Origin of the sequence: Lactobacillus delbrueckii subsp. bulgaricus (assembly GCF_046938665.1) — a bacterium.
Lineage (GTDB): Bacteria > Bacillota > Bacilli > Lactobacillales > Lactobacillaceae > Lactobacillus > Lactobacillus delbrueckii_C.
Genome location: NZ_JBKZCD010000002.1, coordinates 112717 through 228059, shown reverse-complemented (window position 1 = coordinate 228059; position 115343 = coordinate 112717). Strand labels below are relative to the sequence as shown.

Sequence of the window (115343 nt, the reverse complement as noted above, 5' to 3'; positions counted from 1 at the left end):
CCCGGAACGGGCGGTCGAAGCCCTCTTGGGCAACACCGATGGCTTGCGCTTGTTTAAGTCAATTTTGGACCACGCGGAGGTAAAAGCGTAATGATGCAGGAAATGACTCCAGAAGAAATCAAAGAAAAGAAGCCTTATCTCGATTGGAGCTTGTCTGAAGAAGAATACGACTACATCTGTGACAAGCTTTTGCACCGCTTGCCAAACTACACTGAAACCGGCCTTTTCTCAGCCATGTGGAGCGAACACTGCTCATACAAGAAGTCTAAGCCAGTTCTCCGTCTCTTCCCAACCAAGGGTCCCCGCATTTTGCAAGGGCCTGGTGAAGGGGCAGGGGTTGTTGACATCGGTGACGGCCAAGCTGTCGTTTTCAAGGCGGAAAGCCACAACCACCCAACTGCTGTTGAACCTTACCAAGGGGCAGCTACTGGTGTCGGCGGGATCCTGCGTGACGTCTTCAGCATGGGGGCCCGGCCAGTTGCCACTTTGGACTCTCTGCACTTTGGTGAATTAGATGACGCCCACACCCGCTGGCTTTTAAATGAAACTGTCGCCGGCATCGGCGGCTACGGCAACTGTATGGGGATCCCAACTGTTGGCGGTGAACTCACTTTTGACGACATCTACAAGGGTAACCCAGTCATGAACGCCATGAGCGTCGGCCTGCTGGACGTCAAGGATATGCAAAAGGGCCTGGCCCAAGGTGAAGGCAATGCCGTAATGTACGTCGGGGCCAAGACTGGCCGTGACGGGATCCACGGGGCAACCTTTGCTTCTCACTCCTTTGACTCAGAACACGAAAGCCAACGCTCAGCTGTCCAAGTTGGTGACCCCTTCATGGAAAAGCTGCTGCTTGAAGCCTGCCTGGAATTGACCCAAAAGCACGCTGACTGGCTGGTCGGCATCCAGGACATGGGGGCAGCCGGGATCGTTTCCTCAAGTTCAGAAATGGCTTCAGAAGGCAAGTCCGGCATGGAACTGAACCTGGACCTGGTACCGCAAAGAGAAAGCGGGATGTCAGCCTACGAAATCATGCTGAGCGAATCCCAGGAAAGAATGCTGCTCTGCGTTAAGAAGGGCCACGAAGAAGACGTCAAGAAGATTTTCGACTTCTACGACCTTGACGCCGTTGTTATCGGCCGGATTACTAGCGGCCACAACTACGTTTTGCGCCACCACGGCGAAGTTGTCTGCGACATCCCGGTAACCAGCCTGACGGAAGACGTCTTAGAAGAGCCAAGCGAAGAAAAGCAGCCGCAGCACATGATCGATGACGCGGCTAAGCCGGCCTGGGAACCTGAGATTGCTGATTTGGCAAAGACCTACAAGCAGATGCTGGCCCAGCCAACCATCGCTTCTAAGGAAATGTTCACCCAGACCTACGACTCCATGGTCAGAACCAGCACGGTTGTCGGGCCTGGTGAAGACAGCGGCGTTTTGCGGGTTCGCGGCACCCACAAGGGGATTGCCATGACCACTGACGGTAACGGCCGCTTTATCTACCTGGACCCGGAAATCGGGGGCAAGCGGGCCGTTGTTGAAGCAGCTGGCAACATCATCGCCAGCGGGGCAGAACCTCTGGCCATCACTGACTGCTTGAACTTCGGTAACCCGAATGAACCAGAAGTCTTCTGGGAACTCCACCACTCAGTCATGGGGATCGCCAAGGCCTGTGAAGTCTTGGAAACCCCAGTTGTTTCCGGTAACGTTTCCCTTTACAACGAAACTGACGACAAGTCCATTTACCCAACCCCAATGGTCGGCATGGTTGGTCTGGTCAAGAACCTGGACCACCTGATCAGAGACAGCTTCCAAGAAGCAGGTGACGACCTTTACTTGGTCGGCCAAACCGGGGCAGACTACGCCGGCTCAGAACTGCAAAAGATGCTGACCGGGGAAATCTCCGGGTCCTTGAACGATTTGGACTTAGACCACATTAAGGACTACCAGAAGCGCCTCTTGGCCCAAATGGAAGCCGGCCACGTGGCCAGCGCCCACGACTTAAGCGAGGGCGGCCTGGCTGTAAGTCTGGCTGAAAGCAGCTTTGGCCACGGGATCGGGGCAGAAGTTGCCTGCGACTTGACCAGTGCCGAACTCTTCAGCGAAACTCCAGGCCGCTTCCTGGTCAGCGTGCCAAGCGAATACTCAGCTGAATTTGCTGCAGCTTTAGCCGGCGACGCGGTCAAGATCGGCCAAACGGCTGGCGATAGCCTGAAGCTGACCTTGAAGGACCAAGCAGCCGACTTGCCGGTAGCGGAATTGAAGCAAATTTGGGAGGAAGCCCTGCCATGCCTTATGAAATCAAAGGATTAAATGAAGAATGCGGCGTTTTCGGGATCTACAATGTCCCTGACGCGGCCAACGTGACCTACTTTGGTCTCCATGCCCTCCAGCACCGGGGCCAGCAGGGGGCCGGGATCGTGGCTAGCGATGGCCAGAAGCTCCGCCAGTTCCGTGACCGGGGTCTCTTGTCAGAAGTCTTCTCCAACCCGGCTGACCTGGACTTTTTAAAAGGGAACATGGCTATCGGCCACGTTCGCTACGGTACTGCCGGTTCAGACTCCCTGGCCAATGTCCAGCCCTTCCTCTTCCACTTCCAGGACGGGGAAATCGCCCTTTGCCACAACGGGAATTTGACCAATGCCAAGACGCTGAAAAAGCGCCTGGAAGATTCCGGGTCAGTCTTTCAGTCAAGCTCAGACACGGAAGTCTTGATCCACTTGATCCGCCGCAAGGTCCGCATGCCTTTTATCGAAGCTTTAAAAGCCAGCTTGAACGAAGTCAAAGGGGGCTTTGCCTTCCTCTTGATGACCAATGACACCCTCTATGCCGCCCTTGATCCTAATGGCTTCCGACCCCTGGTTTTAGGGCAAATGGACAACGGCAGCTATGTCGTGGCCAGTGAATCCTGCGCCCTTGACGCGGTACACGCCAAGCTGGTCCGGGATGTGCAGCCAGGTGAACTCATCATCATCAACAAAGACGGGATCAAGATTGACCACTACACGACTGAAACCCAGCTGGCCGTCTGCTCAATGGAATACATCTACTTTGCCCGGCCAGACTCCATTATCCACGGGGTTAACATCCACACCGCCAGAAAGCGGATGGGGATGCTGCTGGCTAAGGAACAGCCAGCTCCAGAAGATGCGGATATGGTCATCGGGGTGCCGAACTCCTCACTGTCAGCCGCGACTGGTTATGCTGAAGCAGCTGGCCTGCCTTACGAAATGGGCTTGATCAAGAACCAATATATTGCCCGGACCTTCATCGAGCCGACCCAGGCTCTGCGTGAGCAGGGGGTTAAAATGAAGCTGGCTCCTGTCCGCGGGGTGGTCAGCGGCAAAAATATCGTGGTCGTTGACGATTCAATCGTCCGCGGGACGACTTCCCGGCAGATCGTGCAGATGCTGAAAGAAGCCGGGGCCAAGTCCGTTCACATGCGGATTGCTTCTCCGCCTTTCAAATACCCGCACTTCTACGGGATTGATATTTCTGAAAGAAAAGACTTGATGGCGGCCAAGTACAGCGTCAGCGACATGTGCAAGCTGATCGGGGCCGACAGCCTGGCCTTTTTGAGCATTCCAAGCCTGATCAAGGCAGTCGACATGCCAGACGCCGGTGACGCGCCAAACGGGGGCCTTACGGTTGCTTACTTTGACGGCAAGTATCCGACTCCTTTGTACGACTACGAAGAACAAATCAAGGAACCGCTGAATGTGGAACCGGTTGAAGAAATTTTAAAGAAGCAAAACAGAGGTGAATGATCGTGAATCGCTATAAGGATGCAGGCGTTGATGTTAATGCCGGCTATGAACTGGTGCGCCGGATCAAGGGGGCGGTAGCCTCAACCAAGCGGCCAGGCTACGTGGGCAATATTGGCGGCTTTGGCGGCCTGTTTGACCTTGATTCCCTGGGCTATGACCACCCGGTCCTGGTTTCCGGGACTGACGGGGTCGGCACCAAGCTGATGATCGCCCAAAAGATGGACAAGAATGACACCGTTGGGATCGATGTAGTGGCCATGTGCGTTAACGACGTCCTGGCTCAAGGGGCTGAACCGCTCTTTTTCCTGGACTACATTGCCTGCGGGCACAACGATCCAGCCCTCCTGGCTTCAGTTGTCCAAGGCGTGGCTGAAGGCTGCAAGCAGGCCGGGGCCAGCTTGATCGGCGGGGAAACCGCGGAAATGCCAGACATGTACGCCCCAGACGAATACGACTTGGCCGGCTTTACAGTTGGGGTAGCGGAAAAAGACCGCCTTTTGTCAGTTGACACTCCGCAAGCTGGTGACGTTCTCTTGGGCCTGGCTTCAAGCGGGGTCCACTCCAATGGCTTTTCATTGGTCCGCAAGATCCTCTTTAAGGACCATGATGTCAAGCTGACTGACAAGCCAGCTGAACTGAAGGGCAAGAGCGTGAGCGAAAGCCTGCTGGCTCCAACCAGAATCTACATCAAGTCTGTTCTGCCTTTGATCAAGCAAGGGCTGATTCACGGCGTGGCCCACATTACCGGGGGTGGCCTTATCGAAAACGTGCCGCGGATGTTCAATGACGGCCTGCGGGCAGAAATTGCCGCTGGCAGCTGGGAAGTCCCGGACATCTTCAACTACCTCAAGCAAGTCGGCAATTTGTCAGATGATGACTGCTGGCGGACCTTCAACATGGGTCTGGGGATGATCCTGGCAGTACCAGCTGACAAGAAGGAAGAAGCCAAGCAGCTGCTTTTGGCGAGTGGTGAAAAGGTCTTTGAGGTTGGCCACTTGAATGAGAGAACTGACGGCGAGAAGATCATTATCAAATAGGTAGAATAATGAAAGTAGCAATTTTTGCATCCGGCAACGGAACTAACTATGAAGTTCTGGCCGAACATTTTCAAAAGGGCGACCTGCCCGGCGACCTTGCCCTGCTTTTTTGTGATCACCCGGACGCTCCGGTGATCAAGCGGGCAGAAAAATTTCACACACCGGTAGTGACTTTTACGGTTAAGTCCTGCGGCGGCAAGCAAAAGTACGAAGAAAAGATCCTTCAGGTCTTAAAGGACTACCAAATCGACTTTATTGCCCTGGCTGGCTACATGCGGGTGATCGGGCCAACGATTTTGAATGAATATGAAGGCAGAATCGTCAACCTTCACCCGGCTTATTTGCCGGCTTACCCAGGCCTGCACTCAATTGAACGGGCCTTTGCCGACCACCCGGCTGAAACCGGGGTAACGGTTCACTATATTGACTCTGGCCTGGACTCTGGTCCGGCCATTGCCCAAAAGCACGTGCCGATCTATGACGACGACACGGTTGATACTCTGGAAGCAAGAATTCACGAATGTGAACACCACCTGTATCCGGAAGCCTTGAGAAAAGCTTTGCTGAAATTTGAAGAGGAGAACAAATAAATGAAGCGTGCACTTGTAAGTGTTTCAGACAAGACCAACTTGGTTCCTTTCGTCAAGGGCCTGGTGGCCAATGATTACGAAATCGTGTCAACTGGCGGTACCAAGCGCGTTTTGGACGAAGCCGGCATCCCAACTATTTCAGTTGAAGATGTGACTGGCTTCCCGGAAATCCTTGACGGCCGGGTCAAAACCTTGAACCCCTACATCCATGGCGGCCTCCTGGCCCGGCGGGAATTGCCGGAACACGTGGCAACCTTGAAGGAACACAAGATTACGCCAATCGACCTGGTTTGCGTTAACCTCTACCCATTCAAGCAGACTATTGAAAAGCCTGACGTGACCCTGGCTGAAGCCATCGAAAACATTGACATCGGCGGCCCAAGCATGGTACGGTCAGCTTCCAAGAACTACCGCGATGTAACGATCGTGGTTGACCAGGCTGACTACGACCAGGTTTTGGCTGAAATTGAAAAAGACGGCTCGACCAGCCTGGAAACCCGTGCTAAGTTAGCGGCTAAGGCCTTCCGCCTGACGGCTTCATACGATGCCTTGATTTCCCAATACCTAACTGAAAAGGCCGGCGAAACTGCTCCGGAAAAGCTGACTTTGACTTACGACTTAAAGGAAGCCATGCGCTACGGGGAAAACAGCCACCAAAAGGCCTGGCTCTACGAAGACGCCCTGCCAAAGGCCTTCTCAGTTTTGCAGGCTGAACAATTAAACGGCAAGCAGCTGTCCTACAACAATATCAAGGATGCTGACGAAGCCTTGAGATGCGTCCGCGAATTCAGCAAGCCAACTGTCGTGGCCATGAAGCACATGAACCCATGCGGGATCGGCCAAGGGGATACTTTGGAAGAAGCCTGGGACCGGGCTTACGCAGCTGACCCTGTATCAATTTTTGGCGGGGTAATTGCCTTGAACCGGAAGGTTGACCTGGCAACTGCTGAAAAGATGCACAAGATCTTCCTGGAAATTATCATCGCGCCAGACTACGATGAAGATGCTTTGGCTGCCTTGAAGACCAAGAAGAAGAACCTCCGGATCCTCAAGCTGGACTTCAGCAAGAAGGACGAAGCAAGCAGCAAGGAAACTGTATCCGTCATGGGCGGCTTGCTGGTGCAAGACCAGGATGTTCTGGACGAAGACTTCGCTGACTGGGAATGCGTAACTGAAGCCAAGCCAACGCAAGAGCAGCTGGAAACTCTCCTCTTTGCCTGGAAGGCAGTCAAGCACACCAAGTCCAACGCGATTGTTGTCGCTAACAATGAACGCACCCTGGGCGTTGGGGCCGGCCAGCCAAACCGGATCGACTCTGAAAAGATTGCCATCGACCACGCGGCAGAAGCCCTGGACGACCGGGCAGTTATCGCCAGCGATGCCTTCTTCCCGTTCAGCGACTGCGTTGAATACGCCGGCAAGCACGGCATCAAGGCTATTGTGCAGCCAGGCGGGTCTGTCCGTGACCAGGAATCCATCGACATGGCCAACAAGTACGGCATTGCCATGGTCTTCACTGGCGTCCGTCACTTTAGACACTAAAAGGGCTGATAAAAAATGAAAAACAAGCTGAAAATTTTAGTAGTTGGGTCTGGCGGCCGGGAATTCGCCGTCGCCCGCGCTTTGAAGAAGAGCCCGCACGTTGCTGAAGTCTTCTGCGCGCCGGGCAACTCCGGCATGGCCGCGATCGGCGTTAAAGCTACCGGCATTGCGGAAGACGACTTCAAGGCCTTGAAGGACTTTGCTATTAAAGAAGATATTGCCTGGACCTTTGTGGGTCCAGAAGATGCCTTGGTAGCCGGGATTGTTGACTACTTCCACGCTTTTGACTTGAAGATCTTCGGGCCAAATGCCAGAGCAGCCCAATTGGAAGGGTCAAAAGACTATGCTCTGCAGTTCATGGAAAAATACCAGGTGCCGCACCCGCGTTATGAAACCTTCCAGAGTGCAGAAACTGCCATTACTGCCTTGTCAGACTTTGGCCTGCCAGTCGTTTTGAAAGAAGACGGCCTGGCCGGCGGGAAAGGCGTGGTCATCGCTGAAGACCAGGAAACGGCGGAAAGTACTTTGACGGAAATGTTTGCCAAGGGGCAAAAGCAGGTAGTTCTTGAAGAATTCCTGACTGGCCCGGAATACTCCGTCTTTGCCGTTATGCAGGGGGGCAATTACCGCCTCCTGCCTCTGGCTCAGGACCACAAGCGGGCCTATGACGGTGACAAGGGGCCGAACACCGGCGGGATGGGGTCATACAGCCCGGTTCCGCAATTGAGCCAGGCTGAATACCAGGAAATCGTTGACCAGTTGGTTGAACCGACGGCCAAGGGGCTTCTCGCTGGCGGCTATGACTACCACGGCGTTTTGTACCTGGGACTCATGATGACTAAGCAGGGGCCGAAAATGATCGAATACAATGTCCGCCTGGGTGACCCGGAAACGGAAGTTGTTTTGCCGCGCTTGAAGAGCGACTTTGCGGAACTGGTTGCTGCCTGCGTAAACGATGAGGAAATGCCAGCCGTTGAAGAAAAGGATGAGGCAGTCCTCGGCGTCATTTTGGCCGCTGAAGGCTATCCGAAGAAGCCGCTTAAGGGGCAAAAACTGGGCCAATTGCCAGCTGAAGACGGTATTTTCGTTGACTATGCCAACGTAACCGGCCCGGCTGATGATTTAGCCGGCAGCGGCGGCCGGATCTTGATGGTCCGGGCTGAGGCAGCTGACTTAAAAGAAGCCCAAGAACACGTTTATGCCTACCTGGCCAAGCGGGATATCCCGCAGACTTTCTACCGGCGCGATATCGGCTACCGGGCAACCGGCAAGCGCTTTTAAACTGGAAAAAAGGAGCCAATCGCTCCTTTTTCTTTTGCCCAAAATAAAAATTAAACAAAAATGATAAATGAGCTTGACATTAAGGAGAAAGTTAAATAAAATAAAAGCAACTTAAAATTAAAAGGAGCTGAGAATTATGAAATGCCAAATGTGTCAACAAATGAATAATGCCATGCTGTTCTCAGCTGCCGTCATTACTCTCTTGCAAATTATGTAGAGCTCTGAGTGAGCTCTTCTTCGTCTGCATTTGTGAGTGAGCTCAATGATCCGGATTAAGAGTCTTCACTCACTGGATGAGTGAAGGCTTTTTAATTTAGGTTTAAGCGTTAAAAACAGAAGTTGAAGTCTAATGTATTTAATTGAAATGGGGAAAACCATCATGAATTTTAAGAAAGCTTTCGGCGTAGCCGCCGCAACTATGATGTCCGCCGCAGCCCTGACTGGCTGTGCAACCGCCAAGACCAGCTCAACTGCTGGCAACAAGTCCAGCGACAATACGATCAGAATCGGGGTTAACCTGGAACTTTCCGGTGCAGTTGCCAGCTACGGTCAGCAAGAAAAGAAGGGTGTCGTATTAGCCGCCCAGGAAATCAACAAGAAGGGCGTGAAGATCGGCGGCAAGACTTATAAGGTTAAGCTGTATATCAGCGACAACAAGTCATCCACTTCAACCGCAGCTTCAGTAGCCGCTCAAATGGCCAACAGCGACAAGATCGTTGCCCAAGTCGGCCCGGCAGCTACGGCTTACGCGACTGCTTCAATCGCCAACCTGACCAAGGCGGGCGTGCCAATGGTTGGTCCATCAGCAACCGCTGCTGAATTCACCCAAACCAAGAGCGGACAAACGCAAAAGTACGCTTTCCGTGCTTGCTTCATCGACCCATTCCAAGGTAAGAAGGCAGCGGACTTTATGTACAACACTTTAAAGAAGAAGAGCGTGGCCATCATGGCTGACAACTCAACTGACTACGGTACTGGTCTGACCAAGTCCTTCACCAAGGAATTCAAGAAGCTGGGCGGTAAGGTCGTTACTACTCAATACTTCCAGTCAGGTGACAAGGACTTCAACTCAACCCTGACCACGATCAAGGGCAAGAAGCCAGACGCCCTCTACCTGCCAGGCTACTACACTGAAATCGGTCTGGTCCTCAAGCAGGCCCGGGAAATGGGCTTAAACGTTCCAGTTGTTGGGGCTGACGGGATGGGCTCACCAAAGCTTGCTCAAATCGCTGGCAACAAGAACGCAACCAACGTTTACTACACTACCCACTTCTCAACCAAGTCCAAGGAACCAGAAGTTGTCAAGTTCCTGAAGGCCTACAAGGCTAAGTACGGTGAAGAACCAGCAACCTTCAGCTCCCTGGCATACGACTCAGTTTACATGATTGTCGACGCAGCCAAGAACGAAGGCGAAGTATCTTCAAGCGCTATCCAAAAGGGTCTGGCAAACCTGAAGAACTTCAAGGGCGTAACTGGGAACATCACCATGGACTCCAAGCACAACCCACAAAAGTCAGTCGTTGTTGAACAAATGACTAACGGCAAGATCAACAAGGCTTACACGGTTAAGTAATTAATTCAGCCGGTAATGCCACAGGCAAGTCAAGGAGGTTTTAAACTTGCAAACATTTTTCCAGCAATTGATAAATGGGCTCTCCCTCGGCAGCATTTATGCTTTGCTGGCTTTGGGATACATGATCGTTTACGGGATCTCAAAGCTGCTTAACTTCGCCCACGGGGACGTCTACATGCTAGGTGCTTACTGGGGTTACTATACGATCAACTACCTGCACTTTGGCTTTATCACCGCCTTGATCACGGCTATGATTGTCTGTGGCCTGGCCGGCGTGATTATTGAAGCAGTTGCCTACCGGCCTTTGAGAAACGCACCCCGGGTGGCAGCCTTGATTACGGCCATCGGCGTGTCCTTTTTCCTTGAAAACGGGATGTCCTACCTGGTTACTTCAGACACGCGGAACTTCCCGCAGGTTATCAAGCGGAAGACTTTTGACCTGGGCGGGGTGACGATTTCCAACATCCAGCTGATCATCCTGGTTACGACCTTGATCTTGATGCTGGGCTTGATGTACATCATCAACTACACCAAGACCGGGCGGGCCATGCGGTCAGTTTCAACTGACTACGACGCAGCCAGCTTGATGGGGATCAACATCAACCACACGGTTTCAATTACTTTCGCCCTGGGCAGTGCCCTGGCTGGGGCAGCCGGCGTTTTGATTGGCTTGTACTACAACTCAATCGACCCATTGATGGGGATGACGCCAGGGATCAAGGCCTTCGTTGCCGCCGTGCTCGGCGGGATCGGGTCCATCCCAGGCGCGGCTGTCGGCGGCTTCTTGATCGGTCTTCTGGAAACGGCCGTCCAGGCCATGGGCTTCTCAGCCTTCAGAGACGCGGCCGTCTACATCGTTTTGATTGTTATCTTGCTTGTTCTGCCGGGCGGTCTGTTTGGCAAGAAGCAAGTTGAAAAGGTTTAGGAGGAAGAAGTCAGATGAAGAAAAACTGGAAATACAATCTTTGCTGGCTGCTCCTCATGGTGGCAGGCTTTTACCTGATCAACACCTTGATGCTGACTGGCGTGATCAATACCTTCATTGAAAACATGCTGGTAACGATTGGGATCAACATCATTTTGGCTGTCGGGCTGAACCTGGTCATCGGCTTTTCAGGACAATTCTCTTTGGGCCACGCCGGCTTCATGGCCCTGGGGGCATACGCTACCGGGATTATGACCCAGACGATGAACACGGCAGGGGGCTTTTACCTGTCAATATTGGTCGGGGTGGTCATTTCAATTATCGTAGCCTTGCTAGTCGGTATTCCAACCCTGCGCCTGCATGGTGACTACTTCGCCATCGCGACGATGGGGGCAGCGGAAATCATCAGAATCGTGATCAACAACATGAAGATCACCAACGGGGCAGCTGGTTTGTTCAACATTCCCCAGTTCGCGACCTGGGATGTGGTTTACATCTTTGTTTGCTTGACCACGATCGTGACTGTCAACTTCATTCACAGCCGGGACGGCCGGGCGGTTATCTCCATCCGGGAAAACGAAATCGCGGCTGAAGCCATGGGGGTCAACACGACTAAGTGGAAGTTGTCAGCCTTCGTTTTAGGCGCGGCAACGGCAGCCATCGCCGGCTCCCTGTACGCTTCTTACCTACAGACGATCGTGCCATCCAGCTTCGGGATCATGGAATCAATCAATATCTTGATCTTCGTGGTTCTTGGCGGCTTGGGCAGCATTACCGGGACCTTCGTGGCCACGACCCTCTTGGGCGTTTTGGACGCGGCCCTGCAAAGCCTGGGCGTTTTGCGGATGGTCTTCTACGCGGTTGCCTTGATCATCATCATGATCTTCAAGCCAGGCGGTCTGTTTGGCAAGTGGGAATTCTCTTTCAAGCGCCTGTTGACGAAAAAGCAAGACGGCGACATGAAAGAAGCCGGAAAAGAAAGCAAGTAGTGAGGAGGAACTGAAATGACAGATGCTTTAAACGCGGACCACATCACCAAAGTCTTTGGCGGTTTGACCGCGGTCGACGATGTTTCTCTGCACGTGGGCGAAAAAGAACTGGTTGCCTTGATCGGTCCTAACGGGGCCGGGAAGACCACCTTCTTCAACTGCCTTACCGGGGTGGCACCAGCTACCACCGGGACGGTGAAGATCGGCGGCCAGGAAGTCAAGAAAAATACCAAGGCCTACAAGGTGGCCCAGATGGGGATTTCCAGAACCTTCCAGAACATCCGCCTCTTCGGCCAGTTGTCCGTTTTGGAAAATGTCTTGATCGCCTTGACCAATCATTATAAGGAAAACTTCCTGACGGCAGTTCTCCGCCTTCCTGCTTACTATAAGACGGAAGAAGCCATGGAAGAGCGGGCCAAGGAACTTTTGAAGGACTTTGACCTGGAAGATGTCATGTACTTCCCGGCCGGCAGTCTCCCATACGGGACCCAGCGGCGGGTGGAAATCGTCCGGGCCCTGGCTACGGAGCCCAAGATCATCTGCTTGGATGAACCAGCCGCGGGGATGAACCCGGAAGAAACGGCTGACTTGACCAGATTGATCAAGCGCCTGCAGACTGAATACGGGATTGCCGTTCTCTTGATTGAACACGACATGTCCCTGGTCATGAACCTGGCGGAAAGAATCTATGTGTTAGCCGAAGGCAAGCTGCTGGCTAAGGGGACGCCAAGTGAAATCCAAAATGACGAAGCCGTTATCAACGCTTACCTCGGAGGTGGAGCAGATGTCTAAAGAAATTTTGAAAGTCGACCAGCTCTCAGTCAATTACGGGGCAATCAAGGCGGTCCGCGATGTCAGCTTCAACATTAAAGAGGGCGAAATCGTCACCTTGATCGGGGCCAACGGGGCCGGCAAATCGACTATTTTGAAGACTATCTCCGGTCTTTTGAAGCCGGCTAATGGCGAAATCGTCTTTCTGGGCCAATCCCTGGCTAAGTTGACCGCGCCTAAGATCGTGGCTGCCGGGGTTTCCCAGGTACCAGAAGGCCGGCGGATTTTTGCCGGGATGACGGTTAAGGAAAACCTGCAGCTGGGTGCCTACCTCAGAAGAGACAAGGACGGGGTGGAAAAGGACATGGAAGCCATGTTCAAACGCTTCCCGATCTTGAAGGAACGGCAAAAGCAAGACGCCGCCACTCTTTCCGGCGGGGAACAGCAGATGCTGGCCATGGCCCGGGCCTTGATGGCGCGGCCGAAGCTGCTCTTGCTGGATGAACCATCTATGGGTTTGGCGCCGATCTACATCCAGGAAATTTTTGACATTATTAAAAGCATCAATAAGGAAGGCATGACTGTCCTCTTGATTGAACAAAACGCCCGGCAGGCCCTCAGCATTGCCAACCGGGGCTATGTTTTGGCCTCTGGCGAAGTCAAGATGACAGGCAGCGGGCAGGACCTGCTCAGCGACCCGGCCGTGCAAAAGGCCTACCTTGGTGGTTAAAAAGAATAACCTTCGAAATTGGGAAACTAATTTCGAAGGTTATTTTTCTTCATTTTTTCCCTGCTAGGAAAAGGCTGATCCTTCGGGTATAATTAGTTTTAGATTAAGAAAATCGTTAATAATGAAATGAGATTTAATACAAATAGGAGGAAAAAGATGGCGGGATTCAACACTCGGCTGGTCCACCAGCCCCGGCAAGACGACAATCAAACCGGGGCTGTTGCCGTGCCGGTTTACAAGGCGACCACTTTTGCCTACCCAAAAATCGGGGCGCAAGTAAAGTATGACTACTCTCGGTCAGGCAACCCGACCAGAAATGCCGTTGAAGAACAGCTGGCCAGCTTAGAGGGCGGCGACCGGGCCTTTGTTTTTGCCAGCGGGATGGCGGCGATTCACGCGGCTTTGGCAATTTTTACAGCTGGGGACCATATTGTCATCGGTGACCAAATTTATGGGGGCACCTTCCGAATCGTCTACCAGTACTTCAAAGACCGGGGCCTGGAATTTACGGCAGTTGACACCCGGGATTTGGCGGCAGTAGAAAAAGCCATCCAGGCTAATACCAAGGCAATCTATTTTGAGCCGGTGACTAATCCGCTCTTGCAGGTGACCCCAGTTTCCGGGATTGCCCAATTAGCCCATGAGCACGGCATCTTGGCTATTACCGACAACACCTTCCTCAGCCCCTATCTTTTGCGGCCGCTTGAATACGGGGCAGACCTGGTCGTTCACAGCGCCACCAAGTACCTGGCCGGCCATTCGGATGTCAGTGCCGGGGCCGTCATTGCCAAGGGAGAGGAGCTGGCTGACCGGGTCTACTTTGTGCAAAATGCCATTGGAGGGATTTTGTCGCCGGAAGATTCCAATGAGCTGGCCCGGGGGATCAAGACCTTGTCGCTGCGCTTAGACCGGCAGATGGAAAATGTTGAAGCGATTATCGGATTTTTGAAAAAACAGGCTGGGATCACCAAGATTTACTATCCAGGTGATCCGGACCTAGCCGGCTATGATGACCTGCGCAAAGAGGCCAAGGGGGCGGGCGGGGTCTTCTCCTGTGAACTGGACAACGATATTTATGACCCGGTAGTTTTTGTCAACAGTCTGAATCTGTTCAGCCTGGCAGTAAGCTTAGGGGCGGTTGAAAGCCTGGTCGAACTGCCAAGCAAGATGAGCCATGCCGAACTGTCAGAAGAAGAACAGCTGGCCGCCGGCATCAAGCCGGGCCTTATCCGCTTTGCCGTGGGCATTGAAGACGCGGCGGACTTAATCACTGACATTGACCAGGCCCTGGCCAAAGCTAAAAGATAATGGATTTGAGGAAATGGAGAAAAAGATGACAGAAAAAGATACCCGGTCTTTTGAGACCATCGTGGCGGAAGCCGGCAGCATTAAAGACGGAGCCAATCCGGTTGCCCAGCCCCTGTACTTGTCGGCCTGTTACCGCCACCCGGACTTAGACCAGGCGGTCAACTTTGACCGCTTGCAGGGCTTCACCTATTCCCGGGTGGAAACCCCCAACCGGAAAACCGTGGAAGAGACCCTGGCCAAGCTGGAAGAAGGCTATCAAGGCTTTGCTGTAGCCAGCGGGATGGCTGCTGTCCAGCTGGTCTTGAGCGTTTTGAAGACCGGGGATGAAGTGGTCAGCTTAGACGACCTTTACGGTGGCGACTTCCGCTACTTCCGCCACCTGGAAGACCACTTCCAGATCAAGTTCAAGCTCTGGAACGGGGAAAGTTTGGATAATTTGCAGGGACTTTTGACGCCAAAGACCAAGCTGGTTTGGCTGGAAACCCCGTCCAACCCGATGATGAAGAGCGTGGACATCCAGGCCGTGGCTGATGCCGTTCATGACTACAATCCTGAGATCCTGGTGGCCGTTGACAATACTTTTTACACGCCATATTACCAAAAGCCGCTGACCCAAGGGGCAGACGTGGTCATTCACTCAGCCACCAAGTACCTGGGCGGGCACAACGACATTTTAGGCGGGATCGTGGTGGTCAAGGATCCGGTTTTGGCCGACTTTTACTTCCAGTACACCATTACTGTTGGCGACACTATGTCCGCCTTTGACAGCTGGCTTTTGACCAGAAGCTTGAAGACTCTTCCTTTAAGAATGCAGCAGCACACGGCTAGCGCGAAAAAGATCGTTTCCTTCCTGGAGCAGGCACCGCACGTGGAAAAAGTCCTCTATCCGGGCAAGGCGGGGATGATCTCCTTTTATTTAGACAGCGACGAAGAAGTCGACCGGGTTCTCAAGAGCGTCAAGCTGATTACTTTCGCGGAAAGCTTGGGCGGGGCAGAAAGCCTCTTGACCATTCCTTACTACCAGACCCATGACGATGTTGCAGAAGACCAGCGCCTCAGGCTGGGAATTACGCCGCGGCTTTTGCGGCTCTCAGTGGGCCTGGAAAACGCGGACGACTTGATTGCCGACCTGGCCCAGGCCTTGGGGGAATAAGATAAATAAAAACAAGTTCCAGAAGTCGGAACTTGTTTTTGCTTATTTCCAGGTCTGCTCGTAGACCTCTTCTTTAAAGCCGCAGGTTAAGTGCTGGTCATCAACGACCAGGGGGCGCTTGATCAGCTTGCCGTCTTTAGACAAGAGATCAGCGGCTTCTTCTATAGTCATGTCTGGCAACTTGTCTTTCAGGCCCATTTGCCGGTAGTGCTGGCCGCTGGTGTTGAAAAAGTAGCGCAGGCCGCGGTCCTGGTACTTGGTCAGCCAGGACAAGAGCAGGTCTTTTTCCGGCGGAGTTTCCACCAGGTCCTGGAAATCATAGCTGATTCCTTGGTCGTCAAACCACTTCTGGGCCTTCCGGGAAGTGGAGCAGCGTTTGTATCCATAGAATTTTGGCATGTTTTTCCCTCGATTTCTTCCTTACTAAATTATCTCTTTTGAGTTTAACGCAAAAAATCTGGCAAAAACAGGAATTTGCCTGGCAAAAGACTTGAGCAAGGCGGGCAAAGCGTGCTATACTAACAGAGTTGCAATTTGAGTGATACCTCGATTCTGCAACCGCGCAGATAAGGTTGACAAGCCTGCTTTGGGCAGCACCTTTGATGGCGAGTCTAAGTAATTTTATACGGAGGTGTACTAATGTACGCAGTTATTAAGACCGGTGGCAAGCAATACAAGGTTGCCGAAGGCGAAAGTATCTTCGTTGAAAAGCTTGACGTACAAGCTGGCGAAGAAGTTGTTTTTGACCAAGTTATCCTGGTAGCTAATGGTGACGACGTTAAGGTTGGTACTCCATTAGTTGAAGGTGCTAAGGTAGTTGCTAGTGTTGACAAGCAAGGCAAGGAAAAGAAGGTTGTAACTTTCAAGTACAAGCCAAAGAAGCACTCACATTCTAAGTACGGTCACCGTCAACCTTACACCAAGGTTACTGTTAAGAGCATCGAAGCTTAGTAAGAGGTGAACACTATGATGATGAACATTCTTTCAAACGCAAAGTTACTCGCCCACCACAAGGGTGGTGGTTCAACTGCCAACGGTCGTAACTCAGCTGGTCGTCGTTTGGGCGCAAAGCGTGCCGACGGTCAAGAAGTACACGCTGGCTCAATCATCTACCGTCAACGTGGTACTAAGATCCACCCAGGCAAGAACGTTGGCCGCGGTGGCGACGACACTTTGTTCGCATTGACTAACGGTGTTGTTAAGTTCGAACGTCTTGGCAAGTACAAGAAGCAAGTTTCTGTTTTGCCAGTAGAAGACGCTGAATAATCAAGCCGGCAAAGGAGCAGACAGCCCAGCTGCCTGCTTTTTTCTTGCCCTTTTTCCAGGGAAAGCATGTTTAAATCCTTGATCTTTTGTATAATAAAAGCATCATGAACAAAAGCTTAAAAGCTGCAGAAAAGGATGGTGCTTATGAGCAAGAACAATGAATTGTTAAGTCTGTTGACCAGACGGATCAAGGAAACTGCTGACTTGATCAAGGACAAGGACGCGGATGCCCTCTTGGTTTTCAACCGGGCAAATTACCGCTACTTGACCAATTTTACTGGTGAAGAAGCCCAGCTGATCATTACTAAAAACGGGGACCGGGTGCTCCTGTCAGACTCCCGCTTTGCCCCGCAAATCGAAGCCCAGGCATTGGGTGAACTGAAGGTAGTCATGAAGCATGGCCACGAAGCAGCCGAAATCGCGGCAGAAGTCAAGAAGCTGGGGGTCAGGAAACTCTTAGTCGAAGCAGAATTTGTTTCTGCTTATGAATATGACGCGATCAAATCCCAGTTGCCAGATGTTGACCTGGTGATGGCCGCTGAAATCGTTGAACGGGTCCGCAATGTCAAGGATGACCTGGAACTGGCCACTCTTAAAAAGGCTGTTGAAATCTCAGAAAGAGCCTTTGAAGAAGTTCTGCCAATGCTTAAGCCAGGTGCCAAGGAAAGAGACGTGGGCGCCAAGCTCGACTACCTCTTCAAGCTCTACGGCGGCGACGGCCCGGGCTATGACTCAATTATCGCTTCTGGTCCCCGTTCTTCCTGGGCCCACGGGGTGGCCAGCGACCGCTTGATGCAAGAGCACGAACTGGTCGTAATTGACGCGGCCGCTTCATATAACGGCTACACCGCCGACATTACCAGAACCTACGCTTTGGGCAGCGTGGAAGACGAACTGGAGAAGATCTACAAGATCGTTCTGGAAGCGCAAAAGCGGGGGATTGCCGCCGCTGTTGCCGGGGCAACTGGCAAGGACGTTGACCAGGCAGCCCGGGGCTACATCAATGACGCCGGCTACGGGCAATACTTCGGCCATGGGATTGGCCACGGGATCGGCCTAGAAATCCATGAAATGTGCCAGCCGGAATTTTTGTTCAGCCAGACGACCCTGGAAAACGGGATCGTGCACACGGTTGAACCAGGCATCTACCTGCCGCAAGGCGGGGTCCGGATCGAAGATGACATTCTGGTTAATGGCGACACTCCGGAAGTTTTGTCCACTTTGCCAAAGGACGAACTCATTCACCTGTAAGATTATTTTTATGGTAAAATTTAGTGTTTATTGGTACAATTTAAGATGTAGAAATGGGGGATTTACCAGATGACAATGATTTCTGTTAATGAATTCAAGAACGGCCTCACGATCGAATACAACAACGACCTGTGGCGTATCGTTGAATTCCAGCACGTTAAGCCAGGTAAGGGCAGTGCCTTCGTTCGTTCAAAGCTGAAGAGCTTGCGGACTGGCGCCGTTCAAGAATACACTTTCCGTTCAACTGCCAAGGTTGAAACGGCTGACATTCAAACCCGGCAAATGCAATACCTTTACAACGACGGTTCAAGCTATGTCTTCATGGACACGGCAACTTACGAGCAATTGGAAGTGCCGAACGCTCAGATCGACCAGGAAGCCAAGTACCTGAAGGAAAACATGATTGTGAACATTATTTCCCACAATGGTGAAACCTTGGGTCTGGACCTGCCAAACACGGTTGACCTGGAAGTCGTTGAAACCGAACCAGGCATCCGCGGCGATACCTCATCAGGTGGTGGTAAGCCAGCTACGATGGAAACCGGTTTGGTTGTCACTGTGCCATTCTTTATCAATGTTGGTGACGTGCTGACGATCAATACTAGTGACGGTTCATACGTATCACGTTCTAAGTAGTAATTTTCGAGGTGGAAAAATGGCTGATAATTCAACAATCGTTTTAAGCGGCAATGATGAGGGCGATCAAATCAAGATCGACCTGCAGGTACTCGAAGTCATTCTGGGCATTTCAGCTCAGAAGGTTGACGGCGTTGCCGGGATGCGCGGTGGCTTGAAGTCAGGCTTGAGCCGTGTCTTTGGCCGCGAGGATCGGGGCAAGGGAGTTGCCGTCTCAGTTGATGAAGACGGCGAACTGACGGCTGACGTTTACGTATATCTCAAGTACGGCGTCAACGTGCCAGCTGTTGCGGGCAAGATTCAAGAAGCTCTGAAGCAGCAACTGACTCAGATGACGGATATGAATTTGAAGTCCATTGATGTTCATGTCGTTGGTCTCGTCTTCCCTGAAGATGAAAAGAACTTTGAAGATGCTGATCAACCATTATTCCCCGATCAAGAAGAAGATAAGTAATGAATCAACACGATAGTCGAAGAATTGCACTGCAAGCCATTTATCTGTACAACCAGGATCCCAGCTTGACGGCCAGTGAATTGGAAAACAATGTCAAGTCCGCTTTGGACTTGGATACTTTGCCGGCCTACAGCCAGGAACTGGTCAGCGGCGTGATCGACAAGCAGGCTGAACTGCGTGACAAGCTTTCCGCCAACTTGAAGCAAGGCTGGCGCTTGGAGCGGCTGAGCAAGACCAGCTTGGCGATTTTGGAAGTAGCCCTGTATGAAATGCTGTACAGCCCGGTTATTGAAGACCGGTCAGCCATCAACGAGGCTTTGAACTTGTGTGACGAGTTTGATGATCCGAAGTCAAAGGCCTTCATCAATGGCATATTGGCAAACTTTGTGCAAGAATAATCTTTAAGCCGGCGTTTCGCCGGCTTTTTTTCTTAAGGAGGCAGTTTTGGGAGAAATTTTAGACGGGAAGAAGCTGGCCCGGGAATTAGGGGAAAAGTTAGGCAGTGAAGTGGCTTCCTTAAAAGAGCATGGGGTCAGTCCCAAGCTCTGCGTCATCAATATTGGCGATGATCCGGCCAGCAAGGTCTATGTCGCCTCCAAGAAGCGGAAGGCTGAGAAGCTGGGCATCAAGCAGGTAGTTTATCAATTGCCGGCTGATGAAAGCGAAGAGGATGTCTTAAAGTTGATCGACAGCTTGAACGCGGACCCGGAAGTTTCCAGCCTGATGGTCCAGTTGCCGGTTCCCCCGCAGATCAATGCTGACCGGATTATTGAAAGAATCGATCCGGAGAAGGACGTTGACTGCCTGACTCCGGCCAATATCGGCCGCCTCTGGCAGGGCAAGCACTTCGTCGAACCAGCCACGGCTGCCGGCATCATTGCCCTTTTGGACCACTACCAAATCGACTTGACTGGCAAGAATGCCGTGATCGTCGGCCGGTCAAACATTGTTGGCAAGCCCCTGGCCGCCTTGATGCTGGAAAGAAACGCTTCTGTCTCAATCCTGCACTCCCGCAGCCGGAACTTGGCTGACTTGACCAAGCGGGCCGACATCCTGGTCTGCGCGGTCGGCAAGGCGGAAATGATCAAGGCAGACATGGTTAAAGAAGGGGCGGTCGTGATCGATGTAGGCATCAACCGGGTGGACGGCTGCTTGGTCGGTGACGTTGATTTTGCCCCCGTTAAAGAAAAGGCCAGCTGGATCACGCCTGTGCCCGGCGGGGTTGGTCCTTTGACGGTAGAGTTTTTAATGGAAGAAGTCATTAAATTGACGAGGAGACAGCATGGACTCGATTAAGGGGACGGACGAAAAGTACCTGACTGTCAGTGAATTAAATTGGTACGTTAAGCAGAAATTTGACCGGGATCCCTACCTGCGGCAAATTTTTCTCCAAGGGGAATTGTCGAATTTCCGCTTCCGGAGAGGTGGTCACCAGTACTTTTCTTTAAAAGACGACAAGTCTAAAATCAATGTGGTGATGTTCCGCGGAGACTTTGACAAGGTCAAGTTCGAGCCGGAAGAAGGAATGAAGGTCTACGTGACCGGCCGCCTGTCAACTTATGAAGCCCAGGGCAGCTACCAATTTTATGCCAAAAGCATGGAACCGGCCGGCCTTGGTGCCTTGTATGAACGCTTTAGGCAGCTGCAGGAGAAGCTGGCTAAAGAAGGCCTCTTTGCCCAAGAGCACAAGCGCCCTCTGCCCCTTTTTCCAGATAAGATCGCGGTTGTGACTTCAGCCTCCGGGGCGGTCATCCACGACATCATGGTAACGGCTAACCGCCGCTTCCCGCACGCTGAAATTGACCTTTTCCCGGCCCAGGTGCAAGGGGAAAGCGCGGCTGGCAGCTTGGTTTCTGCTATGCAGCAGATCCAAGCCCGGGCAGATGAATATGACGTGCTCATTATCGGCCGGGGGGGCGGGTCTTTAGAAGACCTGTGGCCTTTTAACGAAGAAGAAGTGGTCCGGCAGGTTTATGCCATGAAGATGCCGGTGATTTCATCAGTTGGTCACGAAACAGACACCACCCTCTGTGACCTGGCAGCTGACTGCCGGGCGGCTACGCCAACGGCAGCCGCTGAAATGGCGACGCCGGCCCTGACCCAGGTCCTGGCTGAAATTGGCCAGCTGCAGACCCGGCTTTTGACCGACATCCGGGCCGTGATCCAGGTCCGGGCCCAGGCCCTGGCCCAGCTGGAGAATTCTTTTATCATGAAAGAGCCCCAGCGCCTCTATGAGCAGAAGATGCAGCAGGTCGACCAATTGTCCCAGCAGCTGAGCCGGATGATGGAAGTAATTGTCAAAGACCAGGGACAAAAGCTCAGCCTTTTGACCCAGCGTCTCCAGCACCAGGCCCCAGACCGGAGAATCAAGCAGCTTAAGCAGGAAAACAGCTACCTGGCCAAGAGCCTGGAAATGGGGATCAAGCGGATTCTGGAACAAAAGCAGGCTGCCTGCCGGCAGGCCGTCCAGCAGCTGGACGACTACAGTCCTTTAAAGACCCTGGCCCGGGGCTACAGCTACACGACTGACGCGAGCGGCAACGTGGTCAAGTCAGTTCAGCAATTGGCTCCAGGCGACCAGGTTCGCCTGCACTTAAAGGATGGCCAGGCCATCGGCCGGATTGAAGAGATTAAGGAAGAAAAAAATGACTGAGAAGAATAATTTTGAAAGCCAGCTCAAGGAGCTGCAGGAAATCGTTGGCCAGCTGGAAAATGGCCAGTTGTCACTGGAAGAATCATTGGCCCAGTTCCAGACCGGGGTCAAGCTGAGCCGGGAATTGAAGCAGGAATTGACCAAGGCGGAAAACACCGTGGCCAAGTTGATCGAGTCTGATGGCAGCGAGAAGGAACTTGATCCAACCGATGCCTCAGCACCAAAGGAATAAAGCCATGACAACTTTTAAAGAATTTCAAGCTAAGTACACGCCAATCATCAATGATTTTTTAGCAGGGCAACTGGCAAAAGAAAGCGATGACCCCCGTTTTGCTGAAATCATGGCTTATTCAGTCATGGCTGGGGGTAAGCGCCTGCGGCCTTTGCTCTTTTTGGCAACTTTAGACGCCTTGGGCATTGAGATCACCGAAAAAGAAGTCCAGGCCGCCTGCGGGATTGAATTGATCCATACCTATTCTTTGATCCACGATGACCTGCCGGCCATGGACAATGACGATTACCGGCGGGGGGAATTGACCAGCCACAAGAAATGGGGCGAAGCTGAAGCTATTTTGGCCGGGGATGCCCTCCAGCCTTTAGGTATCCAGTGGATTGCCCAGGCTGAACACAACTGGAAACTGGTCGAGATCATTACTGAAGCTGTGGGTCCAAAGGGGATGGTAGCTGGCCAATACTTAGACATCGACACCACCAACAATGAAGACAGCAGTGAAGAAGTGATTGACCACATGGAATGGCTGAAGACCGGCTGCTTGATTTTGGCCAGCGTTCAGATGGCCACGGCATTAGCTGCTTGCCCTGACCAGCAGGCCCAAAAGTACCTGGCCTTTGCCAAGCACTTTGGCCGCTCTTACCAGCTCTATGACGACCTGGTAGACATCGTTGAAAGCCAGGAAGAAGCGGGCAAGGCGACCCACAAGGACCAGGAAGTGGGCAAGAACAACAGCTTGACCATGCTGGGAGCAGAGGCAACCAGAAATGAACTCAAGCAGCTGATTGAAAAGGGCAAGGCTGACCTGGCCGGGGAAAAGGCGGAAGTTTTGCTGGGCTTTTTGGATTTGTATCAGAAGGTACTGTAATGGCAAGTAAAGAACGCGCGGACGTATTATTGGCCGCCAAGGGAATTTTTAACTCCAGAACTCAGGCCCAAAGAGCCATCATGGCGGGTCTTGTAACTGACCACAACCACCAGCGGATCGATAAGGCCGGGGAGAAGTTTCCCGTTGACGAGGAGTTTTTCATAAAAAAAGACAAGCTCAAGTATGTTTCCCGGGGCGGTTTCAAATTGGAAAAGGCGGTCAAGGTCTGGAACATTGACTTAAAAGACAAGGTCTGCTTGGATATCGGAGCTTCAACTGGCGGCTTTACCGACGTGGCCCTGCAAAACGGGGCCAAGCTGGTCTATGCCTTGGACGTGGGCTATAACCAACTGGCCTGGCAGCTGCGGGATGACCCCCGGGTGGTGGTGATGGAGCGGCAGAACTTCCGCTACTCGGTTCCCGCCGACTTTACCGAAGGCCTGCCGGACTTCGCCATGACCGACGTGTCTTTTATTTCCCTGGACTTGATCATGCCGCCGATGTATGAAATCTTGAAAGACCAGGGGGATGCCGTCTGCTTGATCAAGCCCCAGTTTGAGGCTGGTCCGGAAAATGTCGGCAAGCACGGGATCGTCCGGGACCACGCCGTCCACCAGGCCGTGATCGAGCACACCATGGCCAAGGCCCTGGAAATTGGCTTTTCCATTTTGGGCGTTGACTATTCGCCAATTAAGGGCGGCAAGGGGAATATTGAATTTTTGCTTCACTTGAAGAAGGACCAGGCAAATCCAGGGCAGAATCTCTGGTCCGGCTCAGTCAGCGAGCTGGTTGACCGGGCTGCCCAGGGTCTGTAGAAAGGATGCTGTGGGACGCTTATGCTTGTGGAATTGGATATCCAGAATTTTGCTATCATTAAGAGTCTGAAAATCAAGTTTCAGCCGCAAATGACGGTCCTGATCGGGGAAACCGGGGCTGGCAAGTCCATCTTGATCGATGCTTTGTCACTTTTGCTGGGCCACCGGGCCCAAAAAGAAATGGTCCGGTCTGGCCAGAGCAAGGCAGTGGTGACGGGCCTTTTTACCCTGCAAGATGATGAAATGCGGGAAGTTGAACAAATCGCGGCTGACTACGGCCTGCCGATGGACGGCGATGACCTGATCATCAGCCGGGAGATTTCCAGCAAGGGCCGGAACGTCATCCGGATCAACGGGCAACTGACCACCATCACTGCTTTGGCAAAAATTGGTGAGTACCTGGTCGACATCCATGGCCAAAACGACCAGCAGATGCTGATGGACCAAAGCCGGCAGATTGACCTGGTCGATGAATACGCGGGCAAGGATTTTAAGCCCCTTTTAGCCAAGTACCAGGCTGAATACCAGACCTGGCAGAGCCTTAACCAGCGCCTGGAGCACCTGCGCCGGGACAGCCGGGAACTGGCCCAGCGCCAGGACATCCTCCAGTTCCAGGTCGAAGAGTTGACCCAAGCGGATTTGACGGATGAGCAGGAAGACCAGAACTTGGAAGACGAGTTCAACAAGCTGAACAATTACCAGAAGATTGCTGAATCCGCCAACTTCATGATCCAGCTTTTTGACGACGATGAGCATGGCTTAACCAGCCTGCTGGGGGATGCCCAAGGAACGGCAGAAGATTTGGCCGACCTGGACAAGGACTTCAAGAATGTGGCCCAGTCCATTACTGACGGGGTGTATTCGCTGAGCGATGCCCGTTCAGAACTGGGCGACATCATGGACAGCCTGGAATTTGATGAAGAACGCTACCAGTATGTGCAAAACCGCCTGGACCTCTTGAACAACTTGAAGAAGAAGTACGGCCCAAGCCTGGCAGACGTTTTTGACTTCTATGCAAAAGTTTCCAAGGAACTCAGCCAGTTTGAAACTGGTGGCCTTGACGAAGAAGAACTGGTCAAGCAGATCGCGGCAGTTGAGGAAAAAATGTCAGTCATGGCGGCTGACCTCCACCAGGCCAGAGAATCCACCGCCTTGAAGCTGGAAGAAGCGATCAAGCATGAACTGGCTGACCTGTACATGGACAAGGCCCGCTTCTCCATCCGCTTTGCCAAGACTGATAATTTCACGGTCAAGGGGACTGATGACCTGGCCTTCTACATCGCGCCAAACCCAGGCGAAGAGCTGATGCCGATGGTCAAGATCGTTTCCGGCGGGGAACAATCCCGGCTGATCCTGGCCCTAAAGGCTATCTTCTCCCGGGTTGAGCCGGTTGGCACCATGGTCTTTGACGAAATTGACACCGGGGTTTCCGGCCGGGTGGCGGCAGCCATCGGTAAGAAGATGCACGCGATTGCTGGCCAAAAGCAGGTTATCGCCATCACCCACTCCCCGCAGGTAGCGGCCAGCGCCGACCACCGCTTTGCCATCGCCAAGCAGGTTGCAGCCGGTGAGACCTTTACCCAGGTCAAGGAACTTGATGAAGACAGCAGCATCAAGATGATCGCCCAGATGATGGCCGGAGCTAATGTCAGCGAAGCTGCTGAGCAAAACGCGGCCGACCTGATTGCCAGTCAGCGGAAACAAGATTAGAAAATAATTATCAAAAAATAACTCTCTTGCCAAAAGGCAGGAGAGTTTTTTGCATGCTAATCAAGAGAAAAGCTGATTTTTATAGGCAATTACAAGTAAAAAACGTTGACAATGGATAATTGGTATTTTAATATAAATTTAAACATACTCCCAGAAAATATAATGTATTTCTGGACCAGTGTAAAAATCTGCAAGAAAGAGAGGACGAAAAAATGAGACCCATTAAGAATAAAGCGCCGCTGGCTCTGGCGGCCTTGTCAATGATTATGCTGACGGCTTGCGGCAAATCCGATAGCCAGGCCAGCAAGAAGCAGGAATTTTCCTGGTCGACTTCAGCTGAAATTTCGACCATTGACATGTCCAAGGCCAGCGATACTGTCAGCTTCGACCAATTGCGGAACACAATGGAAGGCTTGTACCGGACCGGGAAAAACGGCAAGTTGATGCCGGCCCTGGCCACCAGCAGCACGGTTTCCAAGGACGGCAAGACCTATACCTTTACTTTGCGCAAGTCCAAGTGGAGTGACGGCAGTCCGGTCACGGCCAAGGACTTTGTCTATTCCTGGCGAAGAACGGTCAACCCCAAGACGGCTTCAGAATATGCCTACTTGTTTGAAGGCATCAAGAATACCACGGCAATTACTGCTGGCAAGAAGCCTTTATCCAGCCTGGGCGTGAAAGCAGAAGGCGACTACAAGCTGGTCGTGACTTTGGACCGGCGGATTCCTTACTTCAAGAACTTGATGGCTTTCGCCCTCTTCTTCCCGCAGGCGGAAAAGGCGGTTAAGAAGTACGGGTCCAACTACGGGACAGCTTCTAAGTACATGCTTTATAACGGGCCGTATGTGCAAAAGGGCTGGACGGGGTCCAACCTGTCTTGGAAGATGGTCAAGAACAAGTACTACTGGGACAAGAAGAATGTCAAGATCCAGCAGATTGACTGGAGCGTGCAGAAGACGCCGTCAACTGCCTACAACCTCTACCAGTCAAACAAGCTGGACGCCCTCAGCCTGGACTCTTCCCAGACCAAGCAATTGGCTAAAAAGCCAGGTTTCCAGCTGATCAACAATGGTGGGACGGCCTACCTGCAATACAACTTGCAAAAGGACCAGAACCTGGCCAACGTCAACATCCGCCGGGCCATCTCCATGGCTATTGACCGGTCTGGCCTCTGCAGCACTTTGGGCGGCAACAACCAGCCAGCCAAGACCTTCACGGCCAAGGGCGTCATGTATGCCGGTGACAGTGAATACACCAGCGGTGTTGCCAAGACTTCAGAAGCTTATAACAAGTACAGCAAGACTGAAGCCAAGAAGCTCTTTAATGAAGGCCTGGCGGAATTAGGCAAGTCATCCATCACGATTTCCATCATGGCTGATGACACTGACTCTGGCAAGAAGACAGTAGAAGCCCTGCAGAGCGAATTGACCCAGACCCTGGGCAAGATCAAGGTCGAAACCACGACCGTGCCGTTTAAGACCCGGATGGCCCGCCGGGAGGAAGGAAAGTTCGATGTCATGGTTTCCACCTGGATCGCTGACTTCAATGACGCTATTTCTTTCCTGGACCTTCTGACCAGCAACAACAGCAGAAACTACGGTAAGTGGAGCAATAGTGAATACGACCGCTTGATCGCGGACTCCAAGGTGACTGCTTCTAGCAGCCAGCGGGTAAGCGACCTGCAAAAGGCCGAAGCCATTCTGCTGGAAGATGAAGGGATCACCCCAATCTACTACATCTCAACTGCTTACTTGATCAGACCGGAAATCAAGAATGTCTACAACGACAACCTCGGCGGCTGGCAGTTCAAGTACGCCAGCGTGAAATAACGAAAAGCGTAAGAGAACATAAGTGCAAAAAGAGTCTGGAAAAGCCAGGCTCTTTTTTGCTTTAAGGCAGTTCAACTGTTAAAATGTCATTAATGTCAAGCAGGTAAAAAATCTTGTTGTCGGCATCCCGGAAAACGAAGCGGCTGGGTGAAATCCGCTTGGTGATCTTGCCGACCCGCCAGCTGCCGTCATTCAAGGTGACCAGGAGATACTGCCTCTTCAAGAAGGCCAGCTGCAATTTAGCTAAGTTAACCGCCAGGCTGTCGCCGCGGAGGGTGAGCCGGTCTTCGTCATAAGCAAAGAGATAGTGAAAGGCCTTCTTAAGGGGCTGTGCGGCTTGGTTGGCAAGGTTTTGAAATTTGGACATGGTGAAGACTCCTTTAAGTAAATCATTTTCGAACGCCTGTTTGTAAACTAATTATACGAACGAATATTCGAAAAAGCAAGCCCCTTTTTTAAAAAAGCTTTTTTCGGCCTTAAGACTTGATCAGAAGGCGCTTATGGTCCAAAATAGAATTACTAGTCAAAAAAAGGAGCTATCATGGCAGATAAAGGATTACTGTTGGTTTTGTCCGGCCCGTCCGGGGTGGGCAAGGGAACCGTCAAAAGCGCAATTGTTGAACACAAGGTCTTCCCCTTCGAATACTCAGTCTCAATGACTACCCGCAAGCCCCGTGAAGGTGAAGTGAACGGGAAAGACTACTACTTCGTGACCAGGGAAGAATTCAAGCAGGCGATTGCTGATAATCAGCTGCTGGAATACAACGAATACGTCGGCAACCTTTACGGGACACCTTTGGGCCCGGTCAAGGAAATGCTGGCTGCCGGCAAGGACGTCTTGCTGGAAATCGATGTCAACGGGGCCAGAACGGTTCGCCAACAAATGCCAGATGGCGTCTTTATTTTCTTGACGCCGCCTGACCTGCACACTTTAAGAGACCGGCTGGAACACCGGGGCACGGAATCCGAAGACGTGATCCGGGGCAGAATTGCCCAAGCGCGCAAGGAAATTCTGGTGATGCAGGACTATGACTACGCGGTAGTCAACGACACTGTCGCCAACGCCGTCAACCACATTAAAGCAATCGTTGACGCTGAACACGTCAGCGTCAAGCGCGTGATCGACGATTATCGGAAAATGGTTAAGGAGGACTAAGATGAGAATTACCTACCCATCAATTGACAAGCTGCTAGACGAAGTTGATTCAAGATACTCACTGTCAGTTCTGGCTGCCAAGCGGGCTCATGAACTGGAAGCCGGCAAGCCGGGCGCTTTGGACAACTACCACAACTTGAAGCCGGTCGGCCAGGCATTGGAAGAAATTGCTGCCGGCAAGGTAACGATTGACGCTGACCCTCACGGTGAAGCCGACGAATAATCCTTGAAGAGGAGCGGACCAGAAGCCCGCTCCTCTTTTAGCGTAAAGGAAGGGAGAAGGACTTGATCGCAGAAGTTATTGTCGATGTGGCCGCCCACCAGACTGACCGCGTTTTTGAATACCAGATCCCTGATGACCTGGAAGTTGAAATTGGCAGCCGGGTAGTGGTGCCTTTTGGCCGCCGCAAGGTTCAGGGCTTTGTCGTCGCCGTGAAAAAAAGCAGCGACTTTACCGGCCAGTTAAAGGACCTGCTCTTAGTGGTCGATGAAATGCCGCCTTTAACACCGGAGCTGGTCGCCCTGTCCAGCGACCTGGCCCGGCAGATTTTTGCCTACCGGATCAGTATCCTTAAGACCATGCTGCCGGGTGTAATGCGGGCCAACTACCGGAAAATTCTCCTGCCAAACAGCCCGCGGGCAGAGCAAATGCCTCTTTTTGCCGGAGACCCGGTGGATTTGGCCAACTTAGAAGAGCCGCGCATGATCAAGCTGGTCAAGCAGCTCCTGAATAAGGGGGAGGCCAGGATAGAATACCTGGTTGAAAATAAGGCGAAAAAGAAGCTGGTTTCAGTCTACTATCCGCTTCTGTCAGCCCATGATTACCAGAAGATTTTTGCAGAAACTAGAAAAACGGCCAGCCAGCAAAGAAAATTGCTGGCAGATTTAGCCGGGGATTTTGCGGCTTATCCTAAAAGCCGGGAAGAATTGACCAGCCTGGGCATCAGTTCAGCAACTTTAAAAACGGCGGTCAGCAAGAAATGGCTGCAGGAAAAAGACCAGGAAAAATACCGGCGGCCAACCAAGCCGGTTGCTCCCAGCCGGCCACTAGACCTGAATGACGAGCAGGCCGCGGCCTTGAGCCGGGTCAGCCAGGACATCAAGGGCCGGGTCAGCCAGACCTTTCTTTTAGAAGGAGTGACAGGGTCCGGGAAAACCGAAGTTTACCTGCAAGCGATCAGCCAGGCCCTGGCCTTGGGCCGGACAGCCTTGATGCTGGTGCCGGAAATTTCCCTAACCCCCCAGATGGTTAAGCAGGTCCAGGCCCGCTTTGGCCAGCAGGTGGCGGTTTTACACTCGGCCTTGTCGGAAGGGGAGCGCTATGACGAATGGCGCAGGATCCGCCGGGGTCAGGCCCAGGTGGTCGTAGGTGCCAGAAGCGCGGTTTTTGCCCCCTTGGACAATTTAGGCCTCATCATTATCGATGAAGAGCATGAAGGCTCCTACAAGCAGGACAACAATCCCCGCTACCATGCCCGGGACGTGGCAATTTGGCGGTCCCGCTACCACCACTGCCCCTTGATTTTGGGCAGCGCGACGCCGTCTTTGGCCAGCCGGGCTCGGGCCCAAAAGGGGGTCTACCAGCTTTTGCGCTTAAAAAAGCGGGCCAAGAGCCAGCCTTTGCCGCGAGTCGACTTGCTTGACTTAAAACATGTCCAGTTTGCCGGCAGCCAGTTTGACATCTCCTGTCCATTGGCTGAGGCGATTCAAAAGCGGCTTGAGAAAAAAGAGCAGGTAATCCTGCTTTTAAACCGGCGGGGTTTTGCCAACTTCATGCTCTGCCGCAATTGCGGCTTTGTCTTAAAGTGCCCTAACTGCGACTTGTCCTTGACCATGCATAAGGACACCTGGACGATGCAGTGCCACTATTGTGGCTACCAAGAAGCTGTCCCAGAAATTTGTCCCAACTGCCGGGACCGGCAGATCCGCTTTATGGGGACGGGGACGCAGAAGGTGCAAGAAGAGCTGGCTGAGCTTTTTCCGCAAGCTAAAATCCTCCGCATGGACGTGGACACGACCCGGAGGAAGGGCAGCTATGACAAGATTTTGACCAGTTTTGGCCAAGGAGAAGCCAACATCTTGCTGGGCACGCAGATGATCGCCAAGGGCCTGGACTTCCCTAATGTAACTTTGGTTGGGGTAATCAATGCCGACACTGGTTTATGGCTGCCCGACTACAACGCTTCTGAGCGGACTTTTGAGCTGCTCACGCAAGTAGCTGGCCGGGCAGGGCGGGCCGACAAGGAAGGGCAGGTCATGATCCAGACTTATAATCCGGACCACTACGCTATCCGCCTGGCGCAAAAGCAGGACTATGAGCTTTTTTACGCTAAAGAAATGCAGGTCCGCCATGCCGGCGACTACCCGCCTTACTTTTACACGGTCCTGGTCTCCGTTTCAGCCAAAAATGAGCAAAACGCGGCCCGGGAGGCTTTTAAAATCAAACGGCAATTGCAGAGGGAATTGCGGGCGCCGACTATTATCTTAGGGCCGGCTCCGGCAACGATCAGCCGCTTAAAGAGCCAGTATTATTACCAAATACTGGTAAAATATAAAAGAGAAAAACACTTAAATGAGCTCCTGCACCAGATCCAGGACCAGGCCCAGGAAGTGAAAAAGTACGGCCTGACTGTCGAGATCGATTCAGAGCCAGAGAGAATTATGTAAAGGAACAAAAACGTGAATTCAGTAATCTTTTTAGGAACGCCGCAATTCGGCGCTACAGTTTTGGAAGGCCTGATCAAGGCCGGTTATCATATTTTGGCCGTGGTTACCCAGCCGGACAAAAAGGTTGGCCGCAAGCAAAAGGTCGTTTACTCCCCGGTCAAGGAAGTGGCTTTGGCCAACGACTTGCCTTTATACCAGCCAGTCCGCCTGTCCAAGTCAGCTGAACTTGACGAATTGCTGCAGCTTGACGCCGATTTCATCATCACCGCGGCCTTTGGCCAGTTTTTGCCGACTAAATTCTTGAAGTCCGCTAAGATCGCGGCTGTTAACGTGCACGGGTCCCTTTTGCCGAAATACCGGGGCGGGGCACCGATCCAGTATGCGGTCAGAAACGGGGATGCGGAAACCGGGGTCACAATCATGGAAATGGTCAAGGAAATGGACGCCGGCGACATGTATGCCCAGGCCAGCCTGCCGATCAGACCAGATGAGACCAGCGGGGAAGTCTTTGAAGAACTGGCTCCGCTTGGCCGGGACCTGCTTTTGGAAACTCTGCCAAAGATTGCCAGTGGCGAAATTGTCAAAAAGCCGCAGGATCCAAGCCAGGTAGTCTTTTCCCCAACCATCAGCAAGGCTGAAGAAAGAATTTCCCTGAAATTGACGGCTAAGGAAGCCAAGGACCTGATCCGGGCCCTCAATCCGGACCCAGGCGCCTACCTGGTCATCAAGGGCCAGCGCCTGAAGGTCTGGAAGGCAGAAGTGGCTGATGACAATACCAGTCTGCCAGCAGGCCACCTTTTGACCAACCAGGGCCGCTTTGCTATCAGCTTTGCCGGCAACACGGTCTTGAACCTGCTTGAAGTCCAGCCAAATGGCAAGAAGGCCATGGCCATCAAGGACTTTTTGAACGGGCAGGGGAAGAAGTTTGCAGCAGGAGAAAAGATCGTAGATGAAGACTAACGCCCGCACCGTGGCCCTGGACACCTTGATGAAGGTGATCAACCAGGGCTCATATTCAAATATCAGCTTAAACCACGCGTTAAAGGCGGCTAAGCTGCCAGGTGAAGAGAGCCGGCTGGCCACCAACCTAGTCTATGGGACCATCCAATACCAGCTTTACCTGGAATACCAGCTCAAGGACCTGGTCAAGGCCCGGCTGAGAGAGCCATATATTAAGCCTCTTTTATTGCTGTCGGCCTACCAGATCTTCTTTTTAGACAAGGTGCCAAACCGGGCAGTTTTAGACGAGGCCAACAAGCTGGCTAAGGCCTATGGCCGGCCAAAATCCAGCGGCTACCGCCTGGTTAACGGGATTTTGCGCTCGCTTCTGCGGCGGGGAGAGGTCCTGCCGGAAAAAGACGCGCCAGACTATCTCAGCGTCAAGTGCAGCATGCCCCTTTGGCTGAGCGACTATTTCGTAGCCAACTGGGGCAAGAGCCGGGCAGAAAAAATCATGGCCAGCTTCAACAGCAAGGCGAAAAACGAAATCCGGATTTCGGCTTTGGCTGATGAAAAGCGGGTCGTCCGGGACCTGGACCGGGCCCATTTTGCCCCTCAGGAGTCGCCTTTGGCCAGCCGCAGCTATGCCTTAAGCCGGGGCGGGATCGTGATGACCGACTTTTTCAAAGATGGTGAAGTGACGGTGCAAGACGAAGCAGCCAGCCTGGTGGCGGAAGCCTTTGACTTTAAGGGAAATGAGCAGGCCCTTGATGCCTGCAGCGCCCCAGGCGGCAAGACCATCCAAATAGCTGAGCAATTGCCTGACGGGCAAGTGACTGCTCTGGATATCCATGAAAAGAAATTGCGTCTGGTCAAGGAAAATGCCGCCAGAATGCGGGTTGCTGACCGGGTCAAGGTCAAAGCTTTGGACGCGCGGAAGGCAAGGGAGTATTTTTCCGGGCAAGAATTTGATAAGATATTGATAGACGCACCATGTTCCGGTCTGGGACTGCTGCGCCGCAAGCCGGAAATCCGCTACACGAAAACAGCGGAAGACATCAGCCATTTGGCTGAAATCCAACTGGACATTTTGAACGAAGTATCCGGCTTGCTGAAAAAGGGCGGGGAGTTAGTCTACTCCACCTGCTCAATCTCTGTAGAAGAAAACGAAGAAAACGTGCGGAAATTTTTAGCCGCGCATCCAGATTTTGCATTGAAACCATTTGAAACGGCCAAGATCTCCGCGCCCAAGGGGATGCTGAAGATCCTGCCCGACAGCTACAACAGTGATGGATTTTTCATTGCCAAGTTTACGACAAGAGGTTAGTACTTGTGATTAAAACGGCATTTGCTTCAAGCATTGGTAGAGTTAGAGAGAGCAATCAAGACTTCGTGCAGATTTTTCAAAATCGCGTTGGGGTAACCATGGCCATCGTCTGCGATGGGATGGGTGGCCACCAGGGCGGCGACGTTGCTTCCACGATGGCAGTCAGCCACCTGGGCCACAATTTCGCAAGCACCGACCTGCACGACAAGAATCTGGCCAGAAAATGGCTGGACGTCCAGCTGCGCTCAGAAAACGAAACGATTCTGAAGGCCGCAGACCGCTTCCCGGACTTGAACGGGATGGGCACGACGATTGTCCTGGCCATGTTCTTTGACCAAGAAGTCTTGCTTGCCCACCTGGGTGACTCCCGGGCCTACAGCTACTCTGAAGGGAATTTCCGCCAGATCACTGAAGACCACTCTTTAGTCAATGAACTGGTCAAGATGGGGCAGATCACCAAAGAACAGGCGAAGACCCACCCGCAGAAAAATATCATTACGCAAGCCTTAGGCGTTTCAAGCACTATTGATCCGGAATATAATGAACTTGAAATGAAGACTGACGACGTGTTCCTTCTCTGCACTGACGGCTTGACCAATTCCCTATCGGATCCTTTGATTCAACAGGTTTTGGCGACCAAGGGCCTGAACCTGCAGGAGAGGTGCAACAAGTTGGTCAATGAAGCCAATCGTCTGGGCGGCGGTGACAATATTACCGTCTGCCTGGCCGTAAATGAGGAGGATGGCGCGAGTGATCAATAAAGGTTATTTGCTTGGAGACCGTTACCGGATCGTCGACACCCTGGGTGAAGGCGGGATGGCCAACGTCTACCTGGCTGATGACATAATTTTGAAGAGACAGGTCGCCGTTAAAATTATTCGCCTTGACTTGCAGAAGGACTCCCAGGTTCTGGCCCGCTTTCAAAGAGAGGCCCTGGCCACCAGTGAACTGAGCCACCCTAATATTGTCTCCGTTTTTGACGTGGGGACCGACCATGGCCTGCCATATATGGTCATGGAGTACGTAAAGGGGCCCGACCTAAAGGACTATATCCGGGAAAACAGCCCGATTCCCCTCCCGCAAGTCGTCAAGATCATGGACCAGATTTTGTCAGCGATGGAACTGGCCCACAAGCATAACGTGATTCACCGCGATTTGAAGCCGCAGAATATTTTGATGGACGAAAAAGGCAACATCAAAATTGCCGACTTTGGCATCGCGGTTGCCTTGAACCAAAGCGCGATCACCCAGACCAATTCGGTCCTGGGTTCGGTGCACTACATGTCTCCTGAGCAGACCCGGGGCGGGATGGTCACCAAGCAGTCTGACATCTATTCTTTGGGGATCATCCTGTATGAGGCCTTGACCGGCCATGTGCCTTTTAACGGGGAAACACCGGTGGCAATTGCCCTTAAGCATGCGGAAGACGATATTCCGTCCCTTAGAAAGCAAAACAAGGCTATTCCCCAGGCCATGGAAAACGTCGTTTTAAAGGCGACGGCCAAGGACCCACGGGACCGGTATGCTTCCGTGGCTGAAATGAAGGCTGACCTGGACACCAGTCTGGATCCCAGCCGGGCTGGTGAAGCAGTTTACCGGCCAAGCCACGGCAATAATGATGAAACTAAGATCCTGCCAGCCTTGAACGGCAAGGTCATGCAGGCTGAAAAGGCCAAGGAAGGCAAGGCTGAAGAGCCAAAGAAGCGGTCTTTCTGGGCAAGTATCAAGAAATACAAGTGGTGGTGGATCGGGTCATTATTCCCGGTTTTCGCCATCTTGCTCTTCATGTTTTTGGCAGTTGGCCACAACAATGTCCGGGTGCCGGACGTCGTGAACATGACGGAGAAGGCTGCCAAGACTTCTTTAAAGAGCTCGGGCCTGGCAGTAGGGGCTGTGAAGCGGACTTACTCCAGCGATGTTAAAAAGGGCAAGGTGATTTCGACCACGCCGAAGGCCAACAGCCCCGTTGACAAGGGGCGGAAGGTCAGCCTGCTGGTGTCCAAGGGGCCAAATTTGACCAAGGTTCCCGATGTTGAGGGCCTTTATTTGTCGACCGCCAAAAAGAAGCTGAACAAGCTGGGCTTCAAGGTTAGGAGCCGGGAGGCACCATCAAATGAGTACCTGCCTGGCTTGATCATTTCCCAGAGCGTCAAGGCCGGCCGGAAGGTGGATGCCTCTAAGACGACGATCACTTTGGTGGTGGCCGTTGCTTTAGAAGACCAGCCTAAGCCTTCAAGCTCCTCCAGCAGCAAGAAGGCAACTTTTAAACTGGCCGATCTGAAGGGCAAGAGCCTGGAAGATGCCCAGTCTTACGCGAAAAGCAAGAAGCTGAACGTCAAGGTTGAGAAGGACTACTCTGACAGCGTGGACAGCGGAGACGTGATTTCCACGGATCCTGCCGCCGGCAGCGAGGTCTCTGAGGGTGACACTTTGACGATTACGGTCTCCAAGGGGGCTGAGAAGAAAGAGGTCAAGAAGACCTTCACGGTTGACTACCAGGCTGCAGAGAGCTCATCAAGCTCAAGCGAGTCAAGTGATGAATCCAGTGAGTCAAGCTCCAGCTCTTCCTCCAGCCAGGGCAACCATGTCCGGATTTATATCCAGGACGACGACCACAGTCTCGGCAATATTTACCGGGACCTTTACATCACCAAGGACACGGACTTTACGATCACTTTTTCTGTTACTAAGGGTGACGGTAAGATCAAGATTGTCCGTGATGGCCAAACTGTAGTTGATGAGACGATTTCGGCAGATGATAGTGAAAGCGGGAATTAAATGGCAGAAATAGTACAAGGAACGGTAGTTTCTTTGATTGCCGGCTACTACGACGTGCAAACGCCGGCAGGAGTCGTGCGGACCAGGGCCCGGGGCGTTTTCCGCAAGAACCGGGAGAAGCCCCAGGTCGGTGACAGCGTGCAGGTCAAGCTGGATGAACAGGGCTTGGCTTATTTGGTGAAGATTCTGCCCCGGAAGAACCGGATCGGCCGGCCGGCGGTGGCTAATGTCGATCACGTGCTTTTGGTCATTTCGGCAGTTGAACCAGATTTCTCCACCGCTCTCCTGGACCGCTTCCTGGTCTTTTTTGCCTGGCAGGGAGTAGAGGTAACAATCTACCTGTCAAAGAGCGACCTGCTGGAAAAGGAAAAATTGGCAGTAATTGAAAGCCAGCTGGCTTACTACCAAAAGATCGGCTACCGGGTTTACCTGGACAGGGAAAGCCTGGCAGCAGAACTTCCTAAGCAGATCGGGGAAAGCGAGATCTGGACTCTGGCTGGCCAGTCAGGGGCGGGGAAGTCAACCCTGCTGAACTTTATCAAGGAAGACGCGGGCCAGGCGACGGGCGCGATCTCAACCAGCTTGAACCGGGGAAAACATACAACCCGGACGGTTACCCTTTTCAAATTAGGGGAAGGTTTTTTAGCAGACACGCCAGGCTTTTCGGCAATTGATCTGACGCCGATCAAGCTGAATGAACTGTGTACGTATTTTAAAGAATTTAAGGCCTTGAGTACGGGCTGCAAGTTCCGGGGCTGCCAGCACCTGCATGAACCGAAGTGCGCGGTCAAGGACCAGCTGGCTTTGGGTGAAATCGCGGCTTTCCGCTATGATGACTATTTGGCCATGCGAACGGAAATCGAGGAAGGCCGGATGCCGGAATATTTGAAGTGATGAAATAAGTTAGGGTAGGGTGTTTTGTGATGGACGCGGCAGTGTTGCTTGGCGGGCCAAAGGAAGAATGGCCGGCCGATTTGAAAGACCAGCTGAAGCAGGCTCAAGAAAAGGGAGACCTTTTAATCGGGGTCGACCGGGGAGCCCTGCTTTTGCTGGAATTAGGCTTTAGGCCGGATTTGGCAATCGGGGATTTTGACTCGCTGAAGGCTGATGAACTGGCCTGGGTAGAAGGGACGGTCGCGGATATCCGCTATTCGGTGCCCAAGAAGGACTGGACCGATTCTGAATTGATGCTGGGGATTGCTTTTGGCGATTATAAGATTGACCAGCTAAAGGTTTATGGGGCTACTGGCGGCCGGCTTGACCACGCGGCGATCAATGCTTTTGGCATTTTGAACCCGGACCTGCGCAAGTATGCCAACCAGCTGACCTTGATTGACAAGCAGAATCTGATTTTTTACCGGCAAGCTGGCAGCTACGAGATTAAGCAGCAGGACTATACTTATTTTGGGGTAACCTGCCTGATGCCAGTAGAAGACTTGACGATCGAGGGAGCTCTATATGACCTGCCTCCGTATAGCGGTGACTACTTGCGGTCTTTTACTTCCAATGAGTTTTTGCCAGATAAGGATAGCTGCCGGTTATCCTTAAAGAAAGGCTTAGTAGCGGTTGTTTATTCTAAAGATTTAGACCGCTACCAAAAGGCTTGATTTACAAAAGATAGTATAATTAATATTAGAAAAAAGTCTCGCTGAAAAGCGGGACTTTTTTGCGCCTTTGACGTGATTTTACAAAGAAATGCAAATATCCCCCCGTGAAAGCGCTTGTCAATGAATGACTTATTTGTATAATAAAAGTTAAGGGATGTTATCTCGAACTATTGTGTGTTTATAGAGGCAAATCATATGGAAAATAAAGCAAAGAAAGATTTACGGAAAATTGCTGTTGTCGCGACTGCCGGGATCGGCGTGGTCGGTGTAGGCGCGGTTAGTCAAGGCAGCGTCAAGGCTGAAGTGACAACCCAGGCGGCTCAAGCGGATACGGTTGAAAGCGCCAAGACCGCGGTCAGTGAGGCAGAAAAGAGCCAGCAAAGCGCGGCCGATCAAGCGGGTGCCACCCAAAAGGCAGAAGAGGCAGCTAAGAGCGCGGTTGGCCAAGCCCAAACGGCTTATGACCAGGCAAGCAAGCAGCAAGCCGCTGCCCAAAAAGCAGCTGATCAAGCTAAAGCAGAGCAGCCAGCTGCAGAAGAAGAAGTGAGTCAAGCCAAGCTGGACTATGTGCAAGCTAACAACCGGGCAGATGCTGCCAGCCAGCAAGCTGAAAGCGCAAAGGCCGCGGCAGCTGACCAGGCAGGCAAGGCCGCGCAAGCTGAAGAAGCGCAGAAAAAGGCGCAAGATGATTTAAGCAAGCTTGGCGTAAGTGACGCGGAAGCTGCTGCTAAGGCAGCCGCTGACAAGAAGGCCCAAGCTGATGAAGCAGCTAAGAGCGCGGCAGACCAAGCCCAAAAGAGCGAGGAAGACTTGGCAAGCGCGCAAGAAGCAGAAAAGGCCGCTGAAGATGAAGCAAGCGCGGCTGAAACGACGGCAGACTCAGCCAGTCAAAAGGCGCAAGCAGCCAAAACGGCTAATGATGAAGCACAGGCGGCTAAGGCTGAGCAAGAAGGCAAGGTAAGCCAAGCTCAAGGTAAGGTTGATGAAGCGCAAAAGGCAGTAGATGATTTGGGCTTGCCAAAACTGGCCGAAGATTTGGAAAATGCCAAGGCCGCAAACTCCAGCGCGCAAAAGAATTTGACTGATGCCAAGTCAGCAGATCAAGCTGCAGCAGAAAACTTGGAAAAGGCAAACAGTGACCAGGCGGCTAAGGCTAAAGAAGTAGCTGAAGCCCAAAATGCAGTCGACCAGGTAAACGGCCAGGTTAAGGAACTGACTGACGCGGATGATGAGGCTAAGGCTGCCAGCGACGATGCAAATAAAGAGTTAGCTGCCAAGAAGGCAGCCGAAAGCGAAGCTGAGCAGGAATACCAGGCTTTGCCTAAGGTAGTGGCCAATGACACTTTGAAGCAGGCAACGCTGGCATTTGCGAACGTCAAAAAGCAGTATAACAATGAAGAAATTGATGAAGCCACCTACCAGCAAGCGATTAAAACTTGGGCAGATGCCATGGCTGCCGGCATGAACTTGAACACCTACTACGGCTTAGACAATGATAAGAATGTCAACGTTGACTTAAACAACTTGACTCAAGACCAGCAAGAGGAATTAAACGCATATCTGGTACAGTTGCTTAACTCTGCCCGGACTGCTTTGGGTACTGCTGATCTTGCCGGGAATGTGGTTGGATCAGTTGGGGCAAATGCAGCTGCTAGCGAAATCGCGGTAGGCTACCGCAATGACCGCTGGAACAGTTTTGTAAATCACCACGACAATGTGGCAGTCAACAGCGTTGCTAAGAAATATGGCTTGGCGGTACCTGAGAATTCTAGTGGACAGCTAATTGAAAATTTACATACTTTGGCGACGGAAAAGTTTGCAGACCAAGATCATATTAATATGTATGATGCTAAAAAGAGTGTATATGAGGGCGTCATCGGCATGCTTTTCGACGACTACAAGAATGGTAATAAAATGGGGCATGCTGTCAGCTTATTGGGCTTAAATGTATTGAACTACGATAAAACCAATTCGAATTTGACCACTTATATTGGTGTTTCGTCCGATGGTACAGATGTTGCCGAAGGCTATCACCTTCAACAGTATCACTTTATTGTAGTGCCAAACCTTACTGATCAAGTAACGACGACTACCACAACCGATGACAACGGTACGTCCACAACTGTGACAATTTTGCCAGGTAGAATCAGTGATGCAACTACTTGGGAAAAGGCTAGTGGTACGGCTACTCTGGCAAATCCATATGACGAAGCATCCGTTAAGGAAAAATTGACTAAGGCGCAAGAAGCAACTTCTGCCGCGCAAAAGACAGCTGATGAAAAGGCTGACGCTCTCAAGGCAGCTGACGCTAAGCTTGCTCAAGCAAAGCAAGAACTCGCAAACGCTGAAAGTAACCTGGCTGCTAAGCAAGCAGCTTTGACTACAGCAAATGAAACTCTTGTTGCAGCTAAGCAGGCAAAGGCTGAAAGCAGCGACAAGCTGACTGCGGCTGAAGCAGCGGTAACTAAGGCTGCTGAGGCCTTGACTAGTGCTCAGACTGCATACGACCAAACTGCCGCGGTTTACCAAACTAAGCAAGCTGAATTGACTGCCGCGCAAGCTGCTCTGGCCGCAGAAAAAGAAAAATTGACTCCTTTGGCAACTGATGCTCAAGCTAAGCAAGCAACCCTTGACGAAGCAAATAAAGCTCTTAGCCAAGCTCAAACTGATCTCGCGGCTGCTAAGGCAAAGCTTTTGTCAGCTAAGGAAAAGACTGCTGATGCCCAAAAGGCATTGGAAGCTGATAAAGAAGCTTCTGCTGATGCCCAAAAAGCCGCAGAAGAAGCTTCTGCCGCAGACAAGGCAGCACAAAGCAAGCTGGCTAGCGTAAACAAGGAAGCCGCGGAAAAGGCTGCTGTTTTGGCTGAAGCAGAAAAGAATACTGCCAGCGAAAAGACCAAGTTGGCAGAACTTGAAGCTGTCGCAGGTGAAGCTGCTCAAGCCGCAGAGAAGGCCCGTGCTGCCGTACAAACCGCACAAGACAAGCAAGCTGCTGCAGAAAAGAAGCTTGCTGACTTGCAGGCTGTTCAAGCTGAGCTGCAAGCCGCTAATGATGCAGTTGAAGCAGCTAAGAAGGCTTTGGCTGAAGCGCAAGCCAACTTGGCAAGCAAGCAGGCTGATTCAGCTGCCGCGGCTAAGGCCAAGGCAGCAGCGGATTTGGCACTTACTGAGGCTAAGAAGCACCTGGCTATTTTGGAAGCCTTGGAAGAAGCAAACAAGCCGAGCGAAACTCCAAGCACTCCAAGTGACAACAAGCCGAGTGAAACACCGACTACTCCAAGCGATAATAAGCCGAGTGAAACTCCAACTACTCCAAGCGATAACAAGCCGAGTGAAACTCCAACTACTCCAAGCGACAACAAGCCGAGCGAAACACCGACTACTCCAAGCGACAACAAGCCAAGTGAAACACCGACTACTCCAAGCGACAACAAGCCGAGCGAAACACCGACTACTCCAAGCGACAACAAGCCGAGTGAAACTCCAACTACTCCAAGCGACAACAAGCCGAGCGAAACTCCAAGCACTCCAAGCGATAACAAGCCGAGTGAAACTCCAAGCACTCCAAGTGATAACAAGCCGAGCGAAACTCCAACTACTCCAAGTGACAACAAACCGAGCGAAACTCCAACTACTCCAAGTGAGAACAAGCCGAGCGAAACTCCAGCTACTCCGAGTGAGAACAAGCCGAGTGAAACTCCAGCTACTCCAAGTGATAACAAGCCGAGTGAAACTCCAGCTACTCCAAGCGATAACAAACCGAGTGAAACTCCAAGCACTCCAAGTGATAACAAGCCGAGCGAAACACCGACTACTCCAAGTGATAACAAGCCGAGCGAAACACCGACTACTCCAAGCGACAATAAGCCGAGTGAAACTCCAACGACTCCAAGCGAAGACGAACCAGCTGAAACTCCAGCAGAAGACGAACCAAGTGAAAGTCCAGCTGACTCCGGGGAAACCGAAACTATCGTAATTCCGGCAGGCAAGACTGACACCAAGGCAACTGGCAAAAAGCAAGCCGCTCCAGCCAGCCCTGTTCAAAAGACTGCACCAGCAACTTCTGTTGCTAAGGCTCCGGCAGGATCAAGTGCTACTTTGCCGCAAACCGGCGAAAGCCAGAATAAGTCCGCCTTCCTGGCAGGGATTGTGGCACTGCTGGCTAGTGTAAGTCTCTTCGCCTTTGGCAAGCGCAAGAAGAACGAAAAGTAATTGTATAAACAATAAAAGTATTGGAAAAGCGACTCTATTTCAGAGCCGCTTTTTGTATACAACTTTTTTAAAAAATTAGAACCGCATATTTACATTTTAATTTTTCAGTAGTATTATTTTAAGCAGATTTGGAAATACTTTATTATTTACGAGGAGGAGAGAAATGACGTTAAAATATGCCAGCAAGTGGAAGCTGCTGGTCTTTGCGGTCTTCGCGGCCGCCAAGGCACTGCAGGCGGTTTTTATCGCTTATGTCTTCCAAGAATTCATTAATTTTGCCGGAAATCCTAAGGGGAGTTTATTACAATTAACCATTAAAGCAGTTGTGGGGATTGTCCTTTTTGCCTGCCTGGCCTTAATTTACCAAATTATGCAGGCAAATATCATCAAGGACGTTAACCTGAAGATCAAGGAGCAGTCAACGAAGTATCTTTTGTATTCAGATAATTCTGATCCCAAATTTGACCTATCCTTTATGACTAATGACTTGAAGCAGGTCGAAAGCCACCGGGTAGAAGCTGAGCTGGATATAATTTTTAATGGTTTGCAGTTTATTGCGGCTTTTGCGGCAGCCATGCTATCTTCCTGGGCTCTGTCCTTGATTTTCCTGGTCGCCTCCCTGGCACCAGGTCTTTTGCAGAATATTTTCGGGCCAAAAATTGAAGCTGCCTCTTCTGCTTGGGAAGAGGAGAACAGCCAATATACTGAAGCCATGACCGACACCATCAATTTTGCGGCCTTCGCCAGACTCTATGACGCGGAAGACAGCATTTTTTCCAGAATGCTCCACTACAGCCAGAGAATGGAAACGGCCCTGGCTAAGATGAAGAAGGCTGAAATGGTGACAACTGAAGTCATCACTTCCTTTGCCTACGTCTGCAGCATGATCATTCCTTTTAGCCTGGGGATCTACTTTGTGACTCAGGGGCAGATTACTTTGGGGACCTTCGTGATGATTTCCCAGCTGGCCACCAACTTCATCAATCCGATTGTCGGTATCTTTTCATCCGTTAATGACATTAAAACCAGCAACCCGATCTGGGAAAAGTTTGCTGCCGTGGCAGATTTTGCAGCAAAAGTAAATGCTGCTGACCGGGAAGAGTTTAAGGAACTTTCTTTAGACGATGCAAGTGTGCAAAGAGGGGACCGGAAGCTTTTGAACGATCTTGATTTAACTGTTAAAAATGGTGAAAAAGTCTTGCTGGAAGCACCGTCTGGCTGGGGCAAGTCAACCTTGCTTAACGTCTTGGTTGGCCAGATCCGTCTGGCAGATGGGAATTATAAAATCAACGGTGATGACGCGAATGGTGACTGGAGAAAGGATCACGAGTACTTTTCCTTTGTCCAGCAGAAACCATATATTCTTGACGATACTATCGAGTATAATATTACTTTGGGCAGAAAGGTTAGAAACGAAGACCTGCTGGCAGTTTGCCAAAAAGCTGGCTTAAGCGGTCTAGTTGAAGAAAAGGGCCTGGACTACCAAGTCGGCAAAGAAGGCAAAAATCTCTCCGGCGGCCAGGGCCAGCGGCTGGAAATTGCCAGAGCCCTCTTGGCCAAGCGGCCAGTATTATTGGCCGATGAAGCAACATCCGCTTTGGATCCGCAACTTTCTAAGCAGATTCACCAGACAATTCTGCAGAATTTACCTGGCACTGTGATCGAAGTCGCCCACAAGATTTCAGATGAAGAAATAGCCATGTTTGACCGGGTGATCAATTTGGCCGAGAAGTAACAAAACAGGCAGCTCAATGAGCCGCCTGTTTTTGCTGCTGCTGATTTTTTGCCAAAAATAAAACCCGTCAGATCATTGATCTGACGGGCTCGTTTCGTCACTAGACACGGGTAACTTTACCAGACTTCAAAGTCTTGGTTGAAACCCAAACGCGCTTAGGCTTGCCGTTTACAAGAATGCGAACTTTTTGAAGGTTTGGCTTCCAAGAACGACGTGATGAGTTCAAAGCGTGTGAACGCGTGTTACCAAAAGTGGTCTTCTTACCGGTTACGAAATCTTTTGCCATGCTGCTAAACCCCCTTTACATGTCATGTCATACTATTAGACTTTACCATAAAGTTTGACCTTTTTCAATTATTATTTTGAAAAGTATTTTCCAGAAAATAAAGTCGGAACTGTTAGCTTTTGATCTCGTTATGATAAAATAAGGGTGTATATTGGAAATAAGACGGAGGATAAACATGGCTGTTAAAATCAAGACAAAGTATGGTTTGATTGATATTTCAAACGGTGTAATTGCAACTGTTGTTGGTGGTGCAGCTACGTCTAACTATGGCGTTGTCGGTATGGCATCCAAGAATGCCATCAGAGACGGAGTCGACAGCATTTTGAGCCGGGCAAACTACAAGCGCGGCGTCGTTGTTAAGTCTGACGAAAATCAAGTAACTGTTGATGTCTATATTATTGTTGGCTACGGCTTGAAAATTTCTGAAGTAAGTCGTAATGTACAAGACAGTGTCAAATATAACTTAAGAAGCCAGCTGGGGATCGACACCAAGGCGGTCAACGTCGTTGTTCAAGGTGTAAAGGTTCTCGACGACTAGATAAGTGGAGGATTCAATATTGGTTTTAAGTGAAATTAGCAGTAAAGAATTTAGAGACATGGTGCGGATTGCCTCTCACCGGATGAGCAAGAACGTGCAATTCGTCAATGATCTAAATGTTTTCCCAGTTCCTGACGGCGACACTGGCACGAATATGAATCTCACGATGGAAAGCGGGGCTAAGGCCGTTTCCGAAAACGCAAGCAGCAGTGTCGGCGACTTGACTGAAAGCCTGGCCAAGGGGATGCTGATGGGCGCGCGCGGCAACAGTGGGGTTATCACCTCCCAGCTCTTCCGCGGCTTCTACAAGGCAACTCAAGGCAAGACCACTTTGAACGCCCAGGAATTGGCAAATGCCTTTAGCAATGGTGTAGCTACTGCCTACAAGGCTGTGATGAAGCCGGTTGAAGGGACCATCTTGACTGTGGCCCGGGTCGGCGCTCAAGCAGGTGCTAACAAGGCAAATGAAAGCGATGATGTAGAAGAAGTAATGCAGGCGATCGTTGAAGGCGCCAAGGAAGCTTTGAAGAGCACTCCTGACCTGCTGCCAGTTCTTAAGCAAGTCGGCGTGGTTGACTCCGGCGGCCAAGGTCTGGTCTTCATCTACGAAGGCTTCCTGGAAGGCCTTTTGGGTGAAAACTTCGATGACAAGTACGTGCCAGATGCTGACGACATGAATTCCTTGATCAACGCTACCCACCACCAGGCAGTGCAAGGGCAACTGGCAACTTCCGACATTGCCAACGGCTACTGTACTGAAATCATGGTTGACCTCAAGGCTGACGTGCCAAACAAGAAGCCATTCGACTTGGAAGAATTCAGAAGCTACCTGTCAGAACTGGGTGACTCCCTCTTAGCAGTTTCTGACGGCGAAATCGCCAAGGTTCACGTACACACTGAATACCCAGGCAAGGTCTTCCTTTACGGGTCACAATTCGGCCAATTAGGCAAGATCAAGATCGACAACATGCGGATTCAGCACGAAACGATCGTTGACAATGAACAAGAACAACAAGAAAGCGTTGACTTTGCAGTGATCGCGGTTGCTTCCGGCAACGGTGTCCGCAAGCTCTTTGAAAGCGAAGGGGTTAACCGGATCATCTCCGGCGGGCAAACCATGAACCCTTCAACGCAAGACATCATGGACGCCATCACCAAGTCTGGCGCCAAGCAGGCGATCATCCTGCCAAACAACGGCAACATCATCATGTCCGCCAAGCAGGCTGCTGAAGTTGCTGAAATCCCGGTCGGCATCGTGCCTTCCAAGACGATCCAGCAAGGTTTGACTGCTATGCTGGCCTTCAACCCGGAAGCCAGTGTTGACGCGAACGTTGAAGCCATGACTGATGAACTTGGCTCTGTCAAGTCCGGTGAAGTAACCCGGGCAACCCGTGACACTGAAATCAACGGCGTTGAAATCCACAAGGGCAACTTCATTGGTATCGTTGACGGCACCATCGTGGTTGACGATGTTGACCCAATTGCCGCAACTGTCGCTATGACGGAGAAGATGCTGGATGAAGACTCTGAAATCGTGACCGTGATGTACGGCAGCGACGCTACTGAAGAAGAAGCCCAGGCAGTTGTTGACCGCCTGGAAGCAGCTCATGAAGATGATGACTGCGAATTCGAAATTCACGACGGTGGCCAGCCAGTTTACAACTTCTTGATTTCTGTAGAATAATGACTTTAAACGAAGCTATTTTCAGACCGGTGACGGCCTTGAAGGGCGTGGGGGCTAAGACGGCAGAAGCTTTGCAGTCGCTGGGCATTTACAGCATCTACGACTTGCTCTTCTACTTTCCCTACCGCTATGACGAACTGGAGAACCTGCCGCTGGACCAGCTGGAGGACGGACAGAAGGTCATGCTGAAGGGGATCGTGGCTACCAACCCCTACCAGAATTATTTTGGCTACCACAAGAGCCGGGTCAGCTTCAAACTGCGAATTGATCATGATATTATCATGGTCAATTTTTTTAACCAGCCATGGCTGACCAAGCAGCTGAGCGTGGGCCAGGAAATCGCCGTCTATGGCAAATATGACTTGAGAAAGCAGAGCCTGTCGGCTTATAAGCTTTTAGCCAATAAAAACAGTGATGACGGGATGGCGCCGATTTATTCGGTCAACCGGCAGATCAAGCAAAAGAAGCTGCAGACCATGATCGACCTGGCGATTGCCGAAAGCATGGATGAGATGGGCAATGCCGTGCCAGAGGACTTGCGCAAGCACTACCGGCTCATGGCCGATCAGGACCTGGTCATCGCCATGCACCACCCTAAAGACCTAGCTGAGGCCAAGGAGGCCCGCCGAAGCGCTGTTTTCCGGGAATTCTTCCTCTTTCAAATGCAGCTGGCCTTGATGTCCAGCCAGAATAAGAGCCACAGTGGTTATGCCAAGCATTACGACCTGGAAGAAATCGGCAAGCTGACCAAGTCCCTGCCTTTTGACCTGTCTCCTGACCAGAAAAAGGTAATTAATGAGATTTTTGCCGATATGTTTGTTGACCGGCAGATACAGCGCCTTCTTCAAGGGGATGTTGGGTCCGGGAAAACCGTAGTGGCCGTGTTTGCCATTTACGGGGCAGTGACAGCTGGCTACCAGGCCGCCTTGATGGTGCCAACTGAAATTCTGGCCAATCAGCACTATCACAAAATTTCCGCTATGCTGGAAGATTTCGGCGTCCGGGTGGCCCTCTTAACGGGATCAACTAAAACAATGGAGCGGCGGGAAATCTACAAGGAGCTGGCTGATGGCAGCATCAATGTGGTGATCGGCACCCACGCTTTAATCCAAGAGCAAGTGGCCTTTAAGAAACTGGGCCTGGTGATTATCGACGAGCAGCACCGTTTTGGCGTTGCCCAGCGCCTGGCCTTGATCAACAAGGGGGACCGGCCGGATATCCTGGCCATGACGGCGACCCCGATTCCCCGGTCATTGGCCTTGACTGTTTATGGCGACACCGCCTTGTCAGAAATCAGACACCTGCCAGCCGGCCGCAAGCCGATTAAATCCTACTGGAAGACCAGCAGCCAGCTAGATGAGGTGTATTCATTGATGCGCCAGCAATTGGCGGAAGGCTTCCAGATTTATGCGGTTACGCCCTTGATCAGTGAGTCGGAAACGATTGACCTGGAAAATGCTGAAGCCCTGCACGACAGGCTGGCCGGCGAATTTCCAGACCAGGAAGTTGTCCTTTTGCATGGGAAAATGGCCGCAGCTGACAAAGAGGAGATCATGGACCGCTTTGCGGCAGGGGAGGTCGATATCCTGGTTACAACTAGCGTGATTGAAGTCGGCGTTGACGTCGCCAATGCCAACTTGATGGTCATCTTTGACGCAGACCGCTTTGGCTTAAGCCAGCTCCACCAGCTGCGTGGCCGGATCGGCCGGGGGCAGACACAAAGCTACTGCGTCTTTTTAGCTGACCCGAAGACAGAAGCCGGCAAGCAGCGGATGAAGATCGTGGCTGAAACTAACGACGGCTTTAAGCTCGCCGAGGAAGACCTCAAGATGCGGGGCGAGGGTGACCTCTTTGGCAAGGCTCAGTCAGGCCTGCCGGAATTCAGGACAGGCAGCGTTGTCAGCGACTACCAGGTCATGGTGGTAGCCAGGGATGAGGCCAAGCGGATCGTCCAGGCTGATCCGGACCTGAAAGCAGAAAAGTTGGCAGACCTGCAAGCTGTGATAAAATATAAGAAAATCGTACAAGCGAGAGCTTAGTCCAAATAGAAAAAGAGATTATTGATGAGAAAAATCGCGATTGACGCCATGGGCGGGGAAAACGCTCCTGAGGCGATTGTAGAAGCAGTTTTAAAGGCCAAGCCAGAACTGCCGGAAGACAAGTTTATCTTCTTCGGCGATGAAGGCAAGCTGAAAGAGCTGCTGCCAGCAGGCGATGACCAGATCGAAATCGTGGCCACCACGGAGGTTATTCTTGATGAAGATGAGCCAGTCAAGGCCATGCGGACCAAGAAGGACTCGTCCATGGTCGTGGCAGCTAATTGGGTCAAGGAGGGTAAGGCAGACGCTTTGCTGTCACTAGGCAATACCGGGGCCCTATTAACCTGCGGGATCTTCATTGTCGGCCGGATCAAGGGCGTGGCCCGGCCAGGCCTCATGCCGACCATGCCAGTTGAATCTTCAGATGACGGCTTCAACATCATTGACGTTGGCGCTAACGCTACTAGCAAGCCGGAATACCTGCTGCAATGGGCGGAAATGGCTTCCTACTATGCGGAAAAGGTCCGCGGCGTTTCCAAGCCAAGAGTAGCTCTTTTAAACAATGGGGCTGAATTTGACAAGGGCGACGACCTGCACAAGGAAGTCTACCAGCTCTTGCAGGACAGTTCTTTAAACTTCACCGGCAACATTGAAGGGCACGAACTCTTGCAAGGGAAGGCCGACGTTGTGGTCACAGACGGTTTTACCGGCAACGCGGTCTTAAAGAGCATCGAAGGAACGGCCAGCGTCATCATCCACATGCTGAAAGATGGCCTTTTGAACAATGGCGTTAAGGCCAAGCTGGGAGCCCTGCTGGCTAAAGATGCCTTGAAGTCGGTAGCCAGCCGCTTTGACACGGCCAAGTATGGCGGGGCGGTTTTGCTCGGCTTAAACTCACCAGTCGTTAAGCAGCATGGCCGGTCAGACGCCCGGGCCGTCTACTACGCGGTTAAGCAGATCGACAAGATTTTGGCTGAAGACTTAACAAATACCTTTAAGCAAGAATTCAGCAAGTAAGGATAAGAAAAAGAAAATACCCCAAGCAAGCGGGCAGTTAGAAATTATAGGAGAAAGAATAATGACTGAAGCAGAAATTTTTGATAAGATTGCCACTTTGATCGCTGACAACTTCCAGCTGGACAAGGACAAGATCACCATGGACACTAACTTTACCAAGGATCTGGACGCTGACTCCATCGACTTGGTAGAATTCATCATGCAGTTGGAAGACGAATTTGGCGCTGAAATTCCTGATGAAGACGCTGCTAAGATTATCACAGTCGCTGACGCGGTAGCTTACATCAAGAGCCACCAAGGCTAAAGTGCATTGAAAGCGAAATGAAAACAACTAATATTTAATTAGCATTTGCCAAAGAAAGATCTGCGGCAAATGCTTTTTTTGTGGTCTTTTTCCAGGAAATGCCGGTAAATATGGCAAAAAGCGAACGATAATTTAATGATTATGATATGGATTGGCAAAAATGATGAAGAAATAAGCAAAAAACACTAGAAAATAATTAAGAAACTGTTGCAAAAGATTTGAGAAAAGTTAAAATTTACTAGTGTGATATTTATTTACTAACTAATAATTATTTTGAAGGAGAAAAAAGTTGGATAATCAGCAAAACGTTTTACTAGACGTCGAAAAGCTTCATACCGGCTACCGCCTGCAGGGCGAGTTCTATGACGCGGCTGATGGCATCGATTTTACTCTCAAGCGCAACGAAGTTTTGGCTATTGTCGGCGAAAGCGGCTGCGGCAAGAGTACGATTGCCTCCAGCATCGTTGGCCTGTATGACCGGAAAAACACCCGGGTCGAAGGAGAAATTAAGTACAAGAACCTAAACTTGGTCAATTTGAGTGAGGATTTGTTTAACCAAGTTCGCGGCAACAATATTGGCATGATTTTCCAAGACCCGATGGCCAGTTTAAACCCCTTGATGAAGGTTGGGGACCAGGTAGCGGAAGCCCTGCTTTACCACACGGATATGAACAAGCAGCAGCGCCGCGACCGGGTGATTGAACTCTTCAATCAAGTAGGGATGCCAAAGCCGGAAGCCATGTATGACATGTACCCACATGAACTTTCCGGTGGTTTGCGGCAAAGAGTCGTCATCGCAATGGCGGTGGCCTGCAAGCCGGAAATTATCATTGCTGACGAACCAACGACTGCTTTGGACGTGACCATTCAAGCCCAGATCCTGGACCTGCTCAAGAAGATCCAGAAAGAATCAAATTCTGGCATCATTTTGATCACCCACGACTTAGGCGTTGTGGCAGAAACGGCTGACGAAGTTGCCGTAATGTATGCGGGGCAAATTGTAGAAAAAGCTGATGTGAAAACTTTGTTTACTCATCCTTTGCACCCGTACACCCGGTCACTGTTAAATTCCATGCCGCAGTCAGATGATGACAAGGATGACCTGCATGTAATCCAGGGAACTGTTCCTTCACTGAAAAACATGCCGCGGACCGGCGACCGCTTCGCGGCTAGAATTCCTTGGATTCCAGCTGAAGCGCATGAAGCAGACCCGCAGCTACACGAAGTTGAGCCAAATCACTTTGTCCGCTGCACCTGCTGGAAGACTTTCCACTTTCAAGATGAAGGATAGGTAGCAAGTATGGCAGAAGAAATTATCCAAGTTAAAGATCTGAAAGTCCACTACCCAATCCGGTCGGGCTTTTGGAACAGAATTACTGATTATGTCCGGGCAGTTGACGGGGTTTCTTTTTCAATCAAGGAAGGGGAAACTTATGGCTTGATCGGTGAATCAGGCTCCGGCAAGTCCACGACTGGCAAGGCAATCGTTGGCGTGGAGAAGGTGACCAGCGGGCAGATTCTCTACAAGGGTGAAGACATTACCAAGGAATCCGTCCGCCGGAAGATGAACTACAACAAGGACGTGCAGATGATCTTCCAGGACTCCATGTCCAGTCTTAACCCCCGCAAGCGGATTGAAGACATTATCGCAGAACCGATCCGGAACTTTGAAAACTTGACTACTGACCAGGAACGTGACCGGGTCCAGGAACTGCTGGACATCGTCGGGATGCCAAGTGACGCGATTTACAAGTTTCCTCATGAATTTTCCGGTGGTCAGCGGCAGAGAATCGGGATTGCCCGGGCAGTTGCCACTAATCCGAAATTAATCGTGGCCGATGAGCCAACGAGTGCTTTGGACTTGTCAGTTCAAGCCCAGGTTTTGAACTTCATGAAGCACATCCAGCAGCAGTACAATATTGCCTTCTTATTCATTTCCCATGACCTGGGCGTGGTCAAGCACATGTCAGAAAACCTGGCAATCATGCACCGGGGCCGGTTGGTGGAAGTGGGCAGCCAGGAAGAAATTTACAAGAATCCGGTGCACATTTACACCAAGCGCCTCTTGTCCGCGATTCCGAAGGTTGATGTTGAACACCGGGCAGAACACGCGGCCAGACGGCGGGAAATCGAACGGGAATTTTTGCAGGACCAGGCAAACTGGTATGATGCAGATGGCCGGGTCTACCCATTGACTGAGGTTGGTCCCAACCACCAGGTAGCCCTGCCTAAAGAGCAGATCAAGGGAGGAGAATAGCAAATGTGGAAAACAGTCTTAAGACGGGTTTTGATCATGATCCCGCAATTGATCCTGCTTAGCATTATTGTCTTCATGCTGGCGAAAATGATGCCTGGGGATCCCTTTACCGGCTTGATCAACCCTAACTCAAGTCCTAAGGAAATTGCCCGCTTAAAGCAGGCATATGGTTTGAATGACCCGGTACCGGTGCAATACGTACGCTGGATTAAGAACCTCTTGCATGGTGATTTGGGGCAAAGCTACATCCAGCACGTCCCAGTAGCATCTTTGATTGCCGACCGGGCCCAGAACACTTTCTGGCTCTCGCTTTTGTCAACCATCTTGCTTTACGGCATTGCTATCCCGATGGGGATCAGCGCCGGCAAGCATGAAGGTGAATGGCAGGACCGGGCAATCTCAGTTTTTAACTACGTGACTTATGCTATCCCAGGCTTTGTCTTCTACCTGCTGGGCCTTTGGCTTTTCGGCTTTACTCTGGGCTGGTTCCCGATCAGCGGGACGGTTTCCGCCAATGCCAGCGGCTTCTGGGGGGTATTCTTCAGCCGCCTGCAGCACATGATTTTGCCGGCAATTCTCTATGCGATCATCGCGACGACTGGGACAGTGCAATACCTGCGGACCGGGATCATTGACAACAAGGTGGAAGACTATGTTAAGACCGCCCGCAGCAAGGGCGTGCCGGAAAAAGTCGTCTTCAACAAGCACATCTTGCGGAATTCTTTCCTCCCGATCGCTGCCTTTATGGGGAACACCATCACCGGTCTGCTTGGCGGGTCAATGATCATTGAAACGGTCTTCTCCTTCCCGGGGATGGGGAAGCTTTTCCTTGACTCAATCAGCCAGCGTGACTATACCACTTTGACGGCTTTGATTATGATTTACGGGACCTTGACCCTGCTGGGCAACCTGCTGTCTGACATTATCATGAGTCTGGTTGACCCGAGAATTCGCGTGAAGTAGAGGTGAAATGATGGCTTTATTTACTGTTGGTAAAAAGAAGCAGGATGACCGGGCCCAAATTCCACCATCCGCTTTAAAGATTGCTTTTAGAGAAATTTTTAAAAGCAAGGCTGCGACTGTGGCCTTTTGCACCATCGTCGTTATTTTGCTGCTTACCTTTGGCGGTTCTTTATTCCTTGACAGCAGCAAGGTTACTGAAATGCACATTTTGGAATCCTATGCCGGCTGGGGACAAAACGGCCACTTGCTGGGAACTGATGACGGTGGTCGGGATATTTTGAATCTGTTGATCATGGGCGGGCGCAACTCGATTATGATTGGTCTCTTGGTCACTCTTTTCTGTGAACTGGTTGGCTTAATAGTCGGCCTTGTAGCCGGCTACTATGGCGGCACTATTGACTCCATCATCATGAGAATTGTTGACTTCGTGCAGATTTTGCCGCAAATGCCAATTTTGATCGTTTTGGTAACGGTTCTGCCAAACTATAATTCCATGACTTTGGTTCTGCTGATTTCGATGTTTGGTTGGACGGTTGAAGCTAGATACTACCGGTCTTTCATTCTGTCACAAAGAGAAAGAGACTATGTTCTGGCGTCTAAGACTTCAGGGTCTTCAAATACCAAGATCATGTTCCGGGAGATTCTGCCAAATATTGCATCAATGATCATCATCGATGTCGTTTTGAGCGTTTCTGGCAACATCGGGATTGAAACTGTCCTGTCCTTCATCGGCTATGGTTTGCCAACCAAGATTCCGTCTTTGGGGACCTTGATCGGTTTTGCCAATGACCCGGTTAACATTATTGACCGGCCGTGGCTCTGGCTGCCGGCAACTGTCTTGCTTTTGGTGATCTGCTTGAGCATCAACTATGTCGGCCAGGCCCTGCAAAAGGCTGGCGATGCACGGCAAAGAGAAAATTAAAATTAATTTTAGATTAATTTTTTATTGACTTTCAAAATCAAAATGATAAAGTAAGAAGCATGAAAAGAGTTATGAATCACTTGGTTTATAACAATTCACAAACTGTGTGTTTAATCAATTAAATATTAATATGTGGAGGTAAAAGCACATGAAGAGAAGAACGCTCGGAACATTTGGAGTGCTTCTGGCCGGGGCAGCTTTGCTGGCCGGTTGCGGCAAGAGCAGCTCCAGCGACAGCAACAGCGGGGCTAAGGATGCCAAGAAATTCCCGGAAGCTACGGCAACTGGTGTAGCCAAGAAGGGCGGCAGCCTCACTATCGCTGAAGAATCTGACACTCCTGTCAAGGGTGTTTTCTTGAACGAACTTTCTGACAGCCAATACGACTCAGACTTTATGTCCTTTGGTAACGAAACACTGTTTGCAACTGATGACCAGTATAAGATCACTAACAAGGGTGCCGCTACCTTCAATATGGACCGGAAGGCCAAGACGGTCACTATTGAAGTTAAGAAGGGGGTCAAGTGGTCTGACGGCAAGCAGGTAACTGCCAAGGATGTTGAATACTCATACGAAATCATCGCCAACAAGGCCAGCCAGTCATCCCGCTACACCAGCTCACTTGCCGACATCGTCGGCTTGGCAGAATACCACGAAGGCAAGTCCAAGAAGATCTCCGGGATCGAAATGCCTGATGGTGAAAACGGACGCAAGGTGGTTCTGCACTTTAAGGAAATGAAGCCAGGCATGACCCAGTCCGGTAACGGCTTCTTCTGGGAATCTGCCGCCCCTTACCACTACTTGAAGGATGTGCCGTTCAGCAAGCTGCAATCCAGTGACAAGGTCCGGAAGAATCCACTCTTCTTTGGTGCATATAAGCTCTCCAAGCTGGTCCGGGGCCAATCAGCTACTTGGGTAAGAAACCCTTACTACTACCGTGGCAAGGCCAAGCTGGACAAGATCACCATCTCAGTAATCTCACCAAACTCTGCTTCCCAGTCAATCAAGTCCAAGAAGTTTGACATCATCGACGTTGTTAACTCCCAATGGAAGGAAGTTAAGGGGACCAAGGGCTATAACTTCGTTGCCCAAATTCCATTGTCATACTCATACATGGGCTTCAAGGTCGGCAAGTGGGACAAGAAGACCGGCTCAGTCAAGATGAACAAGAACTCTAAGATGAGCAACCGCTACCTCCGTCAAGCCATGGGTTATGCCATGAACGTTGATGAAGTAAACCAGCACTACACCCAAGGCTTGTCTTTCAGAGTTAAGACTTTGGTGCCAGAAGCCTTCGGTGACTTTTATGACAAGAGCGTGAAGGGCTTCCCACTGAACATCAAGAAGGCCAACGCTTTGCTGGACAAGGCCGGCTACAAGAAGAAGAAGGGTGAAACCTACCGCCGGGATCCAAATGGCAAGAAGCTGACCATCCACCTGGCAGCCATGAGCGGGTCTCCAAACCAGGAAGCAATCGTGCAAAACTACATCCAGCAATGGAAGAAGATCGGCCTGCACGTAACTTTGACCACTGGCCGTTTGATCGAATTCAACTCCTTCTATGACAAGGTACAAAACGATGACCCATCAGTAGACGTCTTCATGGCCGCATGGTCCCTGTCCAGTGAACCTACTCAAGATGACCTCTACAGTGCTAAGGCTCCTTACAACTTTACCCGTTTCGCAACTAGTGAAAACACTAAGCTGCTGAAGGAAATGGGCAGTGAAAAGTCCTTCAACCACAGCTACCGGGTACAAAAGTTCCACGAATGGCAACAGTACATGCAAAAGGAAGCCTTTGTAATTCCTTTGAACAACTCTTACAGCATCAAGGCAGTTGACAGTAAGTTGATCAATCTCTCATTGAAGCCATCTCAGATGAATAATGGTTTCCCATTATGGTACAAAGTTGGCTTTAAGAAGTAAAAGATAATAAATAATTTCTCAAAAGAGGAGGTTTTCCCTCCTCTTTTTTCTGTTCTCCCGGCTTAGGGCCCGGTCTTGCCGCTTTTGTTATGGTAAACTAAATTGTGTAGCAATTTAGCAAAAGGACTCTTAATTGATGAAAAGACTAACGAAAATAGCGCTTTGCCTGCTGGCGGCCCTAAGTCTGGCGGCCTGCGGGCAAAAGACAGAGAAAAGCAAGCAAAATGGCAACAGCGGGGCAGAAGATGCTATGCAGTTCCCAGTGGCTACCAGCTTTGCCAAGACGAAAAAGGGCGGCAGTATCAAGGTAGCCTTGGAAACTGATACTCCTTTCACGGGGATTTTTTCTGATGAACTGGCTGATTCAACAACTGATGCCACTTTAGCTCAGTTTGGCTCTGAATCCTTGTTTGACACGGACAACAGCTACAATATCACAGACAGCGGGGCAGCAAGCTTCAGCCTGGACCGGCAGGCCAAGCAGATCACCATTAATATTAAAAAAGGGGTCAAGTGGTCTGACGGCAAGCAGGTCGTGGCAAAGGACGTGGAATATGCTTACGAAGTAATTGCCAACAAGGCTACAAACAGTTCTCACTATACTTCTTCCCTGCAGGACGTGGTGGGTTTGAAGGAATACCATGACGGGAAAGCCAAGACGATCAGCGGGATCGAAATGCCGGATGGGGAAAATGGCCGCAAGGTCGTGATTCACTTTAAAGAAATGCACCCGGGGATGCTGAAGTCCGGCAACGGCTACTTCTGGGAATCAGCCCTGCCATATCACTACCTTAAAGATGTGCCTTTCAGTAAGCTGAGAACCTGCATCGAAATCCGTAAAAAGCCCCTCTACTTTGGCCCTTACAAGGTCCAGAGCATTGAAGCGGGGCAGAAGGTGGTTTGGACCCGCAATGAATACTACTGGCGGGGGACGCCGAGCTTGAGCAAGATCACCATCTCCATTATTTCGCCAAAGTCGGTCTCCACGGCCATTAAAGAAAAAACTTACGACTTTATTGAGGTGGTCAACTCCCAATGGCAGCAGATCAAGACTACCAAAAACTACAGGTTTGTGGCCACGATTCCTTTAAGCTACAACTATCTGGGCTTCAAGCTAGGCAAGTGGGACGAGAAGACCAACTCAGTCAAGATGAACAAGAATTCCAAGATGGCCAATAAGTCTCTGAGACAGGCCATTGGCTACGCGATGAACGTCACCCAGATCCAGCGCAAGTACACGTCCGGCTTGACTTTCCGCATCAAGAGCCTAATCCCGTCGCAATTTGGTGACTACTACGATGACAAGAGCAAGGGCTACCCTTATGATCCGGCTAAGGCGAAAAAGCTTTTGGACAAGGCAGGCTACAAGCTCCGGTCGGGGGAAAAATACCGGCGGGACCCACAGGGGCATAAGCTGGTAATCCACTTGGCCGCCATGACCGGTGATTCCAGCCAAAGCAAGATCATCAACAACTACATTAAGAAGTGGAAAGAAATTGGCTTAAACGTTAAGCTGACCACTGGCCACCTGCTGGAATTCAATACTTTTTACAACCTGCTCTTCCAAGATGACGGCCAGGTCGACATGTTCATCGCCGGCTGGACTTTAAACAATGAGCCTTCCCAAAATGGCATCTACGGGGCGGGGACCCAGTACAACCTGGAACGCTTCGCTACCAAGACCAATACCCGGCTGTTGGAAGCAATGGACTCAGATGCCGCCTTTAACATCAACTACCGGATCAAGGTCTTCAAAGAGTGGCAAAGATACATGCAAGAGCAAGCCTTTGTAATTCCTTTAACCAGTTCCTACAAGATTACAGCCATCAACAAGCAGCTGGTCAACCTCTCTTATGAACCGGCAGAAATGAACAACAGCCATCCACTGTGGTATAAGATCGGCTATAAAAAATAATCTGCGACTCTGTTTTGTCCATTTGCCGGACAAGGCAGAGTTTTTTCTTGGATTTAGGTAAAAAAGCCGCCCTTATGGCGGGCTTTTGATATAATTTTTAGTGTTATGAAAGGATGAATAGTTCATGGTCTCAACTAAATTTATTAAAATGCTGGATGAAAAATACGGGATTCGCTTCAAGGATGCCCGCTTGCTGGAGGAAGCCTTTACCCATTCCTCCTATGTCAATGAAAATCCCGGCAAAACTTTGGGGAATTATGAAAAGTTGGAATTTCTGGGGGACGCGGTATTGGAATTCACAGTCTCTGACTACCTTTACCGCCACTTCCAGCACTTAAATGAAGGGGAACTGACCAGACTGAGATCAAATATCGTCCGCACCGAAGGCTTCTCGAAAGTGGCCCTGGATTGCGGCTTTAAAGAAGAAATCAACCTGGGCGTCGGCGAGGAAAAAGCTGGCGGCCGGAAGCGCAAGGCCCTTTTGGAAGATGTTTTCGAAGCCTTCAACGGTGCCTTGTTCTTAGACCAGGGGATTGACGCTGTCGAAAAGTTCCTTAGCCAGACCGTTTATCCTTTAATCGCGGCTGGTTACTTTACCCCGTCGCGGGACTTTAAGACGGACCTGCAGGAACTTTTGCAGCAAAACGGCAGCGTGACCATCGAATACCGGGTGTTAAATGAGAGCCAGCAGCCGCCCCACTTTGAAGTTGAAGTTCTGGTTGACGGCAAGAAGCTGGCCAGTGGGGAAGGACGCAACAAGAAGAAGGCTGAGCAGGACGCGGCCAGCCATGCCTTGGAGCACTTGAATGGAGGAAAATAGTGCCTTTAACTAGTTTGATTTTGGAAGGCTTCAAGTCTTTTGCTGACAAGACGGTGATTGACTTTACTAAAGGGATTACCGGCATTGTCGGCCCTAACGGGTCAGGCAAGAGCAACATTACTGAAGCCATTCGCTGGGTCATGGGGGAAGGCAGTGCCAAATCCCTGCGTGGCCGCAACATGAAAGATGTGATTTTTGCCGGGAGCCAGTTCCGCAAGCCCTTAAACCGGGCCGAGGTCACCATGGTCTTCGACAACCGGGACAAGGAACTGGATTTTCCAGCTGATCAAGTCACAATTACCAGGCGGATCTTAAAGTCCGGCGACAATGAATACTTGATCAACCAGCAGCCTGTCCGTCTGCGGGATGTTCGGGCTCTCTTTCTGGACTCCGGCATTTCCCAAAACAGCCTGGCCATTATTTCCCAGGGGCGGGTGGACCAGATTCTTAATTCCCAGGCCCGGGAAAGACGGGGGATTTTCGAAGAAGCAGCCGGGGTGCTCCATTTTAAGCAGCAAAAGCAGCAGGCGCAAGGGCAGCTGGAGACGACCAATGACAACCTGATCCGGATCAACGACCTGGTCAATGAACTGGAGAAGCGGCTGGAGCCTTTGCATGAACAGAGCTCCTTGGCCCAGGAATACCAATTCCAAAAAGCCGCCCTTGATGAGGACTTAAAGACCCTGCTGGCCTTTGAAATCGCCGACTTGGACCAGGAAGAAAAGGAAGTTTCCCAGAAACTGGCCAAGAGCCAGGAACTTTTAAGCCGGCTGGACGCGGAAGTCAAGCAGTCCCAGGCCAAGCTGGCAGCCAAGCGGCAGGAATTCCAGCTGGAAAGCCAAAAGCGGGACCAGGTGCAAGCGGAAGTCCTTAAATTGACCAACCGGCTCTCAGAAATCAACACTTCCTTGCAGGTTTCCCAGCAATCCCGGCAGTTTGACCAGGCAACCAGGCTGGAATACCAAAGACAGCTGGCTGATTTAAAGGAAAACCTGGCGGCTACGGATGCGGAAATCAGCAAATTGGCTGACCAGGAAGCTGAATATGCCGGGCAATTGGATCAGCTAAAAGGCAAAAGGCAAAAGCTGGCTGACCAGCTGAAAGAAGATCCGGCCAGCCTCAAGTTGAAAGTTGAAGACCTGCGCTCGCAATACATTCAGACCTTGCAGGACCAAACCAGCGCCAACAACCAGCTGGTTTACCTGGAAGGGGAAATCAAGCGGGCCAAAGAGAGCAAGGACCAGCGCTATGAAGATACCTCCAGCCAATTGGCCAAGAGCCAGGAAGAACTGGAAGGCTTGCGGTCGAAAGGGCAAAAGCTGCGGGCAGAAAATGACCAGCTGCAGGCGGAATTAAAGGAAGCCAGCGACCAATTAGGAAAATTAGCTGCCGACCAGCAGCTTGCCCAAAAGCAGCTGCAGGCAGATTTGACCAACCTCCAGCGCCTGACTGCCCGCCGGGATGCCCTGGTCAATATCCAGAAGCGGCATGACGGCTACTATGCCGGGGTCAAACAGGTTTTAAACCAGCCAGACCGCTTCCCGGGCATTATCGGGGCAATTGGGGAACTTTTAACCTTCCCGGCCGACCTGGAAGCAGCCATGACGACTGCCCTTGGCGGCAGCGTTCAAAGCCTGGTAGCTAAAGACCGGATGGCGGCTAAAGATGCCATCCAGCAGTTGAAGGTCAGAAGACTGGGCCGGGCAACTTTTTTGCCCCTGGATGCATTAAGATACCGGGCAATTCCCGCTTCAACCCGGCAGGCCCTGGAACGCTTTGCCGGCTTCCAAGGCCTGGCCAGCGAATTGGTTGAGGCTAAAGGCGATACTGACATTTCAGAAGCTATCCAGTACCTGCTGGGCAGCATCATTATCGTTGACAATATGGACACGGCCCTGGCTGTTTCAAGGCAGATCGGCCACTACCGGGTCGTTACCCTGGACGGGGATGTCATCAGTCCTGGCGGGGCCATGACTGGCGGGGCCCGCAACCAGCGGAATAATTCCCCTTTGCAGACAACGGCTGAAATCAACAAGACGACGGCCATGCTGGAGGAATTAGAAGGGCAGTTCCATATTAAAGAAGAAAAGCTGGCCGGCTTAGACAAGCAAGTGAAAGACAAGCAGGAGACCCGGGACCAAATCAGCCGGGACCTGCAAAGCCTGCAGCAGGACTTGAGCGCGGCAGTCTTGACCTTCCAAAGCCAGGAAAAAGAAGTCAAGCGCCTGGAAAGCGCCGTTCAGCTCTACCAGGCCCAGCAGGCTGAACAAGCTGCCTACCTGGCAGATTTGACTGACAAAGAAAAGGCCCAAAAGACCAAGAAAGAAGAGCTGGCGGCTTTGGCCGACCAGCAAAAACGCGACCTGGCCAGCTTGCAAGAGACCATTCAGAACTACACTGATTTAAACCAGGGCGTGCAAGAAAAATTGGCTGAGCTTGACCCGCAATTGGCGGTTTTGGCCAACAAGCAGGAGAACCTGCAAACCAGAAAGGCTGAGCGCGGCCGGCAAAAGGCGGCTAGCCAGAAGCAGATCGGGCAGCTGGAAGAAAAACTTGCTGCTTTGGACAATTCCAGTCAAATGTCAGCCAGCAAGAAAGAGGAGCTGGGCCTGGAGAAAGACCGGCTCCTGGCTGAGCAAAAAGACAAGCAGGCTGACCTGGATGCAGCCAGCCAGCTTTTGGGTCAGCTGAACGGGCAGATCAACCAGCTGGAAGCCGTGGCGACCAGAAACTATGACTTGCGAAAAGACGCGGCTAGTGAACAAGAAGAGTTCTCAGTCAAGCTGGCCACGGTTAAAGGCCAGCTTAAGCAGCACCTGGACAGTTTAAGAGAAGACTACTCCTTGACTTATGAAGCCGCGCTTTCTCAGGCCAAGCTGGAAAATACAGAAGAAAACCAGCAGAACCTGCGCCGCAGCGTCAAGCTGCACCGGATGTCTTTGGAAGACATCGGCCCAGTGAACTTGGGCGCGATTGACGAATATAAAGAAGTCAAGGACCGCTATGACTTTTTGAACGGGCAGCAAAACGACCTGCTGGAAGCAAGAAGCAACCTGCAGCAGTCGATGGATGAACTGGACCAGGAAGTTAAGGACCGCTTCAGCCAGACCTTCCAGCAAATTTCGGCTTCCTTCAGCCGCCTTTTCCCGGTGGTCTTTGGCGGGGGCAATGCCCGCTTGACCTTGACGGATCCGGACGATTTGCTGGAGAGCGGGGTGGAAATCATCGCCCAGCCGCCTGGCAAGAAGCTGCAGCGCTTGAGCCTTCTGTCTGGCGGGGAGCGGTCGCTGACGGCGATCACCTTGCTTTTTGCCATGCTGGAAGTCAACCCAGTGCCATTCTGCGTGCTGGATGAAGTGGAAGCAGCCCTGGACGATGCCAATGTCGTCCGCTTTGCCCGCTTCCTGCGCCAGTACGACAGCCAGACCCAGTTTATCGTGATTACGCACCGGCGGGGGACCATGGAACAAGCCGACCAGCTCTACGGGGTGGTCATGCAGGAATCCGGGGTATCCCAGATTTTGTCGGTCTCCTTGAAAGATTTAAAAGATGAGGTATAACCGTGGGATTATTTGATCGAATCAAAAAGAGCCTGTTCGGCCAAAAAGACGAAGAAAAGCCAGAAGAAGTCAAGGCTGACCAGGAAGAAGCCGCAGAAGAAAGTACTGAGACAGAAAATGAGGCAGTTGCAGAGACTACTGAAACTTCTGAAGAAGCGGTAGCAGAAAAGGCTGAAGAGCAAGAAGAAACTGCTGATGAAGAAAAAACTGAAGTAGTTGAAGAAGTCGCTACAGAAGAAACAGAAGAATCTACTGAAGCTACAGAAACTGTAGAAGAAGAAAAAACAGAAACTACTGAGGAAGCAGAAGAAGAATCTACAGAAGAAACTACCGAAGAAACTGAAGCTACTGAAGAAGCTGAAGAAGAGACCGCTGAACCAACAGAAGAAAGTACAGAAGAAAAGACAACTGAGCTCTATGAAAAGGGGCTGGAGAAGTCCAACAAGGGCTTTGGTGCCCGCCTCAACGCCTTTTTGGCCAAGTTCAGAACGGTTGACGAAGACTTCTTTGACGACTTGGAAGAATTGCTGATTGAATCCGACGTTGGCTATGAAACCAGTGAAGAACTGACCGACCAGCTCAGAGAAGAAGCCAAGCTGCAAAAGGCCAAGAGCCGGGATGACTTAAAGCGGGTCATCGTGCAAAAGCTGGTGGAAGTCTATGATGAAAATGCCAACAGCGAAAATGAAAAGCTGGCTTATGATCCTAATGCCAAGCCAAATGTCTACCTTTTCGTCGGCGTCAACGGGGCCGGCAAGACCACTACGGTCGGTAAATTGGCCAAGCGTTTCCACGACCAGGGCAAGAAGGTCCTGTTAGTCGCTGCCGACACTTTCAGAGCCGGCGCGGTTGAGCAGCTGGTTGAATGGGGCAAGCGGACCGGTGTTCCAGTTGTAACTGGCCCGGACAAGGCTGACCCGGCTGCCGTGGTCTACGACGGCCTAGAGCGGGCGATCGCGGAAGAAGCAGACTACCTCTTGGTTGACACGGCCGGCCGTTTGCAAAACAAGGTCAACTTGATGAACGAGTTAGAAAAAATCCAGCGAACCATCAAGAAGCGCCTGCCAGATCAGCCGGCTGAAACCCTCCTGGTTCTGGACGGGTCAACTGGGCAAAACGCCCTCCTGCAGGCCAAGGACTTTGACAAGACGACCAAGCTGTCTGGCTTAGTCTTAACCAAGCTGGACGGGTCCTCCAAGGGTGGGGTGGTTCTGTCCATCCGCCATGAAATGAAGCTGCCAGTCAAATTGGTTGGCCTGGGCGAAAAGGCGGAAGACCTGGCCGACTTTGACGCGGCCAACTACGCCGTTGGCCTCTTCCACGACCTGCTGTAGTTTTAAAAAAGAAGAGTAAAGTTAGATTAGAAGGTTAAAAAAGAAAAATGAAAGATGATGCATGTACTTCGATTTTAGTCGGCAAAAAAGCGGCCATGGATGGCAATAACCTGATTGCCCGCAATGACGACACCTTTTCTCCCTTAAACCAGCAAAAGTTTGTCGTTAACCCGGCAGTTCACGGGGAAAAGGGGCGCAAGATCAAGTCCTGGCTGAACAAGTTTGAAATGGACTTGCCGGAAGACGCCTACTGCTACCCGGCTGTGCCTAATGTCGACTACAAGAAGTACGGCTACTATGAAGAAAGCGGCATCAACGAAAAGAACGTGGCCATGTCGGCTACTGAGTCAACTTACGGCAATGAACGCACTCTGGCCTTTGACCCCTTAGTGGTTGACGGTTTAGACGAGGATTGCATGGTCAATGTCGTCTTGCCTTATATCGACTCTGCCAGAGGCGGGGTTAAACGCCTGGGCGCCTTGATCGCCAAGTACGGGTCAGCTGCCGGGAACTCAGTCCTTTTTTCTGACAAGGATGAAATCTGGTACATGGAAATCGTGACCGGCCACCACTGGGTCGCGCAAAGAATTCCCGACGATGCATATGCCATCGCCGCCAACCGGGTCTCTATCCAGGAAGTTGACTTTACTAGTGATGACTTCATGTGGAGTGCAGGGATCCAGGACTTTGTTGCCAAAAACAAGCTCAACCCTGACCTGGCAGGCTGGAACTTCCGCCATATCTTCGGCACCTTCACTGAACAGGACCGCCACTACAACACTTCCCGTGTCTGGTATGGGCAAAAGATCTTGAACCCAAGCATCGACCAGGACCCGGAAGACCCTGACCTGCCATTCATCCGCCGGGCAGAAAAGAAGATCAGCAAGGAAGACATCGAATACATCTTGGGTTCTCACTACCAGGACACGGTCTACGATCCATTTGCCGTCAAGGGCAGCGATGAAGAACACCACCGCTACCGGCCGATCGGCCTTAACCGGACGCAAAACGCCCATATTCTGGAAATCAGAAGTGACCAAGCAGCTGGCGTTGCCGGGATCATGTGGCTCTGCATCGGCGGACCGACTTTCACTCCGTTCGTGCCTTTCTTTAGCAATATGAACGACACTGACCCTTCTTATAACGATACTTCCCTGGAATACCGGCAGTCTGACGCCTGGTGGTTCTATAAGTCTTTGGCAGCTTTAGTGGAGAGCCACTACTCCCACTTCGTCCAAATGGACGCGACCTACTTGACTGAGCTGAACCGCTACTTCCGCGCCCGGGTGGCCGAAGTGACCGACCAGGCCCAAGGCCTCACCGGCGAAGAACTGACCGCCTTTTTGACCAAGGCCAACCAGGAAACGGTGGCCCACTGCCGCCAGGAAAGCGAGAAGCTTTGGGGCCAGCTCTTTAAGGAAGCCATCAAGCTGTCCAAGCTGACTTTCAATATGGATAAAAATCTCTAAAAAGTACTGCACTTGCAGTGCTTTTTGCTATACTGGTAACCAGGTGAAAAAGATGGATGAATTGAGCAAAAACGAAGCTCTGGGTGACCTGTACGCCATGTACGGCGCCTTGCTCACCCAGGGCCAGCAGGATTATTTTGAAGATTATTACTACAACGACCTGTCTTTAGGCGAAATTGCCGACAACCGGCATGTTTCAAGACAAGCGGTCTATGACAATTTGCGGCGCAGCGCCAAGTCTTTGGAAAAATACGAAGACAAGCTGCAGCTGCTGGCCAGTTACGGCCAATTGGAAGAAGGCATCAGCCAGGCCTTAGCCTGCCTGGCCGCCGGTGACCAGGAAACGGCCAAATTGCAGCTGGAAGACTTGCTGCAGATAATTAGAGGAGAATAAGATGGCATTTGAAAATTTAAGCGAACGTTTGCAGAAGGCCCTGCGCAACTTGACCGGGAAGGGGAAGATCTCTGAAGAAGACATCAACGCCGCCTCCCGGGAAATCCGCCTGGCCCTGCTTGAAGCCGACGTCAACTTCAAGGTGGTCAAGGACTTTATCAAGACCATCAAAAAGCGGGCCCTGGGCCAGGAAGTGCAGGAATCACTGACTCCAGGCCAGCAGGTCATCAAGATCGTTAACGAAGAACTGACCAAGATGATGGGGGAAGAAGCGGTCGGCTTAACCAAGTCCCCGCACATCCCAACTGTTATCATGATGGTCGGTCTGCAAGGTACTGGTAAGACTACCACAGTCGGCAAATTGGCCTACCGCTTGATGAAGGAAGAAAAGGCCCGGCCGTTTTTGATTGCCGGCGACATCTACCGGCCAGCGGCCATTGACCAGCTCAAGCAAATCGGGGCGGACTTGAAGGTCCCGGTTTTCAGCGAGCCGGATGAAAAGAACGTGGCCAAGATCGTGGAAGACGGTCTGGCCGAAGCCGCCGTCCACAGAAACGACTACGTAATCATCGACACGGCCGGCCGGCTGGAAATCGACGAACCTTTGATGAAGGAACTGGAAGAAGTCAAGGCGGTCAGCCAACCGGACAACATCCTCTTGGTAGTTGACGCCATGACTGGGCAAGCCGCTGCCGACGTGGCCAAGACCTTCAATGAACGCCTGGACGTGACCGGGGTCATCTTGACCAAGCTGGACGGTGACACCCGGGGCGGGGCCGCCTTGTCCATCAGAGCCATCACCGGCAAGCCAATCCTCTTCACTGGGCAAGGGGAAAAGCTGACCGACCTGGAAGTCTTCCACCCGGACCGGATGGCTTCCAGAATCCTGGGCATGGGGGACATGCTGACCTTGATCGAAAAGGCTCAGCAGGACTACGATGCCAAGCAGGCGGAAAAAGTCGCCCAGAAGATGCGGGAAAACACTTTTGACTTCAACGACTTTATCGACCAGCTGGAACAGGTGCAAAAGATGGGGCCGCTGGATGAAATCATGAAGATGATTCCGGGCATGGCCAATAACCCGCAATTGAAGAACTTCTCAATTGACGAAAAGCAGATCGCCCATACCAAGGCCATCGTCTACTCCATGACGCCAGCCGAAAGAGAAGACGAAAGCCTGCTTAACCCGAGCCGGCGCCGGCGGATCGCGGCTGGGTCAGGCGTGCCGATTGTGGAAGTCAACCGGATGATCAAGGAGTTCAAGACAGCCAAGGATATGATGTCCAAGGTGACCAAGGGGAACTTCAAGGACTTGGAGAAACTGCCCGGCATGAACAGCCCGATGGCCAAGATGGCCATGCGGCGGATGGGGAAGAGCTTCAAGAAGAAGAAGGCCAAGAAAATGAAGAAGGTCAAGCGCTTCCACTCATAATTTTTAAAAAAGAGCAGGCTGTTAAGTAAAAATACTTTACAGGCTGCTCTTTGGGTGTTATAGTATAACTATTGAAATTTAGGAGGACTAATTAATGTCAGTTAAGATTCGTATGCGCCGTATGGGTGCCAAGAGAAAGCCATTTTACCGGATTGTTGTAGCAGATTCACGTGCACCTCGTGACGGCCGCTTCATCGAAGAAGTTGGTTACTACAACCCAGTTTCACAACCAAAGGAATTGAAGCTTGATGAAGACAAGATCTTTGAATGGCTGAAGAAGGGTGCACAACCTTCAGACACTGTTCGTTCACTTCTTTCAGGCGCTGGCTTGATGGCTAAGTTGCACGACGAAAAGTACAACAAATAATTGGAAAAGGTTTGGGGCACTAGCTTCAAACTTTTTTTGTTGAAAAGGAAAAATATACACCATGAATTACTACAATGTTGGCAAAATCATCGCGACCCATGGCTTAAAGGGTGAAGTCAAGGTCGCTTTGACCACCGACTTTCCAGAAGACCGCTTCAGAACTGGTTCCCGCCTTTACCTGGGCGACGATAGCCGGGAAGTGACGGTAGCTGCTGGCCGGCCCTTTAAGCAGTTCTGGCTGGTAACTTTTGCGGAAATCACTGATATTGACCAGGCGGAAAAGCTGAAGGGGACGGAGATCTTGATCAGCGAAGAAGACCAGGGAGAACTGCCTGACGGGGTCTACTACTACCGAGACCTCTTGGGCTGCAAGGTCCTGGATGATGAAAGCGGGGAAGAAATCGGCGAATTGACTGATATCGAAGCGCCAGGCGCCAATGACATCTGGGAAGTAACTGACGGAAACGGCAAGAGCTTCTGGCTCCCATACATCCCGCAGGTTGTTAAGAGCGTGGATATTGCTAAAAAAGAAGTCCGGGTTGAATTAATGGAGGGCTTGAGATAGTGAACATCAACGTATTGACCCTGTTTCCTGAAATGTTTACCCCCTTGCAGGTATCCCTGCTGGGCCGGGGCCAGGAAGACGGCAAGTGGAAGCTGAACCTGGTCAACTTCCGCGATTTTTCTGACCGGCCGCATAAGTCAGTCGACGATACTCCTTATGGCGGAGGCGCCGGGATGGTTCTCCAGGTCAAGCCAATCAAGGATGCCCTTGATTCACTGGAAAAGAAGGGCAAGGTCATCATTACTGCTCCCCAAGGGAAGACCTTCAATGAACAGATGGCCCAGGAATGGTCCAAGGAAGAAAACCTGACCTTCATCTGCGGGCACTTTGAAGGCTTTGACCAGCGGGTTTACGATCTGGCTGACGAAATGGTTTCCATTGGCGACTACGTTTTGACTGGCGGGGAACTGCCAACCATGAGCATGATCGATGCCACTGTCCGCCTTTTGCCAGGGATTCTGGGCAATGCCCTGTCTCCAGTTGAAGAATCCTTCTCAGACGGCCTTCTGGAATATCCGCAATACACCCGGCCAGCTGATTTTGAGGGGCAAAAGGTACCGGAAGTCCTCCTTTCAGGCAACCATGGCAAGATCGATGAATGGCGGCACTACCAGGCTTTAAAGGCCACCAAGCTGCACCGGCCGGACCTGCTGGAGAAGCGGGACTTGACCCCGGAAGAGGTCAGAATGCTGCGGCAGATCAGAGAAGACGAGCAGGCTGAAGAAGACAAGCTATAGAAAAGGTGGAGTAGATGACCCTGCAATGGAGAAAGCTTTTTTCCAACCGGATCCTGGACCGGGGAAGGGACTATTGGAAAAGGGACTGGGTCTACGCGCCCAGCTACAGCGAATTGCCGGCCGGCATCCACTGCCGGGTTGGCAAGCCCGGGCAAAGCTATGACGTAACGATTGATTTCTCCGACGACTGGAGCGAGATCAAGTGGATGGACTGTGACTGCCCTTACGCGGCTGAAGGCTACAACTGCAAGCACGAGGCAGCTTGCTTATACGCCACGGAGCTTTTTATTGAAGGGATGCAGGCCATCCAGGAACCCTTGACCAGCGAACTATCAGCAAGCGAGCGCAAGAAGCGGCAGGAAGAGATCATTGAAAAAGTCTATGGAATGGGCCAGAAATACGTCAACTATATTTTTGACCCTGGCAAGATTCTTGCATCGGTTGACTTTGATCCGGTCCTTTGGGAGCGGATCTGGGATAATCCAGCCCTGGCCCATTTGGTGGGAGTTAACCTGGATGACAGCCAGGCAAATGCTGACCAGCCCCTGTTAACGGCTACCGGCTTCAGCCATTTTGCCAACCACGGGAACGGGAACAGGGTCAGCGTTAAAGTTGGCCTTAAGCAAGTAAGTCAGCTGAAATGCAATATTGCTGAATGCAAGCAAGACGAAATTACCGGCCCTTGCCGGCATGAAATTGCCCTCCTGCAGAAGCTGGTTTTGATGATCATGCGGGAAAATCCGGGTGAAGTGACTGACTACCAGGCAAGCCGCGCTTTGGCCAGGGCAGAGATGCTGGAAGAATTCGACCAGGATGCCTTGCAGGACGTGAAGCTTTTGGCCCAGCTGGAGAAAGAGCCGGGCGGGTCCTTTTTAGTCAAGTTTAAAGTTGGCCAAAAGCGCCTCTACGTGGTGAAGAATATCCAGAATTTTGTCGACGATGTCTTAAGCTGGCGGCCAATGTCCCTGGGCAAGGAAGAAGTCTTGCTATCGCCGGATTCTTTTGATCCGGCCAGCCAGCGTCTGTTCAGCTTTTTGGCCACGATCGCGGCCGATGGAGCAGACATTTACGGGGAGACAAAAAGAAGCATCGAGATTGCTTCCGGCCGGATTGATGGCTTTTTCGCGGCAGTTGAAGGCAGCGAAGTCGAAAACTTGGACAATAAGCAGGTCGTTCCTGCCAAGCGGGGTGAGCTGGAAAAAGCTGAGCTTGAGATCGATGTATACGGGGGCCGGGGGATCAACATTACCGGGATTTGTCCGCCGGTTCTCCGGGGGATCCGGGCCAGCTACCAGCTGACAGATGAAGCATTTGTTGCTGGCAAGCTCGGCAATATGCTGTATGCCCTTTTTGGCAATAAAGAAAACATTGACGTGTCTTTTGACATAAACCAGCTGAGCCAATTCAAGGACGCTGTCTTGCCCCTTTTGCAAAAATACAGCAACTTGACCATTAGTCCGGCTGCCCAGCAGCTGTTAGAAGCAGCGGGCGGCCTGGAAAAGAGCCAGCTGCGCCTGGATGTTGAGGGCGAGGAAGTAGTTGGCCAGGCCCGGGTCTTTTACCAAGGCAAGGCGGTCCGCTTGGGCGCAAGCGGGGAGCGGGCAATTAAGCGGGACTGGTACAAGGAAAAGAAGCTGGCTGGGCTTTTGGAGAAATTTTTTGACCTGGAAGACGGCGACTGCCGCTTGGACAAGGGCGATGATGACGCGGTATACCAGCTTTTGGAAGGGATGCCGAAATTGCTTGCCGCCTTTGATGAAGTTGAAGTTACTCCAGCCTTTAAAAAGCTCAAGCTTAAAGACAAGCTGAATCTGGCTTTTGGCCTTTCCTTAAGTGACGGCCTTCTGCGCCTGGATCTGAAAAGTGAGCTGACGCCAGAAGAATTAGCAGAGGTCCTCAGCCAGTACAAGGACCGGAAGAAATATATCCGCTTGAAGAACGGCAGCTTCCTTAATCCAGACAGCCAGGACTTGGAAAAGCTGGTCCTTTTAGCTAAAAACTTAGATTTAACCGCTAAGGATTTTGGCAAAGAACAGCTGGAAATGCCGGCCTACCGGGCCCTTTACGTCGACCAGCTCTTAAAAGAGCAGGAGATGGGCGAAATTGAAAGAGACGACCACTTCCAGCAATTGCTTGCTGACTTTGACCAAAAAGAAGCAGTGCTAAAACTGCCAGCCGGGCTGGAAAAGATCCTCCGGCCTTACCAAAAGACCGGGACTGCCTGGATGAACCGGCTGGCCCAGCATGGCTTTGGCGGGATTCTGGCGGATGAAATGGGCCTGGGCAAGACCTTGCAGGTGATCAGCCTCCTGGCCAGTCAAAAGGAGCAGCCGAGCTTGATCGTGGCTCCGGCCTCTCTCGTTCTTAACTGGGAAGCTGAGTTTAAAAAGTTTGCCCCGGAAATGAAGACCCTGGTTTTGTCCGGCTCTAAGAAAGAACGAAGCGGGCAATTGGCAGACTTAACTGATATTGACGTTGTGATCACGTCTTATGACCTGCTTAAGCGCGATATTGCCAACTATGAGCCGCATGCTTTTGCCTATGAAGTAATCGATGAGGCGCAGATGATCAAAAATCCGCGGACAGCCGCGGCTAAGGCGGTTTCCGTGGTTAAGGCCAAGCACCGCTTTGCCTTGACCGGGACGCCGATTGAAAACCGCTTAAGTGAGCTGTGGAGTATTTTTAACTTCGTCATGCCGGGCTTTTTAAAGAGTTACCGGGAATTTAAGAGGGATTTTGAAAGCCCGATTGTTAAAGAAGACGACCAGGACTGCCTGGCCCGGCTCAGTCAGATGGTCGGTCCCTTTATCCTCCGCCGCTTGAAAAAAGACGTTCTCAAGGACCTGCCAGACAAGCTGGAGGAAGTCCGCTATGTCGGCATGGGCAAGGAGCAGAGAAGGCTCTATGACGCTGAAATTGCCCGCTTAAAGACGAAAGTCATGGCTGAGGACGATGAGGGCATCAAGCGCGAGCAGATTGAGATTCTGGCGGCTTTGACCAGGATCAGGGAAATCTGCTGCGACCCGGGCCTGCTTTATGAAGACTACAAGGGCGAATCTGAAAAACGCCTGGCCTGCGTGGATTTGATCAAGAGCGCGATTGACGGGGGCCACAAGGTCCTGCTTTTCTCCCAGTTTACCAGCATGCTGGACCTGCTGGAAGAAAGTCTTGAAGCTGAAGAAATCGGCTATAGCCGGATTGACGGGCAGACGCCAAAGGCTGCCCGGCTGAATTTGGTCAACAGATTCAATAAAGCAGACAGTCCGGCTAAGGTCTTCTTGATTTCCCTTAAGGCCGGAGGGACGGGCCTCAACTTGACCGGGGCGGATACCGTCATTCACTATGACCCATGGTGGAACGTGGCGGCCCAGAACCAGGCAACTGACCGGGCCCACCGGATTGGCCAGGAAAAGAAGGTTACGGTCTACAAGCTGATTGCCAAGGATACGGTTGAGGAAGCTATTTTGGACTTGCAGGAAGCCAAGAGCCAGCTGGCCCAAGGCATCTTGACGGCAGAGTCTGTTTCCAGCGCCAGTCTGCAAAAGGAAGACTTGCTCAAGATTTTGGACTAAAGAAGCTTGCTTTGCCTGGCTAAAGATGGTATTCTATTAGACGTGGTATTTTGCCAATAAAGATTAGGGGTGTTCCGCTGGCCCAGAGAGGTGGATGAATGCCGTAGAAGGAGAAACAATAATGGATCCATTAATTCAAGAATTGACTAAAGAACAACTTCGTGACGACATGCCTGAATTCCGTGCCGGGGACACTGTTCGTGTTCACGTACGTGTTGTTGAAGGTACTCACGAACGTATCCAGATCTTCGAAGGTGTCGTAATCAAGAAGAAGGGTACTGGCATCGGTGCTACTTACACTGTTCGTAAGATCGCTTCCGGCGTTGGCGTTGAACGGACTTTCCCAGTTAACACTCCACGTGTTGCCAAGGTTGAAGTTACCCGTCACGGCCGCGTACGTCGTGCTAAGCTTTACTACCTGCGGACTCGTAGCGGTAAGGCTGCTCGTATCGCAGAACGTCGTCGTTAATTCTGACAACGAATCTGAAACTGCTTTGCATTTTGCAAGGCAGTTTTATTTTTGCTAAAAAATCCTAAAAAGCAAAATACTTTTTCTGACTAATTATAGTTTTTGTCTTAAAAATAATCCGTGTTTTACCAAAACTTATACTTAGTATATTGGAAAAAAGCAATTGTTTGTCTTTTACAGCCGAACTTTCTCTGTTAACCAGCTGCATTTTACGCTATACTAGCAGCATGCTGTTGTTTAATATTAAGTAATTCACGGAGGAAAACATGGCTAGATCCATCAAGAAAGAACTTGCGGCTCTGCTTTTGGCTGCGGCCGTTTTAGCGCCGGGCCAGGCCAGCGCCAGCAAATTAAAGGTTACCAGCAAGGCTGATACTGCCAGCAAGCCGGCCCAAAGCAAAGACTGGAAGAATCCCAAGAAGTACTGCAAGGATATTCCAGTGCAGTTTTTGAGCATTAACGACTTGCACGGCAACCTGTCAACGACTGGTACGGCAAGCTTGGGGCAAAAGAGCTATAGCAACGCCGGTACGGTAGCCCGGCTGGCCGCTTACTTGAACCAGGCCCAAAAGGATTTTAAGAAGAAAAACAAGCAAGGCACGACCTTCAGAGTCGAGTCAGGGGACATGGTGGGGGCATCCCCGGCCAATTCCTCTCTTTTGCAAGATGAATCAACCATGCATGCCTTAAAGGCCATGAAGTTTTCCATCGGCACCTTGGGCAACCATGAATTTGACGAGGGCCTGGGCGAATTCAACCGGATTCTTTTAGGCAAAAAGCCAACCAAGAAGTACAATTCCGCAGAAATGGCCTATCCTCACCAAAAGTCAGGCATCAAGCTGATCGTGGCCAACGTTGTCAGAAAGTCCACCGGCAAGGCACCATATGGCTGGAAGCCTTATACCATCAAGACCGTTAAGGCGGGCAAGAAGAAGGCCAAAGTTGGCTTTATCGGCGTTTTGACCACGGAAATGCCAACTTTGACGACCAAGAAAAACTACTCTGCCTTCAAGTACCTGGATGAAGCCAAGACCATTGCCAAGTATGAAAAGGTTCTGCGCAAGAAGGGCGTTAAGGCAATCGTCGTTTTGGCCCACAAGGGGGTAGAAACGGCGGCGGACAGTAAGGGCAAGCTGACTACCAGCGGCGACAGCGTGAAGATCTTGAAGAAGCTGAACAAGATCGATCCGAAAAACACTGTCGACTTGATGATTGCCGGCCACTCCCACCAGTATGCCAACGCCAAGGTCGGCAAGACCCGGCTGGTTCAAGCTTTGAAGTACGGCCAGGCCTACACTGACTCTATCGGCTACATCAGCCCGAAGACCAAGGACTTTGTCAAGGGCAGCCTGGTTTCCCACGTCTACCCGGTCCTGTCAGCTGCTGATGACCCGAAGACCAAGGACAACAAGACAGTTGCCAAGATTGTGGCTGACGCTGACAAGCGGGTTTCAGCCATCACCAAGCAAAAGATTGCTACTGCCCAAAAGGCGGAAACGATCACTGGCCGGGAAAATAACAATGCTTCCAATGAAAACGCGGTTGGCGACTTGGTCGTTGACGCGCAATTGTCAGAAGCCAACCGGCAGGGCTTCAAGGCTGACTTTGCCATGACTAACGGAGGCGGGGGCCGGTCCGGCCTGGCTGTAGGCAGCGATAAGTCAATTACTTACGGGGCGGCCATGGCCGTTCAGCCTTTTGGCAACAGCCTGCAGGTTCTGACCATGACCGGGAAGCAAATTTTAGCTGCCCTTAACCAGCAATACCAGCTGGATGGCCACTACTACCTCTTGATCAGCGGTCTGCACTATGTCTACACCAAGGACGCGGCCGGTAAGGTTAAGATCGTCAAGGTTTATGTCGGCGAAGGCGACAAGACTGAACTCTCCTTGACCAAGACTTACCGGGTTGTCGCCAACGAATTTATCGCTGGCGGCGGTGACCACTTCACTCAGTTCACTGCTGGCAAGAAGGTGGGTATCTTGACCGGGACTGACACGGAAACCTTCATCAGCTACCTTAAGCAGCAGACGGCCAGCGGCAAGCAGATTGCCATCCCGTCTTTGAACCGGAAGGTGGAAATTTCCGCTGACCAGGCAGCTGCCCTGGAAAAATAGAAATAATCGTTTAAGTGAATTTTTTCTTGAAATCTTCCCCTGCGGGAAGATTTTATTTTTGCGGCGTTTTGGAACTAACGTTCGAAAAATCGTGCTATAATTATGATAAAAACAGCAAGGAGGGGCAGGCATGCGCTTGGCGGAAGTAGCCGACTACATTCAAAGTAAATATGGTATTGAGGCCAGCTATGTCGACCTGGCCGGGCAAACCCTGGCCGCCGTTACGGTCCCGGGAGCAAACGAAAGCTTCGCCCTGCTCCTTAAGCAGGACGGCCGCGAAACGGTTGAACTGAAAGCTGGGGCCTTGGCCAAGTTTTTGGCTGCCCAGCCCGCTTTTGGACCAGCTGCCTTCATGCAGGACCCGGCCTGGATCAGGGTTGATTTAGCAAATCCCGCATTAAACGACCGCTTCTTTTACAAGACCCTGGATTCTGCCTACCAGAGCTCCCGGCCCTTGGAAACAGCGAAGAAAACGGCAGAAGATAGGCAGGAGCATGAAATCTACCTGCTAGACGATGAGGGAGAAGACTTCCAAGAAGAAGTAATTCCTAAGCGGCCAGCCTTTTTCAAAGACAGCGATTTTGACCGCCTGCTGGCTGAAAAGGGCCAGCCCGTCATCCCGGAAGGGATCAAGCAGATGCAGGAGGCTTACGACTATTTGGCAGTACCCCGCCGGGAGAGCAATTTTTACCGGCAGGGGATGCTGATGGCTAATTATGAAGATGACTTTGCCCAAATGGTCCCAATTAAGAAGCAGCGGCCAGTCTACCATGATCTGACCGTCGACCAGTTGCGGTCCTATTTTTCCTGGCGGACCAAGTTCCGGCAGGGCAAGTACAAGCCAGCTCCGGCTGCCTATGTCTATTTGCTGGCCAGTGAACTGGTCTGCCAGATTGGGGTTAAGGATAAAGCCGATGGCCTCCGTCAGCTCCGCCTTCTTTTTGCCAAGTGCGTTGAGCAAAAGGATATTTCCACTAGCTGGCAGGAAAAGCACATCCTGCAGAACTACCTGGTTTATTACGGTTTTTCTCTTGACGAAATCCGGCCGGATTTTGAGGATGAGCTGATGCGGGGGGAAGTTTATCATAATCTTCTGTCTGGTGAAGCGAGCGGGCAGGAACTCTACCAGGCCATCTGCTGCTTGTCTTCTTATTTGCCCAAGAACAATCCCTTGCTGAAAAAGGAGCCGGAGAAGTTTTATGAGCTTTTAGCCCAGGTCTGGCAGGAAGTCCGCCTGAATCCTTTCCAGCTGCTTAAGCTTTTGGTCGGGGAAAAAACGACCTTGCCGGTAGAAATGTTTGCTGATACGGTTTTCTTCAGCCTTGATCCGGTCAAAGACGCGGAGCTCATTTTAGGGCCAGGCCTTGTCTACCGTTGCCAAGGCGGCCAGTGGAGTAGTGAAATCTACTGGCCTTCCAGCCGGCAAAGACAGCTTTTGGCCAATTTCATGCATGAATTTGACCGCTTGAGCCGGCAGGCCTTTAAACAAGGACGGGCCTTAAAAGAAAAAGACCTGCCTCCCGCTTTTAAGCAGGCAATCGTGCAAGGGATTGCCGATTACCAGGAAATTCTGGTAGAAAGGGCCCGGCCAAAGGTTAAGATCAACCTGGCCAGCCTGGACCAGATCCGGGCCGACGCGGCTGAAACCAAGGAAAGCCTGCTGACTGAAGAAGAGCGGCAGCTGGAGGCCGAAGAAGCAGAGAAAATTACTAGCGAGAGTAAAAAGCAAATATCTGAGTCTTCTGCTGCCGAAGAAAAGATGACGAAGGATATTGATGAAGCAGCGGCTAGCGGACTGGGCTTAGATGAGAATGAAGAGCAGCTGCTTTTGGCTCTTTTTTCCGGCCAGCCCTACCAGGACTTTTTACGCCAGCGGCACCTGCTCTTAAGCGTGGTCGTGGACCAAATTAATGAGAAAATTTTTGACGAAATCGGCGATGCCGTAATCGACTGCGACGGCCAGAAGGCAGAAATCGTGGAAGATTACCGGAGCGAGCTCGCTGACTTATTAGGAATTGAGGAGAAATAGTGGAGCAAAAGAAACGGATTCCCAAGCGGATTGCCCAAACGGTTATCAGTTCACTTAAAGGCGGGGTTGTGCCCCGGATCGGCCTGCCATATATCACGGTGGGCCGGAAGGCGGAAATCGCGGCCCTTTTACACGACGTTGACTTAGTCAAAGAAGGCGGGGCCTCCTTCCGCTTTGTTGTGGGCCGGTACGGGTCAGGCAAGAGCTTTTTGCTGCAGACCATCCGCAACTACGTGATGGACAGAAATTTTATTGTCTTAGATGCTGACCTGTCCCCGGAACGCCGCCTGCAAGGCAGCAAGGGGCAGGGCCTGGCCAGCTACCGGGAACTGATCCAGAACCTGGCCACCAAGACCCGGCCGGAAGGCGGGGCCTTAACTTTAGTCCTGGACCGCTGGATCAATAATGTCCAGACGGCAGTAGCCAGTGAAATTTCTTTTGATGACCCCGGCTTTCAGACAGCCGTTGACCAAAAGATCGTCAGCCAGATTTCCTCTTTGAGCGAAATGGTGCACGGCTATGACTTTGCCCAGCTGTTAGAGCGCTACTACCACGCCTACCTGGCTGGCGACGAAGACACCAAGGGCAAGGTGGTTAAGTGGTTTAGAGGTGAATACCGGCTGAAAACAGAAGCTAAGCAGGACCTGGGCGTCAACATCATTATTTCTGATGAAGACTGGTACGAGTACTTGAAGCTTTTTGCCGTCTTTTTCCGCCAGGCCGGCTACAGCGGCATGTTTATCATGGTCGATGAATTAGTCAACCTCTACAAGATTCCTAACGCCATCTCCCGCCAGTACAACTATGAAAAGCTGCTCAGCATGTACAATGACGCCATGCAGGGCAAGGCCAAGTACCTGGGCATTATTATGGGGGCCACGCCTCAGGCAGTCGAAGACCGGCGGCGGGGCGTTTACTCTTACGAAGCCCTTAGGTCCCGTCTGGCTGAAGGCAAGTTTGCCAAAGAAGGGCAGCGGGACCTGTATGCCCCCGTGATCCGTCTGGAGCCCTTGACGACAGAAGAAATGCTGGTTTTAACGGAGAAACTGGCCGACATGCATGCCAGCCTTTATGGCTATGAGCGGACAATCAGTGAAAAGGACCTGGCTGACTTTATCAAGATTGAATATGCCAGAGTTGGCACGAGCAGCATGATCACCCCAAGAGAAATTATCAGGGACTTTATCGAGCTGCTGGACATTGTCTTGCAAAATCCTGGCCAGACCGTGCAGAGTCTTTTGACAGACGGGGACTTTGCCTACACTGAGCCAGAGGCCGTGTCTGATGAAAAGACCAGCGACTTTGCGGAATTTACGATTTAAGTTTTAATTAGGGAAGTTTTTTATGGATACTTTTTCCCGCTATGCCCCCTTCATCCAGGACTATATCTATTCCCGGGGCTGGGAGACCCTGCGGCCTTTGCAGACAGCTGCGGCCCAGGTGCTTTTTGCTACTGACGACAATTTGCTTTTGTCGGCTTCGACTGCTTCCGGGAAAACCGAAGCAGCTTTTTTTCCCATCTTGACAGATTTGGCGGAAAATCCGGCTGATTCTATTGCCTGCCTCTATATTGCCCCTTTAAAGGCCTTGATCAATGACCAGTATGACCGGCTTAAAGACATCTGTGAAGGCAGTGATGTCCCGGTTTGGCGCTATCATGGGGATGTTTCGGCTGCTCAAAAGCGGAAAATGTTCAAAAGGCCCCAGGGGGTTCTGCAGATAACGCCGGAATCCTTAGAGAGCCTAATGATCAACAAGCACGCGGATATTCCCCGCTTATTCGGCGATCTGCGCTATGTCGTCATCGACGAGCTGCACTCCTTTTTAAGAAGCGACCGGGGCGGGCAGACCTTTTGCCTCTTAGAGCGCTTAAACCGGCTGGCTGGCGTTAAGCCCCGCCGGATTGGCCTGTCAGCTACGATCGGGGACCCGAAAGCAGCTGGGCAGTTTTTAGGGGCCGGATCGGGCCGTCAGACCAGGATTCCTAAGGTGAAAAGCCAGCCCCAGCGCTGGCGCTTGTCCATGGAGCATTTCTATAAAAGCGGTGACCAAGCGGGCGAGCATTCTGCCTTGCCGGCCCAGGCCGTTTTGGACCAAGCCAGCGACCAGGCACCAGAATTAGCTGACCCGGGCCTAGCCTATATTTTTGACCATACCAGGGGGAAAAAGTGCCTGGTCTTTACTAACAGCCGGGAAGAATGTGAAGCTGTCTGCCAGGTTCTAAGGCAGTATTGCGAATATAAGCATGAACCAGACCGCTTCATGATCCACCATGGCAACCTGTCCGCGGCTCTGAGGCAGGGGGCGGAGGCCATCATGAAGGACGAAGATGCCAATATTACGACCTGCGCGACGGCTACTTTAGAACTGGGCATTGATGTCGGCCAGCTGGAACGGGCCTTTCAAATTGAAGCGCCCTTTACCGTTTCCGGCTTTTTGCAGCGGATGGGGCGGACTGGCCGGCGGGGCAATCCAGCAGAGATGTGGTTTGTCATGCGCGAAGAGCAGGCTGAAAGCCGGGCTATGCTGCCGGTATTGATTCCCTGGTCGCTTCTGCAGGGGATTGCCCTGGTTGAGCTGTATTTACAAGAGCGCTGGGTTGAACCGCCAAGAGACCACCAATTACCTTACAGCCTCCTTTACCACCAGACTATGAGCACTTTGATGGCCGGCGGGGAGATGAGCCCGGCAGAACTGGCCTCCCGGGTTTTAACCCTCTCCTATTTCCGCTGGGTCAGCCAGGATGACTATAAAGTTTTGCTTCGCCATTTAATTAAGACCGACCAGATTCAGCTGACAGAAAATGGCGGCTTGATCGTTGGTTTAGCCGGCGAGCGGGTGACCAAAAATTTCAAGTTTTACGCCGTTTTCCAGGAAAACGAGGAATACAGCGTCCACGCTGAGTCAGAAGAACTGGGGACGATCGTCAAGCCCCCGCCTTTGGGTGAAAAAATCGCCATTGCCGGCCATGTCTGGGTAGTTGAAGAAATTGACCGCCGCCGCCGGCAGGTCTACGTCCACCAGGTTAAAGGCCGGATCCCGGCATATTTTGGGGATGTAGCCGGCGACATCCATCCCAAAGTCCTCCAGCAGATGAGGAAGATTCTGGCAGAAAAGAGGCAGTATCCTTACTTAATGAAAAACGCGGCTGCCCGCTTGAGCGAAACGAGAGCAATGGCCCAAGCCGCTGGTCTGCCAGATAAGCAGCTGATTAACCTGGGGGCTAAGACCTACTGCCTTTTCCCTTGGACGGGTTCTTACGCCTTTCTGGCCCTAGAGCGCTTCTTGCGTCTGAAATGTGCCAGCCGTTTAGGCCTCAAGAATTTTGACTCAGTCCGGCCATACTACATCCAGTTCAGCATGGATGTCAGTGAAGGGGAATTTTACCAGATTCTGGCTGAAGAAGCCGCTAAAGACTTTGACCCTTTAGATTTGCTCTACCCAAAGGAAGTACCGGTTTTTGACAAGTATGATGAATACCTGCCAGACGACCTGGTCAGAAAAGAATTTGCCTATAGTGTCCTGGATTTGACTGAAATGCGGCGGGCAATCGGAGAGATTACGAGGCAAAAGGCTTAAAAAAGATGTACAATAATGTCTAATAATCAAATCTAGATTTTTTTAGAAAGGGCATTTATGTCAGTAAACAAGCGTCCGATTTCCAGTTTTCAAGAATTAGAAACAGCCGCTGATGACAGCGATGAGATACATTTTAAGTTAAACGGCCAGCAGTGGCTGTTAGTTGATGATGGCAATCCTTTGACCCCGGCCAGCAAGACCTTGATCAACTGTGATTTGTCTGAAGAGCAGCAGTTTTTTGCCAATACAGAAGAATTCCTGACCTGCCAGATTGCGGGGCAGTCCCTGGCTGACTGCTGGCCCCAGATGAGCGAGGTGGCCGTTTGGAGCGTGCAGTTTGACAGCCTGGAGGAATTTGTCCAGGCGATCAAAGACGGCTGCGACATTCAATTTTCTTTAGCTGGCCGCCAATACAGCCTGGGCCAGTCCAGCGAGCAAAAAGTTTACCGGCAATTGACCTGGCGCTTAGAGAAGGGCGGGCAGATGAAGGTGGAAAAATTTGCTGACTTAAAGCAGCTTTTGGCCTTTGAAATTGCCGGCCGCAGCCTAGGCAAGCAGTGGTCAGACATGAAAAATGTCGACTACGGCTGATTTTAATCTAAATTTTTTCATGGAGAAAAGTTCTGGGAAAAGGCTTTATTTTTGGGAAAATCTAATTTTACAAAGAATAATACTGGTTTTACTTAATAAAGTAAGAAAAAGAGACTTTCATTATAAACAAAAGAAACTTTCTAAAATATCGGGTATAATATTTTATAGATCCGATATGATAGAAAGATGAAAAAACATGAAAAGACAGCCGCAAACAATCAAGAGAATCATCCAGGCCTTGGCCTGCGGTCTGCTGCTTTTGCTAGCGACCAGCCTGACTGCCTGTTCCAGTAAGCAGGAGAGCAGCTATGCCCGGGCCAAGCAGTCTAAGCAGATAACCTGGGGGGTCCGGCCGGACACAAAGCTGTTCGGCTTGACCAACATCAAGACCGGCAAGATTGAAGGTTTTGAAATCGATCTGGCTACGGCCATCACCAAGCAGATCCTTGGCCCTAAAGGCAAGGCTGTCTTCCGGCCGATCACGGAAAAGACCCGGATCACCCTTTTGCACAACGGCTCCCTGGATGCCGTCATTTCAACCATGACCATTACCAAGGAGCGGATGAAGGTGATCGACTTCTCTGACGTTTACTTTAACGCCAACGAATCCATGATCGTTAAGAAGTCCAGCAAGATCAGAAGCATTGCTGACTTGAATAAAAAGGGAGTCGTGGTTATTGCCATCAAGGGGACCGACGTGGCCAACCAGGTGGCTAAGCTGGCTCCAAAGGCCAGCGTCAAGCAATTTGACGACTACGGGTCAGCCTTCAACGCCTTAAAGGCCGGGCAAGGGGATGTCATGATCGACGACAACGGGATTTTGGCTGGTTTGATTGCTGACACGCCAGAATTCACTTTGACCAAGGCGAGTTTGGCCGAAGAACCATATGGCATTGGCGTTGAAAAAGGGCAGACCGAAATGCGCCAGGCTATTAATAAGGCCTTGAAGCAGCTGCGGGCCAACGGAAAATACGACCAGCTGGTCAAGAAGTGGTTTGGCAAGGTCTCCGGCTTTGACGTCAAGCAGGCAGAAAGCCAGAAGGTTAAGATCCAATAAGACGGAAAAACTAATACAAAAAGCAAAAAGCTAGGAGCATCTGCTCCTAGCTTTTTGGCTAGCACGTAAATTATTTATTTTTTTGTATTTAGATTTAAAGGATGGCGCCGACAACGATCAGGCAAAGGCCGGCAAGCGTTGCGACCAGTTCCTTGCCTTGCTTGCGTTCGCCCAGCAGAGTCATCCCGCCGATAGTGGAGATGATTACGCTCAGCTGGCCGTAGATGAAGGCGTTGGTCACCCCGTTAACTTGAGCGGAGATGATGTAGGCGTAAGCAGCAACCCCAAAGCTGATCCCGGCGAAGAGGTCAAGGTAGCTGGCCTTTTCCTTGAAGGCAGCCTTGTTGCCGCTGAAGGCCAGGTAGAGTACTGAACCAAGCAGGATCCCCAGGGTTTGCGGCAGGAACATGGATTCAGCGTCTGCCGTAATCGTCTTCGGGAAGGCAGAGTAGGCCAGGTAGCCGACCGTGGTCAAGACCAGGAAGAGGATGTCCTTGTTGGTGGTCTTCTGAGTGAAGTCGTCGCCCTTTTCAGTGTAGGCGGTCAAGATGACCCCGACCATGATGATGACCAGGGCAATGATCCCGAAGATAAAGTCGTTGCTGGTCTTCCATTCACCAAAGATCAAAGCCCCGATGATCGTGTTGCCGACCAGCTGCAGGCCAGTTGAGATCGGCATGGTCTTGCTGACCCCGATCCGGGTGAAGGAGATGAACTGGCCGATTTGACCGATCGTCCATAAAGCACCGGACAGAAGAGACAGGAAAAAGACTGGCATGGACATGGCCGGATGCTGGATTAAAGTCACGATGATGCCGACGATAGTGGCCCCCATGCCAACACCGAAGATTTGGTTGGCCGGCTTGCTGTTTGGCACCTTGTTGACGATCCAAGGCATAACCCCCCAGCCGATGGCTGGCAGTAATGCAATGATGATATTCATTAATTGAAACTCCTTTAACTAATAATTTGTCGAATAGTTACTAGATTAACGGAGTTTTAGGAAAATAGCAATAGAAAACGCTATGAAAATGTCAACCGTTTTCAGAAAACGGTTAAAAAGAAAAAGATGCTTTGCATAAAACAAAACATCTTTTTCAAAAAATATTAATCAATATTTGTTCTGTAAAGACCGACGACCTTGCCCAAAATTTGTACATGGTCCAAGATAATTGGATCCATGGTATCATTTTCCGGCTGCAGGCGGTAGTGGAGGTCTTCTTTAAAGAAGCGCTTGACCGTTGCTTCCCCGTCATCAGTCATGGCGACCACGATTTCTCCGTTCTGGGCCGTGGTCTGCTTGCGGACGATGACATAGTCCCCGTTCAAGATACCGGCATTGATCATTGAGGTGCCGTGTACCCGGAGCATGAAGAGCTCACCGGCATCACTGGCCAGGTTCGGCGGAAGCGGGAAGTAGTCTTCCACGTCCTGGACAGCCAGGATCGGCTGGCCGGCGGTAACAACCCCGATGACCGGAATGTCTTTAGGCTTGATGCCCAAGGCGTCAAGGCCGGCGTGGGTGATTTCCAGAGCCCGGGGCTTGGTGGCGTCCTTGATGAGGTAGCCCTTGCGCTCCAGTCTGGTCAAATGGCCATGGACAGTGGAGGTTGAAGACAGGCCAACTGCCGCGCAGATTTCCCGGACCGTCGGCGGGAAGCCGCGGTTTTCAACGGTATCGTAGATGTATTGCAGAATTTCTAATTGTTTTGAGTCGTGAGTTGCCATAGTTACTTTTCCTTCGTCAAAAATCTTATTGTCGGTTATTATTTATTTTAGCAAATATTCGGGAAGTTTGCAAACAGGCGTTCTAGGCTTAAAACTTTTTTTATTTTTGCAAAGCGAGTACACTATTCTTATCACTAGAAAGGCGGTTATATATATGACAGAAGCAGATCAAGTCAGAAAAAGAATCAATGAATTATACAAGAAGAAGCAGGAAAGCGGCTTGACGGAGGCTGAAGAGGCTGAACGCAAAGAACTGCACAAGCAGTTTATCGCTAACTTCCGGGCAGGTTTCAAGCAACAGCTGGACAGCCTGGTAATTGTTGACGATCAAGGCAAGGACGTTACGCCGGAGAAAGCCAAGCAAATTCAGAAGGAAAAAGGTCTCAGATAAGATTTATCCTTTAAAAATGGTCTGAAGTTTTGTAAGATAGTATTTGTGTGATTAACGAATGCATCTCCGCTGAGGCGGATAACAAATTAAGACCAATGGAGGTTTAGCGATAATGAATTTAGGTTTGGCGATTTTCTTGATTATTTTAGCAGCTCTTCTGGGTGCGGTTGCCGGTTTTTACGGTGCCCGGACTTACATGAAGAACTACTTTAAGAAGAATCCCCCGATTACCCGGGAAATGGTTGAAACCATGATGTCACAAATGGGCCAGAAGCCTTCAGCCAAGAAGGTCAACCAAGTGATGAACATGATCAAGCACCAGGCAGCCAAGAACTAGTCTGGTCAGCCATAGAGCGCTAGGGGAATCCTGGCGCTCTTTTTTTCGGGCTAGGGGGATTAGAAAAGAAGGAGAAAAAGATAAAATCGAAATAAAAGAGGGAGGAAAAAATGGATACTTTCAGCAAGCTGGGCTGGTTCTTTAAAGCCCACCGCAAGCGCTACGCCTTAGGGATCACGGCCTTAATCCTGACTTCGGCAGCCAACCTGGTCCCGCCGCGGATCCTGGGCATGATGGCTGACCAGCTGGATACGGGGAAAATCAGCTGGCAGCAATTTTTTAGCTATGTTTTGGCAATTTTGCTCGCAGCTTTAGCCCTGTATTTTTGCCGTTATTTTTGGCGCAAGCAGATTTACGGCGGGGCGGCAATTTTGGAGAAGGAACTCCGCGGCCGGCTCTTCTGGCATTTTCTGCAGATGGACCGGACCTTCTTTCAGCGCTACCGAACCGGGGACTTGATGGCCCGGGCAACCAATGACGTCCAGGCTGTGCAGAACGTAGCAGGTGACGGGATCTTGACTTTGATCGACTCGATTTTTACCGGGGGGACCACCTTGCTGGCCATGATGATCCTGGTTGACTGGCGCTTGACCCTGGCGGCCATGCTGCCGCTGCCCCTTTTGGCCTTCTGTGCCCGCTACCTGGGTGATCGCTTGCATGACGCCTATATGGATTCGCAGGCGGCCTTTTCCCGCTTGAACAACAAGACTCAGGAATCCTTGTCCGGGATCAAGGTCTTGAAGACTTTTGGCCAGGGAAAAGAAGATGCGGCAGCTTTTAACAAGATGACCTATGAAACAGTTGACATCAATAAAAAAGTCTTCCGGATCGACTCACTTTACGACCCAATGATTACCGTGATCATCGGGATCACTTACATTATCACCATTATTTTCGGCGGCCGGCTGGTTCTCAATAAGACGATCAGCCTGGGCCAGCTGATTTCCTTTGTTTCCTACATTGGGTCCATGGTCTGGCCAATGTTTGCCATTGGCTACCTGTTTAATGTTCTTGAGCGGGGGAGTGCCAGCTACGACCGGATCATGAGTCTGCTCAATGAAAAATCCTTAATCGTGGACTCAGATTTCATGGACAAGGAGCAGAAGCTGACTGGGGATTTGCGCTATCACGTGACCAGTTTTGCCTACCCGGATGAACCAGACAAGGCTGCCTTGGGGGCAGTGGACTTTGACCTGAAAAACGGGCAGACTATCGGCCTGGTTGGCCGGGTCGGGTCGGGCAAGACGACCATTATCCAGCTTTTGATGCGGGAGTTTGATAACTACAAGGGCCGGATCACTTTTGCCGGCCACGACATCCGGCAGATTCCCCTGGACGTCTACTTGAAGGAAATTTCCTATGTCCCGCAAAACAACTTCCTGTTCTCCATGTCGGTCAGAGACAATATCGCCTTTGCCAAGCCGGAGGCCAGCCAGGAAGAGGTCGAAGCGGCGGCTAAAAAGAGCGCCCTTCATGACGATATCCTGGCTTTTCCAAATGGCTATGAGACCATGATCGGGGAAAACGGGGTTTCCCTGTCCGGCGGGCAAAAGCAGCGGATGTCGATTGCCAGAGCGCTTCTGCATGACAGTGAAATCTTGATTTTGGACGATGCTTTGTCAGCTGTTGACGCCAAAACTGAAAAGGCGATCCTGACTAAGCTTCGGCAAGAACGGGAAAAGAAAATTACCGTCATCGCTGCCCACCGCTTAAGTAGCGTAATGGATGCTGACTTGATCCTGGTCATGCAGGACGGGCAGGTGGCAGAAAGAGGGACGCATGAAGAATTGCTGGCCAAGGGGGGCTGGTATGCCCGGATGTGGCAGCGGCAGGAATTAGCCCGGAAGGTAGGTGAAGATGACAATGAATAATGAGGACTTCCAGTCAGTCTGGCAGCAGCCGATTTCGACCAAAGAGCAGGGGCAGATTTTAAAGCGGCTCTGGACCTTTGTCTGGCTCTACAAGGTGGAACTATTGACTGCCGTCTTAGGGATGGTGGCCGTTTCCGCCATCAACATGCTCCTGCCGACCTGGCTGCAGTATTACATGGACCATTATCTAAAAAGCGGCCGGGTTGACTTCAGCACGGTTTATTATGTTGCCTTGATCTACGGCATTGGCGTGGTATTTAAGGCGGTCTGCCAATTTACCTATGAATACCTTTATGCCCTGGCCGGGGAAAAGGCCTTGGAAAAGGTCCGCCGGGTCCTTTATGCAAAAATTCACACCCTGGGGATGCGGTATTTTGACCAAACTCCTGCCGGGTCTATTTTGTCCCGGGTAACCAACGATACGATGACCCTGGGCAACTTTATGCAGGTTTTCTCTGCCTTTTTGTTAGGGATCGTCTCCATGGTAACCGCCTTAATTGCCATGTATATGGCTGACCCGGTAGCCGGGGGGATCGTGACGGCCTTTATTCCACTGATCGTTGGGGCAATCTGGCTTTACAACCGGGTCAACTCCAAAATCTACCACGAATACCGGGCCCGTAACTCTTTGATCAACACCAAGCTGGAAGAAAGCATTGCCGGCATAAACGTGATCCAGCAGTTTCGCCAGGAAAAGCGGATAGACGATGATTTTGAAAAAATCAACCGCCAGCAGATGCAGACCCGCTTCAAGCTGATCAGAACCAACGGCCTGCTCCTGTCCCCGTTTACGACCCTGCTCTATTCTTTGGCCTTGACCTGCGTGTTAGTTTGGTTCGGTTACCCCCTCCGGGCAACTTTTGTCCCGGCCGGGATGATCTATGCTTTTGCCAACTACGTGCAGAACTTTTTTAACCCCTTGTCGGACATGATGAACTCGCTGACCTTCTTTACTGACGGGATCGTGGCTGGCAAGCGGATCTTCAAGATTTTGGACCAGGAAGAATACGAGCCTGAGCAAAGGGAAAAAGCGGATGCCAAGATTACCCAAGGGAAAATCGAATTCAAGCACGTGTCGTTCTCTTATGACGGCAAGCATGATGTTCTTCATGACATTTCTTTCACCCTTAATCCCGGTGAAACCTTGGGGATCGTTGGCCACACGGGTTCAGGCAAGAGCTCGATCATTAATGTCATGATGCGTTTTTATGAGTTCCACGATGGCCAGATTCTTTTGGACGGGACCGACATCCGGGACTTTTCCAAGGCAGAATTACGGAAAAAAATGGGCCTGGTTCTCCAGGAACCCTTCATGTTCTATGGGGACGTGGCTTCCAACATCCGCTTGTACAATGACAAGATCACTGATGAGCAGATTGAAGAAGCCGCCAAAACTGTCCAGGCTGACCACTTTATCGAAAAATTGCCTGGGAAATACCAGGCCAAGGTCATTGAAGGCGGGTCGGAATTCTCCAGCGGGGAAAGACAGCTGATTTCCTTTGCCCGGACCCTGGTAACCAATCCTAAGATTTTGATTTTGGACGAAGCAACGGCCAACGTGGACACGGAAACAGAAAGTTTGATTCAAGCAGGACTCAAAAAGCTCCGCCAGGGCCGCACGACCCTGGCTATTGCCCACCGCCTGTCAACGATTGCTGATGCTGACCAGATCATTGTTTTAGACAAGGGGAGAATCGTCGAACACGGCAAGCACGAGGATTTGCTGGCCCAAAAGGGCTACTACTATGACCTTTACACCCTCCAGCAAAACCGGGAAAACTAAGAATGAATTAAGACAAAATAAAGAGCGCGCCCAGAAGACGCGCTCTTTTCTTATTCTAATCCGGCAAGCTGGAGATTTTTAACAAAGGGGAGACTTTTCAAATCAGCCAAAAGGGTGTTGAGATCCCCCTCAAGGCCGGCCAGGTCCAGGGACATCAAGACGCTGGCGTGGCTGGCCAAAGGGATGGCCTGGGAAATAGTCAAAACCGAGGCCCGGTGGTCGGTCACGCAGGTCAAAACGGCTGACAGGGCTCCAGGCAGGTCAGCTAAAAGCAGGGACAAGACCGCCTGCTGGCCCCTTGCAGGGTCCTTGGCTCTAAAAACATAGTCTTTATAGCGGTAATAAGTGTTGCGGGAGATGCCGACCCGCTCAGTCGCCTCGGTGACGGTGGCTGCTTCCCGGCTGTCCAGCATTTCTCTTGCCTCCAGGACCTTCTCCAGATAGTCGGGCAGGATCTTTTTATGAACGTAAAAATAGTCGGCCATGGCAAATCCTCCTTTGACATATTGCTTTAATTTTTGTTTAATAATAAGTGACTTTTCCCTTGTCAGGCCTTGCGGATAATGATACTATGTTTTTAATTCAAAAACAAGTGTCCCTAGATTAGAAACAATGGAGGCGGGTATGCAAATTGCGATCTTAGGCCGCGGCGTGGTTGGCGGCGGCATTGTCAAGCTGGTTGAAGAAGGTGAAAGTCCGCTTTTGCGGAAGATTAAAATTAAAAAAATCCTGGTGCACAGAGATGAACAGATCCTGGATGACCAGCATACGACTGACTTTGAGGAAATCGTGAGTGATCCGGAAATTTCAGTGGTTTGCGAGTGTATCGGAGGGTTAGAACCGGCCCACAGCTATGTTAAGCGGGCCCTGGAAGCCGGCAAGCACGTGGTGACGGCTAATAAGAAGATGCTGGCGGTCCATGCCGGCGAGCTCTTTGCCTTAGCCAGGCAAAAGGGCCTGGTATTGGCCTATGAGGCCAGCGTTGGCGGCGGCATCCCCTGGATTGACAACATCAAGCACATCCAGCGCCTGGAGCCGGTCACGGCCTTCCAGGGGATTTTTAACGGGACCAGCAACTACATCCTTTCCCAGATGGCAGAAAAGGACCTGGACTTTGCTGCATGCTTAAAAGAAGCCCAGGAGCTGGGCTACGCGGAAAAGGATCCCAGCGATGACATCGACGGCGGGGACGTTTGCTACAAGGTCTGCTTGTCAGCCTTGACTGCTTTTGGCAAAATTGCTGATCCAAGCCAGGTTGACCAGTGGGGGATCCGGCATTTGACCAAGGAAGACTTTGCCTGGGCCAAGGCAAATGGCCGGACCATCAAGTTGCTGGGCCGGGGCCGGCAGGCAGGTGAGAAGCTGTCCTTGCAGGTTTTGCCGGTCATGCTGAAAAAGACCAGCCTTTTAGCCGGAGTGGGCCTTAACTTCAATGCCCTGGAAACTGATTCCGCCTCCCTGGGTCCGGCAACCTTCGTCGGCCAGGGGGCAGGGTCCTTGCCCACCGCCCATGCGGCTGTCCAAGACCTCTTGGATCTGGCTGAAGGGAAAAAGGAAATCGTGCAAAGTGCTGAACCGGGTCAGCTGACTGATGAAGAAGAGCAGACTTTCTACCTGCGGACTGACCGGGCGGATTTTTTCCAGAATGTAGTAGCAGAAAGCATCAGCGAAGAGGCATTTTTGACCAAAAAGCTGACTTTGGCGGAAATTTCAAGCCTGGTCAAGGAAAGCGGGGACCCGGCAGCCTTTTTGGCGGGAGTGGCAGATGAGTAAAGCAGTCAAATTCGGTGGCTCTTCAGTCGCCAACAGCGAACAGTTTAAGAAAGTCAAGCAAATCATTTTGGCTGATCCGGACCGCAAGTACGTGGTGACCAGCGCCTGCGGCAAGAGCGGGCAGGAGGACCATAAGGTCACCGACCTCCTCTACCTCTGCGCGGCCCACATTACCTATGACGTCAGCTATGAGTCGATTTTCCAGTCTATCGTGGACAAGTACATGGAAATCAAGCGCAGCTTGGGCCTGAAAATCGACTTGGCCGGAGAATTCGCCAAGATCCGGCAGAACATGGCCCAGAACTTGAACCTGGACTACCTGGTTTCCCGGGGCGAATACTTGACTGGCCTTTGCCTGGCTGAATACCTGGACGCGGACTTTGTTGACGCCAGCCGGGTGATCCGTTTCCATTATGACGGCTCAATTGACCTCGAGAAAAGCCAGGAACTGTTAAAAGCCCAGGTTGACCCGGGCCGGCGGGTAGTGATTCCCGGCTTTTACGGCTCTTTGCCTAATGGGGTGATCAAGGTCATGAGCCGGGGCGGGTCAGACATTACCGGGTCAATCGTGGCCAATGCCTTCGACGTTGACGTCTATGAAAACTGGACTGACGTTTCGGGCTTTTACGTGGCCGATCCGCGCATTATCAAAGATCCTGTCCAGATTCCCCGGATTACCTACTCGGAATTGCGGCAGATGAGCTATATGGGAGCCAATGTCCTGCATGACGACGCGGTTTTTCCCGTCCGGCAGAAAAACATCCCGATCAATGTCCGCAACACCAACCATCCGGAAAATCCCGGCACCATGATTATGAATGATTGCAGTGAACTTGATGCGCAAGAGCCGCCTCATGTCATCACCGGGATTACAGGCAAGCAGGACTTTACGGTCATCACCATGGTCAAGTCGCATGTTTCAGCTGAGGCCGGCTTTTTGCGCAAGGTCTTAGCCGTTTTTGAAAAATTTCAGATCTCGATTGAAAGCGTCCCGGTCACGGTCGATACTTTTTCCATTGTGGTCCAGACCAAGAAGATCGAGCGCTATCTCTATGAGATCGTGGCGGAATTAAAGCAGGACCTGCACCTGGACGATATCCAGGTCGAAAGCCAGCAGGCCATGCTGGCAGTGGTTGGCCGGGCCATGCGGCAAATGCCGGGGATGTCGGGCAAAATTTTGTCAACACTGGGTGACCAGCAGATCAACATCCGCACCATTAACCAGGCTTGCGATGAACAAAGCATCGTCATTGGGGTCAACAACCAGGACCTGGTGCCGGCAATCAAGACGATTTATCAGCAGTTTATTAGTGAAGAAAGAGTGGAACGATAAATGAAAATTGGTATTTTAGGAGCTACAGGGGCCGTTGGCCGGCAGATGCTGGAATGTATTGAAGAAAGACAATTGCCGGTTGAAGAACTGCGTGTTTTTGCTTCCGAGCGCTCCAAGGGCAAAAAGCTGCCCTTTGCTGGCCAGGAATTGACCCTGGAAGTGGTCAGCCAGGAAAGACTGAATGGCCTGGACTACGTTTTGGGGGCAGTTTCTAACAGTCTGTCTAAGGAATACCGGCCCCTGGTTGAAAAGAGCGGGGCAGTCTACATCGACAACAGCTCAGCCTTCCGGCAAGAAGACGGCGTACCTTTGGTAGTTCCTGAAATTAATGGCCAAGATGCTTTAGACCACCACGGCGTGATTGCCAATCCCAACTGTTCAACCGCCATTACCTTGATGGCTCTGGCTCCAATTGCCAAGTTGTCTCCGATTAAGGCTATCAACGCCTGCACTTACCAGGCCGTTTCCGGCGCCGGCATGGGCGGGATCAGCGAACTGAAGGATGAAGTAACGGCTTTGACCAAGGGAGAGAGCGTGGAAGCCAAGGTCTTCCCGGCCCAGATCGCCTTTAACGTCATCGCTGACATTGGCAGTCCTTTGGAAAACGGTTATACGACTGAAGAAATGAAGATGCAGAATGAAGGCAGAAAGATCTTGCACTTGCCAGACTTGTTGGTGACCTGCACCTGCGTCCGGGTCCCGGTCTACCGGTCCCACTCAATTGCGGTGACGGTTGTTACTGAAGAACCGGTCTCAGTTGAAGCTGCTGAAAAAGCCATCGCGGCTTTTGACGGCGACCTCTTGGTTACGGATCACACTCCAACTCCCCTGGAAAACTCCGACAAGGATATCGTGCAAGTCGGCCGCTTGCGCCGGGACTTGACCAACCCTAACGGCCTAAACCTCTGGTGCACCGGCGACCAGATCAGAAAGGGGGCGGCAACCAACGCAGTCCAGATCATGGAATACCTGGAAAATAACAAGTAATCAGCAGCAGTAAAAAGCATAAAGAAAAAGGATTGAGCGCCATACTCAATCCTTTTCTTGTTGTTTTATCATCTTTAATTATTTGGCTTCATAGTGGAAATCCGGATCCAGTTCCTGGTCGATCCGCTTCCAGGCGTCTTCCAGCTGCTGGTTGTAGGCAGCTTCGGTTTCCGGGGTCAATTTGGTCTTGCGGTCAATGACGATCGGGTCGCCAAAGTTGATTTCCATGCCTTTTCTTTGCAAGACCCCTTTAAAAGTAAGCGGGCCCTGGTAGACAGCCGGAAGCAGGGGCCGGCCGGACATTCTGGCGATAACCAGGGCGCCGGACTTAAGGGAGGCTGAGTGCCGGGTGCCGGATGGGAACATGATCAAAGACAGGCCTTCTGACTTTAAGCCCTTGACCGGGATCTTGATAACCGAAGGACCTGGATGCTCCCGGTTGACCGGGAAGGCGTGGGCATTGTTTAAGATCCAGCGGAGGACCGGATTTTTAAAGAGCTCCTGCTTGGTCATGAACATGAATTCCGTAGGGCTGGCGGCCAAAGCGAAAAGAATCGGCTCCCACCAGTTCCGGTGAGGGGCAACCAAAATGTAGGTGCCTTCGGGCAGTCTTTCCTTGTGGTGGACATGCAGGTGGCCGTTTAAGACCCAGACGATGAAGCGGGCGATCGGTCTGAAAATACGATAAAGCATAAAAGAACCTCCAAATGATGTAGAATAAATTATAACACATCTAAGAATAAGGGACGGGCTTCAGAATTACATGATTGAACTAAAGGAAAATGAACGTATCGATTACATGCTGGGCGAGCAGCTGAAAATCATCCAGGACGGGCAGTCTTTTGCCTTTTCCCTGGATACCCTGCTTCTGGCTTACTGGGCCAAAGAAGCCATCAAAAACCGGTCCAAGGTGGTTGAACTCTGCAGCGGCAATGCGGCAGCCAGCCTCTACATGGCCGCTTTTAACAAGGCCCATTATGACGATGTTGAACTGCAAGAAGACATCGTTTCCAAGGCCCGGCGGTCGGTTGAATTAAACGACATGCAGGACCGGATCACGGTCCACCAGGGCAATGTCAAAGACGCGGGCAGCTTTTTGCGAAAAGACAGCTATGACGTCGTCGTGGTCAATCCGCCATATTTCAAGGCCCCGGCCGGCCACAAGCTGAACCCGGACCGGTCTAAAGCCATTGCCCGCCATGAACTGGAGATCAACCTGGAAGAAATCATCGCCGTTTCCGCCGGCCTCTTGAAAATGAAGGGGAAGATGTTCATGGTCCACCGGCCAGAGCGGCTGGGTGAGATCATCAATTACGGCTTTAAACATGACCTGGCCGTTAAGACTGTCCAGCCCTTTGTCTCCAGAAGAGGGCAAGACGCCAATTTAGTCATCGTTGAAGCGGTCAGAAGCGGGAAAGGCGACGGGCTGGTTCTGCGCGACGCCATCGAAGTCCATGAGGCAGACGGCAGCAATACCCCGGCCATCAAGGAAATTTTAGAGGCTAAATTGCCAGAGGAAAAGCATTACTTTTATGTCCTTTTATGCAGCGACGGCAGCTTTTACGGCGGCTATACCAACGATCTGAAAAAACGCCTGGCAGCCCACAATTCCGGGAAAGGCGCCAAGTACACCAAGAGCCGGCGGCCGGTTGAAATGATCTATCATGAAGAATATGCCGACAAGCGGACGGCCATGCAGCGGGAATATTGGTTCAAGCACCATGACCGGGCCTGGAAGGAAAAATTTTTGCACGAGCAAGGGGTTAATTTTTAGGCGGAAAAGCTTGCGCTTAAAGGAAAAATCGAGTATGATAGACAAGCGTGCGATTGCACGCTAGAAAACACATCAAGAGCGATCGGCGTTCAGGTGCCTAAAGACAAACGGTTGAACGCTGAAATGAACGCTTGAGAGGAAATAACCTAGGAGGAATTTATTTATGTCAGTTGTATCTATGAAGCAATTGCTTGAAGCTGGTGTACACTTTGGTCACCAAACTAGAAGATGGGACCCGAAGATGAAGCCATACATCTTCACTCAAAGAAACGGGATCTACATCATCGACCTGCAAAAGACCATCAAGATGCTTGACGACGCCTACAACTACGTTAAGGCTGTTGCTCAAGACGACGGTGTTTTCCTGTTCGTTGGTACCAAGAAGCAAGCTCAAGAAGCAATCGCTGAAGAAGCTACCCGTGCAGGTCAATACTACGTCAACCAACGCTGGTTGGGTGGTACTTTGACTAACTGGACTACTATCCAAAGCCGGGTTAAGCGTCTGAAGGACTTGAAGAAGATGGCTGAAGACGGCACCTTCGACGTACTGCCAAAGAAGGAAGTTGCTTTGCTGACCAAGGAAATGGACAAGCTGCAAAAGTTCCTGGGCGGTATCGAAGACATGCCTCGGATTCCTGACGTAATGTTCGTCGTTGACCCTAAGAAGGAAAAGATCGCCGTTCACGAAGCTAACAAGCTTGGTATCCCAGTTGTAGCCATGGTTGACACCAACACTGACCCAACTCCGATCGACGTAATCATCCCTTCAAACGATGACGCTATCCGTGCTATCCGCTTGATCGCCGGTGCTATGGCTGACGCCGTAATCGAAGGCAAGCAAGGTGCAGATAACGCCGACGTTGAAAAGGAATTGTCTGAAAGTGCTGAAGAAAACTCTGCTGAAGAAGTAGACGACGCTGAATAATTTGTCGTAAACTATCTTTGGAAGAATTCTGTTATTTAGTTTGACCTGGAGGACTTTTTTAAATGGCAAACATTACTGCTAAGCAAGTCAAGGAATTGCGTGAAACTACTGGTGCCGGCGTCATGGACGCCAAGAAGGCCCTGGTTGAAGCCGAAGGCGACATGCAAAGAGCTATCGAAATCATCCACGAAAAGGGTGAAGCAAAGGCTGCCAAGAAGGCTAATCGGATCGCTGCTGAAGGTTTGACTGGCGTTTACGTAGACGGCAACGTTGCTGCTATCGTTGAAGTCAACGCTGAAACTGACTTCGTTGCGCAAAACGAACAGTTCAAGACTTTGGTCAACGAAACTGCTGAAACTATTGCCAAGGGCAAGCCAGCTAACAACGAAGAAGCTTTGGCATTGACCATGCCTTCAGGCGAAAGCCTTGAAGAAGCATACGTAAATGCTACTGCGACTATCGGTGAAAAGATTTCCTTCCGCCGCTTCGCTGTTCTTGAAAAGACTGATGACCAACACTTTGGCGCTTACCAACACAACGGCGGCCACATCGGCGTTTTGACTGTTGTTGAAGGCGGCGACGAAGCCTTGGCTAAGCACATTGCAATGCACATTGCCGCAATGAGCCCAAAGGTTCTGTCCTACAAGGAACTTGACCCAGCTTTCGTCCGCGAAGAACTGGCTCAACTTAACCACAAGATTGACCAAGACAACGAATCACGTGCCATGGTCAACAAGCCAGCTTTGCCACACCTTAAGTATGGTTCAAAGGCGCAATTGACTGACGAAGTCATTGCCCAAGCTGAAGAAGACATCAAGGCAGAACTGAAGGCTGAAGGCAAGCCAGAAAAGATCTGGGACAAGATCATCCCAGGCAAGATGGCCCGCTTCATGCTGGACAACACTAAGGTTGACCAAGAAAACACCTTGCTCGCTCAACTTTACGTTATGGACGACAGCAAGACTGTTGAACAATACCTTGAATCAGTCAACGCTTCCGTAGTAAGCTTTGTTCGTTTCGAAGTCGGCGAAGGCATCGAAAAGAAGCAAGAAGACTTTGCTGCTGAAGTTGCTGCACAAATGAAGAACTAATTTCTTCTAGCAAGAAAAAGGATGGGGAAACCCATCCTTTTTTTGTCGGCAAATTTGCTTTTAAGAATTTAAACTGGTGAAATAGGATAAATAGGAGAGACAGTTTTCTGTTTTATGGTAAAATAGTTAGAGCTAATTAGGAGGGCATTATGAGTCAAGTTAAATATAATCGTATCATTTTGAAAATTTCCGGCGAAGCTTTGGCCGGGGAAAAGGGAACTGGCATTGACCCAACTGTGATCAAGAAATTGGCGCACGAAATCAAGCTGGTTCATGACATGGGCGTGCAAATCGGCGTCGTCTGCGGCGGCGGTAACATGTGGCGCGGTGAAACTGGGGCCAAGCTGGGCATGGAAAGAGCTCAAGCTGACTACATGGGCATGCTGGCCACGATCATGAATGGCCTGGCCCTGCAAGATGGCCTGGAAACTGCTGGCGTGCCAACCAGACTGCAAACCTCAATCTCCATGCGGCAGGTAGCTGAACCTTACATCCGCCGGGTCGCAATCAGCCACATGGAAAAGAACCGGGTCGTTATCTTCGGCGGCGGCACTGGCAACCCATACTTCTCAACTGACACCACGGCTGCTTTGCGGGCAGCGGAAATTAACGCTGACGTGATCTTGATGGCCAAGAACGGGGTTGACGGGGTTTACACTGCTGATCCGAACCTGGACCCAAGTGCCAAGAAGTTTGCTGAACTGACCCAGCTGGACATGATCTCCAAGGGCCTGCAAGTCATGGACAGAACTGCCAGCTCCTTGTCCATGGACACTCATATTCCATTGATCGTCTTCAACGTCAACACTCCAGGCAACATCAAGCGGGTAGTTGAAGGCGAAAACATCGGGACGATTATCAGAGGTGACAAGTAATGAACAACGAAACGATTGCTAAAGCCAAGAGCAACATGAGCAAGTCCATCGAAGTCTACCAGAGCAATCTGGCAACTGTCCGGGCAGGGGTAGCCAACGCCTCCCTTTTGGACCGGGTGATGGTTGAATACTACGGGGTACCAACTCCGCTGGTGCAAATGGCTGGGATCACCATTCCAGAACCACGGGTTTTGATGATCACTCCATATGACAAGACTTCTTTGAACGACATTGAACACGCCATTTTGGCCTCCGACCTGGGCCTTACGCCGGCTAACGACGGTAACGTCATCCGGCTGGTTATCCCGCAACTGACCGGGGAACGGCGGCAGGAAATTGCCAAGGAAGTCGGCAAGCTGGCTGAAGAAGCCAAGATTGCTGTCCGCAATGTCCGCCAGGAAGCCATGAAGGCTTTGAAGAAGCAGGAAAAAGACGGCGAAATCACTGAAGACGAAGAACGGCGCCTGGAAAAGGAAGTCCAGAAGGTCACTGACGAATCAACCAAGAAGATTGACCAGATGGCTGACAACAAGCGCAAGGAAATCACTCAGGGTTAATTATGGATAAGAATAAGCAGCTGAATCATTTGGCGATCATCATGGACGGCAATGGCCGCTGGGCAAAGAAGCGGCATATGCCGCGCTTCATGGGCCACAAGGCCGGGATGGACAACGTTGAAAAGATTGCGCTCGCAGCAGATGAGTTGGGAATTAAAGTCCTGACTCTTTATGCTTTTTCGACGGAAAACTGGGCCCGGCCCAAGGATGAGGTCAATTATTTGATGAACCTGCCGGTCAAGTTCTTTGACAAGTTCATGCCCCGCCTGCAGGCCCACAATGTCAAGGTCAACATCATGGGCTATCTGGATGCCTTGCCGGAATCAACCAGGGAAGTGGTTGAGCGGGCCATGGCAGAAACCGCGGCCAATACCGGCCTGGTTTTAAACTTTGCCTTTAATTACGGGTCAAGAAAAGAAATCGTTTCAGCCGTGCAGGCTCTGGCAAAAGAGGCTGCCAGCGGGGAAATCGCGCCGGAAGAAATTACTGAAGACATGGTCTCCGCCAAGCTGATGACCGCCAAGTTTGCCCCTTATTCTGATCCAGACCTCTTGATCAGAACATCTGGCGAGCAGAGAATCAGCAACTTCCTGCTCTGGCAGATTGCTTACTCAGAGCTTGCCTTTACGGACAAGGCCTGGCCGGACTTCGACGAAAACGACTTGGCCGAAATGGTTAAGATCTACCAGCACCGGGACCGGCGCTTTGGTAAATTAGATGAAACAGATAGTTAGGTAATATGAAACAAAGAGTAATTACAGCAGTTGTTGCTTTATTGATTTTTATCCCGGTCCTAGTTGCCGGGGGCATGTGGATTGACTGGCTGGCTGCCTTTTTGGCTGCTGTCGGCATCAGTGAAGTCTTCTTGATGAAGAAGCAGATCCTGGTCTCAGTTGACTTTACCCTGGCTGCCCTGGCCACCTTGACCTGGACCGTGCCCAACTCCTTCTTTGGCTTTTTGCCAAAACACTGGAGCAAGTGGGGCGTCTTCTATGCCTTGGTAATGATGCTTTTGACCTGGACGGTTCTGTCTAAGAACAAGACGACTTTTGACGATATCGGCGTTTACGTCCTGTCAAGTTTGTACATCGGGACTGGTTTCCACTACCTGGCTGCGATCAGAAACAGCGATCCAGTCCACGGTTTGTGGCGCTTGCTCTTTGCCTTCGTGATTGTCTGGACGACTGACACAGCTGCCTACATGGTTGGCCGCAAGTTCGGCAAGCACAAGCTTTGGCCAGTAATCAGCCCGAACAAGACTTGGGAAGGGTCAGTCGGGGCCGTGATCATCGCGGTTATCGTGACGGCAATTTATGTCAACCTGGCTCCAGTCGGCGGCGACAAGACCAGCTTGATCATTGCTTCCTTCTTCCTGTCAGTCGCCGGCCAGATGGGCGACCTGGTTGAATCAGCCTACAAGCGCTTCTACGGGGTTAAGGACTCCGGCAAGATCCTGCCGGGTCACGGCGGGATCCTGGACCGGTTTGACAGCACGCTTTTCGTTTTGCCAATCGTTGCCTTGATCTTTGGAATTTAGGAGGTCGCTGTGAAAAGTATTCTAGCCTTCATTATAGTTTTTGGCCTGGTGGTCTTTGTCCACGAATTCGGGCACTTTTTCGTGGCGAAAAAGGCCGGTATTTTGGTGCGCGAGTTTTCAATCGGCATGGGGCCAAAATTGGTTCAGTGGCGGCCTGGTCAAACGACTTATACCATCCGCTGGCTGCCGCTGGGCGGCTATGTTCGCTTGGCTGGTCCTGACGAGCAGAGTGAAATCGACCCGGGGACGGCAGTTGTCTTGGAACTGAATGAGGCTGGAATTGTTACGCGAATCGATGCTTCAGAATCAGACCTGCCGATCGAAGGCCGCCCCTTGCGGGTGACCAAGGCCGACCTGGTTGATGACTTGACCATTGCCGGGTATGAAAATGGCGATGAGAGCCAGCTGGTGACCTACAAGGTCGACCATGACGCGACCATGATCGATGACACGGGCACCGAGCTGCAGATTGCCCCCCGGGACGTGCAGCTGCCGGCAGCCAAACCATGGAAGAAGCTGGCAACCTCTTTTGCCGGACCGTTTATGAATGTTGTTTTGGGCTTTGTGGTCTTGATGATCTACAGCTTTGCTTCAGTTGGCCCGGCAACAACGACCGTAGGCCAGGTAGCGGCAAACTCCCCGGCCCAGCACGTTTTGCAAAAAGGCGACCAGATCGTGGCCATCAACGGTCGGAAGATCAGTACTTTTGACCAGGTCAGCCAGGCGATTGACTCTTCTAAGGGTAAGACACTGACGGTCAAGGTCAAGCGGCGGGGAAGCGAAAAGTCAGTCCAGCTGACGCCAAAGTACTCAAAGAAGACCAAGTCATACCTGGTGGGCATCGTGGCTAAGGCCGACAACTCATTTTCCGCCAAGCTGAAGCGGGGCTGGGACTTGAGCTGGCAGGTAACAGGAATGATCTTCCAGGCCCTGGGCAACTTGTTCAAGCACTTCAGCTTAAACAAATTGTCTGGCCCAGTCGGGATCTACTCGGAAACTTCAAAGGCAACTTCCATGGGTCTGACCTACATGCTGGCCTTCGTCGGCATGCTGTCCATCAACCTGGGGATCGTCAACTTGATTCCAATTCCAGGTCTGGACGGGGGCAAGCTTTTGCTGGAACTCATCGAGCTCCTGCGGGGCAAGCCGATTCCAGAGGAGCATGAGACAGTCGTTGACTTGATCGGGGTGGTCTTCTTGCTGATTTTGATCATCGCCGTAACTGGTAACGACATCTACCGCTACTTTATCAAGTAGTCCTTGAAATAATAAATGTTTAGGAGAATTTAATTAATTATGCGTCAATCAATCTTTTTCATGCCGACGCTGAAGGAAACTCCAGCCGACGCGGTTGCAAAGAGCCACCAAGTAATGCTGCGGGGCGGCTACATCCGGCAGGTTACGGCTGGTGTCTACTCATACCTGCCGCTGGGCTACAAGGTCTTGCGCAAGACTGAAAAGATCATTGAAGAAGAAATGGCTAATGCCGGCGTCGTTGAAATGATCATGCCGCACATGCTGCCAGCTTCAATGTGGGAAGAATCAGGCCGTCTGCCAAAGTACGGTCCGGAAATGTTCCGCTTGAAGGACCGGCATGGCCGGGAAATGCTGCTGGGGCCAACCCACGAAGAAACCTTCACTGACGTGGTGGCTAAGAGCCTCAAGTCTTACAAGCAAATGCCCCTGCACCTTTACCAGATTCAAACCAAGTTCCGGGATGAAAACCGGCCACGTTTCGGTCTTCTCCGGGGCAGAGAATTCGTAATGCTGGACGGCTACAGCTTCGCGGCCAGCCAAGAACAGCTGGACAAGCAGTTTGATGATGAAAAGGCAGCCTACCTCAAGATCTTCAAGCGCACAGGCGTTGAAGTCCGGCCAGTTATCGCTGACTCCGGGACGATGGGGGGCAAGAACTCCACTGAGTTCCAGGCACCTGCCGCTGTCGGTGAAGACACTATTGCCACCAACGCTTCCGGCACATACGCCGCTAACCTGGAAATGGCCGTCAGCGTTGATACCTTCAAGCAAGAGCCTGAAGAACTGAAGGCAATGGAAAAGGTTGCTACTCCAGGCTGCGACTCTATTGACAAGCTGGCAGAATTCTTGCAAGTGCCAGCCACTAGAATTGTCAAGAGCGTCCTCTACATCGTTGACGAAAAGAAGAAGGTTCTGGTTTTGATCCGGGCTGACAAGGAAGTCAACGAAGTTAAGCTGACTCACCTCTTGGACTGCGACAGCCTGCGGGTTGCTGAAACTAGCGACCTGGAAGAACTGACCGGGGCCGGCAAGGGCGGCGTTGGCCCGGTAAATGCTGACTGGGCTGACGAAATCGTGGCTGACGAAACTGTCAAAGGCCTCTACAACGTGGTCGTTGGTGCTGGCGAAAGCGATGCTCAATTCATCAACGCTAACCTGGACCGGGACTTCAAGGCTGACCGCTTTGCTGACCTCCGGGTTGCCAACGAAGGCGAACCTGACCCGGTTGACCATGAACCGCTCCAGTTTACTACCTCAATTGAAGTTGGCCATATCTTCAAGCTGGGGACCTACTACACGGAAACCATGGGGGCTAAGTTCCTGGACCAAAACGGCAAGTCCCAGCCAGTCATCATGGGCTCATACGGGATCGGGGTTACCCGTCTGCTTTCAGCCGTCGTTGAACAGCACGCGACTGAAAATGGGGTTGCCTGGCCAAAGGAAATCGCGCCATTCGGGATTCACATCATCCAGATGAAGATGAAGGATGAAATCCAAAGCAAGCTGGCCGAAGACCTGGAAGCCAAGTTTGCCAAGTATGACGTCCTTTACGATGACCGTAACGAACGGCCTGGCGTCAAGTTCAACGATGCTGACCTGGTTGGCGCGCCAATCAGAATTACTGTTGGCCGCGACGCGGCTGACGGGGTCGTTGAAGTCAAGCGCCCAGGCGACGACCAGGCACAAAAGCTGGCCGTTACCGACCTGGAAGACTTTATTGCCAGCGAATTAGATTAGGATTGAACTCTCGTGACTGATAAAAACCAACTTTTTCTCAAATTGTTAAAACAGGTCGGCTTCCCGGCAGGGGCAGCTGACGAAGCGGTTTTACAGGCAGGGGAGATAAAAAACGTGGATGTCTACAGAAAAGAACGTAGATGGGATATCCACGTTTTTTTTACTACTCCACTGCGTTTTGAAAGCTACAATGCCTTGAACCAGGCAATCAAGCATGAATTTAATGACTTTGTTGACACCCGTTTGTTAGTCGAAACGGCTGATGGCCAGCAGCAATACCTGCCAGACTACTGGCAGTACGCGGTTGAAAATTCAGAAGTCTTGTCCGCCAATCCGGCGGCCCAGAACTTCCTGGTCGGGCAGGCGCCCCATGAAGATAGCGGCCGCTGGGTTATTCCAATCAATGGCCAGCTTTTTGACAAGATGCTGGAGCAGCGGCTCCTGGACAGCTTCTCTTTAGAGCTGCGCGATTACGGCTTCTTTAACGTCAAGCTCTTGACGGAAGTTACTGACCAGGGCGGGCAAAGTGATTTTGAAAGCCTGGCCCAGCTGGTGGAAGCCCATGAGAAGAACATGCAGGAGGCCTTCCAGCAGGCCCCGGCCAAGCCAAAGCCAGCCCCCCGCCCCAGCTACCAGGGCCGGCGGGGGAAGAAGACCAGCTTTGGCCCAGGCGCCATCAGCGACAAGGCAGAGATTACCCAGCTAAAAGACTTGTCAGAAGACCAGCGCAGCGCGGTTGTCGAAGGCCATGTCTTCAAGGCGGAAATGCAGGAACTGCGGTCGGGCTCCTTTATTTTTAACGGGGAAATGACTGACTATACCGGTTCTATTTCTTTTAAGAAGTTCGTCCGTGATTCCGACAAGGAAGAAATCGAATATTTGAAAGGCATTAAGCCTGGTGTCTGGATCCGCATGCAGGGCAGCCTTAAGGATGACCAGTATGCCCATGACTTGATCTTCAACATCTACAGCATGGAATTAACCGAGCACGTGGGCCGGCAAGAAGCCTACCAAGGTGAAGAAAAGCACGTGGAATTGCACGTCCACACCAACATGAGTCAGCTGGATGCGACTAGCGATGTAGCAGACATCATCAAGACAGCTAAGAAGTTTGGTCAGCCGGCCATCGCCATCACTGACCATGCTGACCTGCAGGCCCTGCCGAATGCTTTTGAAGCGGGCAAAAAGACCGGGATGAAGGTCATCATGGGACTGGAGGCCAACATGGTTGAAGACCACGGCCTGCTGGTTTTAAACCCCGCCAGCATGAAGTATGAAGACCAGGAATTCGTCATTTTCGACGTTGAAACGACCGGTCTGTCTTCGGTTTACGATACGATTATCGAAATCGGGGCGGTCAAGATGAAAAACGGTGAAGTTATTGACCGCTTTGACAAGTTCATCAACCCCCACCATCCATTGTCTGAAACTACGATTAACTTGACTTCAATTACGGACGAGATGGTCCAGGCGGCTGATGACGAAGCTGTCGTAATCAAGCAGTTCATGGACTTCTACGGCAATGACCCGCTCTGCGGGCACAATGTCCAGTTTGACGTGGGCTTTGTTGACGCGGCCTTGAAGCGCTGCGGCTACCCGGAAATCAGCCAGCCGGTCGTCGACACTTTGGAAGTTTCCCGCCTCCTGCACCCGGAACAGTCCCGTCACACCCTGGATTCGCTTTGCCGCAAGTACAATGTGGTCCTGGAGCACCACCACCGGGCCAACCAGGACGCTGAAGCAACCGGCTACCTGATGTTCAAGCTTTTGGATGCCTTTAACGACAAGTACCAGGAAGATGACCTGGGCAAGATGAACGACTACAGCAACGGGGAAGGCTACAAGCGGGCCCGGCCGACCCATATTACAGTCTTAGCCCAGAACCAGAAGCCAGGCCTGCGGAATTTGTATGAACTGGTCTCCCTGGCCGGGATTAAATACAACTTCAAGGGTCTGAGAACCCCTAAGTCAGAACTCCGCCGCCTGCACGCCGGCCTTTTGTACGGGTCTGCCTGCAGCCAGGGGGAAGTCTTTATTGCCATGATGCAGAAGGGCTATGAAGAAGCCAAAAAGAAGGCGGAATTCTACGACTTTTTGGAAATCCAGCCGCCGTCAAACTACTCCAGCTTAATTGCCGATGGCTTGATTGCTGATGAAGCCCAGCTGGAAGAGATTCTGACCAATATTTACAAGCTGGGTAAGGAGCTGAACAAGCCGGTCGTGGCAACTAGCGATGCCCACTACATCGACAAGCATGAAGCCATCTACCGGGACGTATTGCTGGCTGCCCAAAGGGGTAACCCAAACCGCAACAAGCAGCACCCTGACCTGCACTTCTATACCACCCAGGAGATGCTGGATGAATTCAGCTTCATGGGCGAAGACATTGCTAAAGAAGTGGTCATTAGCAACCCGAACAAGATCAATGCCATGATCGATGAGGGAGTGCAGCCGGTTCAAGACGAAAGCTTCCCGCCAAAGATCCCGCATACGGCTGAACGGGTACGCAAGCTGACTTATGACAAAGCCCACGAACTTTATGGTGATCCTTTGCCGGACAATATCCAGGCTCGTCTGGACCGGGAGCTGGATGCCATTATCGGTAACGGCTACGGGGTCGTTTACCTGATTTCCCAGATGCTGGTGGCCAAGTCAGTTAAGGACGGCTACTTGGTTGGCTCCCGGGGTTCCGTCGGTTCCAGTCTGGTTGCCACCATGATGGGGATCACTGAAATCAACCCTATGCCGCCTCACTACCGCTGCCCGAAGTGCAAGCAGTCAGAATTTTTTGAAAATGGCGAATATGCCTCTGGTTTTGACCTGCCGGATAAAAAGTGTCCTAACTGCCAGGTCATGATGGTTAAAGACGGGCAGAACATTCCATTTGAAACCTTCCTGGGCTTCCACGGCGACAAGGTGCCCGACATCGACTTGAACTTCTCTGGTGACTACCAGCCAGTTGCCCATAATTTCATCAGAGTTATGTTTGGGCCAAACCACTCCTTTAAGGCCGGCACCGTAGGTACCCTGGCCGATAAAAAGGCGATTGGCTATGCCAAGCACTATCAAGACGAGCACCCGGAAATCAAGATGAACAACGCGGAAGTTGACCGCCTGGCCATCGGGGTTACCGGGGTCAAGGCCACAACCGGCCAGCACCCGGCCGGGATCGTCGTTTTACCGGATGACAAGGACATCTATGAACTGACCCCCCTGCAGTTTCCATCAGACGATATCTCCAAGGAATGGAAGACGACCCACTTTGACTTCCACCAGATCCACGACAACCTCTTGAAGTTCGACATCCTGGGTCACCAGGACCCGACCATGATCAGAATGCTGCAGGACTTATCCGGGATCGATCCTTTGACGATCCCAACAGATGACCCTAAGGTCATGTCCCTCTTCTCCAGTCCGGAAGCCTTGGGGGTTACCCCAGAGCAGATTAATTCCAAGACCGGGACCCTGGGCCTGCCGGAATTCGGGACGCCTTTTGTCCGGGGGATGCTGGAAGAGACCAAACCGTCTACTTTTGCCGAACTCCTGCAGATTTCCGGCCTGTCCCACGGGACGGACGTCTGGCTGGGCAATGCCGAAGAACTGATTAACAACGGCACTTGCAAGTTGAAGAGCGTGATCGGCTGCCGTGACAACATCATGACTGACTTGATCCACTGGGGAGTCAAGGAAGAAGTCGCCTTTTCAACCATGGAAACTGTCCGGAAGGGGAAGGGGATTTCTGACGAGAACATGGCCGTCTTAAAGGAAAACAAGAATATCCCTGACTGGTATATTCCGTCTTGCTTAAAGATCAAGTACATGTTCCCGAAGGCCCACGCGGCCGCCTACATCTTGATGGCTCTGCGGGTAGCATGGTTTAAGGTTTACTATCCAGAGATCTACTATGCCGCCTACTTCTCAGTCAGAGCCGACAAGGTTGACCTGGAAGCCATGAGCCGGGGCAAGAACACGGTTGTGGCCTTGATCAACCGGATCAAGGAAAAGGGGACGGCAGCGACCAAGCTGGAAAAGGACCTGCAGACTTACATGGAACTGGTCAACGAAGCCATTGAGCGGGGGATCAACTTCAAGATGGTCGACATCAACGAGTCTGAAGCTACGACTTACAAGATCGTGGACAAGCACACCATTCTGGCGCCGTTTAACGCGGTTGACGGCTTAGGCGACTCAGCGGCCAAGCAGATAGTGGCTGCCCGCAGTGAAGCCCCATTTTTGTCAAAAGAAGACTTGCAGGTTCGGGGCAAGGTTTCCCAGAAGATCATGGACTTCTTTGAAAACAACAATGTCCTGGAAGGGATGCCCGACCAGAACCAGCTTTCCCTCTTCTAAGCACTTCTTATTTACAAGTGGGAAAAAATCTGTTATAATCTTTTTCAGATCGAATATTGTAAATTCGAGTGAGCAGCGATGCTCACTCTTTTTATTACGGAGGAAAATTTTGCCAAAAAACTTAACACCTATCCAAGAAGCAATCGAACCGGTCATTATCGGTCATGACTGTGAGCTTGTTGATTTGGAATACGTCAAGGAAAAGAGTCAAGACTATCTGCGAATCTACGTGGACAAGCAGCCAAACGGGATTGACATCGAAACGATTGCGGAGCTGAGTGAGTTGGTTGGAGAAAAATTGGACTCAATGCAGCCAGATCCGCTGCCAGACCCGTATATTTTGGAACTATCCTCACCGGGCCTGGAAAGACCGATCAAGAAGGAGCAGGACTGGGAGAAGGCCAAGGGCCAGTACATCCATGTCGGCCTCTACCAGAAATTGGAAGGCGAGAAGGTCTATGAAGGTCATTTGCTTGACCTGGATGACCAGGAGATTAAACTGGAAATCAAGATCAAGACCCGGCGCAAGCAGCTGACTATTCCGCGCAAGCAGATCGCCAGCGCCCGTTTTGCAATCGAATTTTAGAAAGAGTGATCCAAAACTTATGTCAAAAGAAATGCTGGAAGCCTTTGACGTCTTGGAAAAGACCAAGGGTATCAAACAAGACGTTATCGTTGAAGCCATGAAGGCTGCTTTAGCCGCTGCCTACAAGAAGAACTACGGCCAGGCGGAAAATGTTGAAATCGACTTTAATGAAAAGAAGGGCGATTTTAAGGTTATGGCTTTGAAGACGGTGGTTGACGAAGTGCAAGACGACCGGGTGGAAGTCAGCTTAAAGGATGCCCTGGCCATCAACCGGGCATACGAAGTCGGCGACACGATCAAGTTCGAAGTTACCCCAAAGAACTTCGGCCGGACCGCGGCAGCTACGGCTAAGCAGGTCGTAATGCAGCGCCTGCGGGAAGCGGAAAATGCCCACATCGTCAACGAATACTCCCAATACGAAGATGAACTGGTCACCGGGACAGTAGAAAGAACTGACAACCGTTTCGTTTACGTCAACATCGGCAATGTTGAGGCAGTTATGGACATCAAGCGTGACACTATTCCAGGTGAACACTACAACCCGCAAGACCGGGTCCGCGTCCTGGTAACTAAGGTTGGCGCTGACGGCAAGGGGGCCCAGATCCGAGTATCCCGGACTGCTCCGGACGTAGTCAAGCGGCTTTTTGAACAAGAAGTGCCGGAAATCTTTGACGGGACCGTTGAAATCATGTCCATCGCCCGGGAAGCCGGCGAAAGAACCAAGATCGCCGTTAAGTCCAACGACCCGAACATCGACCCGGTTGGTACCTGTGTCGGCCCGCGGGGCAGCCGGGTGCAGAACGTGGTCAACGAACTGGGCGGGGAAAACATCGACATCGTGCAGTACGAAGAAGACCCATCTGACTACATCGCCAATGCCTTGAACCCAGCTGAAGTCATCGCTGTTCAGTTTGAAGACGAAGACGATGAAAAGAAGGCCTTTGTGATCGTGCCGGACTACCAGCTTTCCCTGGCTATCGGCAAGAAGGGGCAAAACGTCCGCTTGGCCGCCCGCTTGACTGGCTACAAGATCGACATCCGGCCAGAATCCGAAGTCGAATTTGTTGACGAAAGCGAAGTAGAAGACGAAACTGAAGTAGCAGAAGATCAAGATCTCCAGCAAGCAGCAGTTGAAGAAGCAGATGACCAAGCAGAAGCTGAAGCGACTGAAGCTGATGAAAATACAGAAGCAGAAGATGCAGAAGACCTGGATCTTGACGATGAAGAATAGGTGATTTCCTTGAAAAAGAGAAAAATCCCCATGCGGAAGGACTTGTTGACCGATACGATGCAGCCGAAGAAGGATTTGGTCAGAATCGTCGTTGACAAGGAAAAGAATGTTTCTGTTGATCCAAGCGGCAAGAAGCCGGGCCGCGGCGCTTATGTTTCCTTAGAACCGGAGAAGATCGCTGCCGCCAGGAAGTCAAAGGTGCTGGAACGCAGTTTGGGCGTGAAGGTAGCCGATGAATTTTACGACGAGCTCTTCGCTTACGTGGACCACCAGAAGGCAAGAAAAGAATTATTTGGTGATCAAAAATAATTAACAACCGAGAGAAAGCCTTAAATTTGCTTGGTTTGGCCACCCGGGCGGGGAAGACCGTTTCGGGCACGGACATCGTTTTGGCCAAATTGAAGAAGGGCAAGCTTAAGTGCATTATCATCGCGAATGATTTAGCAGAAAACAGCCGCGGCGAGATTGAAGCTGCTTTAAAGGCCCATCCAACGCCATTGGTCGACGTCTTTACGGAAGCTGAACTCAGTCAGGCTGTAGGTAAGAAACGCAAAGTTTTGGCATTAACAGATCGTGGTTTTGCGAAAGCCTTGCTGGATAAGATTAAAGAAGGAGTGTGATCTAATGACCAAGAAACAAGAAAACGAAACTTCAAAGGAATTGGGCATGGATAACAAGAAAACTAGCGGCAAGTCTGGTAAATTAAAGATTTCAGTCAGTGCTATTCGCAAGGGCGAAAAGAAGGCTGAGGGCAAGAGATCAAACACCCGCCGCCGGGCTAACAACCACTCTAACGACCACAGCAAGCGCCGCCGGCCAGCTGCCCAGGATTTGCTGAAGGACCTCAAGCAAAAGCAGCGGGCTGACGAAGTCCGTCTGGACCAGGAAAGCAAGGCTGCTAAGCAGGAATATAAGAAGTCCTTGAACAAGGCTGCGGCCAGCGAAAGCAAGCCGGTTGTCAAGAAGGTTGAAAGTGCTGAAAAGCCAGCTGAAACCGCAGCTGAAGCACCAAAGGTCCGTGGGCCAAAGATCTTGAAGCCATCCCCAGCCCGCTTGAAGCAAAACCAGGCTGGCAGTGAAAAGCCTGCAAGCAAGCCTTCATCTTCTCGCCGGCCAAGTTCCCGGCCAAGCTTCACTGAAGCGCCAATGCCGGAAAACAAGGACACCCGCCGCAGAAACAACGGCAAGCCTGGCCGCAAGGGGCAAAACTCTTACGCTGACCAAGGCAGAGGGGCAAATAGCGACCGCAGCGAACGGCGCAAGCGCAAGAACAAGAAGCACCAAAGTGCTCCGCAAGTTAAGAAGCAGGTTACCCAAAGAAAGGACCGTCCGCTTCCAGAAAGCTTTGAATACGAAGTCGGCATGAACGCCCAAGACCTGGGCAAGATCCTCCACCGGGAACCAGCTGAAATCGTGAAGAAGCTCTTCATGCTGGGGATCATGACCAACCAGAACCAGTCTTTGGACAAGGACACCATTGAACTGCTGGCTGCTGACTACGGCATCGAAGCTGTTGAAAAGGTCCATGAAGACATTTCCGACATCGACAATATTTTTGCCCAGGAAATGGAAGAGTCCAAGAACTCTGAAAACCAGGTTGTCCGTCCGCCAGTCGTAACTATCATGGGTCACGTCGACCACGGTAAGACCACCTTGCTGGACCGTCTGCGTCACACCCGGGTTTCTGAACACGAAGCCGGCGGGATCACCCAGAACATCGGGGCCTACCAGGTCCGGATCAACGACCGTTTGATCACCTTCCTGGACACTCCAGGCCACGCAGCCTTCTCAAGTATGCGGGCCCGCGGGGCGGAAATCACCGACATCGTCGTTTTGATCGTTGCTGCTGACGACGGGGTTATGCCGCAGACTATTGAAGCCATCGACCACGCCAAGAGCGCAGGCGTGCCAATCATTGTAGCCATCAACAAGATGGACCGGCCAGGCGCCAACCCTGCCCACGTTACTGAACAATTGATGCAGTATGAACTGATTCCGGAAAACTATGGCGGCTCAACTATCTTCGTCAACATCTCAGCCAAGACCGGGATGGGGATTGATGAACTTTTGGAAAACATCATCCTTGAAGCCGACATGCTGGAACTGAAGGCTGACCCGAAGCAAAAGGCGATCGGTACGGTTGTCGAAGCCCGTCTGTCCCGGGGTAAGGGGCCAGTTGCCGACGTCTTGATCCAGCAGGGTACCCTGCGGGTCGGTGACCCAATCGTTGTCGGTGACACCTTCGGACGGGTCCGGACGATGACCAACGACAAGGGCCACCAGGTCAAGAAGGCTACGCCATCAATGCCCGTTGAAATTACTGGTTTGAACGACGTGCCGGAATCTGCCGACAAGCTGGTTGTCTTTGCCGATGAAAAGACTGCCCGCGCGGTTGGTGAAGCCCGGGCACAGCAATCCCTGCAAAAGCAGCGGGAAAACGTACAGCACGTTACTCTGGACAACCTCTTTGACACGATGAAGCGGGAAAGCATGAAGTCCGTTGACATCGTTTTGAAGGCTGACGTGCAAGGGTCTGCCGAAGCCTTGGCTCAATCCTTCCAAAAGATTGACGTTGAAGGCGTCCGGGTTAACATTATTCACTCTGGTGTCGGGGCTATCAATGAAAGTGACGTTACCCTGGCCAGCGCTTCAAACGCCTTGATCATCGGTTTCAACGTCCGGCCAACGGCTACGGCCAAGAGCCAGGCTGCCCAAGAAGGCGTAGACATCCGCCTTTACAGCATCATCTACAAGGCCATCGATGACGTTAAGGCCGCTATGCAAGGGATGCTGGAACCAACTTACGAAGAAAAGGTTATCGGTAACCTTACTGTCCGCGAAACTTGGAAGGTCTCCAAGATCGGGACCATCGCCGGTGCCTTTGTCGACAACGGTTACGTGACCAGAGAATCAGGCATCCGGGTTATCAGAGACGGCGTGGTCAAGTATGACGGCAAGGTTGCCTCACTGCGCCGGTTCAAGGACGACGTCAAGGAAGTCAAGGCAGGCTTTGACTGTGGTTTGACCATTGAAAACTTCAACGACATCAAGGAAGGCGACGAACTGGAAGCCTACGAAATGCAGGAAGTTAAGCCAGGTTAACAGGAGGCTGAAATGAAGCACAGAAAAGGACGGGTTGAAGGCGAAATCTTGCGGGAACTGACTAAGATCATCCGCAAGAACATCCGCGATCCCCGGGTCAGCGACGTGACTTTTACTGCCGTGGAGTGCAGCAATGATTTTTCATACGCGACTGTCTACTACAGTCTGCTGACTGAAGATGAACAGGCGCAAAAGGAAGCGGAAGCCGGCTTGGAAAAGGCTAAGGGAACCATGCGGCACTTGCTCGGCCAGAGCTTGACCATGTACAAGGTTCCGGAACTGATTTTCAAGCGGGACCAGTCCGTGATCTACGGCAGCAAGATCGACCGTTTGCTTGCTGACTTGAAGAAGCAGGAACAAGATCGCCAAAACTAGTAAAAAGCGCCTTCGGGCGCTTTTTTGCGTTTATAGAAGAGGAGAAAGAGATGTTCAATGGAATTATCGTAATCGACAAGGCAGCAGGGATGACTAGCGGGGATGTGGTTTATAAGCTGCGCCGGCTCTTAAAGCAAAAAAAGATCGGCCATGCCGGAACCCTGGACCCGGAAGTCACCGGAGTTTTGCCAATTGCTTTGGGTCAGGCAACCAAGCTGATCGAGCTGATGCATGAGCGGCCAAAGGCTTATGTTGGTGAAGGGATGCTGGGCTTGGCCACGGACTCTTATGACCTGGAGGGGAAGATTTTGGCGGAAAGAGCCTTGTCTCAGCCAGTCAGTGACCAGGCCATCAAAGCAGCAATGGAAAAGTTGACCGGGGAAATCGTCCAGCAGCCGCCGATTTATTCTGCCGTCAGAGTAAACGGCAAGCGGCTCTACGAATACGCCAGAGAAGGGATCCCGGTTGAGCGGCCCAAGCGGACTGTCCAGGTTTTCCGCTATGACTTGACGAAGCCAAGTCAGTTCGACCCGGAAAAGGGCCGGCAGACTTTTACTTATGAAGTTGAATGCTCCAAGGGAACCTATGTCCGCAGCCTGGTTAATGACTTAGGCGAAGAACTGGGCCTGCCGGCAGTGATGACCAAATTGCGGCGGACGGCCAGTTCCGGTTACAAGCTCCAAGACGCGGTTACTTTGGAAGAACTGGCGGATAATTTGGATCACGCTGAAGATTATATTCAGCCAATCGACAGCTTTTTCGCTGACTACCAGCAAGTTGATTTAGATGCCGCCTTATGGCAGCAGGTTAAAAACGGGGCCTGGATCAAACTCCCTCTTGATGCAGACAAGGTCGCTTTGCGGTATAATAAAACAGTTAAAGCGATTTACCGGGCCAAGGGACAAGGTCTCTACTGCCCGGACTTAATGCTTTTAAGTAATGAGTAATTGAGGGATTAAGTTTGAAAGTAATAAATCTAAGCTATCCGTTCAAGGAAGAACTGACGGCCGGCAAGGTTGTGCTGGCCCTGGGCTTTTTTGACGGAGTTCATATCGGCCACCAGAAGTTGATCAAGGAAGCCCGGATAATTGCAGATGAGAAGGATCTGCCATTGATGGTGCTGACCTTTGACCGCCACCCCAAGGAGGTCTATGCCGGAGTTAAGGACTTTGAGTACTTGAACACACCGGAGGAAAAGGCCTACGAAATGTCCAAGATCGGGGTCGACTACCTGGTGATTCTCAAGTTTACGCCGGAGTTCAGCCAGCTGGCTCCCCAGGCCTTCGTTGATGAGATCATCATGGGCCTGAAAGCAGACACGGTGGTAGCCGGCTTTGACTACAGCTACGGCCCAAAGGACGTGGCTAATATGGAAAATCTGCCGGCCTTTGCCAAGGGCCGCTTTGACATCAAGGTGGTTCCAAAGCAGATCTTTGCCGGGGAAAAAATCGGTTCAACTGAAATCCGCCAGGCTGTTAAAAGCGGCAATCTCCGCTTGGCCACGGAACTTCTGGGCCACCCGTATTTGACCAGTGGCAAGGTCGTCCACGGCTTCAGAAACGGCCACAAGCTGGGCTTTCCAACCGCGAATTTAGAGCTGGCCTGGCCAAAAGTTTTGCCGAAAATCGGGGTCTACGCGACCATGACCCAAGTAGGGGACAGCTGGTACCAGTCAATGACCAGTGTCGGCTACAATGTCACTTTCAATGATGAGAAAAAGATTTACATCGAATCCAACATCTTTGACTTTGACCAGGACATCTACGGCCAGCAAATCACCATCGCCTGGTACAAATACTTGCGCGGGGAAGAAAAGTTTGCCGATATGGCGGCTTTAAGCGAGCAGCTGAAGCTGGACCAAGTCACTAGTGAAAACTATTTTAGTTCACTGATTGAGCAGTAATAAGAACGGTCTTTTAAGCGAGACCGTTTTTTTGCGGGATTTTTTTAGCATTCTCCTTGACTAACTGCTAATTTCTTGTTAATCTATACCATGTTAGCACATGAAAGTTGTGAGTGCTAAAAGTGAGGGCGATGTTATGTTGACCGAACGTCAAGAACTTATTCTAAAGACAATTATTCAAGACTTTACCAAGACGCATGAGCCGGTTGGTTCAAAGACAGTCATGAATCAATTGCCGATTAAAGTGTCCAGCGCGACGATCCGCAACGAGATGGCGGTTCTGGAAGAGCATGGCTTGATTGAAAAGACCCACTCCTCCAGCGGCCGGGTGCCATCGACTGAGGGCTATCGCTATTACCTGGACAATTTGGTGCAGCCGCTGCAGCTGCCGGAAGAAATGTACAATCAAATTGGCTACCAGTTTGACCAGCCGTTCAACCAAGTGGACGAAATCGTCAAAGAAGCCGCCAAGATCCTGTCAGACTTGACTGACTACACGGCCTTTGCAGAAGGGCCGGAAGCCAAGAATGTCAGCATCACCGGCTTCAGAATCGTGCCCCTGGCTCCCCGGCAGGTCATGGCCATCCTGGTAACCAGCGATGGCGGCGTCAAGAACCAGCTCTACACCTTGCCGCGGCACATCTCAGGGGATGAAATTGAACAGGCCGTCCGTTTGATCAATGACCAGCTGGTTGGCAAGAATTTGAGCGAAATCAACAAGCAGACCTTTGAGCAGCTGTCCAGCAGCCAGATCGTGGGCAAGAATGCCCCGGAATTTCTGGAGTTGCTGGAAGCCGTCATCAAGGACGCGGCAAGCGAGCAGATGTATGTTGACGGTCAGCTGAACCTGCTCAACAATACTGAAAACAGCGATTTAAAAGACATCAAGTCGCTATATGAACTGATCAATTCCAGCTCTCTGGCTGGAGAACTGATCGATTTGAGCGACAGTCCCAGCCATTACCCTGTTCATGTCCGCTTAGGAGCGGAACTAGAGAACGACCTGCTGAAGGATTTCAGCCTGGTAACGGCTGAATACAGCGTTGGCCGCTACGGGCGGGGGACGATCGCCCTGCTGGGGCCGAGAAACATGCCTTACTCGGAAATGATCGGCTTGATGGAATACTTCCGCCAGGAACTGGCCCGCAAGTTATTAGATTACTATGGCAGATTTAAATAAGGAGGTTTGTCGTGAGCAAAGAAGAATTTCCAAGTGAAAAGGATTTGCCGCAAGAAGACCAGGAAAAGCAAGCCAAGGCAGCTGAAGCTGACAAGGCCAGCGTAAAAGAAGACAAAAAGGCAAAAGACGACAAAAAAGAAGAAGCAGGCAAGCCAGCTGATACAGAACTGGACCAGCTCAAGGCTGAAGTTGCCGCTTTGACCCAGAAGAACAAGGACCTGGAAGACAAGTACTTACGCAGCGAAGCTGAGATTCAAAACGCCCAGCGCCGCTACAGCAAGGAAAGAGCCAACCTGGTCAAGTACGAGTCCCAGCGCCTGGGCAAGGATATCCTGGCCAGCGTGGACAACTTGGAAAGAGCTCTGCAGGTCAAGGCCGACGACGAGGCTTCCAGCCAGCTGAAGAAGGGGATCGAAATGACCCTGGAAGGCCTGGTCAGAGCCTTGAAGGACAACGGTATTGAAGAAATCAAGGCAGACGGCGAAAAGTTTGATCCGACATTGCACCAGGCGGTCCAAAGCGTACCGGCTGAAAATGATGATCAAAAAGACCATGTCGTTCAGGTCCTGCAAAAGGGTTACGTCTACAAGGACCGGACCCTGCGGCCAGCCATGGTTGTCGTTGCCCAGTAAGGCAATTTTTTAACAAAGCAATAAACAAGCAAAAATAAATCAAAGGAGATAAAAAGACAATGTCTAAAGTTATTGGGATTGACTTAGGTACCACCAACTCAGCAGTTGCGGTTTTGGAAGGCAAGGAACCAAAGATTATTACCAACCCGGAAGGCGCTAGAACTACCCCTTCAGTAGTTGCCTTCAAGGATGGCGAAATTCAAGTCGGTGAAGTTGCCAAGCGGCAAGCCATCACCAACCCGAACACCATTGTTTCCATCAAGCGGCACATGGGCGAAAGTGACTA

Annotated in this window: 101 protein-coding genes and 1 other annotated feature (2 of these 102 only partly in view); of the genes, 94 read left to right on the top strand and 7 right to left on the bottom strand. The window is 51.4% G+C overall.

Translation table 11 applies throughout. The features are described from left to right. From purQ to ACLUXO_RS02425, 14 genes are all read left to right on the top strand, one after another. Positions 1-91 carry the final stretch of a phosphoribosylformylglycinamidine synthase subunit PurQ gene (purQ, locus tag ACLUXO_RS02490; protein ID WP_003615545.1) on the top strand. The gene continues 584 nt to the left of window position 1, outside the view, so the window shows 91 of its 675 coding nt (coding positions 585-675); the start codon falls outside the window, past its left edge; its stop codon occupies positions 89-91. Continuing rightward, the gene (gene purL, locus ACLUXO_RS02485) at positions 91-2313 is read left to right on the top strand and encodes a phosphoribosylformylglycinamidine synthase subunit PurL (protein ID WP_412136197.1); all 2223 of its coding nucleotides are present in this window, start codon (positions 91-93) and stop codon (positions 2311-2313) included. The genes purQ and purL overlap by 1 nt, the downstream gene beginning before the upstream one ends. Next, entirely contained in the window at positions 2289-3767 is a 1479-nt protein-coding gene (purF, locus tag ACLUXO_RS02480; protein ID WP_412136196.1) for an amidophosphoribosyltransferase, read from the top strand. Before purL ends, purF begins: the two co-directional genes overlap by 25 nt. Positions 3768-3769: 2 nt before the next feature. After that, entirely contained in the window at positions 3770-4804 is a 1035-nt protein-coding gene (gene purM, locus ACLUXO_RS02475; RefSeq protein WP_412136195.1) for a phosphoribosylformylglycinamidine cyclo-ligase, read from the top strand. 8 nt (positions 4805-4812) lie between these two features. Continuing rightward, on the top strand, positions 4813-5394 hold the full coding sequence (gene purN / locus ACLUXO_RS02470; protein WP_412136194.1) for a phosphoribosylglycinamide formyltransferase: 582 nt from the start codon (positions 4813-4815) through the stop codon (positions 5392-5394). After that, on the top strand, positions 5395-6936 hold the full coding sequence (gene purH / locus ACLUXO_RS02465; RefSeq protein ID WP_412136193.1) for a bifunctional phosphoribosylaminoimidazolecarboxamide formyltransferase/IMP cyclohydrolase: 1542 nt from the start codon (positions 5395-5397) through the stop codon (positions 6934-6936). 15 nt (positions 6937-6951) lie between these two features. Continuing rightward, a complete protein-coding gene (gene purD, locus ACLUXO_RS02460) occupies positions 6952-8217 on the top strand; it encodes a phosphoribosylamine--glycine ligase (RefSeq protein WP_412136192.1) in 1266 nt (421 codons plus the stop codon). Positions 8218-8596: 379 nt separating this feature from the next. Then, the gene (locus ACLUXO_RS02455; protein ID WP_412136191.1) at positions 8597-9790 is read left to right on the top strand and encodes an ABC transporter substrate-binding protein; all 1194 of its coding nucleotides are present in this window, start codon (positions 8597-8599) and stop codon (positions 9788-9790) included. A gap of 46 nt (positions 9791-9836) precedes the next feature. Beyond that, the gene (locus ACLUXO_RS02450; protein ID WP_260268455.1) at positions 9837-10715 is read left to right on the top strand and encodes a branched-chain amino acid ABC transporter permease; all 879 of its coding nucleotides are present in this window, start codon (positions 9837-9839) and stop codon (positions 10713-10715) included. A gap of 14 nt (positions 10716-10729) precedes the next feature. Then, positions 10730-11704: a branched-chain amino acid ABC transporter permease gene (locus ACLUXO_RS02445; protein WP_412136190.1), complete on the top strand. Its 975-nt coding sequence runs from the start codon at positions 10730-10732 to the stop codon at positions 11702-11704. Between the two features lie 15 nt (positions 11705-11719). Then, positions 11720-12496: an ABC transporter ATP-binding protein gene (locus ACLUXO_RS02440; RefSeq protein WP_412136189.1), complete on the top strand. Its 777-nt coding sequence runs from the start codon at positions 11720-11722 to the stop codon at positions 12494-12496. Then, positions 12489-13205: an ABC transporter ATP-binding protein gene (locus tag ACLUXO_RS02435; RefSeq protein ID WP_412136188.1), complete on the top strand. Its 717-nt coding sequence runs from the start codon at positions 12489-12491 to the stop codon at positions 13203-13205. Before ACLUXO_RS02440 ends, ACLUXO_RS02435 begins: the two co-directional genes overlap by 8 nt. 156 nt (positions 13206-13361) lie before the next feature. Next, positions 13362-14513, top strand: coding sequence for a trans-sulfuration enzyme family protein (locus ACLUXO_RS02430; RefSeq protein WP_412136187.1), 1152 nt, complete (start codon positions 13362-13364; stop codon positions 14511-14513). Positions 14514-14538: 25 nt separating this feature from the next. After that, on the top strand, positions 14539-15666 hold the full coding sequence (locus ACLUXO_RS02425; RefSeq protein ID WP_412136186.1) for a trans-sulfuration enzyme family protein: 1128 nt from the start codon (positions 14539-14541) through the stop codon (positions 15664-15666). A 42-nt stretch (positions 15667-15708) separates the two neighbouring features. Here the strand turns inward: ACLUXO_RS02425 and ACLUXO_RS02420 are convergent, their stop codons facing one another. Further along, the gene (locus ACLUXO_RS02420) at positions 15709-16065 is read right to left on the bottom strand and encodes an arsenate reductase family protein (protein WP_270447692.1); all 357 of its coding nucleotides are present in this window, start codon (positions 16063-16065) and stop codon (positions 15709-15711) included. Positions 16066-16212: 147 nt separating this feature from the next. Beyond that, positions 16213-16289: a sequence feature (ribosomal protein L21 leader region), on the top strand. A 16-nt stretch (positions 16290-16305) separates the two neighbouring features. Here ACLUXO_RS02420 and rplU point away from each other — a divergent pair. The 13 genes from rplU (at position 16306) to ACLUXO_RS02355 (ending at position 27380) form a co-directional block, all read left to right on the top strand. Beyond that, entirely contained in the window at positions 16306-16617 is a 312-nt protein-coding gene (rplU, locus tag ACLUXO_RS02415) for a 50S ribosomal protein L21 (protein ID WP_003618434.1), read from the top strand. A 15-nt stretch (positions 16618-16632) separates the two neighbouring features. Beyond that, a complete protein-coding gene (gene rpmA, locus ACLUXO_RS02410; protein WP_201331855.1) occupies positions 16633-16932 on the top strand; it encodes a 50S ribosomal protein L27 in 300 nt (99 codons plus the stop codon). Positions 16933-17076: 144 nt separating this feature from the next. Next, positions 17077-18183: a M24 family metallopeptidase gene (locus ACLUXO_RS02405; protein WP_412136185.1), complete on the top strand. Its 1107-nt coding sequence runs from the start codon at positions 17077-17079 to the stop codon at positions 18181-18183. Positions 18184-18252: 69 nt separating this feature from the next. After that, positions 18253-18819: an elongation factor P gene (efp, locus tag ACLUXO_RS02400; RefSeq protein WP_035174949.1), complete on the top strand. Its 567-nt coding sequence runs from the start codon at positions 18253-18255 to the stop codon at positions 18817-18819. Between the two features lie 19 nt (positions 18820-18838). Beyond that, a complete protein-coding gene (locus ACLUXO_RS02395; RefSeq protein ID WP_004560645.1) occupies positions 18839-19273 on the top strand; it encodes an Asp23/Gls24 family envelope stress response protein in 435 nt (144 codons plus the stop codon). Continuing rightward, positions 19273-19671 (top strand): transcription antitermination factor NusB, encoded by a 399-nt coding sequence (gene nusB, locus ACLUXO_RS02390; RefSeq protein WP_130137568.1) that lies wholly within the window; start codon positions 19273-19275, stop codon positions 19669-19671. The genes ACLUXO_RS02395 and nusB overlap by 1 nt, the downstream gene beginning before the upstream one ends. Before the next feature lie 46 nt (positions 19672-19717). Beyond that, on the top strand, positions 19718-20569 hold the full coding sequence (locus tag ACLUXO_RS02385; protein ID WP_412136184.1) for a bifunctional methylenetetrahydrofolate dehydrogenase/methenyltetrahydrofolate cyclohydrolase: 852 nt from the start codon (positions 19718-19720) through the stop codon (positions 20567-20569). Next, positions 20556-21926: an exodeoxyribonuclease VII large subunit gene (xseA, locus tag ACLUXO_RS02380; RefSeq protein WP_412136183.1), complete on the top strand. Its 1371-nt coding sequence runs from the start codon at positions 20556-20558 to the stop codon at positions 21924-21926. The genes ACLUXO_RS02385 and xseA overlap by 14 nt, the downstream gene beginning before the upstream one ends. Continuing rightward, positions 21919-22158 (top strand): exodeoxyribonuclease VII small subunit, encoded by a 240-nt coding sequence (locus ACLUXO_RS02375; RefSeq protein ID WP_002879682.1) that lies wholly within the window; start codon positions 21919-21921, stop codon positions 22156-22158. Before xseA ends, ACLUXO_RS02375 begins: the two co-directional genes overlap by 8 nt. A gap of 4 nt (positions 22159-22162) precedes the next feature. Continuing rightward, positions 22163-23026 carry a polyprenyl synthetase family protein gene (locus ACLUXO_RS02370; protein ID WP_412136182.1) on the top strand — a complete coding sequence of 288 codons (864 nt, stop codon included), beginning with the start codon at positions 22163-22165 and terminating at the stop codon, positions 23024-23026. Continuing rightward, entirely contained in the window at positions 23026-23841 is an 816-nt protein-coding gene (locus ACLUXO_RS02365) for a TlyA family RNA methyltransferase (RefSeq protein ID WP_002879684.1), read from the top strand. Before ACLUXO_RS02370 ends, ACLUXO_RS02365 begins: the two co-directional genes overlap by 1 nt. Before the next feature lie 21 nt (positions 23842-23862). Continuing rightward, positions 23863-25551 (top strand): DNA repair protein RecN, encoded by a 1689-nt coding sequence (gene recN, locus ACLUXO_RS02360; protein ID WP_412136181.1) that lies wholly within the window; start codon positions 23863-23865, stop codon positions 25549-25551. 212 nt (positions 25552-25763) lie between these two features. Continuing rightward, positions 25764-27380, top strand: a complete 1617-nt coding sequence (locus ACLUXO_RS02355; protein WP_412136180.1) for a peptide ABC transporter substrate-binding protein — start codon at positions 25764-25766, stop codon at positions 27378-27380. 61 nt (positions 27381-27441) lie between these two features. Here ACLUXO_RS02355 and ACLUXO_RS02350 read toward each other — a convergent pair whose 3' ends face one another. Then, positions 27442-27747, bottom strand: coding sequence for a hypothetical protein (locus ACLUXO_RS02350; RefSeq protein WP_412136179.1), 306 nt, complete (start codon positions 27745-27747; stop codon positions 27442-27444). 174 nt (positions 27748-27921) lie between these two features. On the opposite strand from ACLUXO_RS02350, the gene gmk reads away from it, so the two are divergent. The 11 genes from gmk (at position 27922) to ACLUXO_RS02295 (ending at position 43801) form a co-directional block, all read left to right on the top strand. Then, entirely contained in the window at positions 27922-28536 is a 615-nt protein-coding gene (gmk, locus tag ACLUXO_RS02345; protein WP_300616186.1) for a guanylate kinase, read from the top strand. Between the two features lies 1 nt (position 28537). Then, positions 28538-28759, top strand: coding sequence for a DNA-directed RNA polymerase subunit omega (gene rpoZ, locus ACLUXO_RS02340; RefSeq protein ID WP_270447704.1), 222 nt, complete (start codon positions 28538-28540; stop codon positions 28757-28759). A gap of 62 nt (positions 28760-28821) precedes the next feature. Further along, positions 28822-31203, top strand: a complete 2382-nt coding sequence (gene priA, locus ACLUXO_RS02335) for a primosomal protein N' (RefSeq protein ID WP_412136178.1) — start codon at positions 28822-28824, stop codon at positions 31201-31203. 12 nt (positions 31204-31215) lie between these two features. Then, positions 31216-32163: a methionyl-tRNA formyltransferase gene (fmt, locus tag ACLUXO_RS02330; RefSeq protein WP_003611980.1), complete on the top strand. Its 948-nt coding sequence runs from the start codon at positions 31216-31218 to the stop codon at positions 32161-32163. Beyond that, positions 32153-33469, top strand: coding sequence for a 16S rRNA (cytosine(967)-C(5))-methyltransferase RsmB (rsmB, locus tag ACLUXO_RS02325; RefSeq protein WP_412136177.1), 1317 nt, complete (start codon positions 32153-32155; stop codon positions 33467-33469). The genes fmt and rsmB overlap by 11 nt, the downstream gene beginning before the upstream one ends. Before the next feature lie 5 nt (positions 33470-33474). Beyond that, positions 33475-34230 (top strand): Stp1/IreP family PP2C-type Ser/Thr phosphatase, encoded by a 756-nt coding sequence (locus ACLUXO_RS02320; protein ID WP_412136176.1) that lies wholly within the window; start codon positions 33475-33477, stop codon positions 34228-34230. Next, positions 34220-36247, top strand: a complete 2028-nt coding sequence (gene pknB, locus ACLUXO_RS02315; protein ID WP_412136175.1) for a Stk1 family PASTA domain-containing Ser/Thr kinase — start codon at positions 34220-34222, stop codon at positions 36245-36247. Before ACLUXO_RS02320 ends, pknB begins: the two co-directional genes overlap by 11 nt. After that, positions 36248-37141, top strand: a complete 894-nt coding sequence (gene rsgA / locus ACLUXO_RS02310; protein ID WP_412136174.1) for a ribosome small subunit-dependent GTPase A — start codon at positions 36248-36250, stop codon at positions 37139-37141. Between the two features lie 29 nt (positions 37142-37170). Then, positions 37171-37854 carry a thiamine diphosphokinase gene (locus ACLUXO_RS02305; protein ID WP_412136173.1) on the top strand — a complete coding sequence of 228 codons (684 nt, stop codon included), beginning with the start codon at positions 37171-37173 and terminating at the stop codon, positions 37852-37854. Positions 37855-38049: 195 nt separating this feature from the next. Then, positions 38050-42066, top strand: coding sequence for an SEC10/PgrA surface exclusion domain-containing protein (locus ACLUXO_RS02300; protein WP_412136172.1), 4017 nt, complete (start codon positions 38050-38052; stop codon positions 42064-42066). 163 nt (positions 42067-42229) lie between these two features. Then, positions 42230-43801 carry an ATP-binding cassette domain-containing protein gene (locus ACLUXO_RS02295; RefSeq protein WP_412136171.1) on the top strand — a complete coding sequence of 524 codons (1572 nt, stop codon included), beginning with the start codon at positions 42230-42232 and terminating at the stop codon, positions 43799-43801. 100 nt (positions 43802-43901) lie between these two features. On the opposite strand, the gene rpmB is transcribed toward ACLUXO_RS02295, so the two are convergent. Continuing rightward, positions 43902-44087, bottom strand: coding sequence for a 50S ribosomal protein L28 (rpmB, locus tag ACLUXO_RS02290; protein ID WP_270447714.1), 186 nt, complete (start codon positions 44085-44087; stop codon positions 43902-43904). A 175-nt stretch (positions 44088-44262) separates the two neighbouring features. Here rpmB and ACLUXO_RS02285 point away from each other — a divergent pair, with 175 nt between their 5' ends. From ACLUXO_RS02285 to ACLUXO_RS02150, 28 genes are all read left to right on the top strand, one after another. Beyond that, the gene (locus ACLUXO_RS02285) at positions 44263-44625 is read left to right on the top strand and encodes an Asp23/Gls24 family envelope stress response protein (RefSeq protein ID WP_002879711.1); all 363 of its coding nucleotides are present in this window, start codon (positions 44263-44265) and stop codon (positions 44623-44625) included. Positions 44626-44644: 19 nt separating this feature from the next. Beyond that, a complete protein-coding gene (locus tag ACLUXO_RS02280) occupies positions 44645-46309 on the top strand; it encodes a DAK2 domain-containing protein (protein WP_270447715.1) in 1665 nt (554 codons plus the stop codon). Further along, complete coding sequence (gene recG, locus ACLUXO_RS02275) at positions 46309-48348, top strand: ATP-dependent DNA helicase RecG (RefSeq protein WP_412136170.1); 2040 nt, start codon at positions 46309-46311, stop codon at positions 48346-48348. The genes ACLUXO_RS02280 and recG overlap by 1 nt, the downstream gene beginning before the upstream one ends. A 24-nt stretch (positions 48349-48372) precedes the next feature. Next, on the top strand, positions 48373-49365 hold the full coding sequence (gene plsX, locus ACLUXO_RS02270) for a phosphate acyltransferase PlsX (RefSeq protein ID WP_002879716.1): 993 nt from the start codon (positions 48373-48375) through the stop codon (positions 49363-49365). Between the two features lie 61 nt (positions 49366-49426). Next, positions 49427-49669 (top strand): acyl carrier protein, encoded by a 243-nt coding sequence (gene acpP, locus ACLUXO_RS02265; protein WP_003611988.1) that lies wholly within the window; start codon positions 49427-49429, stop codon positions 49667-49669. Positions 49670-49958: 289 nt separating this feature from the next. Next, entirely contained in the window at positions 49959-50960 is a 1002-nt protein-coding gene (locus ACLUXO_RS02260; protein WP_279189696.1) for an ABC transporter ATP-binding protein, read from the top strand. 9 nt (positions 50961-50969) lie between these two features. Then, on the top strand, positions 50970-51926 hold the full coding sequence (locus ACLUXO_RS02255) for an ATP-binding cassette domain-containing protein (protein ID WP_412136169.1): 957 nt from the start codon (positions 50970-50972) through the stop codon (positions 51924-51926). A gap of 3 nt (positions 51927-51929) precedes the next feature. Further along, complete coding sequence (opp4B, locus tag ACLUXO_RS02250) at positions 51930-52889, top strand: oligopeptide ABC transporter permease (RefSeq protein WP_279190688.1); 960 nt, start codon at positions 51930-51932, stop codon at positions 52887-52889. 10 nt (positions 52890-52899) lie between these two features. After that, positions 52900-53811: an ABC transporter permease gene (locus ACLUXO_RS02245; RefSeq protein ID WP_412136168.1), complete on the top strand. Its 912-nt coding sequence runs from the start codon at positions 52900-52902 to the stop codon at positions 53809-53811. A gap of 148 nt (positions 53812-53959) precedes the next feature. Further along, the gene (locus tag ACLUXO_RS02240) at positions 53960-55735 is read left to right on the top strand and encodes an oligopeptide ABC transporter substrate-binding protein (RefSeq protein WP_412136167.1); all 1776 of its coding nucleotides are present in this window, start codon (positions 53960-53962) and stop codon (positions 55733-55735) included. A gap of 136 nt (positions 55736-55871) precedes the next feature. Beyond that, positions 55872-57650: an oligopeptide ABC transporter substrate-binding protein gene (locus ACLUXO_RS02235; protein WP_412136166.1), complete on the top strand. Its 1779-nt coding sequence runs from the start codon at positions 55872-55874 to the stop codon at positions 57648-57650. Positions 57651-57774: 124 nt separating this feature from the next. Then, complete coding sequence (gene rnc / locus ACLUXO_RS02230) at positions 57775-58470, top strand: ribonuclease III (RefSeq protein WP_412136165.1); 696 nt, start codon at positions 57775-57777, stop codon at positions 58468-58470. Continuing rightward, positions 58470-62030, top strand: a complete 3561-nt coding sequence (gene smc, locus ACLUXO_RS02225) for a chromosome segregation protein SMC (RefSeq protein ID WP_412136164.1) — start codon at positions 58470-58472, stop codon at positions 62028-62030. Before rnc ends, smc begins: the two co-directional genes overlap by 1 nt. 2 nt (positions 62031-62032) lie before the next feature. Beyond that, complete coding sequence (gene ftsY / locus ACLUXO_RS02220; protein ID WP_412136163.1) at positions 62033-63364, top strand: signal recognition particle-docking protein FtsY; 1332 nt, start codon at positions 62033-62035, stop codon at positions 63362-63364. Positions 63365-63411: 47 nt separating this feature from the next. Next, complete coding sequence (locus ACLUXO_RS02215; RefSeq protein WP_412136162.1) at positions 63412-64833, top strand: C69 family dipeptidase; 1422 nt, start codon at positions 63412-63414, stop codon at positions 64831-64833. A 52-nt stretch (positions 64834-64885) separates the two neighbouring features. After that, complete coding sequence (ylxM, locus tag ACLUXO_RS02210; RefSeq protein WP_412136161.1) at positions 64886-65227, top strand: YlxM family DNA-binding protein; 342 nt, start codon at positions 64886-64888, stop codon at positions 65225-65227. Between the two features lies 1 nt (position 65228). Continuing rightward, complete coding sequence (gene ffh / locus ACLUXO_RS02205; RefSeq protein WP_412136160.1) at positions 65229-66659, top strand: signal recognition particle protein; 1431 nt, start codon at positions 65229-65231, stop codon at positions 66657-66659. A gap of 94 nt (positions 66660-66753) precedes the next feature. Then, positions 66754-67026, top strand: a complete 273-nt coding sequence (gene rpsP / locus ACLUXO_RS02200; protein ID WP_002879737.1) for a 30S ribosomal protein S16 — start codon at positions 66754-66756, stop codon at positions 67024-67026. A gap of 61 nt (positions 67027-67087) precedes the next feature. Next, entirely contained in the window at positions 67088-67591 is a 504-nt protein-coding gene (rimM, locus tag ACLUXO_RS02195) for a ribosome maturation factor RimM (protein WP_412136159.1), read from the top strand. Then, positions 67591-68328, top strand: coding sequence for a tRNA (guanosine(37)-N1)-methyltransferase TrmD (gene trmD, locus ACLUXO_RS02190; protein ID WP_412136158.1), 738 nt, complete (start codon positions 67591-67593; stop codon positions 68326-68328). Before rimM ends, trmD begins: the two co-directional genes overlap by 1 nt. 14 nt (positions 68329-68342) lie before the next feature. Further along, a complete protein-coding gene (locus tag ACLUXO_RS02185; protein WP_412136157.1) occupies positions 68343-71900 on the top strand; it encodes a DEAD/DEAH box helicase in 3558 nt (1185 codons plus the stop codon). Positions 71901-72021: 121 nt separating this feature from the next. Beyond that, entirely contained in the window at positions 72022-72369 is a 348-nt protein-coding gene (gene rplS, locus ACLUXO_RS02180) for a 50S ribosomal protein L19 (RefSeq protein ID WP_003612033.1), read from the top strand. Between the two features lie 266 nt (positions 72370-72635). Beyond that, the gene (locus ACLUXO_RS02175; protein WP_412136156.1) at positions 72636-74486 is read left to right on the top strand and encodes a bifunctional metallophosphatase/5'-nucleotidase; all 1851 of its coding nucleotides are present in this window, start codon (positions 72636-72638) and stop codon (positions 74484-74486) included. A 130-nt stretch (positions 74487-74616) separates the two neighbouring features. Then, positions 74617-76515: a TerB N-terminal domain-containing protein gene (locus ACLUXO_RS02170; RefSeq protein WP_412136155.1), complete on the top strand. Its 1899-nt coding sequence runs from the start codon at positions 74617-74619 to the stop codon at positions 76513-76515. Further along, the gene (locus tag ACLUXO_RS02165; RefSeq protein ID WP_412136154.1) at positions 76515-77837 is read left to right on the top strand and encodes an ATP-binding protein; all 1323 of its coding nucleotides are present in this window, start codon (positions 76515-76517) and stop codon (positions 77835-77837) included. The genes ACLUXO_RS02170 and ACLUXO_RS02165 overlap by 1 nt, the downstream gene beginning before the upstream one ends. A 22-nt stretch (positions 77838-77859) precedes the next feature. Next, entirely contained in the window at positions 77860-80094 is a 2235-nt protein-coding gene (locus ACLUXO_RS02160) for a DEAD/DEAH box helicase (protein ID WP_412136153.1), read from the top strand. A gap of 57 nt (positions 80095-80151) precedes the next feature. After that, positions 80152-80685, top strand: a complete 534-nt coding sequence (locus ACLUXO_RS02155) for a hypothetical protein (protein WP_412136152.1) — start codon at positions 80152-80154, stop codon at positions 80683-80685. Between the two features lie 196 nt (positions 80686-80881). After that, a complete protein-coding gene (locus ACLUXO_RS02150; protein ID WP_412136151.1) occupies positions 80882-81742 on the top strand; it encodes a transporter substrate-binding domain-containing protein in 861 nt (286 codons plus the stop codon). A 94-nt stretch (positions 81743-81836) separates the two neighbouring features. On the opposite strand, the gene ACLUXO_RS02145 is transcribed toward ACLUXO_RS02150, so the two are convergent. Continuing rightward, positions 81837-82685, bottom strand: a complete 849-nt coding sequence (locus ACLUXO_RS02145) for a GRP family sugar transporter (RefSeq protein WP_412136150.1) — start codon at positions 82683-82685, stop codon at positions 81837-81839. Positions 82686-82849: 164 nt separating this feature from the next. After that, positions 82850-83470, bottom strand: a complete 621-nt coding sequence (gene lexA, locus ACLUXO_RS02140; RefSeq protein WP_270447743.1) for a transcriptional repressor LexA — start codon at positions 83468-83470, stop codon at positions 82850-82852. A gap of 154 nt (positions 83471-83624) precedes the next feature. Here lexA and ACLUXO_RS02135 point away from each other — a divergent pair, with 154 nt between their 5' ends. From ACLUXO_RS02135 to ACLUXO_RS02120, 4 genes are all read left to right on the top strand, one after another. After that, a complete protein-coding gene (locus ACLUXO_RS02135) occupies positions 83625-83861 on the top strand; it encodes a DUF896 domain-containing protein (protein WP_412136149.1) in 237 nt (78 codons plus the stop codon). A 112-nt stretch (positions 83862-83973) separates the two neighbouring features. Then, a complete protein-coding gene (locus tag ACLUXO_RS02130; RefSeq protein WP_002876770.1) occupies positions 83974-84198 on the top strand; it encodes a YneF family protein in 225 nt (74 codons plus the stop codon). 110 nt (positions 84199-84308) lie between these two features. Beyond that, positions 84309-86069 (top strand): ABC transporter ATP-binding protein, encoded by a 1761-nt coding sequence (locus tag ACLUXO_RS02125; RefSeq protein ID WP_412136148.1) that lies wholly within the window; start codon positions 84309-84311, stop codon positions 86067-86069. Further along, positions 86062-87852, top strand: a complete 1791-nt coding sequence (locus ACLUXO_RS02120; RefSeq protein WP_412136211.1) for an ABC transporter ATP-binding protein — start codon at positions 86062-86064, stop codon at positions 87850-87852. The genes ACLUXO_RS02125 and ACLUXO_RS02120 overlap by 8 nt, the downstream gene beginning before the upstream one ends. Before the next feature lie 50 nt (positions 87853-87902). Here the strand turns inward: ACLUXO_RS02120 and ACLUXO_RS02115 are convergent, their stop codons facing one another. Next, the gene (locus ACLUXO_RS02115) at positions 87903-88337 is read right to left on the bottom strand and encodes an ACT domain-containing protein (protein WP_412136147.1); all 435 of its coding nucleotides are present in this window, start codon (positions 88335-88337) and stop codon (positions 87903-87905) included. Between the two features lie 139 nt (positions 88338-88476). On the opposite strand from ACLUXO_RS02115, the gene ACLUXO_RS02110 reads away from it, so the two are divergent. From ACLUXO_RS02110 to ACLUXO_RS02100, 3 genes are read left to right on the top strand one after another with little or no spacing between them, the layout of a single operon-like run. Continuing rightward, a complete protein-coding gene (locus ACLUXO_RS02110) occupies positions 88477-89625 on the top strand; it encodes a homoserine dehydrogenase (RefSeq protein ID WP_412136146.1) in 1149 nt (382 codons plus the stop codon). After that, positions 89618-90958: an aspartate kinase gene (locus tag ACLUXO_RS02105; protein ID WP_412136145.1), complete on the top strand. Its 1341-nt coding sequence runs from the start codon at positions 89618-89620 to the stop codon at positions 90956-90958. Before ACLUXO_RS02110 ends, ACLUXO_RS02105 begins: the two co-directional genes overlap by 8 nt. Beyond that, positions 90959-91945: an aspartate-semialdehyde dehydrogenase gene (locus ACLUXO_RS02100; protein ID WP_412136144.1), complete on the top strand. Its 987-nt coding sequence runs from the start codon at positions 90959-90961 to the stop codon at positions 91943-91945. A 78-nt stretch (positions 91946-92023) separates the two neighbouring features. On the opposite strand, the gene ACLUXO_RS02095 is transcribed toward ACLUXO_RS02100, so the two are convergent. Beyond that, a complete protein-coding gene (locus ACLUXO_RS02095) occupies positions 92024-92638 on the bottom strand; it encodes a lysophospholipid acyltransferase family protein (RefSeq protein ID WP_412136143.1) in 615 nt (204 codons plus the stop codon). Positions 92639-92708: 70 nt separating this feature from the next. Between ACLUXO_RS02095 and ACLUXO_RS02090 the strand changes: the two genes are divergently transcribed. The 21 genes from ACLUXO_RS02090 to dnaK form a co-directional block, all read left to right on the top strand. Further along, positions 92709-93719, top strand: a complete 1011-nt coding sequence (locus tag ACLUXO_RS02090; RefSeq protein WP_412136142.1) for a GIY-YIG nuclease family protein — start codon at positions 92709-92711, stop codon at positions 93717-93719. 163 nt (positions 93720-93882) lie between these two features. After that, positions 93883-94644 carry a 30S ribosomal protein S2 gene (gene rpsB, locus ACLUXO_RS02085; protein WP_270447754.1) on the top strand — a complete coding sequence of 254 codons (762 nt, stop codon included), beginning with the start codon at positions 93883-93885 and terminating at the stop codon, positions 94642-94644. A gap of 62 nt (positions 94645-94706) precedes the next feature. Further along, positions 94707-95735 carry a translation elongation factor Ts gene (tsf, locus tag ACLUXO_RS02080; RefSeq protein ID WP_004560782.1) on the top strand — a complete coding sequence of 343 codons (1029 nt, stop codon included), beginning with the start codon at positions 94707-94709 and terminating at the stop codon, positions 95733-95735. A gap of 149 nt (positions 95736-95884) precedes the next feature. Then, complete coding sequence (gene pyrH, locus ACLUXO_RS02075; protein WP_270447756.1) at positions 95885-96610, top strand: UMP kinase; 726 nt, start codon at positions 95885-95887, stop codon at positions 96608-96610. Beyond that, positions 96610-97167, top strand: a complete 558-nt coding sequence (gene frr, locus ACLUXO_RS02070; RefSeq protein WP_412136141.1) for a ribosome recycling factor — start codon at positions 96610-96612, stop codon at positions 97165-97167. Before pyrH ends, frr begins: the two co-directional genes overlap by 1 nt. A gap of 2 nt (positions 97168-97169) precedes the next feature. Next, the gene (locus tag ACLUXO_RS02065; protein ID WP_412136140.1) at positions 97170-97901 is read left to right on the top strand and encodes an isoprenyl transferase; all 732 of its coding nucleotides are present in this window, start codon (positions 97170-97172) and stop codon (positions 97899-97901) included. A 5-nt stretch (positions 97902-97906) separates the two neighbouring features. Continuing rightward, on the top strand, positions 97907-98704 hold the full coding sequence (locus ACLUXO_RS02060; RefSeq protein ID WP_412136139.1) for a phosphatidate cytidylyltransferase: 798 nt from the start codon (positions 97907-97909) through the stop codon (positions 98702-98704). Between the two features lie 9 nt (positions 98705-98713). Beyond that, on the top strand, positions 98714-99961 hold the full coding sequence (gene rseP, locus ACLUXO_RS02055) for an RIP metalloprotease RseP (protein WP_412136138.1): 1248 nt from the start codon (positions 98714-98716) through the stop codon (positions 99959-99961). 39 nt (positions 99962-100000) lie between these two features. After that, on the top strand, positions 100001-101698 hold the full coding sequence (locus ACLUXO_RS02050; protein WP_412136137.1) for a proline--tRNA ligase: 1698 nt from the start codon (positions 100001-100003) through the stop codon (positions 101696-101698). A 12-nt stretch (positions 101699-101710) separates the two neighbouring features. Then, positions 101711-106048 carry a PolC-type DNA polymerase III gene (locus ACLUXO_RS02045; RefSeq protein ID WP_412136136.1) on the top strand — a complete coding sequence of 1446 codons (4338 nt, stop codon included), beginning with the start codon at positions 101711-101713 and terminating at the stop codon, positions 106046-106048. Positions 106049-106157: 109 nt separating this feature from the next. Then, positions 106158-106634 carry a ribosome maturation factor RimP gene (rimP, locus tag ACLUXO_RS02040; RefSeq protein ID WP_412136135.1) on the top strand — a complete coding sequence of 159 codons (477 nt, stop codon included), beginning with the start codon at positions 106158-106160 and terminating at the stop codon, positions 106632-106634. A 19-nt stretch (positions 106635-106653) separates the two neighbouring features. Continuing rightward, on the top strand, positions 106654-107865 hold the full coding sequence (gene nusA, locus ACLUXO_RS02035) for a transcription termination factor NusA (RefSeq protein WP_412136134.1): 1212 nt from the start codon (positions 106654-106656) through the stop codon (positions 107863-107865). 9 nt (positions 107866-107874) lie between these two features. Then, complete coding sequence (gene rnpM / locus ACLUXO_RS02030; RefSeq protein WP_072551267.1) at positions 107875-108174, top strand: RNase P modulator RnpM; 300 nt, start codon at positions 107875-107877, stop codon at positions 108172-108174. 26 nt (positions 108175-108200) lie between these two features. Next, entirely contained in the window at positions 108201-108485 is a 285-nt protein-coding gene (locus ACLUXO_RS02025; RefSeq protein ID WP_412136133.1) for a L7Ae/L30e/S12e/Gadd45 family ribosomal protein, read from the top strand. Positions 108486-108489: 4 nt separating this feature from the next. Beyond that, positions 108490-110967, top strand: coding sequence for a translation initiation factor IF-2 (infB, locus tag ACLUXO_RS02020; protein WP_412136132.1), 2478 nt, complete (start codon positions 108490-108492; stop codon positions 110965-110967). A 12-nt stretch (positions 110968-110979) separates the two neighbouring features. Then, positions 110980-111342, top strand: coding sequence for a ribosome-binding factor A (locus ACLUXO_RS02015; protein ID WP_270447765.1), 363 nt, complete (start codon positions 110980-110982; stop codon positions 111340-111342). Positions 111343-111392: 50 nt separating this feature from the next. Beyond that, complete coding sequence (gene truB, locus ACLUXO_RS02010; protein ID WP_412136131.1) at positions 111393-112289, top strand: tRNA pseudouridine(55) synthase TruB; 897 nt, start codon at positions 111393-111395, stop codon at positions 112287-112289. Between the two features lie 14 nt (positions 112290-112303). After that, entirely contained in the window at positions 112304-113245 is a 942-nt protein-coding gene (gene ribF / locus ACLUXO_RS02005; protein WP_412136130.1) for a riboflavin biosynthesis protein RibF, read from the top strand. Between the two features lie 136 nt (positions 113246-113381). Beyond that, positions 113382-114425, top strand: a complete 1044-nt coding sequence (gene hrcA / locus ACLUXO_RS02000; protein WP_412136129.1) for a heat-inducible transcriptional repressor HrcA — start codon at positions 113382-113384, stop codon at positions 114423-114425. 11 nt (positions 114426-114436) lie between these two features. After that, on the top strand, positions 114437-115057 hold the full coding sequence (grpE, locus tag ACLUXO_RS01995) for a nucleotide exchange factor GrpE (protein ID WP_412136128.1): 621 nt from the start codon (positions 114437-114439) through the stop codon (positions 115055-115057). A gap of 59 nt (positions 115058-115116) precedes the next feature. Next, positions 115117-115343, top strand: the 5' end (the start) of a protein-coding gene (gene dnaK, locus ACLUXO_RS01990; RefSeq protein ID WP_412136127.1) for a molecular chaperone DnaK. Its footprint extends 1618 nt past the window's final position; only the first 227 of its 1845 coding nucleotides appear in the window; its start codon is at positions 115117-115119; its stop codon lies off the right edge, out of view.

Excerpts from the sequence above, each read along its gene's own strand:
- purL (WP_412136197.1), top strand. The coding sequence starts at position 91 with ATGATGCAGGAAATGACTCCAGAAGAAATCAAAGAAAAGAAGCCTTAT.
- purF (WP_412136196.1), top strand. The coding sequence starts at position 2,289 with ATGCCTTATGAAATCAAAGGATTAAATGAAGAATGCGGCGTTTTCGGG.
- purN (WP_412136194.1), top strand. The coding sequence starts at position 4,813 with ATGAAAGTAGCAATTTTTGCATCCGGCAACGGAACTAACTATGAAGTT.
- purH (WP_412136193.1), top strand. The coding sequence starts at position 5,395 with ATGAAGCGTGCACTTGTAAGTGTTTCAGACAAGACCAACTTGGTTCCT.
- purD (WP_412136192.1), top strand. The coding sequence starts at position 6,952 with ATGAAAAACAAGCTGAAAATTTTAGTAGTTGGGTCTGGCGGCCGGGAA.
- ACLUXO_RS02455 (WP_412136191.1), top strand. The coding sequence starts at position 8,597 with ATGAATTTTAAGAAAGCTTTCGGCGTAGCCGCCGCAACTATGATGTCC.
- ACLUXO_RS02445 (WP_412136190.1), top strand. The coding sequence starts at position 10,730 with ATGAAGAAAAACTGGAAATACAATCTTTGCTGGCTGCTCCTCATGGTG.
- ACLUXO_RS02440 (WP_412136189.1), top strand. The coding sequence starts at position 11,720 with ATGACAGATGCTTTAAACGCGGACCACATCACCAAAGTCTTTGGCGGT.
- ACLUXO_RS02435 (WP_412136188.1), top strand. The coding sequence starts at position 12,489 with ATGTCTAAAGAAATTTTGAAAGTCGACCAGCTCTCAGTCAATTACGGG.
- ACLUXO_RS02430 (WP_412136187.1), top strand. The coding sequence starts at position 13,362 with ATGGCGGGATTCAACACTCGGCTGGTCCACCAGCCCCGGCAAGACGAC.
- ACLUXO_RS02425 (WP_412136186.1), top strand. The coding sequence starts at position 14,539 with ATGACAGAAAAAGATACCCGGTCTTTTGAGACCATCGTGGCGGAAGCC.
- ACLUXO_RS02420 (WP_270447692.1), bottom strand. The coding sequence starts at position 16,065 with ATGCCAAAATTCTATGGATACAAACGCTGCTCCACTTCCCGGAAGGCC.
- rplU (WP_003618434.1), top strand. The coding sequence starts at position 16,306 with ATGTACGCAGTTATTAAGACCGGTGGCAAGCAATACAAGGTTGCCGAA.
- rpmA (WP_201331855.1), top strand. The coding sequence starts at position 16,633 with ATGATGATGAACATTCTTTCAAACGCAAAGTTACTCGCCCACCACAAG.
- ACLUXO_RS02405 (WP_412136185.1), top strand. The coding sequence starts at position 17,077 with ATGAGCAAGAACAATGAATTGTTAAGTCTGTTGACCAGACGGATCAAG.
- efp (WP_035174949.1), top strand. The coding sequence starts at position 18,253 with ATGACAATGATTTCTGTTAATGAATTCAAGAACGGCCTCACGATCGAA.
- ACLUXO_RS02395 (WP_004560645.1), top strand. The coding sequence starts at position 18,839 with ATGGCTGATAATTCAACAATCGTTTTAAGCGGCAATGATGAGGGCGAT.
- nusB (WP_130137568.1), top strand. The coding sequence starts at position 19,273 with ATGAATCAACACGATAGTCGAAGAATTGCACTGCAAGCCATTTATCTG.
- xseA (WP_412136183.1), top strand. The coding sequence starts at position 20,556 with ATGGACTCGATTAAGGGGACGGACGAAAAGTACCTGACTGTCAGTGAA.
- ACLUXO_RS02375 (WP_002879682.1), top strand. The coding sequence starts at position 21,919 with ATGACTGAGAAGAATAATTTTGAAAGCCAGCTCAAGGAGCTGCAGGAA.
- ACLUXO_RS02370 (WP_412136182.1), top strand. The coding sequence starts at position 22,163 with ATGACAACTTTTAAAGAATTTCAAGCTAAGTACACGCCAATCATCAAT.
- ACLUXO_RS02365 (WP_002879684.1), top strand. The coding sequence starts at position 23,026 with ATGGCAAGTAAAGAACGCGCGGACGTATTATTGGCCGCCAAGGGAATT.
- recN (WP_412136181.1), top strand. The coding sequence starts at position 23,863 with ATGCTTGTGGAATTGGATATCCAGAATTTTGCTATCATTAAGAGTCTG.
- ACLUXO_RS02355 (WP_412136180.1), top strand. The coding sequence starts at position 25,764 with ATGAGACCCATTAAGAATAAAGCGCCGCTGGCTCTGGCGGCCTTGTCA.
- ACLUXO_RS02350 (WP_412136179.1), bottom strand. The coding sequence starts at position 27,747 with ATGTCCAAATTTCAAAACCTTGCCAACCAAGCCGCACAGCCCCTTAAG.
- gmk (WP_300616186.1), top strand. The coding sequence starts at position 27,922 with ATGGCAGATAAAGGATTACTGTTGGTTTTGTCCGGCCCGTCCGGGGTG.
- rpoZ (WP_270447704.1), top strand. The coding sequence starts at position 28,538 with ATGAGAATTACCTACCCATCAATTGACAAGCTGCTAGACGAAGTTGAT.
- rsmB (WP_412136177.1), top strand. The coding sequence starts at position 32,153 with ATGAAGACTAACGCCCGCACCGTGGCCCTGGACACCTTGATGAAGGTG.
- rsgA (WP_412136174.1), top strand. The coding sequence starts at position 36,248 with ATGGCAGAAATAGTACAAGGAACGGTAGTTTCTTTGATTGCCGGCTAC.
- ACLUXO_RS02305 (WP_412136173.1), top strand. The coding sequence starts at position 37,171 with ATGGACGCGGCAGTGTTGCTTGGCGGGCCAAAGGAAGAATGGCCGGCC.
- ACLUXO_RS02300 (WP_412136172.1), top strand. The coding sequence starts at position 38,050 with ATGGAAAATAAAGCAAAGAAAGATTTACGGAAAATTGCTGTTGTCGCG.
- ACLUXO_RS02295 (WP_412136171.1), top strand. The coding sequence starts at position 42,230 with ATGACGTTAAAATATGCCAGCAAGTGGAAGCTGCTGGTCTTTGCGGTC.
- rpmB (WP_270447714.1), bottom strand. The coding sequence starts at position 44,087 with ATGGCAAAAGATTTCGTAACCGGTAAGAAGACCACTTTTGGTAACACG.
- ACLUXO_RS02285 (WP_002879711.1), top strand. The coding sequence starts at position 44,263 with ATGGCTGTTAAAATCAAGACAAAGTATGGTTTGATTGATATTTCAAAC.
- recG (WP_412136170.1), top strand. The coding sequence starts at position 46,309 with ATGACTTTAAACGAAGCTATTTTCAGACCGGTGACGGCCTTGAAGGGC.
- plsX (WP_002879716.1), top strand. The coding sequence starts at position 48,373 with ATGAGAAAAATCGCGATTGACGCCATGGGCGGGGAAAACGCTCCTGAG.
- acpP (WP_003611988.1), top strand. The coding sequence starts at position 49,427 with ATGACTGAAGCAGAAATTTTTGATAAGATTGCCACTTTGATCGCTGAC.
- ACLUXO_RS02255 (WP_412136169.1), top strand. The coding sequence starts at position 50,970 with ATGGCAGAAGAAATTATCCAAGTTAAAGATCTGAAAGTCCACTACCCA.
- opp4B (WP_279190688.1), top strand. The coding sequence starts at position 51,930 with ATGTGGAAAACAGTCTTAAGACGGGTTTTGATCATGATCCCGCAATTG.
- ACLUXO_RS02245 (WP_412136168.1), top strand. The coding sequence starts at position 52,900 with ATGGCTTTATTTACTGTTGGTAAAAAGAAGCAGGATGACCGGGCCCAA.
- ACLUXO_RS02240 (WP_412136167.1), top strand. The coding sequence starts at position 53,960 with ATGAAGAGAAGAACGCTCGGAACATTTGGAGTGCTTCTGGCCGGGGCA.
- ACLUXO_RS02235 (WP_412136166.1), top strand. The coding sequence starts at position 55,872 with ATGAAAAGACTAACGAAAATAGCGCTTTGCCTGCTGGCGGCCCTAAGT.
- rnc (WP_412136165.1), top strand. The coding sequence starts at position 57,775 with ATGGTCTCAACTAAATTTATTAAAATGCTGGATGAAAAATACGGGATT.
- ACLUXO_RS02215 (WP_412136162.1), top strand. The coding sequence starts at position 63,412 with ATGAAAGATGATGCATGTACTTCGATTTTAGTCGGCAAAAAAGCGGCC.
- ylxM (WP_412136161.1), top strand. The coding sequence starts at position 64,886 with ATGGATGAATTGAGCAAAAACGAAGCTCTGGGTGACCTGTACGCCATG.
- ffh (WP_412136160.1), top strand. The coding sequence starts at position 65,229 with ATGGCATTTGAAAATTTAAGCGAACGTTTGCAGAAGGCCCTGCGCAAC.
- rpsP (WP_002879737.1), top strand. The coding sequence starts at position 66,754 with ATGTCAGTTAAGATTCGTATGCGCCGTATGGGTGCCAAGAGAAAGCCA.
- rimM (WP_412136159.1), top strand. The coding sequence starts at position 67,088 with ATGAATTACTACAATGTTGGCAAAATCATCGCGACCCATGGCTTAAAG.
- ACLUXO_RS02185 (WP_412136157.1), top strand. The coding sequence starts at position 68,343 with ATGACCCTGCAATGGAGAAAGCTTTTTTCCAACCGGATCCTGGACCGG.
- rplS (WP_003612033.1), top strand. The coding sequence starts at position 72,022 with ATGGATCCATTAATTCAAGAATTGACTAAAGAACAACTTCGTGACGAC.
- ACLUXO_RS02175 (WP_412136156.1), top strand. The coding sequence starts at position 72,636 with ATGGCTAGATCCATCAAGAAAGAACTTGCGGCTCTGCTTTTGGCTGCG.
- ACLUXO_RS02170 (WP_412136155.1), top strand. The coding sequence starts at position 74,617 with ATGCGCTTGGCGGAAGTAGCCGACTACATTCAAAGTAAATATGGTATT.
- ACLUXO_RS02160 (WP_412136153.1), top strand. The coding sequence starts at position 77,860 with ATGGATACTTTTTCCCGCTATGCCCCCTTCATCCAGGACTATATCTAT.
- ACLUXO_RS02155 (WP_412136152.1), top strand. The coding sequence starts at position 80,152 with ATGTCAGTAAACAAGCGTCCGATTTCCAGTTTTCAAGAATTAGAAACA.
- ACLUXO_RS02150 (WP_412136151.1), top strand. The coding sequence starts at position 80,882 with ATGAAAAGACAGCCGCAAACAATCAAGAGAATCATCCAGGCCTTGGCC.
- ACLUXO_RS02145 (WP_412136150.1), bottom strand. The coding sequence starts at position 82,685 with ATGAATATCATCATTGCATTACTGCCAGCCATCGGCTGGGGGGTTATG.
- lexA (WP_270447743.1), bottom strand. The coding sequence starts at position 83,470 with ATGGCAACTCACGACTCAAAACAATTAGAAATTCTGCAATACATCTAC.
- ACLUXO_RS02135 (WP_412136149.1), top strand. The coding sequence starts at position 83,625 with ATGACAGAAGCAGATCAAGTCAGAAAAAGAATCAATGAATTATACAAG.
- ACLUXO_RS02130 (WP_002876770.1), top strand. The coding sequence starts at position 83,974 with ATGAATTTAGGTTTGGCGATTTTCTTGATTATTTTAGCAGCTCTTCTG.
- ACLUXO_RS02125 (WP_412136148.1), top strand. The coding sequence starts at position 84,309 with ATGGATACTTTCAGCAAGCTGGGCTGGTTCTTTAAAGCCCACCGCAAG.
- ACLUXO_RS02120 (WP_412136211.1), top strand. The coding sequence starts at position 86,062 with ATGAATAATGAGGACTTCCAGTCAGTCTGGCAGCAGCCGATTTCGACC.
- ACLUXO_RS02115 (WP_412136147.1), bottom strand. The coding sequence starts at position 88,337 with ATGGCCGACTATTTTTACGTTCATAAAAAGATCCTGCCCGACTATCTG.
- ACLUXO_RS02110 (WP_412136146.1), top strand. The coding sequence starts at position 88,477 with ATGCAAATTGCGATCTTAGGCCGCGGCGTGGTTGGCGGCGGCATTGTC.
- ACLUXO_RS02105 (WP_412136145.1), top strand. The coding sequence starts at position 89,618 with ATGAGTAAAGCAGTCAAATTCGGTGGCTCTTCAGTCGCCAACAGCGAA.
- ACLUXO_RS02100 (WP_412136144.1), top strand. The coding sequence starts at position 90,959 with ATGAAAATTGGTATTTTAGGAGCTACAGGGGCCGTTGGCCGGCAGATG.
- ACLUXO_RS02095 (WP_412136143.1), bottom strand. The coding sequence starts at position 92,638 with ATGCTTTATCGTATTTTCAGACCGATCGCCCGCTTCATCGTCTGGGTC.
- ACLUXO_RS02090 (WP_412136142.1), top strand. The coding sequence starts at position 92,709 with ATGATTGAACTAAAGGAAAATGAACGTATCGATTACATGCTGGGCGAG.
- rpsB (WP_270447754.1), top strand. The coding sequence starts at position 93,883 with ATGTCAGTTGTATCTATGAAGCAATTGCTTGAAGCTGGTGTACACTTT.
- tsf (WP_004560782.1), top strand. The coding sequence starts at position 94,707 with ATGGCAAACATTACTGCTAAGCAAGTCAAGGAATTGCGTGAAACTACT.
- pyrH (WP_270447756.1), top strand. The coding sequence starts at position 95,885 with ATGAGTCAAGTTAAATATAATCGTATCATTTTGAAAATTTCCGGCGAA.
- frr (WP_412136141.1), top strand. The coding sequence starts at position 96,610 with ATGAACAACGAAACGATTGCTAAAGCCAAGAGCAACATGAGCAAGTCC.
- ACLUXO_RS02065 (WP_412136140.1), top strand. The coding sequence starts at position 97,170 with ATGGATAAGAATAAGCAGCTGAATCATTTGGCGATCATCATGGACGGC.
- ACLUXO_RS02060 (WP_412136139.1), top strand. The coding sequence starts at position 97,907 with ATGAAACAAAGAGTAATTACAGCAGTTGTTGCTTTATTGATTTTTATC.
- ACLUXO_RS02050 (WP_412136137.1), top strand. The coding sequence starts at position 100,001 with ATGCGTCAATCAATCTTTTTCATGCCGACGCTGAAGGAAACTCCAGCC.
- nusA (WP_412136134.1), top strand. The coding sequence starts at position 106,654 with ATGTCAAAAGAAATGCTGGAAGCCTTTGACGTCTTGGAAAAGACCAAG.
- infB (WP_412136132.1), top strand. The coding sequence starts at position 108,490 with ATGACCAAGAAACAAGAAAACGAAACTTCAAAGGAATTGGGCATGGAT.
- ACLUXO_RS02015 (WP_270447765.1), top strand. The coding sequence starts at position 110,980 with ATGAAGCACAGAAAAGGACGGGTTGAAGGCGAAATCTTGCGGGAACTG.
- truB (WP_412136131.1), top strand. The coding sequence starts at position 111,393 with ATGTTCAATGGAATTATCGTAATCGACAAGGCAGCAGGGATGACTAGC.
- hrcA (WP_412136129.1), top strand. The coding sequence starts at position 113,382 with ATGTTGACCGAACGTCAAGAACTTATTCTAAAGACAATTATTCAAGAC.